This window comes from Pseudoalteromonas luteoviolacea (assembly GCF_021654285.1).
Classification (GTDB): domain Bacteria; phylum Pseudomonadota; class Gammaproteobacteria; order Enterobacterales; family Alteromonadaceae; genus Pseudoalteromonas; species Pseudoalteromonas luteoviolacea_J.
On the sequence record NZ_JAKFZS010000017.1, the window covers coordinates 1 to 115,343 of the forward strand.

General features: G+C 41.5%; 106 protein-coding genes and 2 pseudogenes (1 of these 108 running past the window's edge). 47 read left to right on the forward strand and 61 right to left on the reverse strand.

Going from position 1 to position 115,343, the window contains the following annotated elements; translation table 11 throughout:
- Positions 1 to 17: 17 nt before the first annotated feature.
- The 7 genes from murA to L1077_RS16305 are packed head-to-tail and all read right to left on the reverse strand — an operon-like array spanning position 18 to position 4,690.
- A complete protein-coding gene (gene murA, locus L1077_RS16275; protein WP_237138001.1) occupies positions 18 to 1,283 on the reverse strand; it encodes a UDP-N-acetylglucosamine 1-carboxyvinyltransferase in 1,266 nt (421 codons plus the stop codon).
- A gap of 12 nt (positions 1,284 to 1,295) precedes the next feature.
- Positions 1,296 to 1,553, reverse strand: coding sequence for a BolA family protein (locus tag L1077_RS16280; protein WP_237138003.1), 258 nt, complete (start codon positions 1,551 to 1,553; stop codon positions 1,296 to 1,298).
- Between the two features lie 5 nt (positions 1,554 to 1,558).
- Positions 1,559 to 1,852 carry an STAS domain-containing protein gene (locus L1077_RS16285; RefSeq protein WP_063361387.1) on the reverse strand — a complete coding sequence of 98 codons (294 nt, stop codon included), beginning with the start codon at positions 1,850 to 1,852 and terminating at the stop codon, positions 1,559 to 1,561.
- On the reverse strand, positions 1,845 to 2,531 hold the full coding sequence (locus L1077_RS16290) for an MlaC/ttg2D family ABC transporter substrate-binding protein (RefSeq protein ID WP_063361386.1): 687 nt from the start codon (positions 2,529 to 2,531) through the stop codon (positions 1,845 to 1,847). The genes L1077_RS16285 and L1077_RS16290 overlap by 8 nt, the downstream gene beginning before the upstream one ends.
- A 6-nt stretch (positions 2,532 to 2,537) precedes the next feature.
- Positions 2,538 to 3,083, reverse strand: a complete 546-nt coding sequence (mlaD, locus tag L1077_RS16295; RefSeq protein ID WP_063361385.1) for an outer membrane lipid asymmetry maintenance protein MlaD — start codon at positions 3,081 to 3,083, stop codon at positions 2,538 to 2,540.
- A gap of 12 nt (positions 3,084 to 3,095) precedes the next feature.
- Positions 3,096 to 3,872 carry a lipid asymmetry maintenance ABC transporter permease subunit MlaE gene (gene mlaE / locus L1077_RS16300; RefSeq protein ID WP_237138005.1) on the reverse strand — a complete coding sequence of 259 codons (777 nt, stop codon included), beginning with the start codon at positions 3,870 to 3,872 and terminating at the stop codon, positions 3,096 to 3,098.
- A 2-nt stretch (positions 3,873 to 3,874) separates the two neighbouring features.
- Positions 3,875 to 4,690: an ATP-binding cassette domain-containing protein gene (locus tag L1077_RS16305; RefSeq protein ID WP_063361383.1), complete on the reverse strand. Its 816-nt coding sequence runs from the start codon at positions 4,688 to 4,690 to the stop codon at positions 3,875 to 3,877.
- A 234-nt stretch (positions 4,691 to 4,924) separates the two neighbouring features.
- Between L1077_RS16305 and L1077_RS16310 the strand changes: the two genes are divergently transcribed.
- The 12 genes from L1077_RS16310 to mgtE all read left to right on the forward strand — a co-directional run bounded on the left by L1077_RS16310 (position 4,925) and on the right by mgtE (position 14,331).
- Complete coding sequence (locus L1077_RS16310) at positions 4,925 to 5,887, forward strand: calcium/sodium antiporter (RefSeq protein ID WP_237138007.1); 963 nt, start codon at positions 4,925 to 4,927, stop codon at positions 5,885 to 5,887.
- A 122-nt stretch (positions 5,888 to 6,009) separates the two neighbouring features.
- Positions 6,010 to 6,867, forward strand: coding sequence for a KpsF/GutQ family sugar-phosphate isomerase (locus L1077_RS16315; protein ID WP_440589547.1), 858 nt, complete (start codon positions 6,010 to 6,012; stop codon positions 6,865 to 6,867).
- Positions 6,868 to 6,869: 2 nt separating this feature from the next.
- Positions 6,870 to 7,421: a 3-deoxy-manno-octulosonate-8-phosphatase KdsC gene (gene kdsC / locus L1077_RS16320; RefSeq protein ID WP_237138012.1), complete on the forward strand. Its 552-nt coding sequence runs from the start codon at positions 6,870 to 6,872 to the stop codon at positions 7,419 to 7,421.
- On the forward strand, positions 7,418 to 7,972 hold the full coding sequence (gene lptC / locus L1077_RS16325) for an LPS export ABC transporter periplasmic protein LptC (RefSeq protein WP_237138014.1): 555 nt from the start codon (positions 7,418 to 7,420) through the stop codon (positions 7,970 to 7,972). Before kdsC ends, lptC begins: the two co-directional genes overlap by 4 nt.
- The gene (lptA, locus tag L1077_RS16330; RefSeq protein WP_237138133.1) at positions 7,962 to 8,492 is read left to right on the forward strand and encodes a lipopolysaccharide transport periplasmic protein LptA; all 531 of its coding nucleotides are present in this window, start codon (positions 7,962 to 7,964) and stop codon (positions 8,490 to 8,492) included. Before lptC ends, lptA begins: the two co-directional genes overlap by 11 nt.
- On the forward strand, positions 8,489 to 9,214 hold the full coding sequence (gene lptB / locus L1077_RS16335; RefSeq protein WP_237138016.1) for an LPS export ABC transporter ATP-binding protein: 726 nt from the start codon (positions 8,489 to 8,491) through the stop codon (positions 9,212 to 9,214). The genes lptA and lptB overlap by 4 nt, the downstream gene beginning before the upstream one ends.
- 41 nt (positions 9,215 to 9,255) lie before the next feature.
- A complete protein-coding gene (locus L1077_RS16340) occupies positions 9,256 to 10,767 on the forward strand; it encodes an RNA polymerase factor sigma-54 (RefSeq protein WP_237138018.1) in 1,512 nt (503 codons plus the stop codon).
- 26 nt (positions 10,768 to 10,793) lie between these two features.
- A complete protein-coding gene (gene hpf, locus L1077_RS16345) occupies positions 10,794 to 11,081 on the forward strand; it encodes a ribosome hibernation promoting factor (RefSeq protein WP_023397244.1) in 288 nt (95 codons plus the stop codon).
- A 2-nt stretch (positions 11,082 to 11,083) separates the two neighbouring features.
- Entirely contained in the window at positions 11,084 to 11,539 is a 456-nt protein-coding gene (gene ptsN / locus L1077_RS16350; RefSeq protein WP_237138019.1) for a PTS IIA-like nitrogen regulatory protein PtsN, read from the forward strand.
- A gap of 12 nt (positions 11,540 to 11,551) precedes the next feature.
- Positions 11,552 to 12,394 (forward strand): RNase adapter RapZ, encoded by an 843-nt coding sequence (gene rapZ, locus L1077_RS16355; protein WP_237138020.1) that lies wholly within the window; start codon positions 11,552 to 11,554, stop codon positions 12,392 to 12,394.
- Positions 12,394 to 12,672: an HPr family phosphocarrier protein gene (locus L1077_RS16360; RefSeq protein ID WP_237138021.1), complete on the forward strand. Its 279-nt coding sequence runs from the start codon at positions 12,394 to 12,396 to the stop codon at positions 12,670 to 12,672. The genes rapZ and L1077_RS16360 overlap by 1 nt, the downstream gene beginning before the upstream one ends.
- A 300-nt stretch (positions 12,673 to 12,972) precedes the next feature.
- Complete coding sequence (gene mgtE / locus L1077_RS16365; RefSeq protein ID WP_237138022.1) at positions 12,973 to 14,331, forward strand: magnesium transporter; 1,359 nt, start codon at positions 12,973 to 12,975, stop codon at positions 14,329 to 14,331.
- Between the two features lie 31 nt (positions 14,332 to 14,362).
- Here the strand turns inward: mgtE and pmbA are convergent, their stop codons facing one another.
- Complete coding sequence (gene pmbA / locus L1077_RS16370) at positions 14,363 to 15,712, reverse strand: metalloprotease PmbA (RefSeq protein ID WP_237138134.1); 1,350 nt, start codon at positions 15,710 to 15,712, stop codon at positions 14,363 to 14,365.
- 149 nt (positions 15,713 to 15,861) lie between these two features.
- Between pmbA and yjgA the strand changes: the two genes are divergently transcribed.
- Complete coding sequence (gene yjgA, locus L1077_RS16375) at positions 15,862 to 16,386, forward strand: ribosome biogenesis factor YjgA (RefSeq protein WP_237138023.1); 525 nt, start codon at positions 15,862 to 15,864, stop codon at positions 16,384 to 16,386.
- A 42-nt stretch (positions 16,387 to 16,428) separates the two neighbouring features.
- On the opposite strand, the gene tldD is transcribed toward yjgA, so the two are convergent.
- From tldD to L1077_RS16420, 9 genes are all read right to left on the reverse strand, one after another.
- Entirely contained in the window at positions 16,429 to 17,868 is a 1,440-nt protein-coding gene (gene tldD, locus L1077_RS16380) for a metalloprotease TldD (RefSeq protein WP_237138024.1), read from the reverse strand.
- On the reverse strand, positions 17,865 to 18,692 hold the full coding sequence (locus L1077_RS16385) for a carbon-nitrogen hydrolase family protein (RefSeq protein ID WP_440589548.1): 828 nt from the start codon (positions 18,690 to 18,692) through the stop codon (positions 17,865 to 17,867). Before L1077_RS16385 ends, tldD begins: the two co-directional genes overlap by 4 nt.
- A gap of 46 nt (positions 18,693 to 18,738) precedes the next feature.
- Positions 18,739 to 22,773: a YhdP family protein gene (locus L1077_RS16390; RefSeq protein ID WP_237138029.1), complete on the reverse strand. Its 4,035-nt coding sequence runs from the start codon at positions 22,771 to 22,773 to the stop codon at positions 18,739 to 18,741.
- Between the two features lie 6 nt (positions 22,774 to 22,779).
- The gene (gene rng / locus L1077_RS16395) at positions 22,780 to 24,252 is read right to left on the reverse strand and encodes a ribonuclease G (RefSeq protein WP_237138030.1); all 1,473 of its coding nucleotides are present in this window, start codon (positions 24,250 to 24,252) and stop codon (positions 22,780 to 22,782) included.
- A complete protein-coding gene (locus L1077_RS16400) occupies positions 24,245 to 24,823 on the reverse strand; it encodes a Maf family protein (protein WP_237138033.1) in 579 nt (192 codons plus the stop codon). The genes rng and L1077_RS16400 overlap by 8 nt, the downstream gene beginning before the upstream one ends.
- Positions 24,823 to 25,299 (reverse strand): rod shape-determining protein MreD, encoded by a 477-nt coding sequence (mreD, locus tag L1077_RS16405; RefSeq protein ID WP_063361365.1) that lies wholly within the window; start codon positions 25,297 to 25,299, stop codon positions 24,823 to 24,825. Before mreD ends, L1077_RS16400 begins: the two co-directional genes overlap by 1 nt.
- On the reverse strand, positions 25,289 to 26,131 hold the full coding sequence (mreC, locus tag L1077_RS16410; RefSeq protein ID WP_237138035.1) for a rod shape-determining protein MreC: 843 nt from the start codon (positions 26,129 to 26,131) through the stop codon (positions 25,289 to 25,291). The genes mreD and mreC overlap by 11 nt, the downstream gene beginning before the upstream one ends.
- Positions 26,131 to 27,174, reverse strand: coding sequence for a rod shape-determining protein (locus L1077_RS16415; protein ID WP_010376642.1), 1,044 nt, complete (start codon positions 27,172 to 27,174; stop codon positions 26,131 to 26,133). Before L1077_RS16415 ends, mreC begins: the two co-directional genes overlap by 1 nt.
- Before the next feature lie 124 nt (positions 27,175 to 27,298).
- A complete protein-coding gene (locus L1077_RS16420) occupies positions 27,299 to 29,311 on the reverse strand; it encodes an SUMF1/EgtB/PvdO family nonheme iron enzyme (RefSeq protein WP_237138037.1) in 2,013 nt (670 codons plus the stop codon).
- A 211-nt stretch (positions 29,312 to 29,522) separates the two neighbouring features.
- On the opposite strand from L1077_RS16420, the gene L1077_RS16425 reads away from it, so the two are divergent.
- Positions 29,523 to 30,425 carry a 1-aminocyclopropane-1-carboxylate deaminase/D-cysteine desulfhydrase gene (locus tag L1077_RS16425; RefSeq protein ID WP_237138040.1) on the forward strand — a complete coding sequence of 301 codons (903 nt, stop codon included), beginning with the start codon at positions 29,523 to 29,525 and terminating at the stop codon, positions 30,423 to 30,425.
- Here the strand turns inward: L1077_RS16425 and L1077_RS16430 are convergent.
- Entirely contained in the window at positions 30,417 to 32,063 is a 1,647-nt protein-coding gene (locus tag L1077_RS16430; RefSeq protein WP_237138042.1) for an EAL domain-containing protein, read from the reverse strand. The two genes, L1077_RS16425 and L1077_RS16430, sit on opposite strands and share 9 nt — an antisense overlap.
- 358 nt (positions 32,064 to 32,421) lie before the next feature.
- On the opposite strand from L1077_RS16430, the gene L1077_RS16435 reads away from it, so the two are divergent.
- Complete coding sequence (locus L1077_RS16435) at positions 32,422 to 32,568, forward strand: hypothetical protein (RefSeq protein WP_237138044.1); 147 nt, start codon at positions 32,422 to 32,424, stop codon at positions 32,566 to 32,568.
- A 308-nt stretch (positions 32,569 to 32,876) separates the two neighbouring features.
- Here L1077_RS16435 and ssb read toward each other — a convergent pair whose 3' ends face one another.
- The 3 genes from ssb to L1077_RS16450 form a co-directional block, all read right to left on the reverse strand.
- Positions 32,877 to 33,545 carry a single-stranded DNA-binding protein gene (ssb, locus tag L1077_RS16440; RefSeq protein ID WP_237138046.1) on the reverse strand — a complete coding sequence of 223 codons (669 nt, stop codon included), beginning with the start codon at positions 33,543 to 33,545 and terminating at the stop codon, positions 32,877 to 32,879.
- Between the two features lie 107 nt (positions 33,546 to 33,652).
- Complete coding sequence (locus L1077_RS16445) at positions 33,653 to 35,020, reverse strand: MFS transporter (RefSeq protein WP_237138048.1); 1,368 nt, start codon at positions 35,018 to 35,020, stop codon at positions 33,653 to 33,655.
- A gap of 52 nt (positions 35,021 to 35,072) precedes the next feature.
- Complete coding sequence (locus L1077_RS16450) at positions 35,073 to 35,762, reverse strand: substrate-binding periplasmic protein (RefSeq protein ID WP_063361358.1); 690 nt, start codon at positions 35,760 to 35,762, stop codon at positions 35,073 to 35,075.
- Between the two features lie 419 nt (positions 35,763 to 36,181).
- Here L1077_RS16450 and uvrA point away from each other — a divergent pair, with 419 nt between their 5' ends.
- Together uvrA and L1077_RS16460 are read left to right on the forward strand one after the other, a co-directional pair.
- Positions 36,182 to 39,001, forward strand: coding sequence for an excinuclease ABC subunit UvrA (gene uvrA, locus L1077_RS16455; protein ID WP_237138050.1), 2,820 nt, complete (start codon positions 36,182 to 36,184; stop codon positions 38,999 to 39,001).
- Positions 39,002 to 39,071: 70 nt separating this feature from the next.
- The gene (locus L1077_RS16460; RefSeq protein WP_237138052.1) at positions 39,072 to 40,121 is read left to right on the forward strand and encodes a hypothetical protein; all 1,050 of its coding nucleotides are present in this window, start codon (positions 39,072 to 39,074) and stop codon (positions 40,119 to 40,121) included.
- Positions 40,122 to 40,161: 40 nt separating this feature from the next.
- Here the strand turns inward: L1077_RS16460 and L1077_RS16465 are convergent, their stop codons facing one another.
- Positions 40,162 to 40,551 (reverse strand): acyl-CoA thioesterase, encoded by a 390-nt coding sequence (locus tag L1077_RS16465; RefSeq protein WP_237138054.1) that lies wholly within the window; start codon positions 40,549 to 40,551, stop codon positions 40,162 to 40,164.
- A 29-nt stretch (positions 40,552 to 40,580) separates the two neighbouring features.
- Here L1077_RS16465 and L1077_RS16470 point away from each other — a divergent pair, with 29 nt between their 5' ends.
- Positions 40,581 to 41,297, forward strand: a complete 717-nt coding sequence (locus L1077_RS16470; protein WP_237138057.1) for a 2OG-Fe(II) oxygenase — start codon at positions 40,581 to 40,583, stop codon at positions 41,295 to 41,297.
- Between the two features lie 7 nt (positions 41,298 to 41,304).
- Here L1077_RS16470 and L1077_RS16475 read toward each other — a convergent pair whose 3' ends face one another.
- On the reverse strand, positions 41,305 to 41,676 hold the full coding sequence (locus tag L1077_RS16475) for a YacL family protein (protein WP_237138058.1): 372 nt from the start codon (positions 41,674 to 41,676) through the stop codon (positions 41,305 to 41,307).
- A 153-nt stretch (positions 41,677 to 41,829) separates the two neighbouring features.
- Here L1077_RS16475 and L1077_RS16480 point away from each other — a divergent pair, with 153 nt between their 5' ends.
- Positions 41,830 to 42,738, forward strand: a complete 909-nt coding sequence (locus tag L1077_RS16480) for an AEC family transporter (RefSeq protein ID WP_237138059.1) — start codon at positions 41,830 to 41,832, stop codon at positions 42,736 to 42,738.
- 100 nt (positions 42,739 to 42,838) lie between these two features.
- On the opposite strand, the gene L1077_RS16485 is transcribed toward L1077_RS16480, so the two are convergent.
- Entirely contained in the window at positions 42,839 to 44,104 is a 1,266-nt protein-coding gene (locus L1077_RS16485) for a hypothetical protein (RefSeq protein ID WP_237138060.1), read from the reverse strand.
- Positions 44,105 to 44,343: 239 nt separating this feature from the next.
- The gene (locus L1077_RS16490; RefSeq protein WP_237138061.1) at positions 44,344 to 44,568 is read right to left on the reverse strand and encodes a hypothetical protein; all 225 of its coding nucleotides are present in this window, start codon (positions 44,566 to 44,568) and stop codon (positions 44,344 to 44,346) included.
- 299 nt (positions 44,569 to 44,867) lie between these two features.
- On the opposite strand from L1077_RS16490, the gene L1077_RS16495 reads away from it, so the two are divergent.
- Complete coding sequence (locus L1077_RS16495) at positions 44,868 to 46,181, forward strand: short-chain fatty acid transporter (protein WP_237138062.1); 1,314 nt, start codon at positions 44,868 to 44,870, stop codon at positions 46,179 to 46,181.
- Here the strand turns inward: L1077_RS16495 and L1077_RS16500 are convergent.
- Positions 46,178 to 47,191, reverse strand: coding sequence for a site-2 protease family protein (locus L1077_RS16500; RefSeq protein WP_237138063.1), 1,014 nt, complete (start codon positions 47,189 to 47,191; stop codon positions 46,178 to 46,180). The genes L1077_RS16495 and L1077_RS16500 overlap by 4 nt on opposite strands.
- A 224-nt stretch (positions 47,192 to 47,415) precedes the next feature.
- On the opposite strand from L1077_RS16500, the gene L1077_RS16505 reads away from it, so the two are divergent.
- Complete coding sequence (locus L1077_RS16505; protein ID WP_063361348.1) at positions 47,416 to 48,624, forward strand: EAL domain-containing response regulator; 1,209 nt, start codon at positions 47,416 to 47,418, stop codon at positions 48,622 to 48,624.
- Between the two features lie 25 nt (positions 48,625 to 48,649).
- Here L1077_RS16505 and L1077_RS16510 read toward each other — a convergent pair whose 3' ends face one another.
- The gene (locus L1077_RS16510) at positions 48,650 to 49,729 is read right to left on the reverse strand and encodes a hemolysin family protein (protein WP_063361347.1); all 1,080 of its coding nucleotides are present in this window, start codon (positions 49,727 to 49,729) and stop codon (positions 48,650 to 48,652) included.
- Between the two features lie 128 nt (positions 49,730 to 49,857).
- Here L1077_RS16510 and L1077_RS16515 point away from each other — a divergent pair, with 128 nt between their 5' ends.
- Both L1077_RS16515 and L1077_RS16520 read left to right on the forward strand, forming a co-directional pair.
- The gene (locus tag L1077_RS16515; protein WP_237138064.1) at positions 49,858 to 52,311 is read left to right on the forward strand and encodes an alpha/beta hydrolase family protein; all 2,454 of its coding nucleotides are present in this window, start codon (positions 49,858 to 49,860) and stop codon (positions 52,309 to 52,311) included.
- Positions 52,312 to 52,524: 213 nt separating this feature from the next.
- Entirely contained in the window at positions 52,525 to 53,229 is a 705-nt protein-coding gene (locus L1077_RS16520; RefSeq protein WP_063361345.1) for a response regulator transcription factor, read from the forward strand.
- On the opposite strand, the pseudogene L1077_RS16525 reads toward L1077_RS16520, so the two are convergent.
- Positions 53,226 to 53,825 (reverse strand): annotated as a pseudogene (locus L1077_RS16525) (ATP-binding protein); the annotation flags it as partial. The gene L1077_RS16520 and the pseudogene L1077_RS16525 sit on opposite strands and share 4 nt — an antisense overlap.
- A gap of 125 nt (positions 53,826 to 53,950) precedes the next feature.
- Here L1077_RS16525 and L1077_RS16530 point away from each other — a divergent pair.
- The 3 genes from L1077_RS16530 to L1077_RS16540 are packed head-to-tail and all read left to right on the forward strand — an operon-like array spanning position 53,951 to position 57,349.
- The gene (locus tag L1077_RS16530) at positions 53,951 to 54,622 is read left to right on the forward strand and encodes a TnsA endonuclease N-terminal domain-containing protein (RefSeq protein WP_237138065.1); all 672 of its coding nucleotides are present in this window, start codon (positions 53,951 to 53,953) and stop codon (positions 54,620 to 54,622) included.
- Positions 54,612 to 56,477 carry a Mu transposase C-terminal domain-containing protein gene (locus L1077_RS16535; RefSeq protein ID WP_237138066.1) on the forward strand — a complete coding sequence of 622 codons (1,866 nt, stop codon included), beginning with the start codon at positions 54,612 to 54,614 and terminating at the stop codon, positions 56,475 to 56,477. The genes L1077_RS16530 and L1077_RS16535 overlap by 11 nt, the downstream gene beginning before the upstream one ends.
- 2 nt (positions 56,478 to 56,479) lie before the next feature.
- Positions 56,480 to 57,349, forward strand: coding sequence for a TniB family NTP-binding protein (locus L1077_RS16540; protein ID WP_237138067.1), 870 nt, complete (start codon positions 56,480 to 56,482; stop codon positions 57,347 to 57,349).
- A 72-nt stretch (positions 57,350 to 57,421) separates the two neighbouring features.
- Here the strand turns inward: L1077_RS16540 and L1077_RS16545 are convergent, their stop codons facing one another.
- Positions 57,422 to 57,703, reverse strand: coding sequence for a hypothetical protein (locus L1077_RS16545; RefSeq protein WP_237138068.1), 282 nt, complete (start codon positions 57,701 to 57,703; stop codon positions 57,422 to 57,424).
- 260 nt (positions 57,704 to 57,963) lie between these two features.
- Between L1077_RS16545 and L1077_RS16550 the strand changes: the two genes are divergently transcribed.
- The 3 genes from L1077_RS16550 (at position 57,964) to L1077_RS16560 (ending at position 63,961) form a co-directional block, all read left to right on the forward strand.
- Positions 57,964 to 59,103 carry a TniQ family protein gene (locus L1077_RS16550; RefSeq protein ID WP_237138069.1) on the forward strand — a complete coding sequence of 380 codons (1,140 nt, stop codon included), beginning with the start codon at positions 57,964 to 57,966 and terminating at the stop codon, positions 59,101 to 59,103.
- Between the two features lie 91 nt (positions 59,104 to 59,194).
- Positions 59,195 to 61,195: a hypothetical protein gene (locus L1077_RS16555; protein WP_237138070.1), complete on the forward strand. Its 2,001-nt coding sequence runs from the start codon at positions 59,195 to 59,197 to the stop codon at positions 61,193 to 61,195.
- Positions 61,196 to 61,555: 360 nt separating this feature from the next.
- A complete protein-coding gene (locus tag L1077_RS16560; protein ID WP_237138071.1) occupies positions 61,556 to 63,961 on the forward strand; it encodes a PAS domain S-box protein in 2,406 nt (801 codons plus the stop codon).
- Between the two features lie 65 nt (positions 63,962 to 64,026).
- On the opposite strand, the gene L1077_RS16565 is transcribed toward L1077_RS16560, so the two are convergent.
- A complete protein-coding gene (locus L1077_RS16565; protein WP_237138072.1) occupies positions 64,027 to 64,614 on the reverse strand; it encodes a potassium channel family protein in 588 nt (195 codons plus the stop codon).
- 380 nt (positions 64,615 to 64,994) lie between these two features.
- Here L1077_RS16565 and L1077_RS16570 point away from each other — a divergent pair, with 380 nt between their 5' ends.
- The 3 genes from L1077_RS16570 to L1077_RS16580 are packed head-to-tail and all read left to right on the forward strand — an operon-like array spanning position 64,995 to position 68,386.
- On the forward strand, positions 64,995 to 65,813 hold the full coding sequence (locus tag L1077_RS16570) for an endonuclease/exonuclease/phosphatase family protein (protein ID WP_237138073.1): 819 nt from the start codon (positions 64,995 to 64,997) through the stop codon (positions 65,811 to 65,813).
- Positions 65,814 to 65,846: 33 nt separating this feature from the next.
- Positions 65,847 to 66,935: a nucleoid-associated protein gene (locus L1077_RS16575; protein ID WP_237138074.1), complete on the forward strand. Its 1,089-nt coding sequence runs from the start codon at positions 65,847 to 65,849 to the stop codon at positions 66,933 to 66,935.
- Positions 66,935 to 68,386: a hypothetical protein gene (locus L1077_RS16580; protein ID WP_237138075.1), complete on the forward strand. Its 1,452-nt coding sequence runs from the start codon at positions 66,935 to 66,937 to the stop codon at positions 68,384 to 68,386. The genes L1077_RS16575 and L1077_RS16580 overlap by 1 nt, the downstream gene beginning before the upstream one ends.
- Positions 68,387 to 68,504: 118 nt before the next feature.
- On the opposite strand, the gene L1077_RS16585 is transcribed toward L1077_RS16580, so the two are convergent.
- On the reverse strand, positions 68,505 to 68,882 hold the full coding sequence (locus tag L1077_RS16585) for a hypothetical protein (RefSeq protein WP_237138076.1): 378 nt from the start codon (positions 68,880 to 68,882) through the stop codon (positions 68,505 to 68,507).
- 874 nt (positions 68,883 to 69,756) lie between these two features.
- Here L1077_RS16585 and L1077_RS16590 point away from each other — a divergent pair.
- Positions 69,757 to 71,106, forward strand: a complete 1,350-nt coding sequence (locus L1077_RS16590) for a trypsin-like serine protease (RefSeq protein WP_237138077.1) — start codon at positions 69,757 to 69,759, stop codon at positions 71,104 to 71,106.
- 462 nt (positions 71,107 to 71,568) lie between these two features.
- On the forward strand, positions 71,569 to 72,318 hold the full coding sequence (locus L1077_RS16595; protein ID WP_237138078.1) for a hypothetical protein: 750 nt from the start codon (positions 71,569 to 71,571) through the stop codon (positions 72,316 to 72,318).
- Positions 72,319 to 72,368: 50 nt separating this feature from the next.
- On the opposite strand, the gene L1077_RS16600 is transcribed toward L1077_RS16595, so the two are convergent.
- From L1077_RS16600 to L1077_RS16610, 3 genes are all read right to left on the reverse strand, one after another.
- Positions 72,369 to 72,614: a hypothetical protein gene (locus L1077_RS16600; RefSeq protein ID WP_237138079.1), complete on the reverse strand. Its 246-nt coding sequence runs from the start codon at positions 72,612 to 72,614 to the stop codon at positions 72,369 to 72,371.
- A gap of 711 nt (positions 72,615 to 73,325) precedes the next feature.
- On the reverse strand, positions 73,326 to 74,255 hold the full coding sequence (locus L1077_RS16605) for a hypothetical protein (RefSeq protein WP_237138080.1): 930 nt from the start codon (positions 74,253 to 74,255) through the stop codon (positions 73,326 to 73,328).
- A 163-nt stretch (positions 74,256 to 74,418) separates the two neighbouring features.
- Positions 74,419 to 74,679 carry a hypothetical protein gene (locus L1077_RS16610; protein ID WP_237138081.1) on the reverse strand — a complete coding sequence of 87 codons (261 nt, stop codon included), beginning with the start codon at positions 74,677 to 74,679 and terminating at the stop codon, positions 74,419 to 74,421.
- 297 nt (positions 74,680 to 74,976) lie between these two features.
- On the opposite strand from L1077_RS16610, the gene L1077_RS16615 reads away from it, so the two are divergent.
- From L1077_RS16615 to L1077_RS16625, 3 genes are read left to right on the forward strand one after another with little or no spacing between them, the layout of a single operon-like run.
- The gene (locus L1077_RS16615; protein WP_237138082.1) at positions 74,977 to 75,234 is read left to right on the forward strand and encodes a hypothetical protein; all 258 of its coding nucleotides are present in this window, start codon (positions 74,977 to 74,979) and stop codon (positions 75,232 to 75,234) included.
- A 54-nt stretch (positions 75,235 to 75,288) separates the two neighbouring features.
- Positions 75,289 to 75,453, forward strand: a complete 165-nt coding sequence (locus tag L1077_RS16620) for a hypothetical protein (protein ID WP_237138083.1) — start codon at positions 75,289 to 75,291, stop codon at positions 75,451 to 75,453.
- A 4-nt stretch (positions 75,454 to 75,457) separates the two neighbouring features.
- A complete protein-coding gene (locus L1077_RS16625; RefSeq protein WP_237138084.1) occupies positions 75,458 to 75,781 on the forward strand; it encodes a hypothetical protein in 324 nt (107 codons plus the stop codon).
- Between the two features lie 457 nt (positions 75,782 to 76,238).
- Here the strand turns inward: L1077_RS16625 and L1077_RS16630 are convergent, their stop codons facing one another.
- The 8 genes and pseudogenes from L1077_RS16630 to L1077_RS16665 form a co-directional block, all read right to left on the reverse strand.
- Entirely contained in the window at positions 76,239 to 76,850 is a 612-nt protein-coding gene (locus L1077_RS16630; protein WP_237138085.1) for a hypothetical protein, read from the reverse strand.
- 142 nt (positions 76,851 to 76,992) lie between these two features.
- The gene (locus L1077_RS16635; protein ID WP_237138086.1) at positions 76,993 to 77,250 is read right to left on the reverse strand and encodes a hypothetical protein; all 258 of its coding nucleotides are present in this window, start codon (positions 77,248 to 77,250) and stop codon (positions 76,993 to 76,995) included.
- Entirely contained in the window at positions 77,231 to 77,434 is a 204-nt protein-coding gene (locus L1077_RS16640) for a hypothetical protein (RefSeq protein ID WP_237138087.1), read from the reverse strand. Before L1077_RS16640 ends, L1077_RS16635 begins: the two co-directional genes overlap by 20 nt.
- 467 nt (positions 77,435 to 77,901) lie before the next feature.
- Positions 77,902 to 78,834 (reverse strand): annotated as a pseudogene (locus tag L1077_RS16645) (YifB family Mg chelatase-like AAA ATPase); the annotation flags it as partial.
- Positions 78,835 to 78,917: 83 nt separating this feature from the next.
- On the reverse strand, positions 78,918 to 79,532 hold the full coding sequence (locus L1077_RS16650; protein ID WP_063361343.1) for a trimeric intracellular cation channel family protein: 615 nt from the start codon (positions 79,530 to 79,532) through the stop codon (positions 78,918 to 78,920).
- 530 nt (positions 79,533 to 80,062) lie between these two features.
- Positions 80,063 to 82,648, reverse strand: a complete 2,586-nt coding sequence (locus L1077_RS16655) for a M14 family zinc carboxypeptidase (protein WP_237138088.1) — start codon at positions 82,646 to 82,648, stop codon at positions 80,063 to 80,065.
- A 74-nt stretch (positions 82,649 to 82,722) separates the two neighbouring features.
- A complete protein-coding gene (locus L1077_RS16660) occupies positions 82,723 to 84,102 on the reverse strand; it encodes an ATP-grasp domain-containing protein (RefSeq protein ID WP_237138089.1) in 1,380 nt (459 codons plus the stop codon).
- Positions 84,103 to 84,106: 4 nt separating this feature from the next.
- Positions 84,107 to 85,054, reverse strand: a complete 948-nt coding sequence (locus L1077_RS16665) for an ATP-grasp domain-containing protein (protein WP_237138090.1) — start codon at positions 85,052 to 85,054, stop codon at positions 84,107 to 84,109.
- Between the two features lie 179 nt (positions 85,055 to 85,233).
- Between L1077_RS16665 and L1077_RS16670 the strand changes: the two genes are divergently transcribed.
- Entirely contained in the window at positions 85,234 to 86,361 is a 1,128-nt protein-coding gene (locus L1077_RS16670; RefSeq protein ID WP_237138091.1) for a M20 family metallopeptidase, read from the forward strand.
- Between the two features lie 7 nt (positions 86,362 to 86,368).
- On the opposite strand, the gene mutM is transcribed toward L1077_RS16670, so the two are convergent.
- Both mutM and L1077_RS16680 read right to left on the reverse strand, forming a co-directional pair.
- A complete protein-coding gene (gene mutM, locus L1077_RS16675) occupies positions 86,369 to 87,178 on the reverse strand; it encodes a bifunctional DNA-formamidopyrimidine glycosylase/DNA-(apurinic or apyrimidinic site) lyase (RefSeq protein ID WP_237138092.1) in 810 nt (269 codons plus the stop codon).
- Positions 87,179 to 87,180: 2 nt separating this feature from the next.
- Positions 87,181 to 87,672 carry a hypothetical protein gene (locus L1077_RS16680; RefSeq protein WP_237138093.1) on the reverse strand — a complete coding sequence of 164 codons (492 nt, stop codon included), beginning with the start codon at positions 87,670 to 87,672 and terminating at the stop codon, positions 87,181 to 87,183.
- Positions 87,673 to 87,879: 207 nt separating this feature from the next.
- On the opposite strand from L1077_RS16680, the gene L1077_RS16685 reads away from it, so the two are divergent.
- From L1077_RS16685 to L1077_RS16695, 3 genes are all read left to right on the forward strand, one after another.
- On the forward strand, positions 87,880 to 88,800 hold the full coding sequence (locus L1077_RS16685) for a manganese-dependent inorganic pyrophosphatase (RefSeq protein WP_237138094.1): 921 nt from the start codon (positions 87,880 to 87,882) through the stop codon (positions 88,798 to 88,800).
- Positions 88,801 to 89,186: 386 nt separating this feature from the next.
- The gene (locus tag L1077_RS16690) at positions 89,187 to 89,963 is read left to right on the forward strand and encodes a hypothetical protein (protein ID WP_237138095.1); all 777 of its coding nucleotides are present in this window, start codon (positions 89,187 to 89,189) and stop codon (positions 89,961 to 89,963) included.
- Positions 89,964 to 90,401: 438 nt separating this feature from the next.
- Positions 90,402 to 91,145 carry a hypothetical protein gene (locus tag L1077_RS16695; RefSeq protein WP_237138096.1) on the forward strand — a complete coding sequence of 248 codons (744 nt, stop codon included), beginning with the start codon at positions 90,402 to 90,404 and terminating at the stop codon, positions 91,143 to 91,145.
- A 121-nt stretch (positions 91,146 to 91,266) separates the two neighbouring features.
- Here the strand turns inward: L1077_RS16695 and L1077_RS16700 are convergent, their stop codons facing one another.
- Complete coding sequence (locus L1077_RS16700) at positions 91,267 to 93,078, reverse strand: alpha/beta hydrolase (protein WP_237138097.1); 1,812 nt, start codon at positions 93,076 to 93,078, stop codon at positions 91,267 to 91,269.
- 126 nt (positions 93,079 to 93,204) lie between these two features.
- Between L1077_RS16700 and L1077_RS16705 the strand changes: the two genes are divergently transcribed.
- Positions 93,205 to 95,181 carry a winged helix-turn-helix domain-containing protein gene (locus L1077_RS16705; protein WP_237138098.1) on the forward strand — a complete coding sequence of 659 codons (1,977 nt, stop codon included), beginning with the start codon at positions 93,205 to 93,207 and terminating at the stop codon, positions 95,179 to 95,181.
- 78 nt (positions 95,182 to 95,259) lie between these two features.
- Here L1077_RS16705 and rpmG read toward each other — a convergent pair whose 3' ends face one another.
- The 3 genes from rpmG to radC form a co-directional block, all read right to left on the reverse strand.
- Entirely contained in the window at positions 95,260 to 95,415 is a 156-nt protein-coding gene (gene rpmG / locus L1077_RS16710) for a 50S ribosomal protein L33 (protein ID WP_005493124.1), read from the reverse strand.
- Between the two features lie 11 nt (positions 95,416 to 95,426).
- The gene (rpmB, locus tag L1077_RS16715; protein ID WP_023397288.1) at positions 95,427 to 95,663 is read right to left on the reverse strand and encodes a 50S ribosomal protein L28; all 237 of its coding nucleotides are present in this window, start codon (positions 95,661 to 95,663) and stop codon (positions 95,427 to 95,429) included.
- Between the two features lie 277 nt (positions 95,664 to 95,940).
- On the reverse strand, positions 95,941 to 96,615 hold the full coding sequence (gene radC / locus L1077_RS16720; protein WP_237138099.1) for a RadC family protein: 675 nt from the start codon (positions 96,613 to 96,615) through the stop codon (positions 95,941 to 95,943).
- A 172-nt stretch (positions 96,616 to 96,787) separates the two neighbouring features.
- Between radC and coaBC the strand changes: the two genes are divergently transcribed.
- The 3 genes from coaBC (at position 96,788) to L1077_RS16735 (ending at position 101,568) form a co-directional block, all read left to right on the forward strand.
- Positions 96,788 to 97,987, forward strand: coding sequence for a bifunctional phosphopantothenoylcysteine decarboxylase/phosphopantothenate--cysteine ligase CoaBC (coaBC, locus tag L1077_RS16725; protein WP_237138100.1), 1,200 nt, complete (start codon positions 96,788 to 96,790; stop codon positions 97,985 to 97,987).
- 121 nt (positions 97,988 to 98,108) lie between these two features.
- Positions 98,109 to 98,696, forward strand: a complete 588-nt coding sequence (slmA, locus tag L1077_RS16730) for a nucleoid occlusion factor SlmA (RefSeq protein WP_237138101.1) — start codon at positions 98,109 to 98,111, stop codon at positions 98,694 to 98,696.
- Between the two features lie 118 nt (positions 98,697 to 98,814).
- Positions 98,815 to 101,568 carry a S9 family peptidase gene (locus L1077_RS16735; RefSeq protein WP_237138102.1) on the forward strand — a complete coding sequence of 918 codons (2,754 nt, stop codon included), beginning with the start codon at positions 98,815 to 98,817 and terminating at the stop codon, positions 101,566 to 101,568.
- Positions 101,569 to 101,648: 80 nt separating this feature from the next.
- On the opposite strand, the gene L1077_RS16740 is transcribed toward L1077_RS16735, so the two are convergent.
- Positions 101,649 to 103,862, reverse strand: a complete 2,214-nt coding sequence (locus tag L1077_RS16740; protein ID WP_237138103.1) for a YgiQ family radical SAM protein — start codon at positions 103,860 to 103,862, stop codon at positions 101,649 to 101,651.
- 236 nt (positions 103,863 to 104,098) lie between these two features.
- On the reverse strand, positions 104,099 to 106,297 hold the full coding sequence (locus L1077_RS16745) for a bifunctional diguanylate cyclase/phosphodiesterase (protein WP_237138135.1): 2,199 nt from the start codon (positions 106,295 to 106,297) through the stop codon (positions 104,099 to 104,101).
- Positions 106,298 to 106,479: 182 nt separating this feature from the next.
- On the opposite strand from L1077_RS16745, the gene L1077_RS16750 reads away from it, so the two are divergent.
- Positions 106,480 to 107,019: a hypothetical protein gene (locus L1077_RS16750; protein WP_237138105.1), complete on the forward strand. Its 540-nt coding sequence runs from the start codon at positions 106,480 to 106,482 to the stop codon at positions 107,017 to 107,019.
- Positions 107,009 to 107,878, forward strand: a complete 870-nt coding sequence (locus L1077_RS16755; protein ID WP_237138106.1) for a TIGR03899 family protein — start codon at positions 107,009 to 107,011, stop codon at positions 107,876 to 107,878. The genes L1077_RS16750 and L1077_RS16755 overlap by 11 nt, the downstream gene beginning before the upstream one ends.
- A gap of 80 nt (positions 107,879 to 107,958) precedes the next feature.
- On the opposite strand, the gene L1077_RS16760 is transcribed toward L1077_RS16755, so the two are convergent.
- The 11 genes from L1077_RS16760 to L1077_RS16810 all read right to left on the reverse strand — a co-directional run.
- Positions 107,959 to 108,720, reverse strand: a complete 762-nt coding sequence (locus L1077_RS16760; protein WP_237138108.1) for a TIGR04219 family outer membrane beta-barrel protein — start codon at positions 108,718 to 108,720, stop codon at positions 107,959 to 107,961.
- Between the two features lie 4 nt (positions 108,721 to 108,724).
- A complete protein-coding gene (locus L1077_RS16765) occupies positions 108,725 to 109,711 on the reverse strand; it encodes a DUF2333 family protein (protein ID WP_237138110.1) in 987 nt (328 codons plus the stop codon).
- A gap of 8 nt (positions 109,712 to 109,719) precedes the next feature.
- On the reverse strand, positions 109,720 to 110,235 hold the full coding sequence (locus L1077_RS16770; protein WP_237138112.1) for a copper chaperone PCu(A)C: 516 nt from the start codon (positions 110,233 to 110,235) through the stop codon (positions 109,720 to 109,722).
- Positions 110,236 to 110,340: 105 nt separating this feature from the next.
- On the reverse strand, positions 110,341 to 110,667 hold the full coding sequence (locus L1077_RS16775) for a hypothetical protein (protein ID WP_237138113.1): 327 nt from the start codon (positions 110,665 to 110,667) through the stop codon (positions 110,341 to 110,343).
- 5 nt (positions 110,668 to 110,672) lie between these two features.
- On the reverse strand, positions 110,673 to 110,873 hold the full coding sequence (locus L1077_RS16780; protein WP_237138115.1) for a PspC domain-containing protein: 201 nt from the start codon (positions 110,871 to 110,873) through the stop codon (positions 110,673 to 110,675).
- A gap of 9 nt (positions 110,874 to 110,882) precedes the next feature.
- A complete protein-coding gene (locus L1077_RS16785) occupies positions 110,883 to 111,560 on the reverse strand; it encodes a PspA/IM30 family protein (protein ID WP_237138117.1) in 678 nt (225 codons plus the stop codon).
- A gap of 171 nt (positions 111,561 to 111,731) precedes the next feature.
- Positions 111,732 to 112,745, reverse strand: a complete 1,014-nt coding sequence (dusA, locus tag L1077_RS16790) for a tRNA dihydrouridine(20/20a) synthase DusA (RefSeq protein ID WP_237138119.1) — start codon at positions 112,743 to 112,745, stop codon at positions 111,732 to 111,734.
- Between the two features lie 248 nt (positions 112,746 to 112,993).
- On the reverse strand, positions 112,994 to 113,554 hold the full coding sequence (locus L1077_RS16795) for a hypothetical protein (protein WP_237138121.1): 561 nt from the start codon (positions 113,552 to 113,554) through the stop codon (positions 112,994 to 112,996).
- 33 nt (positions 113,555 to 113,587) lie between these two features.
- Positions 113,588 to 113,725 (reverse strand): hypothetical protein, encoded by a 138-nt coding sequence (locus L1077_RS16800; RefSeq protein ID WP_237138122.1) that lies wholly within the window; start codon positions 113,723 to 113,725, stop codon positions 113,588 to 113,590.
- A gap of 371 nt (positions 113,726 to 114,096) precedes the next feature.
- Positions 114,097 to 115,113 (reverse strand): UDP-glucose 4-epimerase GalE, encoded by a 1,017-nt coding sequence (gene galE / locus L1077_RS16805; RefSeq protein ID WP_237138124.1) that lies wholly within the window; start codon positions 115,111 to 115,113, stop codon positions 114,097 to 114,099.
- 64 nt (positions 115,114 to 115,177) lie between these two features.
- On the reverse strand, positions 115,178 to 115,343 hold the 3' end of the coding sequence (locus L1077_RS16810; RefSeq protein WP_237138125.1) for a hypothetical protein. Its footprint extends 698 nt past the window's final position; only the last 166 of its 864 coding nucleotides appear in the window; the start codon falls outside the window, past its right edge — the gene reads right to left on this strand; its stop codon occupies positions 115,178 to 115,180.

Consider the following 115,343-nt stretch of genomic DNA (forward strand, 5'->3'; position numbering starts at 1 on the left):
AGCTCAGCTCGCTTTTTTTAATTGTGTTTTCTGCGAATGTTCGCACCTAGTCGACTGAGCTTATCTTCTATTTTTTGATAACCCCTATCCACATGATAAATACGATCCACCACAGTTTCACCTTCGGCAATAATACCCGTTAAGATCAAACTTGCCGAGGCGCGAAGATCTGTCGCCATTACCTGAGCACCAGATAGTCGTACAGTCTCATCACAGATCGCTGTATTGCCTTCCAAACGGATGTTTGCGCCCATTCGCTGTAACTCAGGTACATGCATAAAGCGATTTTCAAATATGGTCTCTGTGATAGTCGCGCTGCCATTGGCAACAACGTTAAGCGCTGTAAACTGCGCTTGCATATCAGTTGGAAAACCAGGATGAGGCATAGTCTTGATATTAACCGCCTTTAAATCTCGGTTTTTCATGCTGACGAATATGCTGTCGTCATTCACTTCAACAGCGACATTGGCTTGACGAAGCTTTTCAAGCACAGGCTCCAAACTCGTATGATCTGTGTTACGACACAATACTTCACCTTTGCTCATTGCTGCAGCCACCAAAAAAGTACCTGTTTCAATACGATCCGGAAGAATTTTATGCTCACAACCGTTTAGCTTCTCAACACCTTGCACTTCAATACGACTAGAGCCCGCCCCTTGAATATTCGCACCCATCGCCGTTAAACACTCAGCAAGGTTGATAATTTCAGGTTCGCGCGCGGCATTTTCTAATACCGTAGTCCCCTCTGCGAGCGTTGCAGCCATAAGTAGGTTTTCTGTTGCACCAACTGACACAGTTTCCATGAAAATTTCTGCGCCCTGCAAACGCTTACCTTGAGGTGTCTGCGCATTAATATAACCATTTTCAACCGTAATTTGAGCGCCCATTTTTTCAAGGCCAGAGATGTGTAAATCCACCGGTCTTGCGCCAATTGCACATCCACCTGGCAATGACACTTGTGCTTGACCAAAACGAGCAAGCAGAGGCCCAAGTGCGAGTACCGACGCACGCATTTGCTTTACAAGCTCATAGGGTGCCAGTACTTTATCAACACAGCGACCATCTACTTCAAGTAAGTCGCCACGCCATGTCACTTCAGCACCGAGTGTGCGCAGTAAAGCTTCAGTGGTAACAATGTCGCGTAATTGAGGCACATTGCTGAAAATGCTTTTGCCATCAGCAAGCAATGCTGCAAATAAGATAGGTAGAGCCGCATTTTTGGCTCCAGAGATAGTGACTTCACCGTTTAAAGTGGTGCCACCTTGGATAACAAACTGATCCATTGTGGCTCCTAATTATTGTGGCAAGATAAACTTTTGCTCGCGTTGCCACTCGGTAGGTGTATAAGCTTTAATGCTTACGGCATGAATTGTTCCATCTTTGATCACTTCCATTAATGGAGCATAAACCATTTGCTCTCTTTTTACGCGTCTTAGTCCATCAAAACACTCGCCAACAGCAATCACTTCATAGTGACTGCCATTTGCTTTTACTTTTACTTCTTCTAAGGTCAAAGATTGCTGTAAAACAGTTTCGACTTGATTTGTTTCCATCGGACTCACTCAAATAAGGTTGTGACCTGCCCCAATTCCATCAAATTTTGCAATTGCTCAGGTCTATTCTGCAACTCAAGGCGCACGCCTTGTCGTTTTAATTTGCCTAAAGAGTGAATTAACCAAGCTAAGCCCGCGGTGTCAACCCTTGAGACCTCACAAAGGTCAAAATACAGCACTGACTGCGCATTTTCTAACAATTGGTTAAGAAGTGATTCATTTATTAAGGTGTCACGGGTCAATTCCCCTTTCACCGCCACCGTGTCATCAGCAACTTTGTTGAAGTGCAGATTAGGCATTTCCATCATCCCCTCTGAACTGCACTGGCAGCTGGCTTTTCTTCTCTAACAGAGAAATAACATGCTCAATGCCTTGCTGACGCAAAATACCGTGTAATTCACTTTGCTTAGCATCTAACAAACTGATCCCCTCAGCCATCATATCAAAAGCGCGCCACTCACCTTGCTTGTTTTGACGTACTTTAAAGTCAATCTTAATGTCTGGTTTACCTGCTTCAACAATCTTGGTTCTCACAGTCGCGACATTAACATCTGCAAAAGGACGCGATGCTTCAAACTCCACTTTCTGGTCGGTATATTGGGTAAATACACCAGCATATGTCGCCACCAAATATGATTTAAATACCTCGATAAATGCGCGAATGTTTTTGACTGCTTGCGCCTTTTCTTGCTTATCTTTGATATTACGCACTTTTTGTATATAGCTGCCTAACACGCGATAAGCAGCATATTTATAATCAATATATGGCAGTAGCTCCTGCTCTACGATAACTCGTAAATGCTCTTTATCTTTTGCAATGATGCTCTGGTCTTTTGCCACGCGCTTAAACGTATTGTCCGCAACTTGTTGAACCATCTTATAAGGGTCTTTCAAATCAACCTGTGCGGCATTAGCAACTGCACTAAATAATGCCAGTGTTAACACACTGATAGCGATAACGAAATAATTCTTTAGCATGGTGACTTACTCGCTGCTTTGATTAAATAGGAACTGGCCAATCAACTCTTCTAGTACCAGTGCAGATTTAGTATCTGTAATCGTGTCACCGTCTTTGAGCGCGAGACTCTCAACGCCAAATAAGTCATCTAAATCTACCTCATCTTGCGTAGATACTTCATTACCTAAACATGTTTGCTTGGCAGACTCAGACGCGATGACAGGTGAAATACCCAAATATTGCTCACCTAAAATACCTGAAGTTAAGATCGCCACAGACGTTGTATCCGAAAACTGACATTCATACGTCTTATCAATGCTCATGCTCACCACTGGTACAAACTCTTGCGGATGAATACGAATGCCATCGACGCGACCAATCACAACACCACCTACTTTAATCGGCGCGCGTGTTTTCAATGAGCCGATATTGTCAAATTTAGCGTCTAGTTGATATGTTTCACCATTGCCACTGATCCCCGCATTGGCTACTTTCATGGCTAACATCACAAATGCAGCAACACCTAAAGCGACAAATAAGCCAACCAAAATTTCTATTTTCCGTGTATTCATTTTTCCTAACCCTTAACTCGAAAACATCACTGCTGTTAGTACAAAGTCAAAACCTAAAACAGCCAATGAAGAGTGCACAACGGTTTCCGTTGTTGCTTTGCTGATCCCCTCTGAGGTCGGGACACAGTCATAACCTTTATACAGTGCTATCCACGTCACTATTAACGCAAATACAAAACTTTTGATCAGGCCATTCATGATGTCTTGCTGTAAAGAAACCTGAGACTGCATGATTGACCAGAAACTGCCAGAATCGACACCAAGCCAGTCAACACCGACTAAATGCGCACCTAATATTGCCACTGCTGAGAATATAAGTGCGAGCAATGGCATACTTATGAAACCCGCCCAAAAACGAGGCGCAATAACACGTTTTAATGGATCAACCGCCATCATTTCTAAACTGGATAATTGCTCTGTTGCTTTCATCAGGCCTATTTCAGCGGTCAGTGCACTACCCGCTCGACCTGCAAACAAGAGTGCAGTCACCACGGGCCCTAACTCTCGCAATAAACTCAAGGCAACAAGTGGGCCTAAGCTGTCTTCAGCACCATAACCAACTAATACAGTGTAGCCTTGCAGTGCCAATACCATACCAATGAACAACCCTGATACCATGATAATCAAAAGAGATTGATGACCAACCATATAAAGTTGTTTGATCAGCAATGGTGTTCCTTGACGGATATTGGGCATATTTAACAATGCGCCTAATAACATGCGCGTAGCTCGCCCGATTGATGCAAAGCGGTTGAGCGTTTTATGTCCTAGCTTTTGTAAAAAGTCCACGCTTACACGCCTCCATCCAATAATTCCTCATCGTAAGGTGCTGCATTGAAATGAAATGGCACTGGACCATCTGATAATCCCTGCAAAAACTGCTGCACGAGTGGCGAGCTATGAGCCAACATTTGTTCTGGAGTACCACTGCCAATTACACCTTGCTCAGCAATAATGACCACATGATCAGCAATACTGAGTACTTCGGTGACATCGTGCGTAACGATTAAAGATGACAAACCTAACACTTCATTAAGTGACTTTATCATCCTTACCAGAACCCCCATGGAAATAGGGTCTTGACCAGCAAACGGCTCATCATACATGATAAGTTCTGGGTCTAGAGCAATAGCTCGCGCTAAAGCAGCGCGTCTCGCCATACCACCAGATAACTCAGCAGGCATCAGATCTTTTGCGCCTCGAAGGCCTACAGCTTGTAACTTCATTAAAACAATCAAACGAATGAGATCTTCGCTTAATTGCGTATGTTCGCGCAGCGGGAAAGCAACATTGTCAAACACTGACATGTCAGTAAATAATGCACCGCTTTGAAACAACATACTCATTTGCTTTCGTGCTTGATATAACTCCGTTCGAGTCATGGCGGGCACACTTGAGCCCATAAATGTAATATCACCACTGTCTGGACGAAGTTGACCACCTATTAAGCGCAACATAGTGGTTTTACCAATCCCACTCGGCCCCATGATGGCTGTAATTTTACCCCTCGGCACTGAAAAACTCATATTTTTATATATGACTCTTTCACCGCGAGAAAAGGTTACATCCTTGACTTCAACGATTGACTGCGACAAGTCGCTCTCCATATATCGATTTCACCAATGGGTGAATAATACGTTTTTTTCAACCAAGATGGAAAATGCAAATTGGTAAAATTTTGTAATAGCCATAGTTAAAAAAAGTTATTTGTCATCATTCTCAGTAACAGAATGTAATTTAATCGGGGACAGACCTAGTAACTAGATCAGATTATTTATACATTTGACAACGCATTTGATAATATTTACTGCACTGTAATTTAGTTGCTCGGCATAGGTTTCATGGTTTTATCTTTTGTCATTCTCATCTTAGGTTTTATTGCACTGGTTTGGAGCGCGGATAGGTTTGTGTTTGGCGCAGCCGCCTTGGCGAAAAACTTCGGCGTCCCCACTTTAATTGTTGGCCTAACGATTGTTGCTATGGGCTCTTCAGCTCCCGAAATGATGGTCGCAGCACAAGCTGCTTTATCAGATAAAACAGACACCGCGGTCGGTAATGCCGTCGGCTCCAATATTGCCAACATTTTACTAGTTCTAGGTATCACAGCCCTGCTTCGCCCTCTTGCTGTCGGTTCTGGTATTTTACGCCGAGAAATGCCACTGCTTATCATCGTGTCACTGGGCGCTTGGTATATCATCAGCGATAACTACTTTAGCGCTACTGAAGGCTTTGTTTTATTAGCCGGCTTTGCAAGTTTCATCCTTGGTCTGATTTATATCACCAAAAATAGCAGTAAAGACCAAGAAGATGATCCCCTCGTTTCAGAGGCATGTGATGAAGTACCAGATAATGTGCCGACCAAAAATGCCCTGTTATGGCTCATCGTTGGTATGATAGTCCTGCCTGTCAGCGCAGACTTATTGGTTGACTCTGCTGTCGATATCGCCAAATTCTTTGGTATGAGCGACTTGTTAATTGGTTTGACAATCATTGCTATCGGCACCAGCTTACCTGAGCTTGCGGCCTGTGTAGCAGGTGTATTAAAAAACGAAGACGACCTTGCCCTGGGTAACATCATAGGTTCCAATATTTTCAATATCCTCGCCGTATTATCAATCGCGGGCATATTAAATCCGGCTCAGCTGGATATGAATATTTCCCAACGCGATATTTACGTCATGTTAGGTGCAACCGCTGCGCTTATTATCATGAGTGTTAACCTTAGAGGTAAACGACAAATTAACCGTATTGAAGGCGGTGTACTACTTGCCGCGTTTGTTGGCTACATGTATGCAATTATCTAGGAGTAAATATGGATAAGCACGTATTTATTGAGACCGCAAAACGCGTATTGGATATTGAACAACAAGCGATTAGCGAGCTCAATCAATATATAGACAACAGTTTTATCGCTGCATGTGAGCTAATGCTTAATTGCACTGGCCGTGTAATTGTCATCGGTATGGGAAAGTCAGGCCACATTGGCAATAAAGTTGCGGCAACTCTAGCCAGTACTGGCACTCCTTCATTCTTTGTTCACCCAGGCGAAGCGAGCCACGGTGACTTAGGTATGATCACCGCTGAAGACGTCGTCTTACTTATTTCAAATTCAGGTGAAACAGGAGAAGTCGTCGGTATTATTCCTGTGATTAAAAGAATTGGCGCACGCGTGATTAGTATGACAGGCAACGCAAATTCCACCATGGCACAGCAGGCTGATATTCACCTATGTATTAAGGTTTCAAAAGAAGCCTGCCCACTCGGTTTAGCGCCAACTGCGAGCACCACAGCGACGCTGGTAATGGGAGATGCATTGGCGGTTGCTTTGCTTGAAGCAAGAGGCTTTACTGCGGATGATTTTGCACTCTCACATCCAGGCGGCAGCTTAGGTAAAAGACTATTATTAACGCTACGAGACATCATGCATAGCGGCAGTGATGTGCCAATGACTTCCTTGGGAAGCTCTATCAAAGAAGCATTGTTCGACATGTCAGCTAAAGGGTTGGGCATGACTGCCATCGTAAATGATCAAAAGCAGCTATGCGGTATATTTACCGATGGCGATTTACGTCGTGTTATCGAACAAAAAGCCGATTTGCATAATGATACTATTGATTCAGTGATGACTATTTGTTGTACTACGGCATCGCCTGATATGCTGGCTGCTGAAGCCCTTAATATCATGGAAAAAAAGCGCATTAATGGTCTAATCGTCATTGATGAAAATAAACACCCTATCGGGGCACTCAATACTCAAGATTTACTGCGAGCAGGAGTACTATAAACATGCAATTTAGTGAGCTTTATCAAGCAATCTCTGTAAAAACCAGTGACAAAGCGAAATCTATCAAGCTGCTAATTTGTGATATTGATGGCGTATTCTCAGATGGCCGTATTTACCTGGGTAACCAAGGTGAAGAGTTAAAAGCATTCAATACCAAAGATGGTTTCGGGATCAAAGCGTTAATTGAAACCGGTGTTGAAGTCGCCGTCATTACTGGACGACATTCAGAAATCGTTAAGCAACGTATGACTAGCTTAAACGTAAAGCACATATACCAAGGTCAAGAAGACAAGGTTGAAGCATACGAAGAATTGAAAAGCAGCTTAAATTTATCCGATGATCAAATTGCGTATATTGGCGATGATGGCCCAGATATACCGGTAATGCAAAAAGTTGGTTTCGCTGTTGCAGTTGCTGATGCACACCCATTGGTAAAAAGTTTGGCTCATTATACGACTATGTTGCCTGGAGGGTTTGGTGCTGTTAGAGAGCTAACCGACTTATTAATGTTGAGCCAAGGTAACGAATTACTCTCTAAGGGGAGCAGTACATGACCAATTTGCGGGTTATTTTACTCGTAGTTTTCGGTGCTGCCATGCTTTGGCTTTGGTATCCCTTTTTAACGCAAACAGAACAAGCATCGCAGCAAGAGCAGGAAACGATCGCTCAGCCAGACTACGTTGCGATTGATTTAAAACAGACCTCATTTGCTGAAAATGGACAACTGAGTTATCAAATTACAGCACAGAGAATGGAATTATATCAAGAGCTTGGGTTTAGCCACTTTGAAGTGCCCATTTTTGTCTTACATAACGGACAACACAACTGGCAACTCACCGCGAATGAAGCCACTTTATATGAAAATGATACACTAATTTTAGAGGGCAACGTTAAAGCAACAAACTTGAACGATAACGCCATGATCACCGAAATAAACGCAGATAATCTTCGACTTGAAATTAGTAATCGAATAATGCGTTCAGAGCAACCTGTGATCATTACAGGCCCTAGCTTAACCATTACTGGTAAAGGGCTAACCGCCGATCTCAATATTGAGGTCATTGAACTTATTAACCACACTGAAACGATTTATGATAAGCAATAAATTAAGTGCAACCTTATTATTCACCTGTGCTTTAGCACTTTTACCGCAGAGTGTGCTTGCCAATAGCACGCCTGAACAAGTGATTATTAGTTCTGGTAAGCAACAAGCACAATTGCAAACAAACATTGGGGTTTTTGAAGAAAACGTCGAGATTATTCATGGCCAGCGCAAAATTTTCGCAGATCGCCTAGAAGTTCATCGCCGTGAAGAGTTAGGTGAAAACAAACAGTTACTAGTCGCCACTGGTTCACCTGCGATTTTCCAAGAACAACAGGCTGATGGCAGCCTGTTAAAAGCCACAGCGCAAGAAGTGCGATATGATGTTGCAAATCGTTTACTCACCATCAAAGGCAATGCCGAAATAAGCCAAGCCGGTCAGAAGATTTCTGCCCAAGAAATTCTCTATGATATGGAAAAACAGCTTATCAGCGCGCAAAAAGCGAATGAGAAAGGTAAACGAGTGAGAACTGTTTTACTCCCTGTAGATAAAGAGCAAGATGATAACAAGGAGCCACAGTGAGCACACTAAAAGCGACAGCACTAGCAAAGAGCTATAAAGGCAGGCAAGTTGTTAAAAATGTTGAACTAAGTGTTGAAGCAGGCAGCATCGTTGGTTTACTTGGCCCAAATGGCGCAGGTAAAACCACCACCTTTTATATGATTGTTGGCCTTGTACCAAGCGACAAGGGCAGCATTCATATTGACTCACAAGACATTACATTATTGCCGATGCACAGCCGAGCCCGTTTGGGGATAGGGTATTTACCACAAGAGTCTTCAATTTTTAGAAAGCTGACCGTTTATGACAATTTAATGGCGATCCTTGAAACCAGAAAAGACCTCAACAAACCCCAACGTGAAACGGTATTAAACGACTTACTTGATGAGTTTAATATTCAGCATATTCGCTCAAGTTTGGGAATGGCACTTTCTGGCGGTGAACGTCGCCGAGTCGAAATTGCTCGCGCTTTAGCCGCAAATCCTAAATTTATTCTTTTAGATGAGCCTTTTGCTGGCGTTGATCCGATTTCAGTGTTAGATATAAAGAAAATTATCGAGCATTTAAAAAACCGTGGGATCGGCGTATTGATCACAGATCATAATGTTCGCGAAACTTTGGATGTATGTGAAAAGGCATATATTGTTTCCCATGGTGAATTAATTGCATCAGGCACACCTGAACATGTTTTAGCGGATCAAACCGTCCGAGATGTCTACTTAGGCGAGCAATTCAGGCTATAGTTAAGAATAAGCGTAACAACGAAAAGGATTGTTAGAGATACATGAGGCAATCGCTACAGCTGCGCATGGGGCAGCAATTAACAATGACACCGCAACTGCAGCAAGCAATTCGCCTGCTGCAGCTGAGCACATTAGACCTCCAGCAAGAAATTCAAGAAGCGCTGGATAGCAATCCTTTATTGGAAGTAGAAGAAAACGAACAAGAGTCTTTTGATAACAGTCTAGATAAAACCCATGAACAAGCTCAGACCACAGAAAAAGCAGAGTCTAGCGTTGAAGATACAGCTGAAACGCAGCTGAGTGACTACGAGCAAGACACAGATACGGCGCTCAATAAAGAAACGCTCAGCGATGAGATGGCGATGGATGTCACGTGGGATGAATATATCAGTGCTGCACCAGTCAGCTCGTCCGGCCCAATGCCTGAAGATGAAAGCGTTTATCAAGGTCAAACCACTGAAAGTCTTCAAGAATATCTAATGTGGCAACTAGAGCTCACTCCATTTAGCCCAACAGATAGACTTATTGCACTGTCAATTGTTGAGGGCGTCGATGACTCAGGGATCCTCACCGTATCTTGCGAGGATATTGTCGATAGCTTAAATAAAGATAATGACCAAGAGCCGGTTGAATTAGATGAGGTTGAAGCCGTCTTAAAACGTATTCAATTATTTGACCCTGTTGGTATTGCGGCGCGCAGTCTGCAAGAATGCTTAATTGTTCAACTAAATCAATTTGCCATAGATACGCCTTGGCTCGAACAAACAAAACATGTAATTGAAGAGCACATAGACCTATTAGCAAACCGTGATTATCGTACTATCATGAAGAAAACGAAGCTCAAAGAAGGCGAGCTCAAAGAAGTGATGACGCTAATCCATAGTTTGAACCCCAAGCCAGCGGCGAGTATCGTTCAAGAAGAAGCTGATTATGTGATCCCCGATGTCTCTGTCAAAAAGATAAAAGGACGTTGGGTCGTTGAACTCAATCCTGACTCAATGCCCAAAATTAGAGTCAATGACCATTATGCTGCAATGTCACGCTCAGTTAAATCAAGCAGTGACAGCCAGTTTATTCGCTCGCATTTACAAGAGGCGAAATGGTTTATTAAAAGTTTAGAAAGCAGAAATGAAACTTTATTGAAAGTTACCAATTGCATTGTTCAACAACAACAGGCATTCTTTGAACATGGCCCTGAGGCAATGAGACCTATGGTTCTCAATGATGTTGCTGAAATGGTTGATATGCACGAGTCGACAATATCTCGGGTAACAACACAAAAATTTATGCACACGCCTCGTGGCATTTATGAATTGAAATACTTCTTCTCGAGCCATGTTAGTACCGAGAACGGTGGGGAATGCTCTTCAACAGCAATCAGAGCACTCATCAAAAAGCTAATTGCTGCAGAAAACTCAGCTAAGCCTTTAAGTGATAGCAAAATTGCAGATGTGTTAGCTGACCAAGGTATTAAGGTGGCAAGACGTACTATTGCCAAATACCGAGAGTCTTTGGCTATTCCACCGTCTAATCAGCGTAAAAGCTTGATTTAGGCGTAACAAAAGAAGGAAAAATGCTTATGCAACTAAATTTAACTGGTCGCCATGTAGAAATTACCGATTCATTAAGAGACTACGTAACAAGTAAGTTTGCGAAGCTAGAAAGGCATTTTGATCACATCAACAACGTTCATGTAATCTTAGATGTCGAAAAACTCATTCAAAAAGCAGAAGCCACCTTGCACGTAAATGGCGGCGAGCTATTCGCTTCAACAGAACACAAAGACATGTATGCAGCTATCGACGGCTTAATAGATAAGCTAGATAGGCAAGTCATTAAACATAAAGAGAAGCTAACTCGACACTAACCATGAAACTTAGCACACTGATCCCTGAGGACTGCAGCAAAGCTGCGGTCCTTTTTAATAGTAAAAAAAGAATACTCCAATACATCAGTGAATTGGCACAACCCAAAATTCCTAATGCCAATCAGCACGAGATTCTAGAGGCTCTCTTAAATCGCGAAAAACTAGGCAGTACAGGTATAGGAAAAGGCATCGCTATTCCACACGGACGACTGGCAGGATTAGATCACATCATTGCCATCTTACTTGTAAATCAACAGCCTATTCCATTTGACGCTGTAGACGACCGCAACGTGGATATTTTTGTTGCACTCATCGTACCAGAAGGTGAAAATAAGCAACATTTAGAGACCTTAGCAAGTATCGCTGGTAAACTAAATGATAAGCATTTTTGCAAGAGACTTAGACAAGCGAGTAACGACTGTGAGCTGCACCAAGTCCTTGTTGAGTTTGATAAATAATAGGAATTAATCGTGGAACTCATAATTATCAGTGGCCGTTCTGGCTCAGGTAAATCTGTCGCATTAAGAGTATTGGAAGACTTAGGCTATTACTGCGCTGATAATATTCCAGTAAATTTACTACCAGCTTTAGTCCGAAGTGTTTCAGATAGCTACAATAAAATAGCAGTCAGTATTGATGTAAGAAACCTACCGAAAGAACAACAAGAATTCCATGATATTTTAGAGTACTTGCCAGGCTTTGCTAAACCAAAAGTATTTTATCTTGATTGTGATGATCAAACACTTATTAAACGCTTTTCTGAAACTCGGCGATTGCACCCTCTTTCGCTCAATGACTTACCGCTAGACCTGGCGATAAAACAAGAAAGGAACTTGCTGGACGTATTGATACGCCGTGCTGATATTACCATAGATACGACCGACTTAAGTGTCCATCAGTTAGCAGAAAGTGTCAGGGAGAAAATCTTAGGACAGAAAGATAAACAGCTCATCATCACCTTTGAGTCATTTGGTTTTAAACATGGAATTCCCAAAGAAGCGGATTACGTATTTGATGCTCGGTTTTTGCCAAACCCTCATTGGGAGCCAGAGCTTAAACCCTTAACAGGCTTAGATCAGCCCGTGATTGATTATTTATCGAGTCACAGCATAGTACAAAAGTTTGTTTGGCAAATACAAACCTTTATGCAAACTTGGTTACCACACTTGGAGCGTAATAATCGTAGTTATTTAACCATTGCCATTGGCTGTACTGGTGGTCAACATCGCTCTGTTTACTTAGCTCAGACACTTGGCGAGCGCTTTCAAAGAACACACTCTAATGTGAAAATTCGCCATCGAGAGCAAGAGTAATGTCACAACAATATCAAGGGGTCTTTCTGATTAAGAATAAGTTAGGCCTGCATGCTAGGGCAGCGACGATTTTAGCGCAGCTCTCAGCCCAATTTGATGCCGATATAACGCTATATCAAGGTGATAAGAGTGCACCAGGGGACAGTGTATTAGCACTACTTTTATTGGAAAGCAGTCAAGGCAAAGAAGTCAAAGTAACATGTACAGGGCCTGATGCACACAATGCCTTCATTGCAATTGGCAATCTCATTGAAGATAAGTTTCACGAAACGGAATAACTTGATACCTTACCCAATTGCTTTTGTTGGGTAACTTGTCACTTCAGCATTCGTAGCTAAGCTACCATAGCGTATTTTTATTTTAAGCAGCTATAATCAAATATTATTTTATCTATTACAATATGATAAGTTGCAGAAATAGCCTATTTTGTGTACTTAGCTCAAGCTCAGTATTATGAGTTTAATGCTATGGATAACAGGTTGAATAGATATTACGTACTATAGAAAAGTACCATTAAATCATTAAAGTGACGATTCGCAACAAACTATCACCTTTCTTAATTTTAAATTTGGAAGCCTATGCCTGACGTTTTTGAGCAAGACTATACACTGGAACAATTACAACAAGTAACCAAAGCAATTAACAGTGGGCAGTTTGTTCAAGTCAGACAGACATTAGCTGAGATCCCTCCGTGCGATACAGCACTGTTACTTGAGTCCTCTCCTCATAAGATAAGAACCACACTTTGGCAGTTGGTCGATCCAGATATCCAAGGTGATGTACTTGAAGAGCTCTCTGAGGATGTTCGTTTAAGCATCATTGCCAAAATGGAGCCTGAGTTAATTGCAGCAGCGACTGAGGATATGGATGATGACGACTTAGGAGAGGTACTCAGAAGCTTACCTGTGCCTGTCTATCAAGATGTTATCAGTGCCATGGACAGTCAAGACAGAGCACGGGCAACCCTTGCTCTATCCTATAATGAGGACTCTGCAGGGGCACTAATGAATGGCGACACCATCACCATTCGTCCAGATGTAAGCCTTGATGTGGTTTTAAGATACTTGCGCCTAAAAGAGGAACTACCTCAAGGCACAGATGATCTCTATGTCGTAGACAAAGAAAATCGCTTTTTGGGATCTTTGCCTATTGGGATCTTATTAACTAATCCCCCTGATAAACTTGTTCAAGAGCTGATGAATGAAGACCGGGAAACTATTCCTGTTGCTATGCCTGAAAGCGAAGTAGCCCAGCTTTTTGAACGACATAACTGGATATCAGCCCCTGTAGTCGACGATCAAACGCAACTACTGGGGCGGATAACCATTGATGACATCGTTGATGTGATCAGAGAAGATGCCGAGCATAGCCTCATGAGTATGGCAGGTCTTGAAGATGAAGAAGATACCTTTGCACCTGTCATGAAAAGTAGCCGAAGACGTTCCATTTGGCTTGGGATCAACTTACTTACCGCACTACTCGCCGCCTTTGTAGCCAGCTTTTTCGAAAGCACACTTGATATCCTGCCTATTTTAGCCGTTCTCAATGGCATTGTGCCTAGTATGGGAGGCGTCGCAGGCAGCCAGACTTTAACCTTGGTTATTAGGGGTATTGCCCTTGGGCATGTCAATCAAACCAACCAAAAATTCTTACTCGGTAAAGAACTTGCGATTGGCGCACTCAATGGCGTTCTCTGGTCTTTATTAATAGCAGGCGTTGTAGCAGTATGGCAATGGGACTTTAAGCTTGGCGCAGTTATCGCATTTGCCATGTTCATGAACTTGGTTGCAGCTGGCATCGCAGGGGCAAGCATACCTTTGATCCTAAAGCGTATGAAGATAGATCCTGCCCTTGCTGGAAGCGTGGTACTCACGACCGTGACAGATATTGTTGGTATTTTTGCATTTTTAGGTACTGCTACTTGGTTTTTACTCTGAGCCTAGCTCAGAGTAAACAAATTAATCAGCTCTATTGACCAGCCACTTGCATGCTATCAATTAATACAGAGCCAGTTTGAACTGCGCCACGTAATTCAACATCTCCGCCGATTGCCTGAATATTGTAGAACATCTCTTTTAAGTTGCCGGCAATGGTGATCTCGCTCACTGGGTATTGTATTTCTCCATTTTCGACCCAAAAACCAGCAGCACCTCGGGAGTAATCACCCGTGACGGTGTTCACACCTTGCCCCATCAATTCAGTCACCAATAACCCCGTCCCCATTTCTTTTAAAATAGCAGCCAGATCTTCATGGGTCTTTTGAATTAACCAATTGTGGATCCCACCAGCATGGCCTGTAGCCTGCATGCCCATTTTTCTCGCAGCATAACTTGCCATTAAATAGGTTTGCAGCTCACCACCAACGATAATATCTCTATCTTGTGTATATACCCCTTCACTATCGAACGGGCTTGATGCCAAACCTTGCAATAAATGTGGCCTTTCCTGGATATTGACACAAGAATTAAAAACCTGCTTACCAAGCGTATCTAACAAAAAACTAGATTTACGATATAAGGCACCACCACCGATTGCCGAAACAAGATGCCCAAATAAGCTATTTGCAATGTCAGCTCTAAATACCACCGGCACCTTCATCGTCGCAAGCTTCTGACTATTTAGCTTAGCCAGTGTCGACTCAGCAGCCTCGATTCCAACTGTTTGCGGCCCTTTTAATAAATCATGCTTTCTCGAGATACTAAATGCGGAATCCCTTTGCATCATATCGCCTTCTTGGCCGATGACCATGGTGCTCAAAGTATGACGTGTTCGAGGGAAGCCTGCTAAAAAGCCATGGCTGTTACCATACACTCTAAGGCCTTGGTGTGAAGCAATACTCGCACCATCCGAGTTTACAATTCGGCTATCGAATTCAAGGGCTGATTTTTCTGCTTCAATACAAGATTCAATCGCCTCTTGTGGAGATAACTCCCAAGGGTGATATAGATCAAGCTCAGGAATATCTTGTGCCATTAATGATTTATCAGCTAGCCCATTGCATTCATCGTCCGCCGTGTACTTAGCAATCTCAATGGCTTTTTGAACAACTGAACGTAGCGCTTGCTCACTCAAGTCGGCTGTTGAAGCTGAGCCTTTATGATTACCAACATAAACACTGATCCCCAAGCTACCATCTTGATTGAATTCAATGGTATCAACTTCGCCCATTCTGGTGCTTACTGACAGTCCAGAGGTGCGGCTCATAGCTGCTTCAGCAGAAGTTGCTCCCAGCTTTGATGCCATAGCCAAAACTTCAGATACAGCACCTTTCACTTCATCAATTTGATGGTATATAGAACCCGCTTGGTTATCACTCATGTTGCTTTTCCAAATACTTGTAAACATTACAATCCTAACACAGGTCATATTGTTTCGCCGCGATAGATCGTAAATGAGTTCACTATTACGATATTTTTCTGCGCTTCTTGGTATAATCAATATAATTGTAATATTAAGTGGCCTTTATTATGGCAAAAAAACCAGATCACAATGTCGATGATGAAGAAATCATCTACGTTTCCAAAAGTGAATTAAAAAGAGATGCACAGCAATATCAACAGCTCGGTATTGATATTGCTGAGCTTGGTAAAAAGCAACGCGATAAACTGCCTCTAACGAATGAACTTATAGAGGCAATGGCACTTGCAGATAAAATTCGTGGCAAACATGACGCGTATCGGCGCCACATGAATTACATTGCTAAAGTACTTCGTACAACAGAAAATGTTGAACAATTACAAACCGCTTTAGACATGTTACTCAATAAAAATAATCAAGCAGAAGTGTTACTTGGCCAAGTAGAAAGAGTACGGGATGAAGTGCTTAAACTTGGAGATAGCAAAATTAACGAGTTACTTGAAGCACACCCAACAATGGAACGCCAAAAACTACGTCAATTAGTTCGCCAAGCAAACAAAGAGCTCAAAGCAGAAAAACCGGCCAAAGGATATAAAGAGTTGTTTCAATACTTAAAAGAAGCGATCCTTCCTTAATTTGTTAAGGGGAGCCCGCTCCCCTCATTCGTCATTGCTAGATTAAGCGGTACCGCCCACCGTTAGCTGGTCAATTTTAAGGCTAGGTTGACCAACACCAACCGGCACACTTTGCCCATCTTTACCGCACACGCCAACCCCTCTATCTAACGATAAATCATTACCAACCATAGAGATCTGCTGCATGGCTTCGGGGCCATTGCCAATCAGCGTTGCGCCTTTAATTGGCTGCGTTACTTTACCGTCCTCAATTAAATACGCTTCTGACGCAGAAAACACGAACTTACCTGAGGTAATATCCACTTGGCCACCGCCAAAATTGCTCGCAAAAATACCTTTTTTCACTGAGCTAATTATCTCTTGCTGCGTGCTGTGTCCAGCCAACATATAGGTATTTGTCATTCTAGGCATAGGCAGATGGGCAAATGACTCTCTGCGTGCATTGCCTGTCGGATGAGTCTCCATTAATCGAGCATTGGTTTTATCTTGCATATAGCCTTTTAAGATGCCATTTTCAATCAGAACGTTATATCCGGCAGGTGTCCCCTCATCATCAATATTTAAAGAACCACGACGATTGGCCATCGTACCATCATCAACCACAGTACACAGTGATGAAGCCACTTGTTCGCCTACACGGCCACTAAAAGCAGACGCCCCTTTACGGTTAAAGTCGCCCTCTAAGCCATGCCCAACCGCCTCGTGCAGAAGAACGCCTGGCCAGCCAGAACCCAACACAACCGGCATCGTTCCTGCAGGAGCATCAATGGCAGTTAAGTTTACACGTGCTTGTCTCACCGCTTCTTTTGCATAGGTCATCCAGCGTGGTTGACCATTTTCTAATTCTTTAAAATACCCATAGTCTAATCGCGCGCCACCACCCGCACTACCACGCTCTCTTCGGCCATTACTCTCTAATAATACAGAACAATTTAAACGAACTAGTGGACGGATATCAGTCGCAAACGTGCCATCGCTTGCAGCAATTAATACTTCTTCATACACTGCAGCAATCGAGCATACAACTTGCTGAGCATCTGGTGCTAAATCTCTTATTGCTGCATCGACTTCTTTAAGTAAAGTGACCTTTTCTTCATCTGTCATGCTTAGCAATGGCTGTACTGGCTGGAACTGAATAGGCGCTTTTACATCAGAAAAAACTTGCACACGCTTTGACTCGCCTTGATGAGCAATTGAACGTGCCGCTTGTGCAGCCTGGTTAATCGCTTCTAAGTTGATTGCATCGGAATAACTAAAGCCGGTCTGCTCGCCACTGACGGCCCTCACACCTACACCGCGTTCAATGTTGTAGCTTCCTTCCTTAATTTTTCCATCTTCGAGTACCCATGTTTCATTGTAACTAGACTGAAAATAAAGATCGGAATAATCCACATTATACTGATGAATATAAGTAAGTGTTTGCTCCAGATGCTCTCTAGTTAACTGACTATCAGCTAACAAGTTTTTTTCAACTTGATTCATATCATATTGCTCTTAAATCGGTTGTGCCGTAATACTGGCATTGCTTGCCTTGTACTGCGTAGCTCGGTTAAATCTAACCGTCTTTGTATCGGCTCTAAAGATAACGCACTGTTATCTAGCACCTCTCCCCACGGGGAGATAATGACACTATGTCCATAAGTTTCTCGCCCATTTTGATGTTGTCCAACTTGTGCTGCTGCAACAACAAAACACTGCGTTTCTATTGCTCTTGCTTGTAGTAATGGCAGCCAATGAGCTTGACCAGTAACCGTAGTAAAGGCACTTGGAACGAGAAGTATATCGGCCCCTTGAATACGTTGTGCCTGATATAATCCGGCAAAGCGCATGTCATAACACACACTTAAGCCTAGCTTACCAAAGGGACTATCGGCAACTACAACCTGATCACCTGCCTTGGTAAACTCGGACTCTCGATATCGCTTTGACTTATCACTAACATCTGCATCAAATAAATGGATTTTATTGTACTGAACAACAAGCTTGCCGCTATCATCAAACAAGCAGCTTGCGGCAAAATATTTACTATCTGTTGCCGCTATTGGGATAGTACCGGCGCTCAGCCATATGCCTTTCGCTTTGCAAAGTTGTGCAATTTTTTCTATCCACTCGTCGCTGCGCTTTGCAATTGAAAGCGATTCTAAGCCATTAACACAAAATGCCAACCAAGCCTCTGGTAAACACACCAAACTCGGTGATACCAATTTTAGATCATCTAATTGTTGAATTAGGTATCTAAAATTCTCTTCAGGTGCTACACCCGAGCACATTGGGATCACGACAATATTGGCGTAGTCAGATTTCATCATGCCTCATTCCACTGCGCTAAACACACTGCACTTTTCAAAGAACTTAACTCCCATTACTATGGAGTTCTTCATTTATCTGCTCTTTCTTGTTTGACGATTGAGCTTGGTCCTTTTCTAACTCAGTTTGCTTGGGCGGTGTCGGTGTCAACTTGTTTTGCGTTGGTGCCATTGTTTGTTCAGAACTCGATTGCTCAACTTTTGTGCTTAATACTGTCGGCTGACTTGGCTCTGACTCATTTCCTTTAAGACCTGTGGGCTTCTTAGGTGCTTCACTTGGAACTTCCGGTGATGGTGATTCTGGCCGCTTCACGCCCGGTAAAGTCACCTCGCGACTCTTGCGCTCTACTTCTGTCACAATAGGCTCTTGCATTGTACCTGTCACTTTAAAATTAATTTCTGATATCACTCGTGCCGAATGGATCACTTTGTCAATTGCAAGCGCTGCCAATCCTGTCACGGGATTAACCATCCAACCGACTATCACAGGCAAACTCGACGTGACTTGTGGCGCAATCGCCAAATCATAGTTAATCTCGTGCGTCGTTAAATTCGCATACCCTGTAATACTCAAATCAGCTGGCACACCATCCATCTTAGTGTCTTGAGTGAAAGCGACTCCATTATCTATCTGCAAGCTGCCTTCCATTTGGTTGTAGAAAAACCCTTTGGCAAAAACATCTCTAAAATCAAGCTTCAGCTTACGCACCAAAGAGTCCAAGCTCAATAATGAAAAAACACGTGCACCTTGATCGCTAATATCTGTCAAATGCCCCTCGCCCAGTTGCCACTGTATATCTCCAGCCAAGGTTTCCCATTGGAAGTCATAAGGTGCAGCTTGCCAACTCAACTTAAAATCGATATTAGCTTGAGAGTCTTTCACGGTTGACGTGATATCAAACTCTTCCATTAAATCACCAAAATCGGCGCTGCTTAGGTTGCCATTTATTTGTGACACACCATCTCGCCAGCTCCCAGTCGCTGAAAGCGCGTGCGCACCTTTATCTACATTGAGTTTGCCAATCGTAAGCTGTTCACCGTTGCCTGCCATTGAAAGATTTACTCTATCAAGTTGGTACTGATTAATACGGCAATCATCACAACCAAACTCTATAGCTGGAATACGAGTCAGCCAACTTAAATCAGGCTTCTCTTCTACTAGAGGCTCTGCCACAGGCTGAGAGTTCACACGAAGATAATCAGCTTGTATATCAATTGGTATGCTGTGCTGATTCGGTAACCGAACCTGAGCCCTGAGCTCTTTTCCATTCAAGCGCACTTCCCAGTTATCCGCATCTGGTTTCATCTGCATTTCAATATCATTGAATAAGACATTACCAACGAGAAGCTCTCCAAAGTTAGCGCTTATCTCATTCAACTCTGGTAAAATACTGCTGTTATTTTGCGACGATGATGTGCTCTTCTCTATAATCCTATCAATAAACTCGAACCACCTATCCAACTGAATATCTGGCTGGTCGATAGTCACCGTAAAACCTGACGGCTCCAAACCGCGATTTTGTGCGCCAACGACCAAATGCGCTTTATCAAAACGCCCATTGCTATTGTCTAAAATACCATTGAAATACAGGAGGTCATTCACATTCGCAGTGATCAAATTAGAGATCTCATCTCCTCTCACCTCACCAATCAACTTCCCAGTTGAGCCAACAACTTTATTATAGGGTGAAGGTAACATCACTGACACGCCAGTTAAATCTGAGCTAAAACTCGCTAGGTAATTAAATCCTTGTTCAGTAAAGTTTAATGCTATATTGGTGTCTAACCACGCTTCACCTGCGATAAAACCATCCATTAGCCCACCACCGTGTGGCAATAAGGCTTCACTGCTAGCTTGCAAAGCGGCTTCAATATTTACTTCATAACCTTGTTTATCCCCATGTCCCATGACAGAGAAACCTATCGGCATAGTTAACCAAGTTGCTTTTGCACTCTGAAGCTTAATTTCATCATCGTGGAAGGTTAATTGGCCATGCACATCATTAAGTTGCATACCCGGTTTACTGAGATAAATTCGGTTGCCATTTAACTGTACCGTCCCTTTTGCAATAACATTCAGATCGTTTAAATCTATATCGAGTTCTATCTCACCATGTGCAGTGCCCTCACCTTGGACAATATCAAGCACATTAACTAACGGATCGGCTATCGGTGTATCTGCAAAAAAAGCACTTAAGCTAGATGCTTCTGTTTGCTGGCTGATTGTAACAATGAGGTTGTCGGCTTGCTCAAGGTCAGCCAAGCTTACCACAACCTTCCCGAGAATATCCTGATTAGACAGCTGGCCAGAGCCTGCTGTGATATCCATGCGTTCATTGTGAAAATGCAGTTCAACGCCGGCATTTTTTACACTTTTCCAATCAGGTGCAAATAAAAACTCAGCGCCATCAATATGCGCCAAGACTTCAAATTGGCCCTGTTTATCACGATATGGAAATGCGTTTAATGGTCCAGACAGTAATACTTGAGCACGCACGTCTTCACCAGCAATAATCCCTCTATCTAAATACTCAACCAAATTGCTGTGCATTAAATCTAATGGAAAGTAATGTCCCGCAATCGATGCATCTTGACCATATACTTCAGCATACAAATCTAGCTCGGGCTGTGAGAATAAACGAGTATGGAACTCTAGCGCCACAGCAAGGTGATCATTACTCACCCACAAGTTATCTGAATTAACTTGCCAATGCCCATTCGCATCTTGCCAAAAATGTATGTCGCCGTTGAGCTCATCAATATCAATGGGTTTGATAAAGCGCGCTCCAGTCATGAGCTGTTGTTGATGTGCGCTCACGCTGACCACACCACGCTGCCCCTGCCAGTTAATTTCAAGATCTATCCCTGTTAAACCAGGTGCTGCGTCACTTTCACGCCATGCGACATTTTCTGCAAGACCCCATACATTAATACCCGTATCTGCCTGCCAAGTTACCCTGGCTTTATTAAGTTCGCCTTGAAACTGGCTTTTTTCTATGCCTTTTGCCCACTCATATCGAGTCAAGGCGAGCGCATCTGCTATTGGCGCTAAATCAAACTGCTGTAACCAAAGTGTGCGCTGTGTACTCGACCACTGGCCTTGAAATTGCGTTGGTTTATAATCATGTTCATTGCTGATAAATATAAACTCAGAGCTGTCCAGTGACCAACCGCTCTCAGACGGTTCAATTAATACCTGACCACTTTCTAGACCTAATTTATTTAACTGATTTTTATCACTCCAGGTAACGTAGCTAGGTTCAACTTGCACTAAAATATCAGTTAATTTTCCATGCTGAAATTGAGTCCAGAGTTGACCATTGATGCTAGCACTCAAATTTCGATAACTGTCATCTAAATGCTCATCAATTAAGTCTAATACATTCAGATCATTGGCTTGTAGATAAATATCGCCTTCAATTTCTTGTAAAGTTTGTCCAGAAAGCTTAACTCGGGTATTTAAACTACCTTGAGATAAGCTAGGGAAAATAAGTCGCCCCTCACCATGATGTGCATTGGCGCTATTTTGCCAAACCATATCTTGGATCAGTATTGTATGGTGCAAATCATGTGCACCCAATAAATGAACTTCACTATTTTGAACTGAGAAGTGCCCAGTTTCCCCTAAAAATAACCCTTCGATAAGTGCCTGCTGCTCAAACTCGCCTGCATTAGCATTATCATCTAAGTTGAGTCTATTGAGGTGAATATTTGCTTTAAAGCCATCAAGCACAAAATAATTGGAAACTAACTGCCACTGCCGCAAAGACTGAACAACATTGACTTGCAAGCTGGTATTATCAATATGAAGAGAGATAGGTGCGTTTTGGTTATCTTCAAAATTCACATTTTCAAGCACAAGGGCGGGCCCAGTACCCTGCCAACTGGCGCTGATTGAGCCAATACTCAACTCAACGTTAAGTTGACGGTAAATCAGAGATTCAATGCTATTTTTGTAATCATTAGCGTACGGTAAGCTCAGCTTCAACAGAGAAACCAATACCGCAAGCATAACCAAGGTTACAGCAAAAACTTGCCAAACCTTTCGAATACAAAAAAAGCAAATTGTTTTGGGGTGCATATCGGCCTACATCATTACCACATCAAACTGCTCTTGGCTGTACAAGTTTTCAGTTTGGATACTCACTTGCTTCCCGATAAACAGTTCCAGCTCGGCCAAATTATGATATTCATCATTCACTAACGCCTCACTCACAGCCGCAGAGGCATATACCATGAACTTATCCGCATCATACGCACGATTCACTCGGACAATTTCACGCAATATCTCATAACAAACCGTTTCTACGGTTTTCAAAGATCCTCGACCAGAACAAGAAGGACATACATCACATAAAATGTGCTCTAGACTTTCTCTTGTACGCTTTCTCGTCATTTCAACTAAACCAAGCGCTGACAGCCCGTTAATATTTGCTTTGGCGCGGTCTTTTGCCAATGCCGCTTCGAGTGAATGTAATACTCGGCGTTTATGCTCATCTGAAACCATATCAATAAAGTCAATAATGATAATACCGCCTAGATTCCTTAACCTAAGCTGACGCGCAATAGCAGAAGTTGCCTCGACATTGGTATTGAAAATGGTTTCTTCTAAGTTTCTATGACCAACAAACGCCCCTGTATTCACATCTACGGTCGTCATGGCTTCTGTTTGATCTATGATTAAATAACCACCTGATTTCAGTTCAACCTTACGGTGTAGTGCTTTTTGTATCTCTGTTTCAACATCAAAAAGATCAAAGATCGGACGCTCGCCAGGATAATACTCCAACGTCTCAGATAGCTGTGGAACAAACTCTTCTGTAAACGTCTTCAATTGCTGATACGTTAATTTGGAATCAACACGAATACGCTCCATGTCTTCACCAACGTAATCGCGTAGAGTACGGAACGCCAGCGTCAAGTCTTCATGTAAGATACTTGCTTTGCTGGTCTTTCTTCGCTTGCTAACAATTTTTTGCCAAAGTTTTTTTAGAAATTCTGCATCATGCTTTAATTCAGCTTCCGCAGCGCCTTCAGCCGCAGTGCGAACAATAAAGCCACCATTTTCATCATTATACTGGGCAACAATATGTTTAAGACGGTCGCGCTCTTCTTCTGTTTCAATTCTTTGACTAACACCAACGTGCGTTGCATCTGGCATAAAGACTAAGTAGCGAGAAGGGATGGTAATGTCCGTGGTTAAACGCGCCCCTTTGGTACCGATCGGATCTTTCACCACCTGTACCATAATGAACTGGCCTTGCTTGACTAGCTCTCTAATATCCTGCACTTTTTTAATTGGCTGATGATCAACCGCTTCTTCAATAGAAGCACTACTGACAATGTCTGAAGCATGTAGAAAAGCGGCTTTTTCGAGACCAATATCGACAAATGCGGCTTGCATACCCGGTAGCACTCGGCTCACCTTGCCTAAATAGATGTTACCAACAATGCCTAAGTTGCCGACACGCTCAACTTGGACTTCTTGCAGCACACCATTCTCAATGAGTGCGACTCGACTTTCACTTGGTGTTACATTGATCAATAATTCGCTACTCATCTCGACCCGCCATAAATGCTTGAATTAATTCGTCTGTTTCATATAAAGGTAGTCCGACTACAGCAAAATAACTACCTTTAAGCTGTGTTACAAATCGCCCACCTAGACCTTGTATACCATATCCACCAGCTTTATCTTGTGGCTCTTGGCTTGACCAATATTGTTCTATTTCCGCAGCTGAGAGTACTTTGAAAGTCACTTCTGTGATGACTGTTTTACTCATCACTGTCTGATTATCTGCCAGCGCAATCGCAGTCATCACTTGATGCGTGTTGCCTGATAGCTTAGTCATCATAGAGATAAAATCGTCTTTGTTTACAGGCTTACCGAGCGCTTCTCCATCAGCGACAACAATCGTATCACTGCCTAAAACAGGACGGTTCTCACTACCTATGCCAACGCCACTTTGCGCTTTTAATCTGGCCAAGCGCTCAACTAAAGCTGCAGGTGCTTCATTTGGCAAAGCTCGCTCATCCGCATCGACAGAAAATTGTTCAAAATCGTAACCAAGCTGGCTCAATAACTCTTTGCGGCGTGGGGATGCCGAAGCCAAATATAATTTTACGGTCATTAACGGATCCTAAAATGTCTACGGTACTTCCTTAGCAATAGGAAGATCCAAGGCCAACACAACATACCAACCAAAGCCGGCCATAAATATGCAGGATTAAAATAAATATCTAATAAGAAATGATTTAGCCAAAACTGCAATAAGTGATACAGCGCTAAAAACAAACCTATCAACATGGCTTGCTGCCACAAGGAGAAGTTTCTTAACTTCTGGAAGTTACTGACTGTAATATAGATGCACACTGAGTAAGTCAACGAGTTAACACCCAAAGGAGAGCCGACAGCCAAATCCATGATCAGACCCGTGCACCATGCCCAGCCAATATTAACCCTGTGCGGTAACGCAATTGACCAATACATCAATACTAATAGGACCCAATCTGGCCTAAAAGGTTCTAAAGAAAATGGTAATGGCATCAACGCCATAATAAGCGCAAGAAACACGCTAAAAGTGATAAAAGAAAAGCTACGGCTCATTACTTACCTCCGTATCGTTTTCCCCTAAAATAACCAGCAGTCGAACCCTATCTAACTGCGCGATAGGTTCAGCATAAACTTTTGCAAAAGGCAGCCCTTCATCTCTATCAATTTCAGTGACAACTGCCACTGGGTAACCTTCTGGAAAGCGGCTGCCAAGGCCTGAGGTCACTAAGATATCGCCGATACGAATATCCAAACTATGTGACACATGAGCTAATTGCACCAAATTGATCTTGCCTATCCCTTCGACCACCATACTGACATCATTACGTAAAATCCGAACAGGGGTCGCATGGGTCGTGTCCGTCATCAACAATACACGGGAGGTTGTGGTACCGACATGAGTCAATTGACCGACTAATCCAAGTTCATCAATAACAGCTTGTCCCTCAGATACGCCATCTATCGTGCCCTTATTAATAACAACCTGATGATTATATCGATTCGAACGCACCGACAGTACTTGCGCGATTTGGCGGCTATGAGATTGCCGTGACGAAGCGCCTAACAGCGCTCGCAGCTCATTATTTTCTTTTAATAAAAATTGGAATTGCTGAAGCTGCTCACTTTGCAAAAGTTGCTTGGCACGCAGGGTTTCATTTTCATCTAACAGCCTGTCTCGTGTATGCAAGCTTTGCGCACCAACATTAAATAATTCGTATGGCACGTTTGCAGCATATAAAACTGGACTAACTAGTGTATTGAGTGTCGTTCTGACAAAAGTACCGCCAGAGGTATATCGATCACCTATGATGAGGATAATACTAAGCACAACTGCGACAGTAAGTCGCAGTTGTAAAGAGATGCTTCGGCCAAACAGTAAATTCATCAGTCGTAACTAAATACATCGCCGCCATGCATATCAATCATCTCAAGCGCTTTACCACCACCACGCGCAACACACGTCAGTGGATCATCAGCAACAACAACAGGGATCCCCGTTTCTTCCATCAGCAATCGGTCTAAATCTTTCAGCAGTGCACCGCCGCCTGTTAATACCATGCCATGTGCTGAAATATCCGATGCCAACTCAGGTGGTGACTGCTCTAACGCAACCATGACGGCGCTGACAATCCCCATCAGAGGCTCTTGTAATGCTTCTAAAATCTCATGTGAATTGAGCGTAAATGAGCGTGGAACACCTTCTGCTAAATTACGTCCGCGCACTTCAATTTCAATTGGCGTTTCACTCTTAAAAGCAGAACCGATTTCATGCTTGATGTGCTCCGCGGTTGCTTCGCCTATTAAACTACCAAAGTTACGTCTTACATAATTAATAATGGCTTCATCAAATTTGTCACCACCGATACGCACAGAAGATGAATAAACCACACCATTAAGCGAGATTATCGCTACCTCAGTTGTACCACCGCCAATATCAACAACCATTGAGCCTGTTGCTTCAGACACTGGCAAACCGGCGCCAATTGCTGCGGCCATCGGCTCTTCAATCAAGTACACTTCACGCGCGCCAGCACCCATGGCTGACTCACGGATCGCACGCTTCTCAACTTGTGTTGCACCACACGGTACACAAATTAATACGCGCGGACTTGGGCGCATAAAATTATTATTGTGAACTTGCTTGATAAAATGCTGAAGCATTTTTTCTGTGACATAGAAGTCCGCAATAACACCATCTTTCATTGGTCTTATCGCTTTGATATTGCCGGGTGTTCTACCAAGCATCTGCTTTGCGGCTGTGCCGACAGAAGCAACACTTTTTGGTCCACCTGCTCGCTCTTGACGAATTGCCACAACAGAAGGCTCGTTCAATACAATGCCTTCTTCTTTCACATAAATCAGAGTATTCGCCGTGCCTAAGTCAATAGACAGGTCATTTGAAAATAATCCACGTAGCTTTTTAAACATGAGGCTGGGTAACCTTAAAGAATTCTTTTAACTAAGCCGCAGTAATTGTCACTGCGGCTAAAATATTTAAGTCTACAAAGTGCTAACTGCACTTTAGCTGAACGCGCCCTATTCGGCGCATTATTTATCTTTCACGAACTAATCTAAAACCGATATAATTAGCTCTAAAATCAGGTGCTAACGCTAGGCGTGTTGATACCCTAGCCAAGCTAGGCGCAAAGTTCCATGCACCGCCTCGAACCGTCACATCTTCTTGAGAAGCACGCTTTTGCGTCCATTCCCAAACATTGCCAACGGTATCATATAAACCATAGTTATTTGGTGAAAACTCACCAACTGGGGATGGACTTTTATTTGACCACTCACTGCCACACCATCCACAATTTGCCAACCCTCTACCAATCTCATTGCCCCAAGGGTATTCTGAGCTGGTGCCGGCTCTGGCCGCATATTCCCACTCTACTTCATTTGGCAAACGATATTGTATGCCTTGCTCCGCAGATAACCAATTTGCATATGCTTTAGCATCTTCATAGGTTACACAGACAACGGGGAAATTTTCAGCTTGCTCAAAGCCTGGATTACTCCAGTTATATTCGCTTTCCCAAATAGGCTCGCCATTTTTGTAATGTGCACAACCAGTGCCTTTTTCAGCCTCTGTTTGATAGCCCGTGCTAACAATAAATTGTCTGTATTCCGCTACCGTCACTTCATTGCTTTGCATCGCATAAGAGTGACTGAGTACTTTCTCTACCACTGGGCGCTCATTAGCAAGTCCATTACCGGTTAAATCACCCATTTGGAATGATCCTGCAGGAATAATCACCACTTTATTTTCAACCAAGTTAGGCGTTACTGATTTTTGTACAGTGCTAGGACGCTCAACTTGCTCTCTTTTCGGTGTCGGTGCAGCAATCGACTCAGGCTTTTTTATTAGCTTGGCGTTTATCGTTCGAGCACGCCTCACGTCAATTCTGGCTTTATATGACTCATAGCCTAATTTACGGATCTCAATGTCATAGGACCCTGTAGGTACACTGACAACCAGTTTAGTAGAGCCATAACTTACACCATCAATAAACACTTCATCATCATAGACATTAGATCTTAAAGTTAGGTCAACTTGTCTATCTTGAGGTGTTTGTTGAATGATTTGTGATTTAACTTCTGTCTGTGGTTGCAGTGCGGTGACACTTGGCACACTTGGTTCAGGCTTGTCGAGCTCATCTTTAAAAGTAAGCTGACTGTCACTGAACGTCGTTGGGTAACTTGCTTGATACCCTACAGATAGCGGCGTACCGTACTCGCTACAAAAGCGATTATCCAGCGCTAACAAGCCACAAAGGCGACTATTATTGACGTCACCGCGCATCGTCACACTTAAATTGACGCTGTAATTACCTTGACCGCTGAACGCACTGCCAATCACATGACTGCTCACGACTTGCACTTGTGCACCAGCTAAGTGTCTCTTAGGCTCTACAATGCGTTGCTCTGTTAGGTTTGCAAATATCTGATCGATAAAACGCTTAGTTGCTTTTTGTAGACCTAATTGCTGACCCCTTTGCTCACACGCGGCAAGCGTTTCTGTACGCTTACAATTGATGGTGTGTTCAACCTCTAATGTGCCTTCACGAGTAAACTCGTTACGAAGCCGCTCCACTCGCGCTGTACTTAATTGATCTTTTAAGCTTGCAAGCGTATTGACTAGGGTATGTTTACTAACGCGAATTTGCTCTATGTCTTTGCGGTGCGATGCTATGGCCGCTAACTGCATCGCTATATCTTCTTTATTTGATTTATGATCAGCAACAGACTGCTGGTATCTCATCTGCGCAGATGAAATATCAATAGAAGGATCGTCAATCAATCGACGATATAAATCATTCATGGCATCGAGTGCCTGATTTTTTTCTTTATCCAACTCTGTTGAGTTTGTCCTCAACAATTCAAGTTGTGATTGTAAACGGGCTTCTTCAGCCACGTGCTTGTCTAAAATCTGAGTATATCTATCTAACTCAGCCTGTTTTTCGGAGCGCTCTGACTCGATAGCTGTCACAGTCGCAGTATCTTGTGCCCAAACACTTACAGACAATAAGGCGGCAGAGACAAAAAGAGATAAAGGAGCAATTCGCATATATTCCATTCCCAACAGCGGCAGTTGTTTTGGTCTTTGTTATTTTTGATGTTTTAATGCTCAATGCTATGTACTTACGAAGTAAAACACAAGCCTTGCACAATTAATATCTGAGTTTACAACTATTAGTCACGTACTTACCAGTGTTCTGAGCACATTTTCATGAAATAATAACCTCAAAGCGTTTATTTACAAATAAATCAAAAATCAAATGAAGACTTCAAGCCACTTAGAATCGCCTCTGCAGACAATTCGACATCCTTTATTAGCAGCCAAAAAAATTGAATTGCTGGTAAAAAGAGATGATCTGCTCCATCCCACTGTACAGGGAAACAAGTGGCGAAAGCTTAAATATAATCTTGTAGAACTTAAACGCCAGCAATGCCGCTCTCTTGTGACCTTTGGTGGCGCTTTCTCAAATCACGTATATGCAACAGCCATGGCCAGTAAGCTGTTTAATATCCCTGCGGATATTATTGTCAGAGGCCCACACCTTGATGCAGCAAATCCTACTATCCGCTTTGCCAAAGCATGTCACGTCAACTTACATCCTGTCACTCGAATTGAATATCGACAACGTCATGATCCTGATTACCTTGAACGACTCAAAAAACGATTTCCCAATGCATTCATCATACCTGAAGGTGGTAGCAACCAATTTGCTTTGCAAGGCTGCGAAGAATTAGCACGCTCTTTACCTAAAAGTGACTATGTTTGCTGCGCTGTGGGTAGCGGTGGAACGCTAGCCGGTATACTTGATGGACTTGACCCCTCCGTAAAGCTTATGGGGTTTGCAGTACTGAAAGGGGCGGAGTATTTAAATGAGGAAGTCGAGAACCTAAACCCAAAGGCAATGGTTCAAACAAATTGGCAAATACTGACGAAATTTCATGAAGGTGGTTATGGTAAGTTTTCACACGCGCTTTGGCAATTCTGCCAGACAATGCGACGTGACCATCACTTGCCCCTAGAGCCCATCTATACAGGTAAAATGATGTATGGACTTTGGCAGTTGATTGAGCAAGATCATTTTCCAAAACATAGTCGGATTGTTGCCATACACTCGGGGGGCTTGCAGGGCCTAGACGGCCTACGTTATCGGCAGTTAATTTAAGCTATTTTCGAGTTCCAGTAGAGGTGCACTGAAGAAATAGCCTTGCGCACCATCAACACCAAGGCGTTTAATACAGTTAAACTCATCTTGTGTTTCTACACCCACCGCATAAACCGGCACTTGCAACTTCTTGGCTTGACCCACTATCTGCTTCACCACTGCGCGCCGCTTCGCGCATCCATTAATACCGTGAATGAGTTCAAAAGCCAACTTGATCCCCGTTACATTATGCAACCTTTGTAATTGGATCACATCTAAAGGTTTATTCACGTGGTCTAGCACCACATTGGTACCCAGCAGCAGCAGTGATGAGAAAAACTGCTCAAAATAACCTTTATGCTGATAATAGTCGCTTATCATCAGCTCCAGAGTCACATCACTTGCACGGCCAGAATCCTTCAAAGCGCCTATCAACCAATTTAAAAATACACTATTAGACCAGTTCACAACATGTAAATTAACGCTCACCGAAAACCCTCTTGGCTCTTTAGATAGTACTTTAAGTGCTTGTCTCACAATCGCCTTATCAAGTTCAATTAAGTGTTCATTATGGTGTATTTTATGAATAAATTGCCCTGCGGTGATCAAACCTAACGTTTTATGCCGAACACGCAATAACGCTTCACTTTGGATCACATCTTGTGATTTGAAATCAAATAAAGGCTGACAAAAAAGTACAAATCGCCCAGCGCGAATATCTTCCATAATATGTACTTCAGCATCCAGTAAGCTCTCAGCTAACGTATGATTCAGTGGCAGCATATGTATATGTTGCCACACATGGTTTTGCGCAATACTGAGAGAAGATCTGGCAATTTGATACACTTGCGTTTGGTCCGCACTTTCACCATAAAAACATGCCCCGCACTTAACCGCACTGCGTGACAAATCTCCGCGAAAGGCAAGTAATGCTTGATATACAACTTCATGTAAACGCTTAATCGCTTGCTCAACTTCATTTTTACCTAACGTACCGAGTGTAACGGTCAAGGTGCCTGACGATAAATACTTGGCTGAACAATACTGGTACTTATTAAAACACTTCGCTAAAGTGACACTAAAGTGGCTCTGTGGTTCAATGTGCTTCGGCAGTTCACAACGCCATTTAAACATTGCAAACATCGTCACCTGCTGCTCCGTTGTCACAGGTATATTTACCAAACTTTCCCCATTATCTTTGCGTGTTCTGTGTGTGAGCTGCTTGCTTACCTTACGACGTTCTACATGACGTTTACGCTTGTTCAAATAGATAGTGCCAAATAACGCCCCGGCTCCAAAAATGAACGTATTGACCCAAATAAACCACATCAGTCCTTTATTTATCAACGGTGAGGGATACATGCTCATCGAGTGCTCGCCGACCTTAAAATGATGCGGGGATGAAAACCAGGAAATAAAAGCATCATTGCTAGGAAATACGCTAAAGCCATGTTGATTAGCCAACTTGCCGAGTTCTTGAGGAGGAATAGGAACTATGTAATAAGATAACTGCGCATCTAAACGCTGCGACTCTTCATCAATCCAAGTACTGATTGATTGTATTAAAACTAAATTGCTCACTAAGAGCAGAATACTCCAAGCAACCAAAAACACGTACTCACGTTTAGCGATGTGTTTAGTTAGCGCGAAGTGAAACATAATACAGGCTGCCATCAAGGGATCTGCTTAAAGTTTTGTTCAATCTATTCCAAAACTCAAGGCAACCTAATTAAGATTCCCAAAAGCTGCTGATCTTGAATGTATTATTTTTTAGGATAATAAAAGAAACAGGTAGCACAAAGACAATGAAAAAGCTTTCTACTTCTGAGCGCCATAACTTTTGACAGACCAAATCCAAGCTGGACCACAATTTTAGCCTGAGTTTCAAAGCTTTTTCCTGTGTACAAATGCTCGCGTCCCGTATTTTCGTTTCCTATATATGCTTATACAGAGCTAGTTATGGCTTAGGCATCGCAATGTAGTAAAAATACAAAACTATATTTAAAAGCGACATACAATGTCTGACAAAAATAAATTCTTAGATGAATTCGAACAAATGATCATGCCTGCATTAATTCACCTTGAAGATGAAGCGTATAGTGAAGTATTAGCAGGGAGAGGCCACAACTCAGCGAGGTGGGTGAGAAAACGCTATTTTAAGTGACAATACAAGGACACAATACACAAAGCGCTAAATAGCGCTGTGGACGCTCTATAGCAAGGCGTGATTGATTTTTAAAATTAATACCAACCTCCTTTTAAAGTTACGCTACCATCGAAAGAAACCTATTGAGCAACCAGTTACTTTGATTTCTCCACCTTTAATTTGTAAAGCTCAGCCCTTCAATCTCATGTTGAAAGCTTTAAACTCGCCTTATTAACTAGCCGCTTCACCATGACCCTTCTAATAACATTAAAAAAGCCGCTATTTAGCGGCTTTTCAGTGTCAAATAACTTTATATTTGTCTTTGGTTAGAACGGAATATCGTCGTCAAAGTCAATTGGTGGCTCCATTGGATTAGAGGCACTACCTTGCTGCTGTGGTGCAAAGCCGCCTTGAGGCTGCCCACCCTGCGCAGGTGCACTTTGAGATTGTCCACCGCCAAAGTTATTATTTTGCGGCTGAGGCGCACTTTGCTGAGGCGTTTGCTGCTGTGGTGCAAAACCGCCCTGCTGTGCTGCAGGCTGTTGACCATATTGCTGCTGATTATTTTGCTGAGGCGCAAAACCACCACCTTGCTGCTGCCCGTAACCACCTTGGTTACCGCCAGATTGATATTGACCACCTTGTTCATTGCGGCCACCAAGCATTTGCATTTGACCGCCCATGTCTACGACAATCTCAGTTGTATACTTGTCTTGACCACTTTGATCGGTCCACTTACGCGTTTGCAAACGACCTTCAATATATACTTGTGAGCCCTTACGTAAGTATTCACCAGCCACTTCAGCTAATTTACCGAATAACACAACTCGGTGCCACTCAGTACGCTCTTGCAGCTGACCTGTGTTTTTGTCTTTCCAACTATCTGTGGTTGCAATACTAATGTTCGCTACACCGTTGCCGTTAGGCATATATCGAACTTCAGGATCTTGGCCTAGGTTACCTACCAAGATTACTTTATTCACACCGCGTGCCATGGCACCCTCTCCTCACACAATTACAAGCATTGCTTAATTTTACTCTCTATAACGATTGTATACCGATTGCGCTTCGAATTCGACTTCTCATCACACCTCGTTACTCGTTATGAAGAATATAAAATTTGCTTCGCTTGGTTTAAATCAAATTTACTTTCATCCACTTTTAAATAAGCGCGATTTTCTTCACTGACTACAGTCGCCTCTAACACGCCCGGTAATGTGACCAGTTTTTCAGCAAGTGTTTGTGCATGCTGAGGTTTATCGAGTTCTGTTACAAAGCTCAGGGCTTTACTACGTGGAGGGACTTGCATGCGCCATGCAATAGCCAGCCATATTAACCCAATTCCTGCTGCCGCAGCAAATACAGTTTGCGTCTCATAGTGCTGCGCTAGGTAGCCTCCCAATACGCCACCTAAAAAGGCACCTAAAAATTGCCCAGAGGAAAACACCCCCATTGCAGAACCCTTTTGGTTTGCAGGTGAGATCCGAGAGACCAGTGCTGGCATGGTCGCTTCTAAGAAATTAAAGGCAATAAAATACAAGGTCATTGACAGTGCAATGCCCCACAACGAATCAGACAACCATACCAGTAATAAAGTGCTGACACTCAACATGGCAACAGCGCCTAAAAACACCTGTTTTTCTTTTTGTTTTTTGATTGCGATTATCATCATTGGCGCCATCAAAACAAACGCTAGTATCAATACCGGAATATATATTTGCCAATGAGATTGTGCATCTAGCCCGTCATCAATCAATTTCGCAGGCAAGACAACAAATAATGTAGTCAGGGTCAGGTGCAACATTAATACACCAAGATCTAAACGTAGTAATTGCGGGTGCTTAACCAGATTTTTAATATCGACCAATGACGCGACCGTGTCGCCTTTAGGTGCTTTGTGTACCGCATTAGGCACCACAAACAAGACAATTAAAATGCCGACCACAGCCAATATCGCGGTCAGCCAGAAGACCCCAGCAATACCAAAAGCAGCGGCAACCATTGGGCCGACTAACATGGCCACAGCGAAACTCAAACCTATACACATGCCGATCACCGCCATCACTTTGGGCCGTTGTTCATCTCGACTCAAATCAGATGCAAGGGCAAGCAAAGCGCTGGCAATAGCACCCATCCCCTGAAGCGCGCGACCCGCTGTCACCCAGTAAATAGATTCCGCAGTTGCAGCAATGACAGAGCCAATTGCAAATACCACGAGACCGCCAATAATGATTGGCTTGCGGCCAAATTTATCTGACAGCCACCCCATTGGGATCTGTAAAAGCGCCTGTGTCAAACCATACGCACCAATAGCCAGTCCAATCCAAAGAGGCGAAACATCTTCGAATGAATCACTATAAATAGCCAATACTGGCATCAGCATAAACAAGCCGAGCATGCGAAAAGCAAAGACTCCCGCCAGTGAAAAAGCGGCGCGTTTTTCAATTTGGTTCAAAGATTGATTGGACATAAAGTAATGTAAAGTCAAACAGTAAAAAATCGCGAGCCAGTTTAGCAAAAACTCAGTCCAACTGATATTTTTTTAATATTTCACTAAACCGCCCAGTTTTATTCAATCTGTTATACGCGCTTACCAAGTGTTCTAGTTGCTTGTCAGACACACTTTTTTTACTAAATGCAAAATAGACCGGTGATTGATTCACCACCAGCGGTGCGATTTTTATGGTCATAAAATCAGGGTGATTGGTTGACTGAAAAATAATATTAAACTTTTCTTCTAAAAAGCCAGCAATACGCCCATGTTTGAGTAAACTGAGTTTAGTTTGATTATCAGGAACAAAGATAAATTGGGTTTCATCGCCTAACCGTTTGCTATACCGTTCGGTAAAAGTGCGCCCGTAAAAAGCGCCTTGCTGTATCGCGACAGGAACGGGTAGAGAAAACAAATCATCCATGCTATCAACGTCAAACAAGCGCTCTGCATTCATTGCGAACACGATGGTTTCCATACGCTGAGGACCCACAAAATAAGCAAATTCTGTACGCTCTTGGGTACGGGTAACGCTGAGTACTAAGTCAATATTACCTGCTTCGAGCATTTTCAATGAACGTCCCCAGGGAATACTGACAAACTTATAACTGCACCCAGCTTCATCCAACAAGGCTTTGGCAAAATCAACATCCATTCCGTGCCAGCCCTTTTCTTCATCCAAACGAGATTGCGCGGCGTAATTTTCAAATCGCACCGTCATTTCGCATGCCCACAAAGGCGGTAGAAAAAAAAGACTCAAAAGCAAAAAACGCACTTGCACCACTCAGTAAGTGATATTCAAAAATAAGTTTAGTTGTTTATTTTTGCAAAAGCTTAATTTTGTATGTCGGATGCGCTAACATGCGCGCTTATTCCGTCTATTCTTGCAATCAACCTAAACGAGTGAGCCAGTACATGGCTTAGCACGTATCAAGGGTGGAATAACCGCAGCTTTTAGTATACTGTATGTGTATACAGCTACCCATAATTTAGTTTGCAAACCCTAAGCGTGATCACCTAGGTTAATTAAGTACGTATCAAAGAACACTCATTTCACAACGGTGAAATAGCAAACACCATAAATCGGGATATACGTATCAAATAATGGTTGCAAGCACATGAGATTCACATAAGGCCACTATGGATAAAATAGAAGTAAGAGGTGCGCGTACGCACAACCTCAAAGACATCTCTTTAACTATCCCAAGAGACAAGTTAATTGTTATTACTGGACTGTCTGGTTCAGGAAAATCTTCTCTTGCTTTCGATACGTTATACGCCGAAGGCCAAAGACGCTATGTCGAGTCTCTTTCCGCTTATGCAAGACAGTTTTTATCCTTGATGGAAAAGCCCGATGTCGATCACATCGAAGGACTTTCTCCGGCTATCTCCATCGAGCAAAAGTCTACGTCGCACAACCCGCGCTCAACAGTCGGTACTATTACTGAGATCTACGACTATCTAAGACTGTTATTCGCCCGAGTCGGTGAGCCGCGCTGTCCAACACATGATCTGCCACTTAAAGCGCAAACAGTCAGCCAGATGGTAGATACCGCACTTGCTCAGCCAGAGGGCAGTAAACTTATGTTGCTCGCACCTGTGGTGAAAAACCGCAAAGGTGAGCACGTTAAACTGCTAGAGCAACTTGCCAGCCAAGGCTTTATTCGAGCGCGTATTGATGGAGAGGTATGCGATCTCTCTGATCCACCCACATTGGAACTCCACAAAAAACATACTATTGAAGTCGTCGTTGACCGCTTTAAAGTAAAAGACGGTCTACAGCAGCGATTAGCCGAGTCCTTTGAAACAGCTCTTGAATTGGCAGATGGTATTGCGCAAATCGCCAGTATGGATGACCCGGATGCAGAAGATTTAATTTTTTCTGCCAACTTTGCCTGCCCAACCTGTGGCTATGCCATGACCGAGTTAGAACCTCGGCTGTTTTCATTTAACAACCCAGCAGGCGCGTGCCAAAGCTGTGATGGCCTAGGTGTACGACAATATTTTGATCCCAATCGCGTCGTGCAAAACCCTGAGCTTAGTCTTGCAGGTGGCGCGATCAAGGGCTGGGATAAACGCAGCTTCTACTACTTTCAAATGCTGACGTCGGTTGCGCAACATTACGGATTCGATTTAGACATTCCGTTTGGTGAGCTCCCTGCATCCGCACAAAAAGTTGTGTTAGAAGGCTCAGGCAAAACGAAGATCGCATTTAGTTACCGAAATGATCGCGGGGACCTAATTACTCGTAACCATGAGTTTGAAGGCGTTTTAAATAATATGAATCGCCGTTATCACGAAACTGAATCTACCTCAGTACGTGAAGAACTTGCTAAATACCAAACCAGCCAAGCCTGCCCTAGCTGTAGTGGCTCGCGACTGAGAGAAGAAGCGAGACATGTATTTATTGGTGATACCAATCTACCGGTCGTGACCACCATGAGCATTGGCGAAGCATGTCAGTTCTTTGAAGATCTCACTTTGTCAGGTCAAAAAGCACAAATCGCAGAAAAGGTACTCAAAGAGATCCGTGACAGACTGTCATTTTTGATTAATGTGGGTCTGAACTACCTCTCACTCGAACGTAGTGCCGATACGCTATCAGGGGGTGAAGCTCAAAGGATCAGACTGGCAAGTCAAATTGGTGCGGGTTTAGTTGGCGTCATGTATGTCCTCGATGAGCCTTCAATTGGCTTACATCAAAGAGATAACGACAGACTCCTTAGTACACTTACACACCTTCGTGATTTGGGTAATACAGTTATCGTAGTTGAACATGACGAAGATGCCATTCGCGCAGCTGATCACATCATCGATATTGGTCCAGGTGCTGGTGTACATGGCGGCCATGTGGTTGCCGAAGGCTCTCGTGATGACATCATTGCAAACAAAGACTCGTTAACAGGTCAATACTTGGCGGGTACCAAGCAAATTGTTGTGCCACAGGAGCGCCACCAACCAAACGAAAAATGGTTAGAGCTCTTTGGAGCCACAGGGAATAATTTAAAAAATGTCGATCTGAAGATCCCATTCGGTTTGATGACGTGTGTCACAGGAGTATCTGGTTCAGGTAAATCAACACTGATCAACGACACCCTTTACAAACTTGCACATCGCGCATTAAACGGTGCCACCGTGTCCGAGCCTGCACCGCATAAAGACATTCAAGGCTTGGATCATTTCGATAAAGTCATCGACATTGATCAAAGCCCTATTGGCCGCACACCACGTTCTAACCCAGCAACATATACTGGGATCTTCACCGCGATCCGAGAATTGTTTGCAGGTACGCAAGAGGCACGCTCTCGCGGCTACAAAGTTGGACGCTTTAGCTTCAATGTAAAAGGCGGACGCTGTGAAGCCTGTCAGGGCGACGGCGTATTAAAAGTTGAAATGCACTTTTTACCGGATGTATATGTCCCTTGTGATGTATGTACAGGCAAACGCTACAATCGTGAAACACTTGAGGTACTTTATAAAGGTAAAAACATTCATGAAGTACTCGAGATGACGGTGGAAGATGCACGAGAGTTCTTTGATAAGATCCCAGCGATTAAACGCAAGCTGCAAACATTGATGGATGTTGGCTTGTCTTATATCCGACTTGGTCAAGCTGCAACAACGCTCTCAGGTGGTGAAGCTCAGCGAGTTAAGTTGGCTAGAGAGCTTTCGAAGCGTGATACAGGTAAAACCCTATATATTCTTGATGAGCCAACTACAGGTTTGCACTTCCATGATATTCAACAATTATTGGTCGTCCTGCACCGTTTACGCGATCATGGCAATACCGTGGTCGTCATCGAGCATAATTTAGATGTGATTAAAACTGCAGACTGGATTGTCGATCTTGGCCCTGAGGGTGGTTCAGGTGGCGGGCAAATTTTAGTATCAGGCACGCCTGAAGACGTCGCCCAACACCCGCAATCACACACTGGTCGTTATCTTAGCCCTATGTTATAACTATCCAGTTGCAGTGGTAATACATTTACCACTGCAACTGAGTTTTAAACAGTAGGGAATTAAAATAACAATGAATCACCCCGCATGGACCACAGTTAAGCAAACAGCTAAAAAGATCAGTGCCCCGTTTGAACGTTTTTGGCACTCACTGAATACACCGCAAAGACTTTACTTCTCGTCCCTATTTATCAGTATCTACGCCATTATTTTTGCTAATCAAGACAATACTGGCTGGTTTAACTTGGTAGCAGTACTGGTACTATGTGCCATGATCTACGAGTTTTGGCCAAAATTTTTAGTATTTTGGGAGAGCTTGCCAGGTAAAGCGATTATTTTACTCTTTTATGCCTTTATCGCTAACTATGCATTAGTGCAAGCCGCAGGCATGATCAATGACATTACGGGTGTCAGTTCAGATCCCCTGCCCTACAGTCACAACCTCAGTGTACTGCTCTCATTGCCAACCTGGTTTTTTCTCACCACCATCGTATTGCTGTTGCTGTTGCAAATTATTCAGCCGTTATATTTGTTAGCACTGATATTATTGAGGCCATTTGGCCTGCATCGTATTTGGCAACCTATCGATTACAAATTCCCTGTCACCACTGGGCTATTACGCTTTATTTTTAGCTTATTTATTCTTGTTCAAGTCGCTAATCTATTGTCACACACAGGTTTGTCTGGCGGTGTAAACCAATTTCTCAGAGGGTGGTTTGAAATCATTAGTAATCAACCAGTTACTGTTGCAATGTCAAATAATGAAACTCCGCAAACCAATGCAGTTAATCTCTTAAAAGTTGAGCCTGGAGAAAACGTTGAGGAAGATCCTGACTTTGAAGCGTTTAAAGTGAGGATCTCAACCGTCAGTGAAAACACGGTGAAATACGAAACCCATTTAAAACGTATATTGGCGCATTTTATTTATGAATATGAAGCAGACTCTCATTCGCGCTGTGAGCATGCACCAGGGGCACGCATCATAGAGCTAAATGATTATGAGATATTGCAAATCACCAAATTAGATGATGCCAATACCTTATCGAGCTACCAATACGATGTGCTTCCTTGTATTTCTGCAGCGCTGGGGCATCAATTTAAAACACACATTACCACCAAGTAACCCTTAGATGGCGCTGTTTATACAGCGCCACACGACCACTTTACAAAATATATGCTGACAATGCCTCGCGCTCAGCATCACTTAAAAGCTCAGAAGACTTGCTTGCAAAATCATATCGCACCATAACTGTTCGCCCTTCTGCGCAGCATTCACCGTGCTGCCAAGCTTGCTGCAAAATCACAAAAGAGCTATTTCCCAGCTTTTCAATCATGGTTTTGACTTCCACTTCTTGACCATAAAAAAGCTCTCCTTTGAAGATAACTTCTACCTTGGCGACAATCAGTTTCCAGTTATGTGGATTTAAATCAGGTGTAAATATTTTGAAAATAGGTGCTCTAGCAGCTTCAAACCACACAGGGAGTACGGTATTGTTTATATGGCCAAGCACATCGGTTTCACTAAAGCGTGGCATGATTTTTTCTGTAAGCATAATAATTCTAATAACCTTTGAGGATTGAGATGACTGATTTTATTCGCGTTTATGACAATGCACTCAGTGCAGAGTTTTGCAACAAATTTATGCAAACCTTTGATGAAAGTCCACATTTAGCTCAAGGACAAACGTCTGGCGGCGTCGATCTCAGCAAAAAAGTCAGCCAAGATTTGTATCTCAATAATCACCCTGAATATCAGAGTCAACTGCGCGAAATTGAACAAGCCACCTCAAAATATTTATTTGAGTATATAGAAGAGCACTTTTTTATGATGCTTGGTGCATTTGGCTTGAATGTCTATCACCCGCAAACAGGCCAACCAGTCAACCTAACTATGGATAACTTCGAAGAAATCGGTAAACCGCAGCTGCCTATTTTGACGCAACAGCTATTTAGATTAGGGCCCATTCAGGCACAAAAATATCCGGTTAACAAAGGCGGCTACCCATATTGGCACAGCGAGGTTTACCCACAGCTCCATCATAATGAAGCACTACACCGCGTACTGTTATTTATGTTTTACCTTAATGATGTGGAAGATGGCGGAGAAACCGAGTTTTTCTATCAAAATAAAAAGCTTGCCCCTAAGCAAGGCAGTATGGTGATTGCACCGAGTTACTTCACGCATACCCACAGAGGCAATATGCCTTTGTCCAATGACAAATATATCTTAACCTCTTGGGTGTTATTTCAAAGAGCTGAGCGCCTATACGGTGCACCACCGCAAAACGCCACCGCTTAATAAAGACTTATCTTCGGCCCTGTGTAAATGCTTGCCAATCTAGCATCAGGGCTTGAAAGTCTTCAAAACCGCATCCTGCAACAAGCCCATCTTCGTCTAGCTCTAAGAAGTCATCCTCATATCGAGATAAATCAACATCATTTTGATATAAAGAGTGCGCTTCAAACAGGGCTTCGTCTTTAGATAAGATCAAACGAACTTCACGTCCTTCTATACGGATCTCATCCTGACTACTGACGATACTTTTCATTTGATCAACAAAGGACTTTACATCGGAAATCGCCAGCTCTTCATTGAGCCAGCGCCCAACTAACGCATGTTCCTGTGACATTCGCACACGATAACCCGTGATTGGATCTCTAATAAACTGATATTCCATACTACTCGTACTCACACTGGACAGTGTTTTATTATATCGCGGAATAACCTCAAATGGGCAAGGGAATGACACACTAAAAAGTCCGTAATAAAGTCATGAAAAAATCCTGCATGCTCGTATAATGCACCTCTAATTCACTCGCACCGTTTTGCTATGACCCCTGTTGAAATTCTATTCCCCCTAATATTTTTAGTCCTTGCGGGGTTTGTATGCGGTAAAACCGGTTTTATAGCCACCAACCAGCTTGAAGGGCTCAGACGCTTTATATTTTACTTGGCGATCCCCGTTTTTTTATTTCTTAATATGTACCAAGCAGATCTATCAAAAGTGGCATCTGCAAAACTATTGCTGGCTTTTTACTTCCCTGTCGCAACCTGTTACTTCTTAGTGCTATTTGCAAAATGGGTGACACATAAAAGTGCACTGAATGAAGCGGCCATGTGGGGATTAAGCGGCACCTACTCAAATACTGTACTGGTTGGGTTACCCGTTATTATTGCAGCGCTTGGCACTGATGCAGGTGCTATGGTGTTTATGATCATCACCTTTCACAGCGCTTTGTTGTTTGCACTCAGCTTTTTATTTTCGAGTACGGTGAAGCAGTCCCTCATCGGTACCTTCAAGCCTTTATTCATCAACCCCATTGTACTGAGTATTAGTCTTGGGTTATTGCTAAATGCACTTGAGCTTTCTATTCCTAAATTAATGCTCTCTGGATTGGATTGGCTAGCCAAACCTGCCATTGCAGGCGCGCTGTTTGTTCTGGGGGTAAGTTTGGTGCAATATTCACTGCAACAAGCATGGCAGAGTGCACTCATTTTAAGCCTTGTAAAACTGCTGCTTTTACCTGCTATGGTCTGGGGATTTGCTTCTGGGCTCGCGTTACCGACGATGCAGATCTCAGTGCTCACTTTAATGGCCGCATCTCCGCTTGGCGTCAATGCTTACCTTGTGGCTAGGCAACAAGCCTGTGCGCAAGCAACACTAGCCAGTAGCGTTGTCATGTCCACGTTATTAAGCCCTTTAACTATGAGCTTTTGGCTTTATTGGCTTGTTCTGTAGTACTTTTAAAACAAAGGTTGCAAATGTGCTCTTTGCAACCCTTAGACTCTAAAGCTGAATATAGGTGTCAATACTCCCCTTTCGAGTAGCTATAACACACTTATTCCAGTATAAGCTCGAATTCACCTTCAAGCTTTTCACTCACAATCGTAGAGCTTGGTAAAGTTAAATCGAATGTGCCTTTAACATTTAATGGCGTATTATCGAAGTCAAACGTTAACATACCGCGCGAAGCTTCTTTATTAAGCTCTTCATAACTACCCGATTGAACAGAAGCAGTATTTCCACCAGCAACAACACCGCCTAATGGAACAAGGAAGTCATCAGTCGTCCCTTCAAAGTTAAAAAAGACTTCAAAGTTATTACCTTCATATTCAGTAATTAAACGAAATGCAGTCCCCTCAGCTGTGGCTGTTACTTCATTATCTTGACTTATTGATTCAACGACAGTGGAAACGATGGCACCACATGCACTATTCTCAAGTTTAGGGTAATTATCAAAATTGATCGTTAGATTACCAAAGTTGGTAACAGACTCAGTACTCTTTTGCTTAAATGTGCTTTGACCAATTACAGTGTCATCACACTTTTCAACAACAGAGAAGCTACCCTCTTTTTGGAAGTATTGACGTGTACGATTACCTGAATCACAACTTAAATTTGTCAATATAGAAGTGAGATCAACGGCAGTGATTTCCTCAAACCCGCAGTAATTGGGTTGAATCGTCTGATTATTTTGATCAACTGACTCTATTATAAAAGAACGAGTAAGCTTTGTATTAATGGCTGTATGCGTATTATCTTGCTGCGCTTCTTTGATATATAAGGTTTGTGTCTCTATCCAAGTACTACCTGCCAGCATCGCTGACATATCAACTTCTGTTACAGCATTACCCAGCTCACTTGACGGAGCCACAGTCGGTTCAGAAGGGGTTTGATCAGCAACGTTAACCGATAAGGACTGATCTCGAAAGCCAAATGTATTGGCAGCACTCTCATCCGACAATGACACTCTTACCTGAATGGTTTGAAAGTTATCTACTTCAGGAGCTGTGAAAGAAATGGTATCAGAGCCCTGCCCTGTGATAGTCAAAGGTTGATTGTTAAAAGTGACTTGCCAATCAAACTTTAAATCAGATGCACCACTTCCTTTTGTATTAAGTGACAAGCGCACTTGCTCGCCTTCACTTACATTGATAAAACTAGGCAGTGCGTGATAAGTGATTGTTGTTTGTTCAGTTGCAGCTGGCGAGGTGTTATCCTCTCCACCTGATCCACCGCCACATGCACTAAGAGAAAGAGCAATTGCTGCACTTAATGCGAATTTTTTAGTCATCATGACCTGTTTTTCAATTTTTAAAGACATTGAAAGTTCCCAATTAATGAAAATTCCGGGGCATGGTATGACATAGTTCCCAAATCAACAACAGTAAATGTTGATTTAATAACACGTTTTTGTAAAGAAAGTTAAAGCTAAACGTTCAATAAAATAGTCAAATTAATCAGTAAAAATCGAGATGATAAAAAGGATATAAAATGTAATCCCGAGCTCAGTGAAATGAAAAGTACTGAGCCCAATTACTATATATTTACAATTGCTAGACCTTAATCTCTAGAAGAGTACTTAGCAGCATCGATGATTGCCCATAGATGAACAACCGCTGCGATAATTGCTGGCACCACTAAAAACCATAGCGCATAGCCACCAAAAGTAATAATCGCAAAAATAAGCGCAGCCAAAATGCGGCCTTGAACTAACTGACCTAAACCAGGAAAAAATATATTACATATTGCTGCAATAACATTACCGCCAGAACCTTGTCCTGCCATAAATACCTCTCTTTGTTGTATGTTTATTCCAATAACATTACATTGTGACAGAGTTTACAGAAGCTCCATGCTTCATTCACTATAAACAATATTAACCACAATACGTGCCAAATTTATTAATTCAATTATATCAATAGCTTAAATATTTAAAAATAAGATTAGCTGACTTTATTTAGTCTAAAACACTAACTATTAGTGATTTCGTTAGTTATATTATCAAATATGACCATATTAGCTTAGCACGCCAACTATGCAGCAAAGCACTTTATAGGTCGAATAATAAAAACAGGATTTTTCACATGCTAAATAAGATCACCCGACCACTGAGCAATGTCGTTGAACGCTATCTGCCAGATCCCTTTGTATTTGTCATCATCCTTACCCTATTGGTGATGCTAATGGCAACACTTTTCACCCCAGCTGCGCCCAGTGAGGTTATTGAAATCTGGGGAACTGGACTTTGGAATTTGCTCACCTTCGCCATGCAAATGCTCTTGGTATTAATCGCAGGCTTTATGCTTGCTAATACACCGCTATGCGGCAAACTCCTCTCCAAATTAGCGCAATGTGCAAAGTCACCAGGCCAAGCCATCTTGCTTGTCACTGTTGTATCAATGTTCGCAAGCTGGCTCAATTGGGGGTTTGGACTCGTCGTCGGCGCGCTATTTGCCAAAGCACTGGCTCGCCAGATTGAGGTCGATTATCGTGTCCTCGTCGCCAGCGCCTATTCAGGGTTTATCGTTTGGCATGGCGGACTTGCAGGCTCCGTGCCCTTAACAGTTGCTTCCGAGGGACATTTTGCCCAATCTCAAATTGGCATTTTAACCACCGAACAAACGATTTTTTCGTACTTTAACCTCATCTTGCTCGCAGTCATGTTGATTATATTACCCTTGTTAAACCGCGCCATGTTACCGCCTAAAAAAGAGCAAATATTTATCGATAAGGTAAAGCTACACTCAGCACTTCAATCATCGACTAAAACTAATTTAACCCCAGCTGAGCGCTTAGAGCATAGTCCGTTACTTGGCGGGATCATAGGGCTCATTGGTTGTGGCTATTTAGGCCACTTCTTTATAGTGGAAAATGGCGGACTAAACCTTAATATCATCATCGCACTGTTTTTATTTCTGGCGATCCTCTTACATGGCTCAGCTGCAAACACCCTCAATGCGTTACAAGAAGCCATCAAAGGCGGTGCAGGTATTGTGATCCAATTCCCATTTTATGCTGGCATTATGGCCATTATGGTTAAAACTGGTCTTGCAGAGCAGATTTCAGCGGGGTTTGTATCTATCAGCAGTGCACAAAGCTTGCCATTTTGGAGCTTTTTAAGTGCAGGATTAGTCAATATCTTTGTTCCTTCTGGCGGCGGACAGTGGGCTGTTCAAGCGCCCATCGTCATTCCTGCTGCGCAAGCTTTAGAAGCTGATATTGCGCGTGTTGCCATGGCAGTGGCGTGGGGAGATGCGTGGACTAACCTGATCCAGCCATTTTGGGCATTACCTGTGCTTGCCATAGCAGGATTAAAGGCGCGAGATATTATGGGGTTTTGCCTGTTACAACTGGTTGTAACAGGCGTTATTATCGCCGCGGTTTTGACTTTCGTTTAGCTGGATAACACTTTAACTGGCAGGCTCAGGATCACATTATCTGAGTCTGCAAAGTGCCACATCACAGCAATATGACCAACAGCGACCAAGACATAAAGTGCTGCGGATATAATTTGACCATATCTATCGAGGGGCAATAAATGCGTGTGATGCCTACTGCGCCATTCTAATAAAATCTCAACACTACCGATAAAAATAAAAAACGCCAGCAGCATTAAACCAAACTCATAACTTATCCATAACCCCAATGCCAACCCGCTTAAACAGGCTAATAACCCCATCCAAGAGCGCATCGAAAAACTGATGCTTTTTAATACATGCCCCCCATCGAGTGGCAAAATCGGAAGTAAATTAAATAGGTTAAGTAACGCACTTAACACCGCGACCCCAGCAAAGATCTCTGCACCAGTTACATAGTATAAAACCACACCCAGCACAGAGGTAAAGAGGCCAAAAGCAGGCCCCATCAAAGAAATGATCACGTCTTGCCAGCGCGTAGTCATCTTGTCTTCACTCATGGCTAAGCCACCGACAAACGGGATCAAATAGAAGCCTTTGGTTTTAAGTCCAAAGTATTTCATTGCTCTGACATGGCCATATTCATGCACCACTAAACAGGCCACCAGCATTAACGCAAACTGCCAAGAGAACAACCATGCATAACCCGCGACTGACGCGCCGAGCAGTGCCGCTTTTATCACTTTGGCACTTTTAAATAATTTAAATCCCAGCGCAGCTAAACCGAGCCAATTGCCACGCTGCTGCGCTGTCGCAAGTGGCACCTCTACCCATTGCCAAGGCGCGTTATCAACCGATATAGCCAGCGAATTGGTATTTAACTCAGACGTATCCAGTTGTAGTTCATGCCCATCTAATTCAACCCTAAGCTGGTGCGCTCCATGCTCTTCTATGGGCACTGACTGCTGCTCTTTATACACTTGTATTACTTTGTGCTGATGTATCATCACCGATACCATCATGCTTCCGATAGGAAGTTCAATTCTTGTCATCACGCTCACTACACTGTGAAATTTTTCCTATTATCACTAATTCGCAGTGTCTATTGAAGAGAGATTGAGTGAATTATTGCTAAGTTGTACTACGCTTATGGTGTTAAACAGACACACTCTCTGATCTGTTTGCAATAATTTGGTCATACTTGTAACTCAAGTAAGATAATAGCTTTCTAATCTTAGCGAGCAACTGTGAAATTCAGCCCTAGGGACAGGAAATTATGAACAACCGTAGCCGACGCATACTTGTTGTAGATGACTCTCAAGCAATTTTAATCGTGATGCAAGCTATCCTCTCTGAGCTTGATGTCGAACACATTACGGCGGTCGACAGTGCAACAAAAGCGCTCGAAAAAATAAAGCAGTCCCCCTACCCTTTTGATGCCATTTTTACCGACCTCAATATGCCCGAAATGGATGGTATGGAGTTTATTCGTCATCTCGGTGAGATACATTATCCAGGTGGCATTATCATCATCTCAGAAATGGAAAATCGCATCATAGATCTTGCCGCTAATTTAGCTAGACAACATTGCACCCACTTAATCGGCAATATCGCTAAACCAGTCCAACTCCTCGATGTCGAAAGAAATTTAAAAAAATTAGATAGCTTTGTCGGCACCGAAGAAGAATACGAGCAGCCTATCACGGAAGATAAATTACTCGAAGCCATTAGCCAACATGAGATCACCCCGTTTTATCAACCCAAGGTTCACCGTGGTACCAAGCAGATTAAAAGCATTGAAGTACTGGCCCGTATCGTCTCCAAAGATCAAGGGCAAGTCATGCTACCCAAGCGCTTTATTGGTGTGGCAGAAGATCTCGATCTGGTTAACTTACTGACTTTTCAACTCTTCGAAAAAGCAGCTACTGAATTTCAGTTGATCAGAAATGAATTAAATTATCCTTTTAAGCTGGCATTTAACCTCTCGCCCATCCAGCTCAATGACACAAGCTGTCCAGATAAATTAGCTTTAATCTTAGAGTTGAACCGCTTAAAACCACAAGAGGTCATTGTTGAAATCACCGAAAACCAGCCGATTGTCACCAGCTTGCAATTAGAGACCATCAATCGCCTACGTTTACGGGGTTTTGACCTCGCCCTAGATGACTTTGGTACTGGATTTACCAATATTCACCAGTTAAAGACATTACCATTCACTGAAATAAAAATTGACCGCTCTTTAATTACCTACATTGAATCAGATCGCTTTTCTCAGGTGTTGGTTGATAGCTTGATAGACATTGCTCAAAACGAGCAACTCGATATTGTCGCAGAGGGCATTGAACGAATAGAAGAGTTACAGTACTTAGAGCGATATAAGTTTAGTTTGTTGATGCAGGGCTATTTGATCAGTAGACCAAAAGCCCTGTCAGAGTTTGTGCGTTGGATACACTCTTGGCAGAGAATGATTAACTCTAACCCTTAATCATTAATGCGCAACGAGCCAGATATTACTTCTTATCTTGCTCATCTGATTCGTTTTCAGTGACAATGAGATGGCTGTGATTATCAACACGTTGCTGCCATTTTTGCTTAGCAGCGGCTTGCATGTCGCTGGTTTGCTCACGCTCATCAACAATGTCCATTCCCATCAAAGATTCAAGTAAATCTTCAAGCGTTACAATACCTTGAATATCACCATATTCATCGACAACTAACGCAATATGAATACGCTTTTCCAACAAGGTTTGGAACAAGCTGGGTGCAGCTAAGGTTTCAGGTACCGTATACAGCGGCTTCATTAATTTGCTGATCTTATACTCTTCACCCAACCTGTGGTAAGCCAGCATAATGTCATTTTTATGTACAAAGCCCACAATGTCATCGCTGTTCTGATCAAATACCAACACGCGAGAAAATGATACCGAGCCATGATCAGCAAGATAATCATGTACTGTCATATCTTTATGCACTTTGAAAAGTACCGTTCTGGGCGTCATCAGGTTTTCTAATTTGGCATGTCTAAATTGCAGCAAGCTACGAATTGTTGCAGATTCTTCTGCCTGCAGTGCACCAGCTTGAGAGCCCATTTCCGCCATAGCTTCTATTTCTTGGCGAATATAAATGGACTCATCGCCCTTTTTACCGATGAGCTTGGTCAGTTGATCAGACATCCATACGAACGGCTTCAACAAACGCACCATCCATACCAGTGCAAAGCTGACACTCGGTGTCAGTGCACGCCAGTATGTTGCACCAAGTGTTTTTGGGATAATTTCAGATAATACCAATACCAATAAGGTCATCACTGCCGATGCAATACCTACAGCCGCATCACCAAAGACAACGGCAGCTTGCGCACCAACCCCTGCAGCACCTGCTGTGTGTGCAACAGTGTTAAGCGTCAAAATAGCCGCTAAAGGTTTATCAATATTTTCTTTTAACTTCTGTACTCGTGATGCCAGAGTCGGGTTCTGTTGCTTCATCATCCCAACATGGCTTGGCGTAATACTCAGTAGTACCGCCTCCATTACCGAACACAAAAAAGAAATCGCGATAGCTAATAACATGTAGCTAATTAACAAAAACAAGGTCTACTCCTCACGTGAAAACCATTCACTTATATCATAGCTGTACAGCATTTAATCGCACAGCGCATAGCATTCTTTATGAATATGTTATATTACCGCATATTATTTACCTACAATAGGCGCATACTATGAAATTTAAGTCCGCGGTCACTTTACTATTTTCCGCAATAGCTACGCAACTCAGCGCAGCGCCAATCGATCCTCAGCAGATACAATTTATTGGCCCGATTGGTCAAAATATTCAAACTAAGCCGCATCATACCGGCCACCAATCAGCCATAGTCAATACGCTAATCAATAAACTCAGTGCAGATAACGCATCTTTAGAGGTCTTTGGTGAGCGCATCAAATGGCAACCGCTTGCTGATGTCAATGCGTTAACAATGGGTGGACTACAGGCACTCAAACTTGAGTTTTCTACAACCCGATTTGTACAAGGTAAACTGACTCTAGCAGGTATCGAAAAAGCCCATGTATTTTTAAATGGTCAACAGATTGATGGTAAAAGCGACTATCAGCTCAATGCTGTGACTGGCGACCACCAACTACTTATCGTCGCAGAGCAAGTCAGTGACTGGAAAAAAGTAGCGGTTGATTTTGCTGGCACTGCCGAGCACGACCAACTTAACTTTACCAACAAAAGTACTAAGGCACTCTCTGCCAAGCAACTTTTCGATGCACCGACAATCAGTGCTATCTCTGTCTCACCTGATGCAAATTACTATGTTGCCACTCAACAGCACTATCAGGATAACAAAGGCAATAGCGCACTACGAGATACCGTACTTTACAATGAAGATGGTGACATTATTTATCGTCTAAACGGAGTGAGAGCTAACGCCGTAAACTGGAGAGCAGACTCTAAAGTTGCCGTCTTTGTGCAAAACAAGCAATTAAAAACGCTCGACGTTAAGACCCTGAAAGAGACCGCCATCGCGGAGGATTTAGACGGAGCCAGCGGATTTAAATACTTTAATGACAATACCTTGATCTTTTCATGGACCAAAACAGCGCCTAAAGGCGATAAGATTGTAAAACATTACAAAGGGTTAGAAGACCGCTGGTCATATGCGCGTAACATTACCCAAGTGTATTTAATGGATATCAGCACGGGGCTTATTCAGGCTGTGACTGAACATGAACTCAGCCATTCTCTGAAAGATTTTGACGCCAAAAATAACCGTATTCTGACCACACGCTCACCAAAGTATTATGCTGCACCAGCACATTACATGACAGAGCTAGTTGAATTTGATCTCAATACAAATAGCAGCAAAGTACTTGGTCAGTACGGTACTTTTAAAGATGCACGTTATGGTAACGATGGCATTTATGTCACTGCAGGTGCCGAGTTTGGCAATGGTGCGGGCCGCACGCTTGATGAAGGCATATTGTCAAATAACTATGATACTCAGCTCTTTTGGATGAACACCCAGGGCACTGATATCAAACCACTAAGCAAACAGTTTGACCCTTCTATTGAGTCATTCAAAGTCCTTAACAATGGTGACCTTGTACTAAAAGCGGTAGATGAAGATCGCAAAAAACTGTATTTATTTGATGAAAGTAAAAATAAATTCAAATCGCTAAAAACCAAAATGGACGTTGTTGACAAGTACAGTGTCGCTGATAAGCGCAGCCCCGTCGTCATTGCGGCGGGTACTACGGCATCGTCTCCGCAAAAACTAGTACAATTAAATGTAAAAAACAATCGTGCAAGCACACTTTGGGACTCTCAGCCAATCGCTTATAAACAGGCTGAAATTGCAACGCTGGAAGAATTTAACTTCACTAATTCAGCTGGCACTGAAATTAAAGGTCGTGTCTATATTCCACATGGCTTAGATAAAAATAAGCAACACCCAGCGCTTATTTACTACTATGGTGGCACATCACCCGTTTCTCGCGGGTTTACAGGCCGCTATCCATTTAACTTCTGGGCAACCAACGGTTATGTTGTTTACGTATTACAACCATCAGGTGCAACAGGTTTTGGTCAAGACTTCTCAGCAAAACATGTTAATGACTGGGGCAACAGAGCAGCTGATGACATCATTGAGGGCACCAACGCATTCTTAGACGCTTATCAGTTTGTTGATAAAAAGCGTTTGGGTAACCTAGGTGCCTCTTATGGTGGCTTTATGACAATGACTTTAGCGACCAAAACTGACATGTTCAGTGCATCAATTTCACATGCCGGTATTTCTAACCTGACTTCATATTGGGGTCACGGTTGGTGGGGTTACCTGTACTCTGCTGAGGCATCAAAGCACAGCTACCCTTGGAATAACAGCAAGCTTTACAGCCAACAAAGCCCTGTATTCAATGCTGACAAAGTAAAAACGCCATTACTATTGATCCATGGTGACGCTGACGTCAACGTCCCAGTTGGCGAAAGTCATATTATGTACACAGCGCTAAAAATGTTAAATCAAGACGTCGAGCTGATTGAATATAAAGGTGCTGATCATCAGATCTTCGCCAGAGACCGTCGTTTCCAATGGTGGGACACTATGCTCGCTTATTTTGATAAGCACCTAAAAGATGAACCACAGTGGTGGCAACACATGTATGGTAAATAAAATCTTGTAGCAGCACTTTAGTGCTGCTATTTTTTTATGTGCAAGTAATAAAAAGCTAGAACTATTTCATTATTTTTAAAAAGTGACTAAATAGCATACAAATTACTGTCGTATTTCATTAGAGTTTTTATATAAAAATAGATAACTTAGGGTTCTCAGCCGAGAATTCTCGGTGCTAAGATAAAGATTAATTATTGAATAAGTTTCGAGACCATGAGCATAAACGTATTGTTAGTCGAGGACGATGAGTTACTGACTAAAAGAGTCGAAAGTCACTTTGCACAAACGGAGTTTCATATCACTGTTGATAATACCGGTGCTCGAACCCTAGAGCACGTGCAGGAGCATGCCCAAAAAGGCACGCCATTTATGATGGCTATCATTGATATAGTATTGCCAGCCACCGACGGCCTGCAACTCGCTAAGGAACTTAATACATTAACCGATCTCGGTGTCATTATGTTGTCTAGCCGTGATTCGCAAGCAGACCGCATAGCAGGTTTAGCGCAAGGTGCTGACGACTATGTCTGTAAACCGGTCGATTTATTAGAACTTGAATTGCGTATGCGCGCCCTTTACAAGCGTTTGGCAGGCGCACGCAATGAAGATGAATCCGAAGAGTTCATCGAATATGCAGACTTCAAATTGCACCCTGACAACCGTACTTTGATCAACCCAAACGGCGATGAAGCGCGACTCACTGAAGCAGAACATAAGGTACTTATCTGTCTCATTGCCAATGCGGGTAAAGCCACCTCTCGCGCAAAGATCTCTGAGGATATTGGCCAGCCAGATTGGAGCCCAAGCGATCGTACTGTAGATGTATTAATTGGCAGACTTCGTAAAAAGCTGGGTGACGAAAAAGATCAAAAACGCATCGTCACTGTGCGTGGTAAAGGGTATATGCTATCCACTTAGCGTGTCAGTTGTGAAAGCAGGCGCTCAAATGCACGATAGCTGAGCGCCTCTTTTAAGTCAGTGAGCTTAATATCTTGATGTCTGTTCAGATCGGCGATGGTTCGCGCAACTTTAACCACTCTGTGATAAGAACGCGGTGATAGATGCAGTTTTTCAGTCGCTTTTGCTAAATATTCTGCAACCCCATCCAATAACTCACAATGCCTGTCTAACTCTTTGCTTGAAAGCTGCGCATTGTCTTTACCTTGACGGTTAAGCGCAACCAACCGCGCTTGCTCAACCCGCCCACGAATACAGGCACTACTCTCAGCTTCTGCTTTTGATTGCAGTTCAGCCGTACTTAATCTTGGTAATTCAATTTGTAAGTCAATGCGATCGATGAAGGGACCTGATACCTTACTCAAATAGCGCAGCACTTGTTCCGGTGTGGAGCGCTTATCGTTGTGACACCCTGTAGGACTTGGGTTGAGCGCCGCGATAAGTTGAAATCGTGCAGGAAAGTCCACTTGCTGGGCTGCTCTGGAGATATTTACCATGCCCGTTTCCATAGGTTCTCTTAAAGAGTCTAAAACTTTGCGTTCATACTCTGACAATTGCCAAATTATTTGATAGTGTAAAATGTATGCGCTAATTGAAAATAAATTCCTGACATCGTTTTTGATAATAGGTGACTCGTTATTTGCGAGTACATCTATAATTGACATCTTTTTTGAGAGTATCTATGGAACCAGTTAGAAAAATAAAGCCGGGATATGCGAATCTCACTGCGAGAGTGCCAAGCTCTAAGATGATTAAAATGATTAATGCCGAATCATCTCTAGAACGTGATTTAATCGCTTTGTTGGAGTTCGATCCCAAAGTCGTTGAATACTGCGAACAACCTCTTTCTATACCCCTTCCTAACGGTCGTACATATAAACCTGATTTTTATGTTAAATATATAAATCCTGATGGAACAGAAGAAGTATTTATCTATGAGGTTAAATATAGAGATGAGCTAAAAAAGAGCTTTGATACTCTCAAACCAAAGTTCAAAGCAGCCATCACCTTTTGTAAACTCAACAATTACCGCTTTAAGATATTAACCGACCTAGAGATTAGAACTCATCGACTTAAAAACATCGAGTTTCTGCAGCACTTCTCTCGCTCTGTAGCCCCCAATGAAGACGAAATACGTACAACTCTCGCTCAATCGCTTTTTGAATTAAAGCAAACCACTCCGGAAGAGCTACTAGCATACTCCTTTCAGGATTTCCTTCTAAAAGCGCAAGCTACGCCAGTTATGTGGAGAATGATTGCAGAAGGGTCAATACAAGCTGATTTAGACTATACCCTAAATATGAAGAGCCCCCTAACTTTAGACCCCGAAATTGAGGAAAAATATGTCTACTAGACGGTTAACTAAAGGCTGTAAGGTTCAACATGGTACCGAAATATTTGAAATAACTCGCGTTGTAAATTTGGAGTATTTAATAGCAAAAAACATCGTCAATAATGAACTAAGTAAATTACCCATAAAAGAAGTTTCTTTACTCGACAATAAAGATTCAATTAAGGTTGATTCGCCTGACTTAACTGAGATCAGCAATGAAAATTGGACGTTGGCACGTAAACGACTCGAAATTATTCAGCCACTTCTTGAGCTAGGAGCAAACAGACAGGCTAAACATGTTAGTGAACAAGCTCATGTTACAAATACATCTCCCGCCACTTTATACCGCTGGCTAAACAAATACCAACAATCAGGTAAATTATCGTCTTTGATTAGGCGCACTCGAGAGGATAAAAATAGTTCGAGGCTATCAGATGAACAAGAAGTGATATTAATATCTAGCATTGAGGCTCATTTTTTAAAACAAGAACGGCCAAAGGTTACTATTGCATATCAAAACTATAAACTTGACTGCGCAAAAGCGAACCTTTCTCCTATTTCATACCGTACATATTTACGTAAGGTGCATAAAATTACACCTCAGTTAAAAGCTGAAAAACGCCACGGTAAAGCCGTTGCTAGACAAAAACATGAACCCAAAGTCGGCTCATTTCCGCAAGGAAGGTTTCCGCTTGATGTCGTGCAAATCGACCACACTAAACCAAACGTTATTTTAGTTGATGATGATGAGCGAAAACCCATTGGTAGACCATGGGTTACTTTTGCCATCGATATTTATAGCAGAATGATATTAGGCTTTTACTTATCCTTAGAAGCGCCGAGTGCGACATCCGTAGCACTTTGTATGACACATGCAATGAACCGAAAAGAGACTTGGCTTCGCTCTAATAACATTGATGCCGATTGGCCCTGTTGGGGGATGATACGCGTTTTACACGCAGACAATGGTCCAGATTTTCGTTGCAAAGCGTTAGATACTGCTTGCTATGAATATCAAATACAGATCAACTGGCGACCATTAGGCCGCCCTGATTTTGGAGGCCATGTTGAAAGACTTATGCGGACTGTTAAAGTCGCCATGAACGACATCAAAGGTACCACGTTTGAAAACCCTCAATTAAGAGGAGATTACGACTCTGAAGGCAATGCCGTTTTCTCATTTTCTGAGTTTCAGAAGTGGTTAGTGACTTATATCACTGAGGTCTACCACAAAAGAAAGCACTCTGCGATTCATACTTCCCCTATTGCTAAATTTGAAGAAGGCCTATTCCAAGGTACTGATTCCCCGAGCTTAGGACTGCCTGAAATCATAGAAAATGAACATAGGCTCTATCTCGATTTCTTACCATTTCATAGACGAACCGTTCAGTCATATGGCGTCACCATTGATAACATCTATTACTTTCACCCTGTAATTTCAAAGTGGGTTGGTGTACCGAACCCAAATACTCAGGACGGTAAGTTCATCATTAAATACGAACTACATCAAATTAGTCATGTCTTTTTTCTTGATCCTGATACAGGCGATTATATCGAAATACCCAGAGTACAACGAACTGCACCTGACATGACCAGATTCGAATTAAGAAAAGTTCAATCTCATTTAAAGCAACAAGGTAACGATAAAATAGATGAAGCTGCAATCATTGATGGATATAGAAAATTAAATGAAATTGCTGAAGGCGCGGCGCAGAAAACAAAAGCTCAAAGAAGAATGAATCAACGAAAAAAACAGGCAAAACAAGCCGTAGTTCATTTGAACCAAACGCCTCAGAAACAGCCTCAGAAACAGCCTCAGGAAGAAGGTATCTGGGAGGATGTAAAACCTTTTGATAATTTGGATTTGGATGTTTAAAAATGGAACATTTGCATAAAGAAATTCGCCAACTTTTAGATCTAGACCAGCAGGCTCGTATAAAAGAAACGCTTAAAAGAAGGTGGATAGGCTATTCACAAGCGAATCAAATATTAAATCGGATGGAGGAGCTAGTAAATCATCCTAAAGTACATCGCATGCCAAATTTACTCATCAAAGCTGACACTAATAACGGTAAATCGTACCTTATCCAAAAGTTTTTAAAAAACCACCGTCCTTACGTCAGTGATACCAGTACCGTCGTGGTTCCCGTCGTCTCAATAGAAATACAGCCCGACGCAAATGCAAATACTTTATATGGCTTAATTCTAGATGAGTTAGAGGTCACTTATAGCTTCACCGCAAAAAAAGAGGTCAAAACCAAACTCGTATTCGATGCACTTGAGAGAATGCAAGTGAAGTTGCTGATCATTGATGAGCTTCATGTACTCATGAATACAACAAAATTGAAAAAAGCACAGATGCTGGATACGCTCAAATATTTAGGTAATAGAGCACAAATACCTATCGTCGGTGCCGGTACTAAAGAAGCTCACACCGCAGTTGTGTCTGACCCACAGCTTGCAAATCGCTTTGAACCTATGGAATTGCCCCATTGGAAGTTAAATACTGATTATAGGAAGTTGCTTGCAACGTTTGAACAACTACTCCCCCTTGCCAACCCTTCCAACCTGCAACAGCAAGAAATTGCTATACAAATATTTGCTATGACGGGTGGAATAATTGGCGAGATTGACTCTTTGCTAAAAAGAGCAACTATTTCTGCAATCAAAAACAAATCGGAGTGTATTACACTCAATACCTTGAAAGAACTGAACTGGCAATCACCAGAAGAACGACGACGAATTTAAGTTCGAATCGCTTTTAGGAGAAGTGTGCCTATTTAGGAGCTAATATAACCACACTAATTCGAATTTTCTCTCTTATTTAAACCATTTCTCTTTTAAGAATGCATCAACATCATGATGTACATTGAACCATGACGCATCATTAGTCGTCGTATTTACAACCATGAGAGAGTCATTCTGATCCATTTCCTTCCATATGATACTAGCAGCTTCTTTTGCCGAGTAGTTGGAGTTTAAATACCAATAAGATTTATGCACTTTTGCCCACTCCCCCAACGTCTTAATTTTTTCAATTACTCTAGTATAATCTTGGCCAGGGCTATTTAAATCATAAGAAATCAATAAGTTATTTGCCATTTACTTTTCCTTTAAATTTTGCATGATACTTATACATGTGGACCATATTCTTACATATCAAGCCACCCAGATAATTTTTTATTCGTAACATCTTAATATGGGAGTGACCTATGCTATGTAATTATCTTTTCAATTGAAAAGTGTGCTCGAATCATAAAAAATAAGCAGTTTTAGATAATGTACGGTGTATTTTTTGGCTGAGGAGAATTCCTTTACTACCTTGCTAGTAAAATGATAATGATGCAATAGAGGTAGTTTTCATGATAACTACACACCATAAATTGATAGGTAAAACGGCAATTTTCTCTGATGAAGCACTATCATCTTGGATCAATCGGTTAGCTAGAGACAATCTATGCTCCCCCTATTTATTTTGCTCAAGATATTTAGGGCAAACGCTTATAAACAGAGATATTGATAGAGCCATATCAAATACAGCATTGTTAAAAATTGCAGAACTAACCAGTGAACCCATTCATACAATTCAGCAACTACAAATACCGCAGTACTATAACTCAGGGATAAAGAAAAAAAAGACATTGTTACATGAGCAACTTAGCCTTCATTGTCATATCAAAGGATTCAAAAGGCTTAATCGATGGATCCAGTTTTGCCCTATATGTTTAAAAGAGAATAACTACTATAGACGTTACTGGCGCTTCGCTTTATGTACGACATGTTTCTTACACAATACCGTATTACAAGATGCTTGCCCAAACTGTTTGAAACCTATCAACTTTTTTAATATTCACTTATTACATTCATCCAAAGCTATTTGTGAACACTGCTTGTTTGATTTAACGCAATCTGAATGCGACATTGTTATCCTGAATGATGTTATCTCATTTGATAAAGCATTAGTCGAAGCTATCAATAGTGGTTGGGTTATGTGGCGAAATTTCAATCTACACGCTTTCCCTTTTATTTCAGGTGTAATTTATTTAATAAATGGTATCAGAAAATCGTTGTTTCACTGTATAGACAACAATTCACACCCTTTACTCAATAAACCGTTTGGTCAATTAAATACTATTACACGACACCAGATCACCCAAATATTAGCATCATTGTTAAAAAATTGGCCCTACGAGCTCACCCAACTAAAAGAAGGAAATATTATCTCTCAGACCGCATTTTACAAAGACTCACAACACGACTGGCCATTCTGGATCTGGAAGGTCATGAGATCAGAGTTGAATAAGGGTACATATTGGCTTCGTTCAGATGAAATTGAATCAGCAATAGCTTTCTTACAAAAAAATAAGTATCAAATATCCCCGTCAAATGTTGGCGAAGTATTGGGGCGAGATCGATCTTTTTACGTAAACGCAAAAAATAAGAGGCTTATTGAAAATGCAATGCAAGTTCAACAGTGGAAAAAGAAGATTTTCCATTGGTAAATACAAATAAAGCCTCCGTATTATCATATACCTTGTCAATTAAATGCCTTTGCTGTACGTTAACCAAACAATAAGTTAGCTAGGAGCACTTATGAGAAGGAACTATTATAAGTTAAACTCTTTACGCCATAGATTTTCCGAAGAGCTATTTTCTCAAACAATAGTCCACTGCTTTGGTACATTATCCGATAAAAATACTGGGAAGAAGATTGAGACCAACATTAATTGTGTGTTCGCTAATCTAGAACAGCAAAGCAATAAACCTTTTTTCATCGATAGTATTCCTATTGAAGCGCTTTCAATCTTGCGACGAGGTGATGTCTATAATCAAGAAGGCATTTACCTTAAAAAAGAACCTAGTAGAACAGAAGAAAAAAGAATTCGCTTTCAATATAGCCACCAAAATAAACCCGAGCCCATTACTAACTTTCTTTCAACACCGACCTTAGACAAAAAATATAAACAACTATCACTTGAATTTCGCAATCAATGGGCCATCAAAGTATTAGAGCAAGACCAAGCTCACGCTACTACACCAATCATAATTCCATGTAGTGCTATCGCTAGCTTTTACTTGCCTCATAGCTGCTTGATAAGAGCTGCTCTTTCTGGTGAGGGTAAAACTGCTGACACAACTTTAGTCAATCAAAAGCTCACAGAGGAAGGAAGAAAAGTAACAATTAGAGAGGGGATTGAATACGTCCATCTGACTAAAAGTATGTATGATGTCGTTGCTCCTCACATTGCTAGAATTTACCTATCAACTTCTGCAAAACGCGCTTTTAATGCAATTCATGGTATGTCTAAATTAATACCATTACACACCACAAATAATTTTGCACTATCTTGTATGCCCTTCGTTGAGGGCACATTGAACTGGAAAGTACTGGGGAAAGCTTTTACCGACCCTGAATTTGGGCCATTATTTTTAGTTTCTCAAATTATATCATGCAATGGATCTTTTCCTTTCAAAGAGCTCATTTTTGGTAGAGAAAATGATACTCGAGGCATAGAAGATAAAAATACAAAGGAAGTAGAGCGAGGTGATAAAAAGCCCCCTGTAAAATTAAGCAACCCACCACCTAAAAATAATGATGATACGCAACCAAAGGAACCGACTTCTGAACCCGAAACTGATTTGGACCACAATAAAATTGCAGATAGTGAAATAGAGTCCACGCATATTATTTTTGACAATGACGATACACTCTATAGCCAGTTATCTAATACCATCATTCGAAAGATTGACAAGATAACCATAAAAACGAAAGGCAAACAGCCTATTATTAAGACCGTCAGTGCAGCTGGGGTTTCTTTTTTGGCGGGTCCAAAGGGAGATACTTCTGGCCAAACGGAAAGCATTCGCTCCAAATTGGAGGCGGGTAGGATCTCTACGGTTAATAGTAAGCTTATCCACGATACTCCAAACAGTGAAGCAGGAATAAGCGCGCCTGATTTGGCAAGAATTTACGACCTTTTAAGTGATCTACACCTAACTGGCTTCAAAGTTACGTTCAGAAATATTAAAAGTCCATGTGAAAATGCTCTACAACTGACTAGAGTTGAAAACGTTATTCCTCCTGAATATCGAGATCTAAGCGGCCCAGGTTCATGGATAATGCGACACAAACCACCTAAAGACTCTGGCCATGAAAAGCTAGAAGAGACTATCCATAGATGTCGTAAATTTTTAATTGCTGAGTTCGCATACGACGATTCTTTTTATGCATATTTAGTTGAGTTTCAAGATGCTGAGGCCGATAGTATTGCATCTTTATTCTTTTCGAACTTTGATCGTCGCATGTCACCTAAGGCGTTATTAAATGAAATATTACTCAATGTTATGGGTAAGCGAAGGCATTGGCGTAAAAACACAAAGTTGAAATATGCCAAAAAGCTAACTCACAAAGTGGCCCCTAACCACCTTACCCAAGCTGAAAAGCAGACTGTAGAGCAAGCCTATTTAGATAAAGTTTCGGCAAACGTAGTGAGCGCATTTTCACTGCATAATAAAACTCAGGAGATTGCATCCAACAATGAAGCTGTTGAGGTGTCAAACTCTAAAGAAAAGCAATTAGAAACAACGCTTTGATACTTACAATAATGACTATTATCAGACCGTTGACAACAGTATTTATTGAGTAAATCCCCACGTTTAATAAATATAGTGTGACCGGGGCTTTTGTTGTCATGCCAATCATATTGGTTTACAGCAAAATCCCGTTATTTGAGCTCTCCTCACTATCGAGACAATTATAGAGATAAATCAGAATTATCGATGTTTTAACGGTTCTTTCAAGAATGTAGCTAATTCTGTTTGTAGTTTTCAAGTAATGAGCCGGCAGATAAACATCATTAAAAGGTCCTTAATTTTGTTAAATTCCAGATGGAAGCAGGATAATCTTTGCTATATTTGTTGTAAGAATAAAAGGAATTAGCCCAACTATATCCCATGTCTAAAAACACTCATCTCAACAACTTGAAAGTGCCATCATACCAAGAGAGCTATGCTGACTTCCCTAGTAAGTTAAATGGGAATGATTTGCTGAGTGCTTTGAAAGCATCTATGGAATTCGCCGCTGATGAAGTCTTTTGGATAGACGCCAATGCTGAGATTCTATACGCCAACAATGCCGCACATTTAAAGTTGGGATATAAACAATATGAGTTAAACGGCACAAAGATATGGGAGTGGGACACAACTTTTTCAAAAGAGCTTTGGCCTCTTTTCTGGCAAGAACTACAAACTCGTAAACATATTGAATTTGAAAGCTTGCAGCAAACGAAAACCGGTGACTCTTTTCCTATTCAATTAAAAGGCCACTACTTCAAATCCAATAATGAAGAGATGTTTATTGTTTTCATCTCTGATTTAACCGATAAAAAGCAAGAAGCTGAAAAGCTTAAAGCACAAGCTGTACACATCTCAAATCTACTAGAACAAGAGAAAAAACGCTTTTCCGAATTTGTTGATTTGGCGCCCGTTGGTGTTGCTATTAATCGATTGGATGATGGCGCTTTTGACTACATTAATCATGAGTTTAGTCAATTTTCAGGATATAGCCTTGATGAACTCAATGGTATGAATTATTGGCAACTGACACCCAAAAAATATGAAGTACAAGAGAAAATACAGTTAGCTGATATAGCTCGAACAGGTCGCTATGGCCCATACGAGAAAGAATACATCCACAAAAATGGGTATACGTTCCCTGTACTGTTATCTGGAATTAAGATTACGGAAATAGATGGAACTGATTACATTTGGTCAGTTGTACAGGATATATCACAGCAAAAGCAAATCGAGCAACAACTAGCCCAAGCAAAACACGAAGCTGATACCTATGCTCATCGAATGCAATTGGCAAACGACTCAGCAGGTATTGGTGTGTGGGAATGGGATCTTAATGATGATTCGCTAATCTGGGATGCATGGATGTACAAACTATACGGGATTGATGAAAAGCAATTCTCAGGTGCATATGAAGCCTGGGAAAACAGTGTTCACCCAGATGATATCGCATCCGCTAAAAGCAAACTACAGGCCGCTATTGAACACACAGGTATTTATGACCCAGAGTTTCGGGTCATTCACCCTAGTGGAGAAATCAGAACACTCAAAGCTAGTGCTGAGGTCATCTGTGACAATGAAGGCAATCCGATTAGAGTTATTGGTGTTAATTACGATATCACCGATAAAATCACCGCGCTGGAAACCTTAGAAAAAGCCAGAAAAAAAGCAGAAGAAGCAACTAAATCAAAAAGCGATTTCTTAGCAAATATGAGTCATGAAATTAGAACGCCCATGAATGCTATTCTAGGAGGGTTACAACTTTTACAGAATGAAGCTCTTGACGATAACCTCAAGGTGCTCATAGATAATGCCGCTTACTCCGCGAAAAGCCTTTTAACTATTATCAATGATATTTTAGATTACTCTAAAATTGAGTCTAACAAATTGGAATTAGAACAAGCCCCCCTATCATTCATCGAAGTGATTGAATCCGTAAAGTATGACTTAGACCCTCTTGTGAGTAATAAAGGGATTGAATTTATTTCTATCATTGATGATGACTTTTCAGATGGCTGGCTTGGAGATATTGTTAGGATCAAACAAATCCTACTGAATTTAACCTCAAATGCAGTTAAATTTACTGACATCGGTAAAGTAACACTGCAAGTAAGTATTAAAACGTATAAAAACATGCCAGCTATCTGTGTCACGGTTATAGACTCAGGTATTGGAATGAGTACAGAGGCACAAAAAAGGATCTTTGAACGGTTTGCTCAAGCTGATTCTTCCACAACAAGAAAGTACGGTGGCACTGGTTTGGGTATGTCTATCACACTAAATTTAATAAAAATGATGGGAGGCAACATTGATGTAGTCAGTACGCCAAATGTAGGCACCAAAGTGCAGGTTGTTTTGCCACTTAAACAATCATCATTAGGGGACGTTGAGAGAAAAACAAAATCAATATCTGCACCAGACCTAACTGGAAAAAAATTATTAATAGCAGAAGATAACAAAATAAATCAGGTTGTAATTGCATCTTTTTTAAAGGACACAAATGCAAATCTAACTATCGTAGAAAATGGTAAACTCGCCATACAAGCAGTTGAAGAAGGAGAATTTGATTTAATACTCATGGATATCCATATGCCAGAAATGGATGGTGTTGAAGCACAAAAACATATTCATAGTATTAAAAACAATATTCCGATTATCGCTTTAACAGCAAATGTGATGGTTGAAGATGTAAAATCATATTTAGCGTTAGGGTTTGATGCCCATATAGGTAAGCCAATAGATATGAGCAACCTATTTGGAGTACTAGAAGCCTACTCGAATACCTGAAGTAAACCTAGAAATCCTATTCAACGTTTAAATTTTAAGAAATATATGTCTTTTTAAATCAAGTACTACTTACTTTCTCTATAGGAACCAAGATAGGTAGATATAGCCACTAGTAGTATCATAAGTCCGACTAAAACTTGATAAATTACAAGTCCTTCTGTAAGCATATTTACAGGGTGTATCTCACCATATCCAAGTGTTGTCAGTGTTACTGTACTAAAATATACAGCTTGAAAAAAGTCGCGGAAAGGCTCATTAAATAGCCCCGCGATTGGCACATAAAAATATATCAATGCAAAATTAATAATGAGCCCTACATAACTCCTCATCGCCATATTCAGCCTATCTATTGATGTTAGCGTTGAATTTTGTGTTTTTAAGCTAAGTATGCGTAGTGTGTCCTTGTAAAAGGCAATTACGATTTCATTACATCTAGAAACGCCATATACGACCAATAAAATCGTGAAACAACCAGGTACAACCTTATAGTAAGTCAATGCAATTGTTATAAAAATTTCAAAAGCAAATAATCCAAGGCTCCATTTCTTCAGCGTCTTTGCCCGCGCATTAGGCTCTTCCTCTTTAAGCAATCTAATGGTAAAGCGAGATGGCGAAAGCAATAAAAGAGCGAAATTTTTTAAGAAATGTCTCATTGTTGAACTTCTCCCTTGTTTGATGTAAGCACCCCATATTAGGAATATCTACATTCCATATGTTGACAGCAAATTCATGATAACCGAGGAAGACCCCAGTGAACCTCACTTTGAAAAGTGCCTAAGAAAACGCTCAATAACTGCGGTGTAATACCGAAGAGTAGAACATGTTTGGGCCTTTCATAGTGTTGATTATTAAGTAGCTCCTCCCTGCCGAATAAATTTAGCTGCGACTTTATCTCCCCAACCAAGCTAAAAACACAAAATTTAAAAATTAGTTTAAATTAAATTAAAAATAACATAAATTAATTTACACATAAATATTCTCATTACTTTTGAGATATTTACTCTTTATATCAATACCTACAAGGACGGATATCATGATAAGAGTTTTGACTTTATTGTTTATTTTGACGAGTTCTTTTTTTAGTCATGCTATGACTGTTATGTCTTTGAACACTGAGTGGTTTTGGGATGGTCAGTTACCCCATGAAGGGCAAATTGCAATGGGGCCAGCAGGTAGCCCCCCAAGTCCAAAACAAGTAGAGTTAGAAGCGTTCGCAATCGCCCAAATAATCAAAAATAAAGACGCCAAAATTGTCGCTCTAAGTGAAATAGAGAATATTACTGTCGCCGAAAAAATTACTCACTATTTAGGACCCGAATGGAAGGTTATCTTTTCTAAGGGAAGAGATCACTATACTGGGCAAGATGTCGCTATTCTAACAACCTTTAGTGTCATTAAAGGCTCGATATCTAATCTAAAGGGGACCAAAGGAATCTATCAATCAACAGAAGCAACGCCTTCCAAAGCGTTGTCTGTTGGACTCGAATCAAATGGCATTTCATACCTTGTTACTGCTGCGCATTTAATCTCAAAAAAAAGCGGTAATAACCTTAAAAGAGCAGCGCAAGCGAATTCTATATCTAGACATATTAATGCTCATAAACACAATTACGATCACTATATTGTCTTAGGAGATTTAAATGACACGCCAAATTCAGAAACACTGTTACAGCTGCAATCGACAGGCCTCAAACAGATCAGTTCGCCATCTGACTTCTCATATATTTACAGAGGAAAGAAGCAGCTCATCGACCATATCTTAGTCTCTCAAGGACTATCAACCAATGCAAAGTTCGGCAATATTTTCATGGGGCCAATAAGTGACCACTATGGTGTGTATGCAGAGCTGTAATTAAAAATAAACACCGAAGATAAGGATTAATACATGTCTCGAGCTAAAGAAAGCGCACTAACAGACGCCCAAATTGCTTCAATTAAAATTGATAAATTGATATTTCATGTCATTCAAGCTGATCAGGAAGAAGGCGATAAAGTTACAAAACTCAGTGAAGTGGTTCTAGACCAAGAGCAAACACAGTTTTTTATAGAACGTATCCAAAGCGTCTCAAAAGGCATACAGTACAACTTTAACCCTGATACATTATCTACAAAAGAAGCATGTGCGACTTTGCTTAACCCTGACAAAGACTTCAACAGTGAGTCTGTGAAACTAACCAGTAGCTTTGCACAACAACATAGAGGTCATATGGCAAATGGCGTCTTCGTTGTGTCTACCGTAACAATAAAGGTCGCAGAAAAAGAAGAACTTCAGCTATTATTTTTAGCCAAGTTTGACTATAGAAAAGTCTATGAGATCACAGTTAAGGCTCGAGAGGATGGATCTGGTGATGAAGTGATCATGAAAAAAATTGCCGCAAACCTAGTGGAAGATAAAAGCGCGATTCAAAAAAGTGCGCTTGTAGATATCTCAGAGACCTTTAGCTGGGATATTTTGGCTGACGAGAGAAGACTGAAGGCTAATGGTGAAGTCACAGACTATTTTAAAGCTTTTCTCGGCGCTATACTTCGTGAGGTTGCAAGTGTTTTAACTAAACGAGCTGTCACTTTAGTAAACAAAATAGCCCGAGAATTAGATGAGAATAACCTGCCTGAAGGTGCTGTAAGAGGGGACTATAGAGCTCGCGCAGTCGCCTATATGGAAACCAGTGATGAATATGATTCTGATGATTTTTTAAATTCTGTAGTCAAAGATGATGATCCAAAGAGACGAGAGGAAACTAGAGAGATATTTAAAAAAGAGCTAGAATTAGCAGGTCTCACAAATCAAAAATTTGTTCCAAAGCCTAAATCACTCCCGAAATCTCAGAGAAAACAAGTTTGGCGCACTGCTGAAGGATTGGAAATAGAAATACCAGGTGAGACTGCTGATTTTGGACTAAATGTAGAGCATTTACCGGGCAATCAAGGTGTTTTAATACAAATTCAGACTCAACGATATGAAGTTAAGAAATAATGACTCTAGTACTCAAATCACTGTGTGAAAGCTTGCTGCAAATTTGCAAGCTCGCAGACAACTGGCATGAAACAGATGAACTCATTACTGCCAATGGGAGGTTCAATGAGGAAATTCGACTTTCATTGTTGAACTGCCTGCAAACTTTTACGCAAAATCAAGTAAAATTACCAAACTTGCAATGTGATGAGGATACAGCTGATATTGAGTACTTGGATGAAATTGATCAATATGCGCCACCTGCCAATTGGAACTTTAGTATAAGTAAGTCACGGCTATTATCAGCTATTCCCAATGTACGCGAAAGTGACATGCTTTTTCTGGATATCGATAATTTTTCAGAATGGTCTTCAGACTTATCTCCTCTCAATATGAAAGGTTTGGAGTTCGATACACATGTTCATCTGTACGTATATGGACTGCAGGCACCTTTTGGTGGGCATAAATTAACAGTATCGAATATTGAAGAGGTCATTCACGACCAAACACCTAACTCGCTTCAAATGCCAAATGAAAAACAAATCAGAAGTGTCTTACATGTCATTAGCGACAAAAAAATATTTATCGACCCCTCTGCATTCTCATTAATATGGGGAGACTTTTCACAGCCTGCCGCGCAACCTTTTTTGCGTTTAAATTACCAATTATTACTCTTAACCCTCGCCCAAGACATCTGCGTAAAAGATGACAAAATTAATATCATTATACGAGGAACACGGAGGATTGAGGTCCCTTTAGTAAACTCTGGAGATAAAATATCTCAAGAAGACCTTACAAATCTTAGTGAAGCTGTGCGCTGGGTTTACGAAGAGCGCTCCGAAACGAGACATAAACTGCTAACCGATAGGCTGTCCATTGAAGCTGATGAAGAGCAGTCTTTTAAGCTAATTGTGAAATTACATATCTCAGATGCTCATAGACAAGCAAAAGATAGCTATGGCTTTGTCGTTTTGGAACGTAGTGATGCATACCACAAAGAATTAAGAGATGTCATAAAGGATGTGAGGGCTCAAGCTGATCTATTCGCTGCAAAAGTGAGAGACCTTATCAGCACTCTTTTAAGAGATGCACTCGCCGTACTTTTTTTAATTGGTATTAGCCTTGTGGGACGGTTTAAGGGAGAGTCAATTGGAAAGCTGGTATCTCAATATGAAATACAATTGTTTTTCAAAGTACTCGCTATATACTTTCTTGTTTCGATAATTCTTCAGACCTTAGGGGGATCGAGAGACGTCAAGCTATCCGAATCAGAAAGCCGTTCATGGCAAGCTCTATCAAAAGAATACGTACCTGAAAAAACCATTAAAGAGTACTTCGTATCCCCGTTAGAGCAACGTAAAAAAACGTATTATATGGTCACCATAATTTGTTGGGGACTATACTTAACATTGGCCTTATTAAGCTGGAATCTACAATTTGTTCTTAACTGCTTTTTATCGCCTACTACTTAAATTACTTCACTCACACCACAGAAATATTCGCATAAAAACTTGTCTTTACGAATATGGGGCTATTCTGAATAAGTAACTTAAAAAAGCGCCCTACCGAGCGCTTTTGATGACACAACTATTAACGAGGGTCGTTACTAGCGTGTTGCACTTTTACTTGAACTATCGGTGCATGAATTAAATACCACTGATGCACATCTTGAGTTTTCCCTTTACCTTTCTGAGGCTTACACACAACCATCAAGCCTACATTAAGCAAGCGCTTGTTAGCATTACGAAAAGCTTCGGAGATATTACTACATCCGGATTGACTTCGAACGACATGTGTAATGTCCCCAGGGTGTGAGGCCACATACTCGATGGCATTCCTCATTTTAGTTTTTCCAAAGCCTACGAGAGCTTTGTTTAATTCACTCTTTGTTAAACGAGCAATACGGGAAGGGCTAAAATTCAATGTTTGGTTGGCGGTTTCTTTAAAAAATATTTCTTTATTAATCATTTAATAAAATTTTCCTTCTAAGGATCTTCTAATATAAATAGTTTGGACTGATAATATCCAAGAATAAATCTAACCTGATATTTACAGGAAGATAATTTATGCTAATTCACATAAGAAATCATGTCAACACAAAAAACCCACCTCTATATTAGACAAAGGTAGGGTATTTAATCTTGTAAATTTTTTTATCATTTTTTCTAGCGCAGAGGGTTATCAAGCCTCTGCGCCGACCGTTGCCTTATATGCAACGAAGAAATATTTTTCGAATCTAACCGCCAAGTGAGATTCGACCTGATATTATGCAAAATTGAATTATGCGTCAAGAGCCGAACTTAGTTCTATTACTTCAATGCCTACGTCACAGTACTAATCACAAATAAACCAGCTAAACAGCATTAAAACGCATTTAAAGCCATTTAAATGGACTCACAAGAGCTTTTTATGACCTTTCTAAGGGGTCGATGAGGGTTTTGTCAAAACATCACAAATTGTGATGTTTTGCGCCGTTTTAACTTATTTTATTTTTTTTTCATTTTTTACAATCAATTTATAGGCTGAGTCTAAATATCGAAGACGAACTGAAGTGTAAATGAAAACTCACTGACGAGACCTGGGTATTTAGTGGCCCTTAGATAAGTCAACAGCATAAGGGCCATACTCAGACAAGTTTTTTAAGATAAATATGACGAGGCCTTCTATTGATGCATAAATAACATCACTGATGTTATTTACTCATGAACATAAATAACAAAAATTGGGCTTTTAGCTAAAAGTAAGAAAGTTACTTAAAACTTTGCAAACTTCAAATCATGCCCAATAATTAACATCAACTAAAGGAATGTTAACACCAATATACCAAAGGAGTATTAATATAATGAAGATGAATCCCATTAATAAACTAGCCCTATGCTTAATCTCAACAGCTGTTTGTACAAACATTGGTTACGCATCTGAACAAACATATGTCGACTCCATTAAAAAGGCAGAGCTTCAAACATCTTTCAATCAAGAGCGATATCACAACAATGAGGTAGTTGATATTCAAGCAATCGGCACCGAACTAGATGAGAGAGACTTAGAGTATGGATATGCCATAGGGTGGACATATAAAATAGGTGAAAGATATAAAAGTCGTTGCTCAGGTACCCTTATTACCAAGGAGTGGGTAATGACTGCTGCACACTGCCTTCATCCAGAATATCTTAAAGAAGCATTTAATTTGAATGAAGGTGAAGAGGCCGTACCAAGAATTATGCTGATTGGGAACACGGCTAACAGAGACACCGATGGTAACCAAACGTACTTTCTAAATATAAAAGGTCATTCACAATCATCACCTGCCATATATTTTCATAGTGAGTATAGCAATCGCACTCCACAGAATGATCGAGCAAACATAGAATACGCTAAAGATGATTTTGCAATTTTCCAACTAGAGTCGGCAGTGTCAGGTAATTATACCCCAGCTTTTATGCCTTCACGCCTCAGCTTTGCAAAATATAACAAAACAAATAAAGTACTGAATGTAGTCGGTTCTAGCCCTGCATATGGTGATATAAACGAATCAGATGGAACTAGAGATATAACTTTCAGAAAAGCAAGACCAACGATTGGGGCAGGAAATGAAGGCTCAACTTACAGAAGAAACGAATATAAACACCAAATTTTATATTCTGATCGTGTGTTATGTGGAGGGGATAGCGGATCATCAATCACAACTACATACCGCCCTACGACGATTTTAGGTGTTGCTTCCAGAGCAAGTAATGCTCAAGCAGGGAAATGTGCCTCAGGAGTGAGTGAAACACAGAACTTTGCTTTATACGGTGCACTTGATTTAAGTAGCAACGCTCCTTTAGTAAGGTTACTTGAGAATGCCGGTATTGTTATTGTGAAAAAGACCAATTACATTTCAGATTCCCAGACGACTGGAATATTTGTCGATAACCCAATCGTAAATGGGAGCAGAGATACTAGAGCTGTTGTGGATGTCAAAGCAATTGGTAATATTACAGGCTCTCTTAACTTTACTGTCATAGGTGTAAAGCCAGGAGGCGGTAATGTAACCCTTGGTAGAACTTATCTTAAGTCTACTCGATACGAAGGTACAGCGGAATTGAGGCTCGCCGGGATACAGAGTTACTCTAAATTATTAGTTGCGTTTGACAAATCAGCGGAGAACCATGGCGCAGAGATTTCAATTAACATCATCCGCCAACCTTAGTGTTAGCTAACTAAAATCAAACCTAACCGTTTTTTTATCACTTTACTTAAAACTGTTAGGTTCTCTGTAACGTCCTACTTAAGGTCTATTTCTGACTTTAAATAATGTATAAGCATAACCAGTATATTCAATCCCATAAAACAGTATGGCTGTTATGCTTTCGTTCAAAGTCATTCACTCTTCAAGCTATCAATTCAAAGAAGAATTACAAATCAATAAGATAAGACTCTCTCATCTAAAGTATAAACTGACACTTATTAATCAAACAGTGAAGAAACCACTACTGAAATATAGAAATGCGCGTTATCTCTGTGAATGATTAAAAAGCAACCAAACAACGTGTAATCAAAACCAAAAATACTGAAACATGAAAGACATAATATGTGTACTTTAACTTAATACAAAGTTAACATCTAAAGAGTACTGTTCATTGGATAAGCTAAAGAGTAAAAGAGAGGTGAAATGATACAAAACCCGCCACCAGGACCAAATCAAAACATGCCTGAGCATGGTGCTGCTTATATTTCTTTTGGCAATTTTGCTGCATCAGTAAAAGACCATAAAACACTGGCTGTAATTCTAATTGTGGGACTCATACTACTAGGCTTATTTATCTTAAGCCCTACAAAAATCAATGATTTCCTTGATCGTCATTTCATAAACCCTAAAGCTTGGAAGCAATACGACTTATATGCTGAAAAGCAGAAAGCAGTTCAGTCGGTCATAGAGAATTGGAACAGAATTGAATCTATTGATGATATTAGTAAAACGGAAGTTAAGTCGATAAGAGCAAGTATAAAAGGTGCTCTTCAGAGGTTCAAAAACCTTGATATTTCAGAACTTCCCAGAATAAATGAAGTAATTTGGCATCACGACTTAGCGAGACTCTACAATATACAATATGATATCACACAGGATGAAAAATATTTCAATAAAGCAATAGAGCACTTAGACATCGCAGATGATATTGCATCGGGTGACACTCCTCCAAAGCTTACGAAAGCAGAAATTATCTTCTTTGAAAAGTACAAAATTAGTCATGAAATTCAGTGGACCTATTTAGCCTCTTACTCTATCAATGTAGCTTTGGGTAAACAGCAATATTTAGCAAAGTTAGATGAATTAAAAACCTACTTCGGGGGGTGTAAAGCGTTATTAGATGAATCTCTGGATCATAAAAGAATGCTAAAAGGTATTGGGTGCGAAGAATAAAACTGACCAATCAAAGCTGCTGGGCTAGAGCACAGCAGCTTCAAGAGCGATCAACCAAATACACCTCGGATAGTGTCAATGAGAGTCTTGTCATCATTTGGTTTAACTGGTGGTAATGAAGGGCCACCATTTCTAGCATGGAATGAAGCACCAGATTTCTCAACGGAAACGGCCTTTTCACTCTCTTCATTTGCTATCGATACACCTGCAGTTAAGATGAGCACACACAATGATGATGCTACCACTTTAAACTTTTTCGAGGAAGGCTTATGCCGGCTGATTGGACTCATATTCATATCAAACTCCTTTTAGACTTTTTCGTTTAATGCTTAATGGAGCTCCACTAAGCATATCAAGCAATTGTTAACCAGATTTAACATTTTGTCAACTTGGGTTTCGTCTTAGGCATTACATTTCGAGCAGTAAGCCTGTAGCACACTATGACAATTCAATCAGTGCAAAGGGTTTTCACTCTTATAATAAAAATAGACTATTCATTGATAACCCCCAAAAAAAAGAACTTTCAATTGAGGACGCGGGCTAACCGTCACTGTGAATATTATTTGATTAAGTTACAAACTATATACGCTACCATGCCAATTATCTTATTACTAGAACAGTGCAGAATCCAATATCACTTATCGCGCCCAATTCTCATTCAATATGTTAGTCAACAAGAGCGCTCCGAAACGAGATATAAATTGCTAACCTATAGGCTGTCCAGAAGCTGATGAAGAGCTGTCTTTTAAGTTAATTGTGAAATATCTACAATCAGTTCTTAACTACTTTTTACCGCCTACAAATTAAGTTACTAGATAGAAATCAGAACATTAGCCTCACAGAACTTGATTTTAGGCTGAAAGCAACCCAAGCCAACTTATTCATGTATTTAAAAGCCTACCTCATACTGTGGATGCATTGACTATAAAATCGTAAACAGCGTTCTATTGCCCTTTCTACGTTATGGCTGTTAAGTAACTAAACAGCCATAACGCTCCCCCTAGATTTTACCCTAACATTTGCTCAATTGACTCTGGTTTTGGTTCTTGAAAAAATGGAGTAGGTTCAGAGTTTCTGTACTTAATATTATTGGCATGAACAATACTATAAAGCCCGGATCGGCCAACAGAGTTCCAGGCTTTAATTAATGTATTCTCTCGTTCAGCTGCGGACCACTTCAGGGTTTTAACTTTTAGCCTTATCAGAAACTTATTCATATGCATTAAAGTTTCTGAGTCACTCAGACCAATACCTAAAACCATTTTATCCAGAAATTTAGAGGTATAAAGTTGATCAAATCTAGAACCAATATGATACATATACAGAACGGTTGGTATTGGTAAAATGCTTCTTGAGCCAAATCTATTTTTTACATACCGAGCCTGCTCTATCATGTCAGGATTCTCCAGAAGATAATACGAAATATCATCCGTGGTCACTATCATTGATTTTGAGGCATTACGCGCAATATTTGTCGTTTGTGAAAAACCTCTGTCATGCTTTAGGATTTTTGTAATTGCGGTATTTAGCATACTCGCTTCGGAAGGTCTGATTGAGTCTTGGAAATTTCTTGCGAGTAAATGTGCTTTTTGCCTTACTCTCCCTTGATCAATCGTATTGAATACATCATCTTCTAAACCAGCAACTATGTTTGACTCAATAGTTGCTCCTGATTCAACACATGCTAATAAACGATTTTGTCCATCTAACAGTCTTCCATCTGAACTGATCCGAATACTGTCACCATTATACTTCCATCGACCATTTCTCATAGCATCAGCATAAAGCACTATTTTTGATGTTACTGGAGGGATGTTATCTATATTAATTTCAAGAAGTTGCGAAGCTAACGCGGGCGAAATTTTTACTCTATCGATGGTGATGGGCTCAGGGGCTTTAAATTTGTTATCAACTAGATCTACAATAGCATCTGTCATTTTTATTTCCGTTTATAATTAAAATGATGGCTGTGTGGGGCGGCGACCCCACACAGCACTTTAGATTGTAGATTGTTTTCATTTTCAAAACAAACGCATAAAACCCACTTGCTCAAACTATAATCCGATGATTATCAATCTATTAATAATAAGAAATATTGGACTAGCTAAATGTGTACGTTTTCCAAGGTATTCTAGAAGGGTGGATACTCGCTAAAAAGTCGACGATATCTCTCCTCCCCCGATATTGAGGTACTCCTTTAGTATCTTGTGCCATCAGAGTGACTGGCATTCCTGGAAAGTAATTCATGAAAGATAGTATTGCTTCTTCACTCCTAGATGTGGAGTTAATTATACTTTGTTTAACTACAATAATAGCAAATGTTACACCTTGCTCTTTTACTACGGCACCGTCAAATTTCATTGAAATTCCTCAAAATGAGTAAAGGGAAGAACTACTGCTTTCAGCTAAAGGTATACCTCCAGCCTAATTATAAAATGTAGGCATAACCAGTATATTCAACCCCACTAAAACAATGCACTTATTGTGCTTTCGTTCATAGTAATTCATTATTCAGACTATCTGCTTAATGCGGAGCAATAAATCAATAAGATAAAATCTACCCACTTCAAACACCCACAAAGAAAAAACAAATAAACATTTAAAAATTAACAAAAAACCCCATATCTATACTTTTATAATCGCAAGGAAGAAATTGAAGTGAATAGTCAAACCGTTCAACCAGGTGATGTCGTTGTTAGTCAGTTTGGTTTATATCAGCATTGGGCCGTCGTTTCAGATATGGTGTGTAGCCAAGGTAAAAACATGTTGATATCAGCCTCTAAGCGCACAGGGACGGTAAAAGAAGAGCCCTGGGACACTGTCACACAAGGCAGCCATACTTATGTCGCCGCTATAGAAACTGAAAAATCAGTCATTCAAATCTTAAACGATGCGAGATCTCAAATAGATAATTGAAAGTATTCTCTAACCGAAAATAATTGTGAGCATTTCGCTAAGTGGAGTTCTGGGATGAAGTTGTCGTCCAGTCAGGTTACAGCAGGAATTGGAGGTGCGCTCTTGGGCGGACTCAGTGTTGCGGCCCTTTCAGAGAACCCTACCTTTATAAAAGTTTTAGGGGGCGCAGTTTTACTCGGGAGTGTCGCAGTTGCAACTGCGAAGCCATTGAAAAAATAATCCAATGCAAACTAACGCTAAACTCAAGAGTCAAACCGTCTGGGTTATCATTCAAAAATCCAATACGTTAAGGTTCTATGATCTTAACGCTGGTGAGTTCGTATCTCTTTCTGGTATTTCATTTGCTCACATGGATGAAATACCAGATTTTAATGGGGTATCTAAAGACGTTAATGGTATTACTGACCATATATGTAATCATGATAAATGCGCCATTTCTCTACGCGAAAATAATATCCCAGTATTTGAAACGAAGCAGTTAGCAAAGAGCTTCGCCATGTCAAAAAAACTCACTGGGTTTAAATACTTAAAGCTCAATCTTCTCTAAGTTTTCAGCGTTAGAGGAATTAAAATTAATTTGTGCAACCGCTTATTGCACAAATTAATCTAGCCCCACTTATCAAACTAAACCGACTAACACCGAAGTTTTCACAACTCTAAAGCTGTTAAAAGCCTACAGACTCTGTTGAAACGTACTTTATAAGTGCATACTAAATATATGCTCGAACCGTTTAAGATTAAACGCGACCAGAAATATTCATACTAATTGCAACTACTATGACCTAATTAAGCAATCACCGAGTATTTAAGTATCATATTCGTTGATACTAATTTCTGGATAGGAACGATTCAAGCTGCCTGTATTAGGTGAATTTCGCATAAAAGATTCTATAGACTAACGCCTGTTAAAGGGAAAATAATAGTTGGCTAGACATTACTGAATGTACGAACAAAAAAGCCTACCGTATTTTGTATCGCCTGAACAGCTTGTTATAAGCCTTGGTTTAATATGTATTTAACCAAGATTTAATCACCTGTCCCAGTATGAAGTCATATGAATTGCGAAAGTCTGAATTGCTTAAATTTCCATTATTTTCGAATGCTGCAACTCTAACTTTTGCTACGACAGTATCAGCTGCAGTTGTATCAGAGTCTCCATAATTAAGTGCTATTGAATACTTTATAGTTTTACCGCCGTTACACTCATGAATAAATACTCGCTCGTCTCTTGAAGCAAAAGCATGAATGGTAGAAACCATCGTTGGCAATTTAAAGTACACAACTTCAAAATCACCTTGGACTTCGTAAACGGAATACTGGCCACCATTAACTTCGCAAAACTCAGCCAGGGACTCTTTAAAATTTGCATAACCATTTCTATCACTAAGTAACCCATCACCGGTTACAAACCATAACTCTGTTAGATCTATTCCTGAATTGCCAAAATGTTGATAGTGAGGTCGATTATCCATCCTTATTTTGCCGATAAAGTTGGTGTTCTCCTTGGCAATTTGAACCAAATGTTGAGATAAGGTTCTTTCCTCAATTTTTAAACTAGGTGCAGTACTTTTACAGCCTACCAGAAAAAAATATAAAATTAATATGAGATATTTCAAGGTGCCTCCTTGGCTTATAACGCCCATCTAACAGGGAAGGTTTACCTGCACGCTGTTTGCGTTGTTTTTGCAACGCGCGTGACCGGAAACTGAATCCGCGTTGAGTTGCTTGTTATATTCCAGATAGAAAGGAATTGAAAGACTAACGTTTTTTTACAGCTTGAAGAGCCTTACCGGCATTAGAAGCTAACTCGTCTATGACTTGATCTTTTTTCTCAAGTACTTCTTGCAATAGCTCAAGTTCATTCTCTGCATGATTAAGAGCTGTTTCAGTATCTTCAACCCCATCATCGTAACCATCAACATACCCATCCATCCAACCTAGCTTGTACGTCTGGTCAAGAAGGTTAGCTTGTTGACTCTGTAAATTACTATCTTTGTTATTGTTGTTTGAACCCATGTTTCTTCCTCATTTGTTCACGCATTTGCTGCTTTAATTCATCATCAATAGTTGATCTCAAATGTTGGCTAATACTAAAGCTACTCCCTTTAGGAGAAGAAGAGCTATGTGTATTATCAACTTCACTTTTCAATTTACTCAACTTATGAGCTGGAAAAGCAACCACATTATTGTTTTGAGCCATACCCCCCCCATAAAACGAGACTCTAATAATTTAATAGTATAATATATGTACAACAAAGAACATAACAGGCTTATTCTATTCAACGGTGGTAGTTTATAACACTCCAAAGCGGTTCATATTACATACCTTCATAATTCCATTATTAATTTCGACTGTAAATTAGCATATAACACAGCATTAAATTCCAGTTTGTAGCTTTGCTCTCGGCCAACGGCCGTTCCTAGCCCAAAGCAGTAATTAGAGCATTCACGTTAGCCCACAATGGGGCACTTTCGATTTAGAACTGGCAGTGTATCGCGTGTGAAAGATGTCATTTTAGTATGCGCTTATAAAGTACCCAGTAAGAAGCTTAACCTTGGTGAAAAGTATTACTCTCACACCGCTTCTCTTTATCAATTAACACTTCTCACGAGAATAGAGGAGAAATCATTATCACTTATTGTGTCCAATTATCATTTAATGTGTCACCTGACATACTCGGGCAGTTCATCCAAAAATAAAATGCCATTGTGTGCCAGAGAAATCTCTCCAGGTTTAGGCGTAGATGATCCGCCAACTAAAGCGACAGCAGAGCAGGTGTGGTGTGGAGAGCGAAAGGGCCGTTGGCGCCAGTGAGATGGGTCAATATTTTTACCAATGAGAGAATAAATCGACGCGGTTTCCAACGCCTGATCAATTTGCATAGGCGGCATAATTGTAGGCATACGCTGAGCTAACATAGATTTTCCAGTACCAGGCGGACCCAAGAATAAAACATTGTGTCCACCTGCTGCTGCAATTTCTAACACGCGCTTTGCAACCGCTTGGCCTTTGACTTCATTCATATCAATATGGGCACTAAATTGCTCTTCATCAGTACACGCAATATGCTCATCAAAAGGCAGCGCTTGCTGACCACCTAAATCCAGCCATACATCTTTCAAGCTCGTGACAGACTTGCGTGCCCCTCTTGATACCAAGCTGGCCATCATTTTATTCGCTTTAGGAATATAACAACAACGCGAAACCCTCGCCGCCGCAATTAAAGCGGGAATAATCGCCGTCACCTCACGGATCTCGCCTGTCAGTGCAAGCTCACCGTAAAATTCATAACCCTCTGTTTGAGTGTGATTTAGCTGTCCAGACGCCACGATAATACCAATCGCAATGGCCAAGTCATATCTTCCCCCTTGCTTTGGTAAATCTGCTGGGGCCAAATTAACGGTAATACGTTGCTCAGGAAATAAAAAGTGACAATGGGCTAATGCGCAGCGCACTCGCTCCTTAGATTCTTTAACGGATGCTTCCGGTAAGCCAACAATATTAAAGGCAGGTAAACCATTGCTTAGATGAACTTCAACCGTGACAAGCGGCGCATCCACTCCCACTTGTGCACGTGTATAGATTTTTGCTAATGACATCCATTGTCTCACATTTGATTGATGGGCAACCTAATTGAAAGTCGATTTACCCCACTGCCATTACAGTGACACTAAAAGTAAGCCTAAGATTTATATTTAAAAACATGTAGCACCAAATTCCATCGAATTGCCGCAAGACGTAACAACAAGATAGTCAGCATAGAGACCACCATAGTCACTTCTAGGGAAACACCAAAGTGCGTTAGCTGAGTATAGATAATCCCACCGATAATGCAGGTAATGGCATATAGCTCGCCTTTTAACAGCATAGGCATCTCATCAGCGAGCACATCTCGGATCACGCCACCAAAGCACCCTGTTAACACACCCATAATAATTACCGTAGTATCCGGCATTGCCAAGCTCATTGCTTTTTGCATGCCCATCACAGCAAAAAATGCCAGTCCGAATGCATCCGCAACCAACAGACGCTGTTTTGGTACTACTTTTTGTCGATTCAGCCACCAAATACATAAAATTACCGCACTAAAAATAGCAATAAAATAGCTACTATCATGGAGCCAAAACACCGGAGTATCTAAAATCACATCCCGCATTGTGCCGCCACCAATGCCGGTTACAGTTGCCAGCACAACCACACCAAAACCATCCATATGCTTACGATGTGCCAACAAAGTACCTGAAATGGCAAAGACCATAACACCCAGTAAATCAAACCAGTGGTATAGTTCAGTCATACGCGCTTATCATCAATAACAGTAAAACCTAAATGGTAACTGACATCATCAATGCGCGCCAAGTATAAAAACCGCTTCACTCAGTAAAGCCTCCATGCGTATCACTCTTATCTTAGCAATCCATTGCCTTGATCGAACATAAAATGGGTCACCCAATTACGGACAGTTTGGCCACCCTCCCGTTCCCATACCATTCGCCCTAAAACCTGTACAATCAATTAAAAATAGGGAAGAGTGATACTCTCAGCAAGCGAGTGCTGCGTTTCAGCTCACGCAGTTACATTAAAAATCACACACTTGGTGATGACCTCACCTCGCTTACTGGCGACAAAATTAGCAGGGGCTTTGGGAATTTTTCTTGCCAAAAAAACAGTTAACGGATTCAAAAAAATAATAAAATTAATACCTTACGAGAAACATGGATGTATAGATTAGATAAATAAAATAATTAATTTTGCATTTAATTCAGCTTGTTAAGCTATCGCATTGCAACAGCCGGAGAGCATATTTCTCCGGCATCAATTTGGTTGTTATTCCTCTGCGCAAAAATACAAAGTAACGGGCTCTGAATAGTTTGGAACATCATCATAGCTGAACACCGCATAATATTTACTGAGCTTTGCATTACCAAAATTATCTAATGTATATGCATCTTTGCCGCCGTATAATTTGACGCCGTCAAATGGTGATCGCGGCGGATGAAAGCGATTGCGCACCACAAAGCAACCGACAAAATCGTCATCTTCAGGATTCTCCCACATGAGCTTCACCACTCCCCCTTCTGTTTGAGCAGAGAGGTTTCGTGGTGCAGACACCGCTTGTTTGCGCCGCGAGATATAGTTAATTTTAAGCTGTGCAGGATGTTGATCCTGACATGCGGTCCAATTAACCAAAGCATTGGTCGCTTGTGATTCGGAGGTTGCACGAATAATAAAGTAAAAAGGCGTATGAGCCTGATGCAAACGCTCTAGCGCCTGTAAACTATAGCTATCAAATATAAAGTGATGCTCTGCACGTTCACGCAACTGTTCATTACTCACTTCATAGCCAATGTACTCTATTTTTTGCCGCTGCTTAACCGCCTGAAAATCGACATCTTGTAGCTCCACCAGTTCAATGGTAAAGCGAACATCCTTGGCACTGGCAATACTGTTACAGCTACGCAGTGTCAAACACGCTTGTGTAAACACGGTTTTTTCGACAGGCAAATCGGCATTTAAAGCAAACGCCATTTGCCCATAAACAATTTCTCCTTGCTCATCAAAACCAGAGGCAAGCCTATCGGCAACAACTGCGTCTCTATAAATGGTATTACAGCGAGTGGGTGCCAAAGTGAGCGGCTGCTCAGGGACCTGATATACCAACTCCAAGTTGGGACGATAATGTAAGCCGCTGCCAAAAGGACCGTAGCCAATGTCAAATTGCATCACTTGAGAGTCATTGCCGATGGGCAATGTTTTAGGGCCTTGCAAGCGTAGCAGCAAACTCTTCTGTGCAATTAACGAGTTTAATAAAGTGCGCTCTACTCCATTGAGCTGCCACTTCATCCAGATCCCTTGCGTCATCTTATCTGACTCAAAGGTTTGGCCTAACGTGTGCAGCGGCTTGGCTTCACTGACAGCTTGATAATCATAGATGTCTGCAATCTCATTTGGGTCAATAATGGCCACTGACCACTCGCCATATTGCTCAATTTTCGCGGCAACTCGGTTCATTGGATAAAGCGAAAACTCAGCGCGTTCAATATCAGCGCCAACGGGGAGACTGCTTAAATCAAACTGTACTACGCCAAGACTCACTCCTCGTTTCTTATCAACCCCAATAAACATTGAGTTATAGCCAAAGTGCTCTTTATTTTTAGACAAATAATGTTCGCTCAAATACCCGACATACTCTTTTGCGGGAAATAGCGTTCGTGCACTTTGATGTCGCGCTAAATGCGTTTTTAGCCTAAGCTCTGGGCTAAATGGTGATTTAATTTTGGTGACTTTATCCACTGCGCGAATATTATAAAAATAGCTTTGCCCACTGCGCAGCTGTGAGTCTCTAAACGATAAAGACTTGGTAATGGCGATTAGGCTTTCTTCACCACAGGGACTTTTATTACTTTCGCTGCGATATAACTCAAAATAAATATCGTCTCTATTTTCATATTGCCACTCAAGCTCAACCCCCTCGTGATCAACCGCCTTAATCGTAAAATCAGCAACACGGTCAGGGGCAAGGGGGGAGTAATTTATCGCTTCACTCAACGCGTGCACAATCGCCGGAATATTTTCCGCAACGCTTTCTGACATATTCTTCATATAATCGGGAATATTCCTCGTCCCCACCTCAACCACAGTGGCAATGATCCCCTTACGGTAATAATACTCGCGACCACTGCCATGAATTAACTGAGCTGGCGGCTTACCGCGATGGATCCCATATTGTCTGCCCGTGACTTTTTTGATCTCATGATTCATGTTGGCACACAAAATATTAAGATCGGCTCCTTCGATTTCTACTTCATGGTTAAATTTATGCGCAGGGAAAAACACATTCCCCTGTGAGTGATAATCTAGTGCGATGCGAATATTGTCATGCTGTTCAACAAAATCTCGGATCGCACAGGTTTCAGGCTCTGAAAAAGCATGCGGGCCGCCATAGGTATTTGAGCCGGTGTTTTGATTACGCATAAATTTGGCATCAAAATTACGATTCAAGTCGACACCATAAGTGCCATCGCCATTATTGCGACGATTCTTTCGCCAAAATGAAAAATGATTTCGCGAATATTCAAAGCCATCTGGATTTAAGCAAGGCACCATATACAAGGTATTGCGGGTTAGCGCTGTTTGCAATTTTGGGTTAAAGCGATAGTTTTCAGTAATATAGTGAATAAATTTAAGTGCCAATTCATTTCCTATCCACTCTCTGGCATGAATAGAGCCGGTATACAACAACGCAGGCTTATCATCCGCATAGGTCACATCTAAAGACACCGTTACCAACATGATCGGTCGTCCCTCCCATGTTTTGCCAATGCTTTGAAGGCGAATTAAATGTGGGTGTTCACTCATTGCATTTTGCAAGGCGTCGATGGTGTCTTGATAGGAGGCATATTGAATTTTCATAGCACAGATTTACTCTTAGGGCGGAAAAAGACGGCGGCAATGCCCCCGTCACTAGAAAGATCTCTTTGGTTCAATTAGATTTGGCCTGCATGGTTTTGCCAATGCTCGACTATCTTCTCTAATTTTTTATCTTTGAGGTTTTTCACCACGCACAGCTTTTGAGGGTCGGTATTGAGCGCTTCAACGACACCATGTGCACCAAAAGTCGTCATAATGTCATCAACCATCTTTTCACCTACACCACGCACCTGACTCAACAGTGCCCTCACTTGGACTTCATCAAACTGGGGCGCGTCATAGTTATTGAGGTCTTCGGCTAACTCATCACTGGCAGGTATTGGTTGCATGGCTTTGGCGGCAACAGTGTGAGCGCCAAGCACAAAGTTATCTTGCAGATTCCAAATTTCACTTGGCCACTCTTCTCCAAGCTTGAAATTTGTATCTAAAATAGGAAAATTTTGCTCATCAAGTTGCTGGAACACCTCACCACAGTCTTGGCTTGGCGTGTACTGAGAAAAACCGATATGACGCATGGTACGCAGTAGACGAGAATCTATTTTGCCGAGTTCTTCCCAATTGTATAGCGGGATGTTCGGCTTTCTGAAATAACCACTAGAGAGCAGCCACATCAAGTATTGACCGATCCAATCTCGGATATAAGGAAATGCTGCAAAGGCCGTTGCACATTCTAAAATGCGCAATTTGCCATCTTTACCCAATGCAATATCACATGCCCAATATTCCGCATTGGCCGCTTTAGAGGCGGCCGTTGCCAGCTTCAATACTGATTTGGGCACAGCTTGATAGTCCATACTCCCGCCTTGGCTCGTGTTCGTTAACCATTCACCTTCGGGAGGCCTGCGCCAAAACGCACATACCGGTTTATGGCCAATCAGCATCACGCGAATATCCGCCTCCATTGGCACAAAGTCTTGAATGTAGAGTGGGTAATACTTTTTCTCACTCAGCAGAGCCTGTGCCTCCTCTGCACTATCTACTTTATGGACAAAATACCCGCCATAATTCGAAGGGCCATATGAGCGCTTAATAATTTTAGGATACTGTGCATTTGCCAAATATTGCTGTGCCCTTTCAGGAATGTAGAATATTTCTGTATGCGGCGCAGGCAGCTTATATTTACGGCAAAAGTGGGTGACGTTTTCTTTAGATTTATTCGAAAACTGGCTGTCCAGTGAAGGTAAAAACCTAACCTCAGGTAAAGCGCGCGCGATCTCTCTGAATGTTTCATAGGCCGTTGCCGGAATATTACCGATCAATACCTCTATTTTTTTACGCTTCACTTCAGCAATAAAACGTGCTTTATCGTTACCCCAATGATAAACCACGGTTTCAATTTTATCGGGCCAGCCTTTAAAATTAGACTTATCAAAAAAGCGCAGTACATAGTCCAAATAGAGCAAGCCAATTTTGGGTAATTGTGTTTTGTTTTGCATGAGATTAGGCCACCTTGGCAGATTGAAATGAAGTTTTATTGACCACAGTTTTTTCAATCAAACCCACCATAGCTTGGATTTTAGCTTGATTAAATGTCAGTCCTAGTTGCTCTTGCTCTGGGGTGGCAAAAGCAGGAATTGTATTGACCTCTAACACCACGTACTGTTCTTTTTCTCGGTCATAAATGAGATCAACCCCCGCTATCTCAAGCCCCAACGCTTTAGTTGCCTTTATTGCGAGCTCCACCACCTCATCATTGGCTTCACGCACAAATACACTGCCGCCACTGGTGACATTGGTTTTCCAATCATCTTTTGGGGCTTTTCTGCCATAACAACCGACAAACTGACCATCAACAATATCGACGCGATAATCTGTATTGTCGTAATTAATGAAGCGCTCTACATAGAAGTAGCGTAAATCTGTACGACTCAAAAATGGCATGATCATATCCAGTGCTTGCTCACCTTCAATTTTTACAATGCCGACACCACCCCAGCCATCAGTGGGTTTATATACGAGCTTACCGCCAAAATCTTGTAACGCAGCACGTAAACCGTCCATGTCATTTTTGTGGCATAAGCGGTAATCAGGCGTACATATCCCATGACTATTGAGCAAGTGCGAGGTGCGAAACTTATCTTCAGCCAGTGCAAAAGCGCGATAGTTATTCAACGTTGGAATGGTTTCGTTGAGCGTTTCGTATAAATAAAGTTGATATTGTGTTTGCTGGCCCGCGTTGTAACTTAAAAAAGCATCTAACTGCTCCATTGCCACACCGTTACACTCAATCCCACCGTCTCGCGCTCTGGCATCACGCAGATTTAGACCTGTACTCGCTAAGATCCCACGCTCGGCTAATGCGTGAACCAACTGTTGTTCAATTTCTTTTCCCCCGCCATTTTCGTACATCCAAATCCCGACATGCGGCGCCCGCGATACGGCTGTCATAAAGTATCTCCTTGGTTTAAAAATAGGTGCATAAACAGAGCCTTGCCTTACTAGTTAAGACCATCTGTATGACAAATTTTTGATCCTTTTACTGAACTGAAAACTGTTCATAAAAGCTTCACCGAACTGCAACCGAAAAACGCCACGATGAGCCAAACCTTCACAGGGAGAAGATTAGGATGAATCTGGACTATGCAGAATTAGCAGACTTAATACGCTGCAACTCGCACAGTAAAAATAAAGTTGGTGTGGATAACCACGGTGAGCAAATGATTGCGCTGATAGAACCTCTGGGCTTTTCACTCACTCGCTACCAACGAGAACACATTGGCGATCACTTACTGTTTCGCTCACCTCGAGGCGCAGGTAAACGCATATTATTACTCGGCCATCTCGATACGGTTTTCCCCAAAAACACCTTCACCGAGTTTTCAGAAGACGAATATTACGTCTATGGCCCAGGTGTCTGTGACATGAAAGGAGGAAATTGGGTTGCACTGAACGCACTAAGGCGCCTTAAACAGCAATATGGGCAACTCGCAAATATAGATTGGCTACTGGTGAGCGATGAAGAGATTGGCAGCGATGATAGCCAATCATTAACCACAAAAATTGCCAAGCAATATGATGCGTGCTTCGTCTTTGAAGCTGCTGGGAAAGAACATGAACTCGTTGTCGCACGAAAAGGCATCGCGACCTACCATATCACCGTGACAGGTAAACCGGCCCATGCCGGTAATCACTATAGAGATGGTATTGACGCCAACTTTGCCATGGCCAACATGTTATTAGAGATGAGCTCACTCACGGACCTTAAAGCAGGTAGCACTGTGAACGTAGGCAAGGTACAAGGCGGCATAGGTGCCAATACCATATCGGGCAAAGCGACAATGCAAGTTGAAGCACGTTTTACCAATCATGCCGAACAACAAAGACTGCTAGAAGGCATTGAAAACATTTGTATGGCCATAGAGATCACTGGCGTAGAAGTGGAGATACAAGGCGGCTTGCAACGCGGCGTGATGGCACCGACACAGGCGCAACAAGCGCTACTTGAGGAAATTAACGACATTTTAGGAGAAGCTCAACCTATCGAGCATCGTGGCGGCGTCTCTGATGCTAATACGGCCTCAGCCACAGGCACGCCAACATTAGATGGCTTTGGCCCCTACGGAGATGGCGACCATACGCGTAACGAACGCGCGCTCAAATCCAGTTTTGAGCTACGCATCGAGCAGGTAACCGCCATATTATCTGAGCTATGCTACAGAGCAAGCATCGCGGCACCCGCCGCACATCAAGCGTAACCTAATGTCAGCGCTGGCACTTAGTACAGTAGACTGTGCTGCGCTGACCTAGCCTGATCTCTTGTAAAATGCTCTCGCATTGCACGCACGGCTCGCCTTTACGACCATAGACCAGCAATTCTTGTGCAAAATAGCCCGGTTTACCGTCGCTCTGGGCAAAATCTTTTAACGTTGTGCCGCCTTGCTCAATTGCAGCGGCCAGCGTTTCTTTAATAATTGGTGTCAGCTTTTGATACCGTGCCAAAGAAATTTTACCAGCTTCACGTTTTGGGTGGATCCCCGCTTTGAACAAAGACTCATTGGCGTAAATATTGCCGACACCAACCACCACATGGTTATCCATAATGAACTGCTTCACTGCGACTTTTTTACCACGACTGGCTTGGTATAAATGATTCGCATCAAAAAGGTCGGTTAAAGGCTCTGGGCCTAATTTAGCAAAGCAACTGTGCTGCTGATCCGGCTCCTGCCATAAAAATGCACCAAACCGACGCGGATCATTGAGTCGCAACACGAGCCCATTATCAAAAAGTATCTCAACATGATCATGTTTTTTTAAAGGCTCGCTTTGTTCAACAACCCGCAAGTTGCCTGACATGCCCAAATGCAAAATGCCAGTCCCAGCCTCACTTTCTAATAGTAAATACTTGGCTCTGCGTTTAACAGCCAAAATGGCAGTATGCGCTAACTGGGCAACTTCTTCAGGCACGGGCCAACGCAAGCGACCATTGTGGATACGAACATCTTCAACCGTTCGCCCCTTGATATGAGGCTCAATACCTAAACGGCTAACTTCAACTTCTGGTAATTCTGGCATAACTAAATTTCTATTGGTTTAAATAATTGTTTGGCGGTATCCGCGCTGAGCTCTAGCCACTGCTGCTGGCGTTTAGCAAACAGGAAATAGACTTCTTGCGTTCGATATAATTGATAACTCAGCGGCAACTCCTCCCCCGCTAACCAAAAAGTCGCCACCGAAATAGCTGAGTCTGGATTAAACTGCTGTGGTGCGACCGTTTGTAATTCAAGGCTTTGCCACTGCTGAACTATATGCACAAGTTCCTGCTCTGTGTATTCGTCTTGCGCGGGGTCAATCAGTTTATTATCAATACGCCACGTTGTGCCAATACGCTCAATTTTGACGCCGGGGTAAGCCATTGCCAATACAAAGCTTTGTTCAGGTAAGACCATAACCCTTTCAAATTCAGCTTGTTGTGGGTTGAGTTTATGATGAAGCCCATTAAGAAAAAAGATCATAATCAACATGGAAAAAATCACCACATTATTCCAAGCTTTGCGACTTAACCCCATACTGGTCCCATTGATACTTACAAGAAGATTAATTAGATCATAATACTATACATTGCCAAGAAGCCGAGCTGTACTTTAATTCACTGGCCTATTTTAATTTCACAATCGCAGCTTAGACTATTTTCTAGGTCCAAAACCAGTCTGACACTGTATTAATGTGATTAATTTTTGCTAAAATAAGCGACAAAATTTTTTAGGAGTCCGTCAATGGCAATGTATGTAGTGGGTCATAAAATCCCTGATTCTGATTCAATTTGTGGTGCAATTGCACTGTCTTACCTTAAAAACCAAATTGGTGAAGAAGCAATTCCTACTCGTTTAGGTGATGTATCACCAGAAACACAGTTTATTTTAGATCGCTTTGGCTTCGAAGCCCCAGAGCTTAAATTAAGCTATGCAGGTGAAGAAGTGTATATCGTTGATCACACTGAAAAAACGCAAGCACCTGATGACATTGACGAAGCAACCGTTGTCGGCGTTGTTGATCACCATAAACTAGGTGATTTAACCACTTCTACACCACTTGAGTGTTGGATCCGTCCAGTTGGCTGTAGTAACACCATCATCAAAATGATGTATGACTTTTACGGTGTTGAAATTCCTAAAGACATCGCAGGCCTGATGTTAGGCGCGATTTTATCTGATACGGTTATTTTCAAATCACCGACATGTACCACAGCAGATATCAAATGTGTTGAAGTACTGGCAGAGATTGCTGGTATCGAAGATTTCAAAGCATTTGGCATGGAAATGTTCAAAGTGAAATCAGCGGTTGAAGGCACGCCTGCTCGCGACCTTGTAATGCGTGACTTTAAAGACTTTAACATGAACGGCAACCTAGTTGGTATCGGTCAGCTAGAAGTCATCGACCTGTCTGTATTTGACGAAATCAAAGCAGACCTAGAAGCAGATATCGCAAAGCTAAAAGAAGAAGGTGGTCGCCACTCAGTACTACTACTTCTTACTGATATCATGAAAGAAGGCTCGCAAATGCTGATTGCATCAAACGATGAAGGCATTATCGAAAAAGCCTATGGTCAAGCGCCTGAGCAAAGCCGCGTTTGGCTTGATGGTGTACTAAGCCGTAAAAAGCAAGTAGTACCACCTCTTCAGGATGCATTTGCTTAATCGCAAATTAGTAATAAAAAACCGAAGCTTATGCTTCGGTTTTTTATTATCGTACTCTCGCAAAACCCAGGCACTGCTTATTTGATCACTCACTTTTCTTTGTCAGCCCAGCCATCGTCTCAATTGCCAAAGTTAACCACGCCATACACCTAACTTAACGATGTGCAAATCCCCTAGACTGGATACAATAAAATACCCCAAATACAAACGCCTAGTGAAATACCTGTTGAAAGCAATGCTAAGAAATGAAAAGTGCTATCTTACCCGTTCTCAGAAAACATCCATTGACAAAAAAAAGCCAATTAAATTAACATCAATTAACACTTCAAAGAAATGAAGTGCACTCACAATGAGTATTTTGTTTAGTAAATAAAAAGGAATTATTTATGCAAAAAACGTTTTTTTATTGCGTGTCATTGATAATCACGCTTCTTTTTTCCCTTTCAGCCAACGCTTGGCAGGTTGGTGGCACATATTTCAGATCAGGTGGCAGTGAAGTCAAAGTTGATCACACATCATTTGGCAATCGCATTGATTCATTAAAGTTTGATATTACCTGCTACTCCAGCCAATGTGATCACAACCCTGACATCAATACAATCATGTATGACTTTGTCAGTGCCGTTAAAAATGATCGTCTATACACATATAGAGCATACACGCCACCACCTGGGGGATGTACCGAGCAAGACTGTAGGCAGCCAGAAATGGTTGATTTAGATGACGAGTATAGTGTGCAAAGTGCCGGTATGGTAGCTCTTCGATCTATAATTTTAGTAGGGTTTATTACAGGCATAGCGGAAGAAGCTGGCTCCAGTGCGGTTTCTGCCATCACAGATACTCTGATGGATAAATCAAAAAACTCAAATTCTCTGTCTACTTATATGATTACAGCTAAAGTAATTGGCGGACAAAGAAAACCTATATCCATGTGTAAAGTAAGTACAGGCGGTACTTGTGATATAGAAGAAGACGTCGTATTTACACATAAAAGCGGCGACCGCGTCGACTCAAGTTTTAGACTAAGAGATCATTCAGATTCAGATCTACAAAGACAATTACACATCATGAGGTCGTTTACCAGCTTCAAAATGAGATGCCGTACCTCTATCACCGGCTCTGGACAATGGCGAGTTGCCAATTTGGTTTGCTACCCAGAGTAAGGGGCAGTTTAGATATATAAAATAAAGTTATTGCTTGTGAAAACCAGTTATCTTTATTTTAAATAAAAAACCGAAGCTTATGCTTCGGTTTTTTATTATCCTACTCTCGCAAAACCCACACACTGCTTATTTAATCACTGACTTTTCTTTGTCAGCCCAGCCATCATTTCAATTGCCAAAGGTAAACACGCCAAACGCCAAACACCTAACTTAGCAACATGCAACCCCGAAACTGGATACAATAAAATAACCCAAATACAAACGCCTAGTGAAATACCCTTAAAAGTACCGTTCAAACAAAGACAGCACCGCATTATTCGTTTCCAAAAACATGACATTGACAAAAAAACGGCAATTTTTTAACATGCCGTGACACTTCAATGAAACGAAGTGTTTTCACAATGAGTATTTTGTTTAATAAATAAAAAGGAATTATTTATGCAAAAAATATTTGTCTATTATGTGTCAGTTATCATGACGCTTCTTTTATCACTCTCCGCCAGTGCATGGCAAGAGGGTGGCACATATTTCAGGTCAGGTGGAAGTGAAATCAAAGTTGATCACACATCATTTGGCAATCGCGTTACATCATTAAAGTTCGATATTACCTGTTATTCCAACCAGTGTAATCGGAACCCTGAAATATACCCTATCATGTATGACTTTGTCAGTGCAGTGATACATGATCGCCTATACACATATAGTGCATACACGACATCACCTGAGGGGTGTACCGAGCAAGCCTGTAGTCAGCCGGAAGTGGGGGATTTAGACGACCGGTATAGCCCGCAAAATGCCGGCATAGCCGAAGAGGCTGATTCCAGTGCGGTTTCTGCCATCACAGATACTCTGATGGATAAATCAAAAAACTCAAATTCTCTGGATACTTATATGATTACGGCTAAAGTAATTGGCGGACAAAGAAAACCTATATCCATGTGCAAAGTCGATGAATATGGTATTTGCAACATAGAAGAAGACGTTATATTCGTACATAAAGCCGGCGACCACGTCGATGCCAGTTTTAAATTGAGAAACTCTTCAGCGCCAGATCTTGTAAGACATTTACATATCTTACAGTCTTTTGAAAGCTTCAATTATAGTTGCGCCACAACGTATCCCGATTCAGAAAAAAGACAAGTTGCCAATATGGTGTGCCATCCAGAAAAAAGTAATATTTGAGCGTACTATAGCAAGACAATTACCTGAATGTGTCAGTGCACTTATATTCTATAGAATATAAACCGAAGCGTGTGCTTCGGTTTATATATTCATCATACCCACGCATTTATACCTACTGGGCTTAATGTAAAATTAAAACCGCATCAATCACCGTGTCGGGATGTTCAAAGAAAAGTTGATGGCTGGTATTCTGTAAAGGGTAATAATGACCGCCAGTGTCATTAGCCAGAGACTGGCTCCAAAAACTCCCCTCTTCTTGCCATTTTATCAAAGCAGGTCTGTCGCCCTCTGAAGCAAGCGCTATGTCATGACGCTCAAAGTCACCATCAATGATGCTCACAGGCACACTCAATGCTAGGTTCAAATGACTGACCGTCTCTAAATCATCATGATAGCTCATCATTTCCTTTATACGCGTCACTTGTTTGTCAATATCGGTACGCTGATTTGCCACCAAATCATAATAGATCCAATCCATATCTTCTTGATAAATATCAGGGATAAGTGACTCGATCTCAGCTCGCTCTATGGCCACCCTCTCCATGCTCTTGTCGCTCCAATTACCTGCAGCCACATGCTCTAAGAATATCTCAGGGTATGCTCTAAGCTCTGCAACAGGACCACTCTGATATAGTTGGATTGAATGCGCCATAATGACATCAGGGTCGACCCAAACAACCCCATTGATATCAATATCGGGATTTGGCTCAGCTAAATACATTAAGGTCGTTAAGTTTGCATTCGCAAATGACAGCAGTGTGACTTTTTCTACCTCAAGTACTGCCAATAAATCTGGTAAATCTGCGGCAAAACTAGCCTGTGAAGGTGTATCACTTGAGCTACTCCAAGCACTCCCAAGCTTATCAATTACATGTACTCGACTGTGCTTTGCCAACAAAGGCTGAATTAAAGCTGCCCATGCAGAATCGCTGTGAAAAAATCGATTTGCGCCAGGTAAGATCACGATATCTCCAGCCGCAGTGTCATCACCTAAGCTTCTAACATGATATCTTTTTGAATCAATGGTATATAAAGCCGATCCCGTCATTAGTGGATATTGGCTATGCTCTTTAAAAAAATCTAAGACTGCTTTTGCAGTATCATAGTGTGAAAATGACCATTGATGCTCCGCATCTCGAATAGAGATCAATTTATTCGTCACACCTTGCTCAGACTGATAAACACGTTCGGTGACCGACACATTGTATTGCGCCTCAGTGTAATCTAGATCGAGTCCATTTTGCTCAGCAATGACTTCGATTGCCTCTGGTGCAGATAACAAAGGAAAGTGCTCATCTATGGATCCAGTATAAGGTAATACACTATCGGCAGTGCCTTGCACCAACATGAAATGAGTAGGCTCTGAGATCTGACAAGTACGTCCTAATTGCTCTGACATAGGGGCACCCACACTGACAACAGCCCTGAATATTTCACTGTGCTTGCACAGCATGTTCTGACTAAATAATCCCCCTTGTGAATATCCTACAGCGTAATTCTCCCCTTCGAGTAAATTATATTCACGATGCATTTTTTCCACTAACTGAACAACAAAGTTAACATCCTTTGCCCCTAATCGAGATGCGATATTACAGCCACATCCTTCGTCCCATTCAACTTCCTGAGATTTTGGGTAAACAACAATGTATTCATCACTCAATGTTTCTAATTGAGTCATTGACTGCATACCCTGCTCACTTTGACCCGAACCATGAAAGGCAAGTAGTAACTTATATGCTCGAGCGGGATCAATGCCCCCTTGAGGAAAAGCGACAATATAATGTTGACCAGACAAAGAAAATCGCATGGATGATTGGTCAGTGGCTGGGGCCTCAGTATTCTTTATGGGGCTTGTTTTAGCCCCTTCACTCTGACCGCCACTACACGCTTGTAGCAAGAAAATAATTAAAAAAAGACCTAGTTGTACTCTCATAATCACAGCTCCAATTTTCGTTGCCTTGAATATAATGAAGCTGATACATTGAAGTCATAACCTGAGTAAGAATAAGTTAAGAGCTTTTTCTTACTAAAAAAATACCTATAAAAATCAATAACAAAAATGAAATACATCATTAATGGAATTACCTTTGATACGCAGCAAAGGACTTTGTCAGTAGCCAATGAGCAAGTATATTTAGAAGCTAAATCATTTCAATTGCTGTCTGTTTTCATCGCCAATAACCACGTAATCCTGACGCGAGATACACTCATTGAATTGGCTTGGGACGGCCGTATTGTGTCAGACAGTGCAATTAACAAAGCCATATCAAAACTTCGCCAGCACTTAGAAACCCTTCAGCCCAATTCCAGCATTATTCAAACCAAACCTAAAATCGGCTACGTGTTTAGTGCCAACGTATCAACATTCGTCCCTCAAAAAAAACAAAGACTCAATCAAGCGACATTGTTCTCAATTTGTCTATTCGTTTTCATCGCCATCGTATTTTACGCTATTAGATGGCTATTGAGCGGGCATGACCCAATCCCATCCCCTTTGCAATTAGAAAGGCTCACTGCACATGCAGGCATTGAGACAAGAGTGAGTGCCTCTTTTAATGGCAAGTTCACTTACCTTAACACCAACCATGCGGATGGTACCCAACATCTCTACCTCAAAGACTTAAATGCGCAACAGACTCATTTATTGCCTATTACAACCGCACAACTCCAATCGCACAGTATGAGCGCTGATGGTCAATACATCGCTTATGTTACTCAACAAGAAGAGCACTGCAGTATTAAATTACACACAATAGACGCTTTAACTAATACTGATGCTTTTGACTGCAGCAATATGGCTAACTTAAAACTGGCTTGGCAGCATGATAACAAAGCAATATTCATAAGATCCCGAGAAAATAATGCCAGCCCATTTACCATATTTAAATTTTTACTAAATAGTCAGAAACTTATTCAAGCCTCATTACCAGCGGAACATCATGATATGAAAGGTGACTATTTATTAGCAGCGCATCCCAAAAAGCGACTATTTGCGTTTGCTCGCTACCTAGCGCCCGATCTCACAGAAGTTCACCTTGTAAATAGCAAGTCTTTAAAAACAATACAAATTACAGAGTTTGCAGGAGCGATAACAGCGATGGGCTTTGGTGAAGACACACTCTACTTCAGCGAACAGCAATCTTTATTTCAACTTGATATTGATACCAAGCAAATAGGAAGGATCAAGGATACCAGCTACCCAATTGAGTCTTTAGCAATCACACAAGTGAATGACAAAAATCTACTGATACACAGTCAGTATCATGTCAGCTCAGAAGTGAAAGCGTTTCATATCAAACGCAAGCAAAGTCGGTCATTATTTGACAATGCCGCGCTCAATCGATTACCACAGCACACAAAAAAAGGGCACTTAATGTATGTCTCTAATACAGAACAACAACATGATCTATGGGTAATGAACAATGACCAATCAACCAAGCTTGCTTTACCTTTTGAGTTTGGGTTTAGGCGTTACCAATCACACCCAATAACAGAAACGATTCTATTTGAAAAACAAGGTGCCTTGCTTGAACTTGATTTAAACACACACGACTTACAGCAAGTCATTGACCCTAAACACAAGGCATATGTGGCGAACTATCATGATAACGGTGAGCAGATCATTTATAGCAGTAATAAGCAAGGAGAGTGGCAACTATGGTTATTCGACCGAAAAAAACAGAGTCATACACAACTCACAAATAACGGGGGATATAGCGGATATTATTATCAAAACCAACTTTACTACACCAAACGACACGTCAGTGGAATTTGGGCAATAGACCAAGGTAAAGAGCAGCTATTGATCCCTCATGTGAGTAACATCAACTGGCTCAATTGGCGGATATTAGCGGGTAATATTTATTTTTATAAAAAAAATGATGGTATTTGGCAATACAATATAGAAACAAAACAGCAACAACGTATATTAGCACAGCCTGATGGTTTTATTCATCAATACACTATCAATGATGATGCTATTACATATATTGAGATAAAGCCTATGCAAGGTGATATACACGCCCTCACACTTTGACTTATCTTCAGAAAGATTAAAATTCAGGCAACAAAAAACCCAGTACAAGACTGGGTTTTTCAAATCTTAAAGCAAAAATTACTTGATTTTTGCTTCTTTGAAGATCACGTGCTTACGTACTTTAGGATCGTACTTTTTGATCTCCATTTTTTCAGGCATGTTACGCTTGTTCTTGTCGGTAGTGTAGAAATAACCAGTACCAGCAGTTGAAACTAAACGGATCTTATCACGCATGATTTAGCTCCTTATACTTTTTCGCCGCGAGCACGGATATCTACTAATACCGCGTCGATGCCTTTTTTATCAATAATACGCATACCTTTAGTAGTAGTACGTAGAGTAACGAAACGCTTTTCACTTTCAACCCAGAAACGGTGTGTTTGTAGGTTAGGTAGGAAACGACGCTTAGTTGCGTTGCGCGCGTGTGAACGGTTGTTACCAACAACCGGGCGCTTACCTGTAACTTGACAGACTTTAGACATGTCTATGTATCTCCAATAACTTCGCTCGAGCTTAATTTCCCCTTAGGCCTTACACTGGTGTGCCCCGGGTAAAAACAAAGGGCGCTCTTTATACAGCATCTGCAGGCAGAGATCAAGGACCTGATGGTATCCTAGTCAGCTCATGGGTAAAATTTGATAGCGGCCAATTATAATGATCATAGGCCCCCGTGGAAAGTAAAAACTGCATTTAAATTAAACTATTTTATAAAATTTAAGCGAAATAACGGTTTGCAGCCTAAAAATGCTCAATAAAAGCTCATAGTAGGCCCATATCGGCAAATGAAACGCAGCGATTTCCCGCAACAATGATGTGATCTAAGACTTTGATATCCATTAATGCTAGGGCTTTTTGTAGTTTTTCTGTCAAGATTTTATCTGCACGGCTTGGCTCACTCACACCTGATGGGTGATTATGAGCAAAAATAATTGCTGCCGCATTGTGTTTTAACGCAGCTTTAACCACCTCCCTTGGATACACTGAAGCAGAATTAATCGTACCTCGAAACAGTATTTCATCATTAATGAGTTGATGCTGGCTATCCAGATATAACACCATAAAGACCTCATGCTCTAAGCCCTTTAATTGAATACTCAAATAATTGTGGACCATGGTCGGGCTCTCAAACTTATACTCGCGCTTGCATCCTTCTTTTAAATAGCGTTTACACAGCTCCAAAACAGCCTGAAATTGTATATATTTAGCCTCCCCGACTCCTTTTAGCGCGACAAATTCAGTCTGCGAAGCATTAAATAAGCGCTGCAATGACTCACACTGTTGCAATAAAGAATCTGCAAGTTCGACCGCATTCATGCCACTCACGCCGGTGCGAAGAAAAATAGCCAATAACTCAGCATCACTGAGCGCACTCGGCCCCTCATTCAGCAACTTCTCCCTGGGTCTGGTATGTTTGGGTAATTGGGTTAGCTGCATGTTCTCTCCTTATACCAATGCTCATTCCTTAATCTTTGGTCTCTATGTAACATGCCAGCTGATAAAAAAAACGCCCAATGTTAGCTTATTTACGATGTTATTCACTGTTTGATTCAAAACAACCTAATGGCTGTGATATCTTTAGCCCAGTTTAAGCTGTGGAAACGTGAAGATGAACTTAGCTGGCAAAAAAATAGTATTGGGAATTAGCGGTGGTATTGCTGCATATAAATGCGCAGAGCTTGTAAGGCGCTTAAAAGAGCAACATTGCGAAGTCAAAGTGGTGATGACAGACTCTGCAAAGCACTTTATTACTCCGTTAACCATGCAAGCCGTTTCCGGTGAGCCAGTATCAGATTCCTTACTCGACCCACAAGCTGAAGCCGCAATGGGGCATATTGAGTTTGCCAAATGGGCTGATTTGATATTAATCGCACCTGCGACATGTAATACAATCGCTAAAATGGCCAATGGCATTGCTGATGATCTGCTGACAACTTTAGTGCTTGCTACGCCAGCTAAAGTCGCGATTGCGCCAGCAATGAACCAGCAAATGTATGCACACCCAGCGACACAAAAAAACTTAACAACTTTATCAACTTATGGCGTGGCCATATGGGGCCCTGGCAGTGGAGAGCAAGCATGTGGTGATGTTGGTAAAGGGCGAATGCTGGAACCTATGGAGCTGCTAGCACACTGCATTACAGCACTGAACCCAGTACCAAAATCGCTTGAGGGCCGCACCGTGACTATTACCGCAGGGCCCACTCGTGAAGCACTCGATCCCGTGCGTTATATCACTAATCATAGTTCAGGTAAGATGGGCTATGCCTTAGCACAGGCTGCACATGCACTGGGAGCCACGGTCAATTTAATTTCAGGACCCGTTAATATCGCAGCACCACAAGATGTGAATCTCACTTCTGTTAGCAGTGCCACTGAAATGCATGACGCTGCGCTCAAACTAGCGCCGCAGTCAGATATTTTTATTGGGTGTGCAGCCGTTGCAGATTACCGCGCCGCAGACATTGCTGAGCAAAAAATCAAAAAGCAAGGCGATGAAATGACACTTACCCTAATCAAGAACCCTGATATTATTGCGTCGGTGGCGGCTTTGCAGGATAAACGCCCTTATACCGTTGGTTTTGCGGCTGAAACGCAAGACATCCAACAATACGCGCAGGGAAAATTGAAAAATAAAAACCTAGATATGATTTGTGCCAATGATGTTTCACAAGAAGGTCTTGGTTTTAACTCAGATAACAATGCCTTAACCTTATTTTGGGCAAATGAACAACGTACCTTACCAACATCTAGCAAAACAGAGTTAGCACTTACTGTCATTAAAGCAATTGCAGGTAAACTTAGTTGACCTAGTGTTAAAAGGCTGGAAAGAAGCTGAATAAAACATTAACATAGGTCTTTATCGAGTATGGACCTAATAAAAATACACCATACAGACCAGAATAACGATAATTATTAAAGGAAAGTTCATGCCAGCGACTAAACGCAGTAATCGCAAAGAGCAAATTCTTCAATCTCTTGCGCAAATGCTTGAAACTAGCCCAGGTCAAAGGATCACAACTGCCAAGCTCGCAGCGGAAGTAGGCGTTTCTGAAGCCGCTTTATACCGTCATTTTCCAAGTAAAGCGAGAATGTTTGAAGGGTTAATTGAATTTATAGAAGACACGCTACTTTCACGGATCAACATCATCTTAGAAAATGAAAAAGATACACAAAGTCGTATTTATAACATTCTTCACTTACTACTGACCTTCTCTGAGAAAAACCCCGGTATTACACGTATTTTAACAGGTGATGCACTTCAAGGTGAGCAGGAACGTTTAAGAGAGCGTGTACAAAGCCTATTCGAAAAACTTGAAACACAATTCAAGCAAGTATTAAGAGAAAGAAAACTCAGAGAGGGCAAAGCATTTAACAGTGATGAAGCAGCACTCGCCAATTTATTTTTAGCGCATGTTGAAGGTAAAATGAATCAATTCGTTCGCAGTGATTTTAAAGCCAAACCCACTGCAACTTTCACCCATCATTGGCAAGAGCTACAACGCATTTGGTTGTAACTAGAAGCGGTACCTAACCGCTTCTAACGCTTTTTCACTTCCACATAACGCACCATGATTTTGTTTAAGCATTAAAAGTGTTACAAAGACACACTCAATAAATAAAATAGACAGAATCATGAAGTATACTTATTCGCTTATTGCAGCGGCTTTGTTCTCTGGTCAAGTAATGGCCAACAAAGCCCAACTCGAATTCTCCGATGTTTTTGACTTCAAATATGCACAAGGCACACAATTAGCTGAAGATGGCAAAGTGCTCGCATTCAGTGCAAAACCTTATCGAGGAAATGCACAGGGACAAGTATATGACCTAGCTACGAATAAGCTGCTCGCGACTGTTGAACGTGGTACAAAAGCACATTTGAATAAATCGGCTACTTGGGCTGCGTTTATTCAAGCTCCGACTTTGCTTGCGTTGGAAACAGCCAGTAAAAAAGAAAAAAAAGCACTAAAAAGCAATCTGGTACTTGTAAATACGCAAACAGGAAAACAACAGCGCTTCGAACAAGTCAAAGACTATCAACTCAGTGATGATGGCCGCTGGTTAGCCTATCGCGAAGATAAAAAAACAGAGTCAAAAGGCGCTACGAAAAACACTGACGCCCCTAAAATCACCGCAGATAAAAAAGATAAACCACTGACATTGGTAGTTGTCGATTTAACAACAAGCCAAACACAACGCTTTGATAATGTCGTTAACTATGGCCTGAGCCCCGCCGAATATGGTGTGCTATTTAGTCAACATGATGAAACCGGTGCCAATAATCAAGTTCAGTATCTAGACTTAACAAACAACACAACCAACCCTTTATTTAGTGAGCCAGGCGTTACCGTCAGCGCCATAGCATGGCATCCGTATTCAAGTATTGTGGCATTCAACCTTGGTAACTATGTTAACGAAGATAAACGACGTCGCAGTTACGAAGTGACGCTTTGGGACGCCAACACAGACAAACTAAATACCATAGAAAATCCAGCTAGCTGGTATAGTTCAAAAACGGCAAACCTCGAATGGTCAGAGCAAGGTGAACGACTCTATTTTGAAAATCGCCCACTGCTGAACGATAAATTAGAAGAACTCAAATATGATGATAGTGCCTCTTTAAGAGATTTTAATACCATTCGCCAACAATCTGGGCTACAAATTTGGCACAACAATGACCCAGAAATTAAGACCCGCGAGCAAAATACGTGGAAAAAAACCAACCGAGAACGCCAGTACCAAGCGGTTTATCATATAGAGTCGCAAAAGGTTGTTCAGCTGGCTGATGAAACGGTACGCGATGTCACCTTGAATACAGAAGCCGATTTCTTGCTAGGTAAAAATGACCAGCCTTACCTAGAAAAAATCATGTATAAAGGCTTTTATGCCGATTACTATGCGGTCAAAGTCAGTACGGGTGCAAAAGGCTATATCGTTAAAGACTCGCCAAATCAGCCTTCGCTATCTCCGACAGGAAGACATGCTGCTTATTTTCTTAACGATCAAATTTGGCTAAAAGATTTACATCAACAAAAGGAAAACGCGGTCAGCCAAGCTGTTCGCCAAGCGATTTTCGCGGATGACCAGCATGATTATCCAGAGCCAAATCCAGGTTATGGCTTTGCTGGATGGCAACAAGATGGCAGCACCTTATATGCATACAGTAAATACGATATCTGGGCCTTTGATAGCGCGACAGGCAAAGCTAAACGCTTAACGTCTGGAAAAGAAACCAACACTCGCTATCGTGTGATCAAACTAGATAAAAAGCAGGTCGGCTTTGCAAAAGACGATACGCTCTTTTTATCTGCCCATAACTTACAAAATAAGCAAACACATGTTGCTAAACTAAGTCTTGAAACCGGTAAACTAGAAACCGTACTAGAAGGGAAAACCCGATTTGATCTGGTGAAAAAAGCAAAACATGCTGATAAGTTGATTTTCACTCAGCAAAGCTATCACCAGTTCCCTGATTATTGGCAAACAGATAGTCAATTCACACAAGCTCAGCAAATTACAAATCTTAACCCGCAAGTGAGTAAATTTGCTTGGGGTCAAAAACCTGAACTGGTTCAATATAAGGGCTACAATGGCGAAAACCTGCAAGGTGTGCTTATCAAGCCTGCTGATTATAAACCTGGTCAAAAGCTCCCTGTGGTTATTTATTTCTATCGATACATGAGTCAACGCATGTATGACTTCCCTAAAATGGAACTCAACCACAGACCTAATTTCCCAATGTTCACGTCCAACGGTTACGCGGTATTTTTACCAGATATTCGCTTTGAAATTGGCAAACCGGGACCATCATCAACACAAACCTTGATCAATGCAGCGCAAAAGCTGATTGATATGGGCGTTGCTGACCAAGATAAGATTGGTTTACAAGGTCACTCTTGGGCCGGCTATCAAAGTGCTTATGCTGTGACACAAACAGATATGTTCAAAGCCGTCGTGTCTGGTGCACCTGTATCAAACATGACTTCTGCATATAGCGGCATACGTTTAAAATCAGGCCTTGCTCGTCAATTCCAGTATGAAACAGGGCAAAGTCGAATTGGCAAAACGTTGACGGAAGCGCCTGAGCTATACATTGAGAACTCACCGGTATTTTTTGCAGATAAGGTGAATACGCCGATTCTACTGATGTTTGGAGACAAAGATGGCGCGGTACCATGGCAAGAAGGTATCCAATACTACTTAGCACTGCGACGCCATAATAAAGACGCTATCTTCTTACAATATGAAGGTGAACCACATCACTTGAAGCAGTTCCCGAATCAAGTGGATTTCTCCGTGCGCATGATGGAGTATTTTGACCACTACTTACGTGGTATGCCTGCACCTGAGTGGATCACATCAGGCAAAGCCTATCGCCCTGAAGATTGATACCGTCTAGTTGTGATATCAATGCTATTTAGGACGGGACACACGTCATAAAAAAAGCCGCACTGAGCGGCTTTTTTATTTTAATGATGTGTTGGCTTACTCTTGTTGGGCTTGCGTTTATTTTTACCGACTCTAGGTTTCGTATTCGCTTGATTGAACTGGCTAAACCCAGTGTGCTTTGTCAGTGCTTTATTGCCGCGCTTTTGCCCTGAGCCCGCTTCTCTACCTCGCGTGTTTTCATCAGGCACCAAGCACTCAGGCCCTCGACCGATTAAGTGTGCTTTACCCATGTTTTTCAGCGCTTCACGGATCTGTGGCCAGCCCGCAGGGTCATGATAACGTAAAATGGCTTTATGTAGGCGACGCTGACGCGCACCTTTTGGTACCGGCACTTCCTCATGATTGTTTTTGATGTTACGCAACGAGTTCATTTCAGTGTGGTAAATTGTGGTTGCATTGGCCATAGGCGATGGATAAAAGTTTTGTACCTGATCTAACTTAAAGTCATGTGCTTTCAACCACAGCGCCATATTCACCATATCTTCATCCGTTGTGCCTGGATGTGCTGAAATAAAGTAAGGTATCAAGTATTGCTTTTTGCCTGCCTCTTTTGAGTACTTATCAAATAACTCTTTGAACTTATCATAGGTGCCCATACCAGGCTTCATCATCTTCGACAACGGGCCACTTTCAGTATGCTCAGGTGCAATTTTTAAGTAGCCGCCAACATGATGGGATACCAACTCTTTGACATAACGCGGATCTTCAATCGCCAAGTCGTAGCGAACGCCTGAAGCTATCAAGATCTTTTTAACCCCTTCAACATCTCGTGCTTTGCGATACAGTTCTATTGTCGGGGTGTGATCTGTGTCCATGTGCTTACAAATATCTGGGTACACACACGATAGACGACGACAGGTGCTTTCCGCTTTTTTACTCTTACAACGCAGTTTATACATGTTTGCGGTCGGGCCGCCTAAATCAGAAATCACCCCAGTAAAGCCCGGTACTTTATCTCTGATCTGTTCTATTTCTTCGATAATAGACTCTTCTGAACGACTTTGAATAATTCGACCTTCATGCTCAGTAATCGAGCAGAAACTGCAGCCCCCAAAACAGCCCCGCATAATGTTGACTGAGGTTTTGATCATGTCATAGGCTGGGATCTTGTCATCGCCATAAGCTGGGTGTGGAATACGTTGATAAGGTAATCCAAAAACATGATCCATTTCTTCTGTTTCTAGCGGAAATGCTGGCGGGTTTACCCAGACTGAGCGATCTCCATGACGTTGGAATAGTGCTCTTGCACACCCTGGGTTTGTTTCTTGGTGCAAGATACGCGAAGCATGTGCATATAATGGCTTATTCACACTCACTTGCTCAAAAGCAGGCAGCTTCACATATACCTTTTCCCACGGCTTTAATCTTGGCGGCTGTACGGTGATAGGCTTTGCCGCCTCACTTTTTAAATCGATACCTGCTTTGGCAAATTCGGACTTGCTACACCCCATATCATCTGCACCATATGGATTTGGAATAGGGTCAATCTTCCCTACTTTATCGATGGCAGTTGAATCGCTGCCTCGCCAACCCTCAATTGGCGTCTTACGAATAACTGCTGTGCCTCGCACATCTTGAATTGTGTCAATGGTCTCGCCATTGGCAATACGATGCGCCACTTCAACCAATGGACGCTCAGCATTACCGTAAATCAAGATATCCGCTTTGGCATCAAAGATAACACTGCGGCGCACTTTTTCTTGCCAGTAATCATAATGTGCAATACGACGTAAGCTGGCCTCAATACCACCAATCACAACAGGTACATCTTTGTATGCTTCACGGCAGCGTTGACTGTACACAACCACAGCTCTATCTGGACGCTTACCACCGACATTACCTGGTGTATAAGCATCATCATGACGGATCCGCTTCTCTGCAGTATAACGATTGATCATAGAGTCCATATTGCCAGCCGTCACACCAAAAAATAGGTTTGGCTTACCCAGTGACTCAAAGGCTGTTTTATCGGACCAGTCCGGCTGCGCAATAATCCCTACTCTGAATCCCTGTGCTTCTAGTACTCGGCCAATTACCGCCATACCAAAGCTTGGATGATCGACATATGCGTCACCTGTAACAATGATGATGTCACAACTGTCCCACCCTAAAGCATCCATTTCAGCACGGCAAGTTGGTAAAAATGGGGCTGGGCCAAAGCATTCAGCCCAGTATTTAGGATATGAGAAAAGCGAACGTTCCGCTTTTAACCCGGAGACCTTTGATGTATTCATAGAGTGACGGCTCAAATAATTTGCAAGGTTATTATTATACCTCAGCGGCACGCTATACCGTACTATAGATGGTGAAAGTATGAGCTAAAAAACCTAAATCACTGTAATTATTAATCTAATATAAATTAAAAAACGGAATAAAATTACGGTTTTGGCAAAGTTATCATCTTTTTCGGTGGGAATGCGAGACAGCTATCTGTGTATTAAAGATATGAGCAAAGCTTACTTTATGCTATTCATTTGTCGCTATCAGTGGTATTTAAAAACACTAACAACTCATCTTTAGGCATGGGCTTTGCCAATAAAAACCCCTGTACTTCATCACAACCCAGCTTTTTGAGTACATCAACTTGCTGCTGCGTTTCCACCCCTTCAGCAATCGTTTTCAAGCCCAGATGACGGCCTAATGAAATTACCAAATCAGCAATTGCTCCACTATCTGAATCAGGAATATCTTTAACAAATGCACGATCAATTTTTAAACGTGCAAGCGGCAACTGTTGTAGATAGCTCAGCGATGAAAACCCCGTACCAAAATCATCAATGGCCACTTCAACACCAAAAGATTTTAACTCACCTAACGTCTCAATAACCGTTTTTACTTCATCCATGACCACGCTTTCTGTCACTTCTAATTCTATTTTTTCAGGAGAGACCTGATAATGGGTGATCGTATTTTTTACTTGCTCAGCGTAGTTATTCACTTTGAATTGCGGCACTGACACGTTCACCGCCACACTAATGTCAATGTCTTGGGCACTGAGCTGGTGTTGTAACTTACATGCTTGCTCCAATACCCACTGGCCAATATCAACAATGAGTCCAGAGTCCTCGGCTAATGGAACAAAGATACCTGGGGAAATATAATCACCGTTACCTGATGGCCAACGCAACAAAGCCTCACAACCAATCACTTTATTGCTCTCTAAACTAAACTGTGGCTGATACCAGACTTCTAGCTTATTCATTTCAAAGTCTTGTCTAAGTTGGCGGATCAAACCAAGTCGCCACGCCATTTTTTCTTCTAAGTCTGGCGTGTACCAATCTAAAATCTTATTCGCTTGTTTTGCTTGATTCAGCGCTATGTAGGCTAACTTAAGTGTTTCTAGACCTAGATGATGAAAGTCTGCTTGACGACAAACACCAATATGAAAATGCATAGTTAATACATGCTCACCGACTTGATAAGGCACAGTGATGGTATCTACGAAACCCTGCTCATCAAACAACTGACTTGGTAATAATAAGCCAAATACATCGGCACCAATACGTGATAATAACTGACTTTGTGGAAACTCAAGGCAAAGTCGCTCTTTCACTGCGAGCAATAGCAAGTTACCTACTTCCTGACCCAAACCATTATTGATATCAGAAAACTGTGCAATATCAAGTAGCACAAACACTAAATCATCACTGTCTGGTTGATAAAACTGTGCGATTAGATCAACAAAATTAGCTCTATTGGGCAACCGTGTAAGCGCATCTTTATACGCAACATCTCGCAGCTCATTGATCAATTTTATATTGTCAACGCCCACTCCCACATTAGCCAAAAATATCTCCGCGAATTGCAGTTGAGAGGCTGACGGAGGTTGCTCAATCTCAATGAAAATTGCTGCTTTTCTGCTTTTTCCTTTTAATAAAAACGTAATATCGTGGTCTGTATGTTGGTGCACTTCACGGTCAAAGCAATTTTGCACTTGCATAATCACTCTGCCGTTATCGAGCTGCTCAAGCCCTTGCCCAATAAACTCTTCGTAGTGCTCTGTCCCACCAAAAATAATCACGCGAGATCCATTGGTGATACCCGCCACCAGTCCACTATCATGGGCGCCGATGATCTTAGCTAACTGCCGAACTACGGCCTTGCCAAACGAAACCATATCTGTATGGCCGAGAATAGCCTGTGAAGCATCTAATATATTTGCCAAAGCCACGCTTTGCTGCTCTAGTTCGCAAATTTGTTGGTAAGAACGAATTGCAGTCATCAATGATGTCACCAACTTACCGCGGGTAAGCTCAGTCTTCATTTTATAATCATTGATGTCGTACTCTCTGATCACTTTTTCTTCTGGCGCATACCCAGGTTGGCCAGTACGTAATATGATCCGCACTGCGTGATTGCCTATTTCTTCGCGAACTTGCTTAACCACGTTCAAGCCTGCGTCATCACTCTCCATGACAACATCAAGTAGTAAGACACATACTTCAGGTAGATTCTTTAACGAGGCAACGGCTTCTTTTCCTGAGTAGGCATGATGAAAACGTAACGTTTTCCCCCAAAACTCCACCCCAGACAAAGCAAGCTTTGTCACAGAGTGTATTTCAGGATCATCGTCCACCACCAAAACGTCCCAAAAGCCCTTTTCATCTTCTTGGATATCATGGGAAACTTCTTGATCTGCAAACAGAAAATCTTCTTGCTCAGACGCCATCATCCACCTTATGCTTAACCACATCAATTCTGCAAGAGCAGCTTTTTCTATATTTCATCTTATAAAATATGATAGGTTTTTACTATCGTGTTCTACATTCATTAACACCCAAGTAATATTATAGACGATGTTCAAATACTTGCGCTCAATTAAGACGCAAATAAAACGTCGAGGGAGTACAAGTGCAGGTTATTCAAACAATCTTAAAAGCCATTACTTTTAGTGTGCTGATCAGCCTCATCATCGTCAACATACTGCCCACAACCTACCGAATTACAGTCACTGAGCCGATTGCTCAAGATCATCCGTATGCTATAAAATTTATGCTATCCACAAAAAATTGGGTACAGGCAATCAATGTATTAGAGTCGAGTAAAATACAATTGCTGTCGATGCAAAATGAAGAAAAAGTAGGTGGGTTTGTTGCTTTTAATCACTCTGGTGGCAGAGTTGACGCAACACTAGTAGAAAAGAAAGCTCTTGAGCTGCAATATCACTTAAGGTTTCATGAAGAACATCAAGCAAAGATGCGTATATATTTTCAACCGAACACACAGTTCATCTCAATAGTGATCCACGGAGAAGTACTTTCTCCCATTATTGGTGGTTTGAATGCGTTACTCACTAAGTATTATTTAGAAAAAATAGTACAAACTGCCATCAATGAAATGAACTCTCAACTTCAATTACAACCAATGGGTCCAGATAAAAATGACGATTAAAAGTGCCCAAGCCCGCTCAAGTTTAGCCTTGCTCATAGAAGAAAAGCTTGGCTATGCCATGATCAAACACGCAAAACCCGCTGTCACAAATGGACGTTTTGCTTCTGGCCCAACTCAGCAAAATAGCTTTTTTGTCAAAAGTGAGCACGGTACACTAAAAAGGGCCCTAAAAAGGCAACAACTTCAAAAAATACAGCGTCAACAAAACATTGAAGCCGTAATGGGTATGTCTTTATCTCTTTGCCCTGATGTGACGAGCCGTGGAAGACCGGATCCAGATTGGCTAGAGCATTTCATTTCCTTAGCAGAAGATATTGCTAATCAAACGATGCAAAAATTATGGGCAAAAATACTTGTTGGAGAGTCCATTGCACCGGGAACGTTTTCAATTAAAAGTCTGCAAACGCTCAAGTTAATGACACAACGAGAGGCAGAAGCCCTACAAAAGTGTGCCTCACTATGTGGGTATTTAGAAAAAGAAGATAGTTATTTAATCATTCTCGGCTACTATAAAAAACCTTCGTTACTAGATTTATTGAGAAAAGGCAGTACCGAAACAATTAATTTAGCACAAGCAGGTTTAAGCTTCCCACATATCCTTACATTAATGGATATCAACCTGATGTATCGCCAAGAAATCGAGTCATCCAGTTTGCAAAAAGGTCAGTCACTCACTCTCGTTTATCAAAACCAAAAAGTGAGCTTTGAAGCTAAAAGCAATGAATTAGTCATGAGCTACTATAAACTGACGCAGACGGGGGATGAACTGAAGAAGCTGATCAATACACCTGTCAATAAAACATACCGTCAATTGCTCAACAAAACTTTAGAGGACGAGTTTACGCTCACCTTTGAGTAACACACAAAAAAAATAGCCCTCACACGAACATCATCGCTTCAGGGCTATTCAAAGCAGTACATACTTGCAGAGTTAGTGGATTAGAAATGCACTTGTAAACCCGCAAATGGGCCTGACGCGTCGATATCAGAATCGAAATCATCGATATCATCGAGCTCAAGTACTAGAGAGCGATAGCCAGCTCTCACTGCAACATCGACGGCTAAGTTATCGATAAACTCCCAAGCGACACCAATTTGATAATCTTGGATTTTGCTGTCATCAATCGCAAGTAGGCTGCCCTCAGCGAATACACTCAGCCCTGTTAGCGGTAAGCCGACTTCAGCGCGGAGATAACCAAGAGGAACAAACCCTGAGAAGTCGACAGTTTCAGTCACTTGCGTACCATTAACATCACCAGTTACAACCACATCTGCATCAAACTGCTTGGCATTGATACCAAAATCAAAAGAAACGAGATCGTTATCAAATAACTCGTAGTAAAAAATATAGTCAATATGATTTAAGTCGGCGACCGTATTCGCTTGTGTACCAACGGTGAAGTTACTATCACCAAACTCAAACGTATCTGTTAAAGTTGTACTACCCACCAGCTCAAGCTCAGTGTATTTCAGTTTAACATTAGGTACGAGTGGAACCGGGTGTTCAAGAGCTGCATAAAAACTTGAAAAGGTCTCGTCTTCAAAATCAAATGTTTGAAGATTACCTTTTTCTGCAAAGCTACCTTCAGGGTCACTTTGCCACCCTTCGGCTCCTAAGTATAAACCTAATAAAGTATCAGCATGTGCTGCAGGTGTAAGGCAAGCCAGAGACAACGCTGCCGCTAAACAATACTTTTTCATTTTTTTATCCTTGCGCTAAAAGTTCACTGAGTTCTATTAGAGCTGCATTTGCTCTAGATATATAATTCGCCATCACTAATGAGTGATTAGCTACAAAACCAAAGCCACTACCATTCAAAATTACCGGGCTCCAAACAGTTTCCTGCGTGGCTTCTAATTCCCGAATAATTTGCTGCAAGCTCACTTTGGCATTTTTCTTTTCCAACACATCGGAAAAATCATGCTCTACAGCCTTCAAAAAGTGCAGTAATGCCCATGTTGCACCGCGAGACTCGTAAAAAACATCATCAATTTTCCACCACGATGTCTTTACAACTGACTGCTGCTTACCTGCTGTCGCCTGAGCAGCACTCGCGTCTCCTGCTAAGTCAGTATTTATTCGTTCCTGTCCAACACTGGCACTGAGTCTTTGACTCAGGCTACCCATGCGCTTTTCAGCCTCTTTTAACCAACCTCTCAGGTTGTCTGCACGTGCATAAAACTGGCTATCAACTTGCGTTTGATTCGAAATTTGCGCTTGGTACTCTTGTAAAAAACGAATACCTGCTTGGTATTCACTTTCAGCACTGGGTAAGATCCATGCTGTAGAGCTTATATTAAATTTAGGTTGCGCTTTTTTTAAGCTTGGATGCTCAGTAGATTGTGACTGTGAGCGGCTAAAGTCTTTGCGCATAGACAAAGCTAAGTCTCTCGACATTTCCAGTACACCAAACTCCCAAGCAGGCATGTTATCCATTAAAACGCTAGGAGGCAGTACATCGTTAGACAAATAACCACCCGGCTTGTCTAATATAGTTTGCATAACCTCAATTAACGTATTCGTTGTAACGTAACCTGTCACCAACGTTGTTTGTTGCTCATCAGCATGCTGTTTTGCACGCTCGACTACATCAAACTGTTCAGGCTCAAAGCTCCAATACACGGCCAGTATATAACCCAAAACGACAATACCAGCCAGTGCGGCAAATACTTTGCCCTTGTATTCTTTCATCCTAGCTCCTAATGATGATGATGGTGTGACTCGTTGGAAAATTCGTCTTTTAAAGAAACAACTTTAATAGTGCTTTCAACTTTTTCACCACCAGAAAAATATAGTGTGAGTTTACGGGTTTCGCCTACTTTTAACTTAACTTTTGGATCAAAACCCATTAGGTGATAACCACCTGGTTTAAATTCAACATGCCCCTTCGCTGGCACAGTCAGCGCTTTTACAGGCTGCATTTTCATCATGCCGTTACTGTGAATATGCTCATGAATTTCAACACGACCCAGCCCTTCTATTTTAGCGCTTACAATCGTAATAGGCTTCGCAGTACTGTTATGAAGAGTCATATAACCAGCTGTAGATTTCGCAGCAGGTAAAAATGCACGAATCTTCGCTTTATTTACCTGAAGACTGGCTGAATCTTGCGCAGTGTGATGTTGATGATGGTCATGCCCATCATGTTGATGATTATGAGCAACACCAAAAAAAGATAACGACAACAGAGATACAAATGCAAACGCTTTACGCATGGCTGGATTCCTTTAATTCTGAATAAAACAGTATTAGATACGATGATTATACCGCTCTTGAGCACTGAATTCACAGTAAATTATAGCCACCAGCTTTAAGCCGCATCACTGCTGAGGTGCTTTTTCAAATACCAACCAAGTCAGTGCGAGTATCATAAGTAAAGGAATTGCGATCATGACGGAGTTAAATAAAAATGCCAATACTAGCCCAATGAGCATGACTAACCCGACCCCCAGTAATCCGACACTGAGTAATGCCACAATCGCAATTCCACAGACCATCACCAACAAAAAGCCAAACAACTCCAAGCCGACCCACCCAAACTCTTGAAATAAACCTGATAAGCCCAGTGCAGTGTAGGGAATAGATAACCATGAAAAAACCAGTGCAATGAGTAACGCGCACAACAATAAAGTCACTGTTTTCATCATGCCCCCTACTTTTTATCCGCCAAACACAACCACCCGATGAAGTAGCCAATAATGCAAGGCCAAGTAAATTTGAATGCCATCAAGACTAACAATAAACGAACCAACCAAACCGGCAAATCGATACGTTGTGCAACTTCACAACAAACACCCGCAATTTTTTCTCGTCCTCGAGGACTCAAAGTACTCTCATATTTTCGTGAATGCATAACTTTCTCCTACTGAGATAACGACTTACTTGACGATGCAGATACAAGTTTTTGCTTTAAAGATTGCAGCATAGACGTGACATTTTCATGTTGGATCAATCGATTCAACTCATCTATTTTTTTACGTGTTGGGCTCGAAAAGGAAGGTGCAGTAGGAAGTTCTGTTGCTGTGAGCTTTCTTTCCCACTCAGATATATGTGACGCTAAGCCTTGCATGTCTGGTCCATGTAGTACTTGCTTTAATTTGAGCCTTGCACGTAAACACTCTTCTTTAATGATGTGTCTTCGGCTTTCACCTTGAACATCTCTTTTCTGTCCTGATTGCAAAGTGCGGTGATCTTGCTCTAATTTGTGCAGCGCTTGAGACAAGTTTTCAAGGTGTGTTTTTAGTGAGGATAATTTATTCTGGCAGCTATATCTTTCATTTAAAGCCGCCTTCGCCAAATCCTCTCTCCCCTTTTCTAGAGCATACTGTGCTTTTTCATACCATTCTGCAATAGCCCCCTCATAGTTAACAACTTGTTTGCGGGCTAACGAAGCTTCCGTTTTTAATTGGATAATGAGCGCCTGGATTCGCTCAGATGTGTTATTGATATTCGGCGAACAACGCTCACTCGAGCAGGCATCACCGAGTAACGTGTTAAATTCCGATTTAATTAGATCTTCGATGCGGTTGATTAAAGCCATAACATGTTCCTTGATAACATATGATGACTCTACTGTTCCAAACTCTATGCCAAATATTAAAGCTTAGTAAAAACAGAAACTTAATGAAAGGTGTAGCACATACAACTAAAGTAGATGATTAAAATGTGGTAAATATGACCAAAAAATTGTTTTTTTGGTCATGAACAGTTATTAAACCTCAGGCACAAATGTAAGTGCTTTTTCCATGACGCTAATATCTGCATCTTTCTTGTGACCATTCTCGGATAAATGACGTCTATAGCCTCGTGCACCTGGTTGGTTTTGGAATATCCCCAACATATGACGTGCAATGTGCCAGAAGTTTGCGCCACGCGTCATCTCTTGCTCAAAATAGTCATACATACTGCGCACAACTTCATGACGAGTCTGCGTAAATGGTGCATCTCCATACAGCTTTTCATCAACTTGTGAAAGTAAGAAAGGATTGCTATATGCTTCTCGACCGACCATTACACCATCCAAATGTTCCAAATGATGCTGGCACTCTTCTAGCGTCTTAACTCCACCATTAATACTAATATGTAGATTCGCATAGTCTTGCTTTAACTTATAAACTCTAGGGTAATCAAGCGGTGGAATTTCTCTATTCTCTTTTGGACTTAACCCCTGCAACCAAGCTTTTCTTGCATGAATAATAAAATCATCACATCCAACTTGATGAGATGCCTCAATCAAGGCTGTTAAGAACTCATAAGAATCTTGCTCATCGATACCAATGCGCGTTTTCACTGTTACCGGGATAGATACTTCTGCTTTCATTGCGGCAACACATTCAGCAACAAGATTTGGCTCAGCCATCAAACAAGCACCAAATCGACCATTTTGAACTCTATCTGAAGGGCAGCCTACATTTAGATTCACTTCATTGTAACCATATTCTTGAGCGCGTTTAGCACACTCAGCCAAAGCTTTTGGATCCGAGCCTCCCAATTGTAACGCAACAGGCATCTCGTGATCGCCAAATGCTAAGTAATCACCTTTACCATAGATGATTGCACCCGTGGTGATCATTTCGGTATAGAGGACAGCATGTTTGCTCAGCTTGCGATGAAATGTTCGGCAATGTCGATCAGTCCAATCCAACATCGGTGCCACACTAAAGCGGCGAAACGCTGAATCATTTGTATTTACTGGGCTAGCGCCTGATTTATCTGAGTTTTGCATACAACCTCAACTGACTACCCCCGGTTAATGGAGCCTCTCTGTTTCTTTTAAAAACTGTTGGCTAATTAACTATAAAAAGGGGCGTTCTGATTTGCTTTCAATCAAGTAATAATAACGCCGCATGGTATAACCTTCATTGCGCCGTCACACGAATAAATTAAGCACAAATTATACATCACCTGAAGACACAAAACGACAGCAATAACAGTTCGCAAACTATAGGAGTCTATTGAGCATGAGGGGTACACTTATTCTATTTTGCAACTTTCATCTTTTCGGTGCAAAGTGTGTCGTGTTGCAAAGCCAACTAGCACAATGAGAGTCGTAATATTGCAGGTTGCTATGACAATTTGGTACACCTTCGAAGAGAATCCACTAAACTCAAAATACCCTCTCGTAACCAATTGAATATAGAAGATTGTCACTTCAATAAACATCAAACAAAGAACCGCCTTAGCGACACTAGAAAAATTACACCCGCGAATAAAATGTAAAAGATAAACAGATAGAAAAAAGGCTGTAAAATTAACAATCCCTGTGAAGTAAAAAACCCTACGTAAAGCTATTTTTTCCATCGGCAGTGCTCGGATTTCACCTGATAACGTTACGCCAGTCAGATAAAAAACAACTATACATAAAGCAGTGAGAAAGCAAGAGTGTAATTCATGATCTTGAATTGTTTTTAAACTATCTTTACCACCAAAAAACAGACTAAATCTTCGTTCCCAAAACTTAATGACTAAAAAGAGTACAACAAGAGAAAAAAGTATTTTAATTGCAGTATTAAGTGCTATTAGAAATTCATCCATGCTTATTCACATCTTACCTTTCCAATTTCAATGCTACCTGACGGCACATTCAAACTTTGTTTTGATAAAGAACCTTGCTTGAGGTGGCTCAAAAGTATCAGCAGTGCCGCCTTTCACACGACTAAGCTCACGTTTAGATAGTAACTTTATATTCTTTTTTCTCAATTTCATAACCACAATTCCTTAATATAAAAATATTAATTACAAAAGACATTACGTAACGAAAAGCCTTATTAAATATCATAGTCAATCTAAATAATGATATTAGCGCTGGCGCCAGTTAAATTAAGTTCAGTAAATGGGTCAGCTTAAACAGTGAATTGCATTCACTGTTTAAATTATTGCCAACTTTATTGGTACCCCATCGTGCAGTAAAAGTAAATTAAAAATTTTTCCTCCTACTGCTCTGTGGGCATTTCACGTTTAATGCAAAATGACAATGTGTCTATATTAATACGCAAGCGCACAATAATAAACATTTTCATAACGTCAGAAATTGCAAAACTTTTCACAATCTACCCAAGGCTGCTTTTCCAGACTATTTACGCATCGTACCCATTTGGATTTTGCTTCTGCCAATTCCATGAGTCACTCATCATCTCGCCCAGACCTTTTTGTGCAGCCCAATCTAACTCATCTTTTGCTTTTTCGGGGGCAGCATAACAAGCCGAAATATCCCCTGTACGGCGTGGTTTTATATCGTATGGAATCGGCTTATTTGAAGCCACTTCAAACGCGTTAACCATATCAAGTACAGAATAGCCATTACCTGTGCCTAAATTATAGATATGTACACCATTATGACTTTCTAACTTTTTAAGAGACTTTAAATGACCGATAGCAAGATCGACAACGTGAATATAATCTCGTACACCTGTACCGTCATGCGTATCGTAATCGTTACCAAAGATCCCTAGTCTTTCTAACTTACCTACCGCCACCTGTGTGATGTATGGTAGCAAATTGTTTGGGATACCATTCGGGTCTTCACCAATTAAGCCTGACTTATGTGCACCAACAGGGTTAAAGTAGCGTAATATAGCAAACGCCCATCTCTCATCTGATTTAGCAACATCTTGCAAAACCATTTCTGCCATGAGCTTAGAAGTTCCATATGGATTGGTTGTACCACCAACAGGGAAATCCTCTCGAATAGGGAGGCTTTGAGGATCACCGTACACAGTAGCCGATGAGCTAAACACCAATTTAAACACCCCAGCATGCCTCATGGCATCCAACAAGGTTAAAGTGCCTTGTACGTTAGTTTGATAATACTCAATCGGTTTTCGAACTGACTCGCCCACAGATTTTAGGCCTGCGAAATGGATAACTTGTTCAATATTATGTTTTGAAAATACAGAGTCTAAGAAGTCACGATCTAGGATATCCCCTTCATAGAAAGTAACATCTTTGCCTGTTATCTCCTTAACACGACTCAATGCCACTACAGATGAGTTCACGAGATTATCCACAATAATCACTTCATCACCTTGGTTGAGTAATTCAACAACAGTGTGCGATCCAATATATCCTGCACCACCTGTAACTAAAACCACCATATTTTCCCTACCTAAATCAATATCATTTACGCTTGTTGCATTGCGAACCCTTATTATATAGCGTTTATCGTTCACAAACAAAAGCCAACGTCCCTTCATAATAGCTTAATCTGGTGATATCAGTATCACAATAATCTTGCAAATTACGCCATAACTTCACGGACTTAGGTGCATCTATATTTCTAATATAAATTTTATTATCAATCGCATACGCCAAAGTACTCTCATCA

Bases quoted from the DNA above. Each gene is read 5' to 3' on its own strand.
- murA (WP_237138001.1), bottom strand. From the start codon at position 1,283: ATGGATCAGTTTGTTATCCAAGGTGGCACCACTTTAAACGGTGAAGTC.
- L1077_RS16280 (WP_237138003.1), bottom strand. From the start codon at position 1,553: ATGGAAACAAATCAAGTCGAAACTGTTTTACAGCAATCTTTGACCTTA.
- L1077_RS16285 (WP_063361387.1), bottom strand. From the start codon at position 1,852: ATGCCTAATCTGCACTTCAACAAAGTTGCTGATGACACGGTGGCGGTG.
- L1077_RS16290 (WP_063361386.1), bottom strand. From the start codon at position 2,531: ATGCTAAAGAATTATTTCGTTATCGCTATCAGTGTGTTAACACTGGCA.
- mlaD (WP_063361385.1), bottom strand. From the start codon at position 3,083: ATGAATACACGGAAAATAGAAATTTTGGTTGGCTTATTTGTCGCTTTA.
- L1077_RS16305 (WP_063361383.1), bottom strand. From the start codon at position 4,690: ATGGAGAGCGACTTGTCGCAGTCAATCGTTGAAGTCAAGGATGTAACC.
- L1077_RS16310 (WP_237138007.1), top strand. From the start codon at position 4,925: ATGGTTTTATCTTTTGTCATTCTCATCTTAGGTTTTATTGCACTGGTT.
- L1077_RS16315 (WP_440589547.1), top strand. From the start codon at position 6,010: ATGCTTAATTGCACTGGCCGTGTAATTGTCATCGGTATGGGAAAGTCA.
- kdsC (WP_237138012.1), top strand. From the start codon at position 6,870: ATGCAATTTAGTGAGCTTTATCAAGCAATCTCTGTAAAAACCAGTGAC.
- lptC (WP_237138014.1), top strand. From the start codon at position 7,418: ATGACCAATTTGCGGGTTATTTTACTCGTAGTTTTCGGTGCTGCCATG.
- L1077_RS16340 (WP_237138018.1), top strand. From the start codon at position 9,256: ATGAGGCAATCGCTACAGCTGCGCATGGGGCAGCAATTAACAATGACA.
- hpf (WP_023397244.1), top strand. From the start codon at position 10,794: ATGCAACTAAATTTAACTGGTCGCCATGTAGAAATTACCGATTCATTA.
- ptsN (WP_237138019.1), top strand. From the start codon at position 11,084: ATGAAACTTAGCACACTGATCCCTGAGGACTGCAGCAAAGCTGCGGTC.
- L1077_RS16360 (WP_237138021.1), top strand. From the start codon at position 12,394: ATGTCACAACAATATCAAGGGGTCTTTCTGATTAAGAATAAGTTAGGC.
- mgtE (WP_237138022.1), top strand. From the start codon at position 12,973: ATGCCTGACGTTTTTGAGCAAGACTATACACTGGAACAATTACAACAA.
- pmbA (WP_237138134.1), bottom strand. From the start codon at position 15,712: ATGAGTGATAACCAAGCGGGTTCTATATACCATCAAATTGATGAAGTG.
- yjgA (WP_237138023.1), top strand. From the start codon at position 15,862: ATGGCAAAAAAACCAGATCACAATGTCGATGATGAAGAAATCATCTAC.
- tldD (WP_237138024.1), bottom strand. From the start codon at position 17,868: ATGAATCAAGTTGAAAAAAACTTGTTAGCTGATAGTCAGTTAACTAGA.
- L1077_RS16385 (WP_440589548.1), bottom strand. From the start codon at position 18,692: ATGAAATCTGACTACGCCAATATTGTCGTGATCCCAATGTGCTCGGGT.
- L1077_RS16390 (WP_237138029.1), bottom strand. From the start codon at position 22,773: ATGCACCCCAAAACAATTTGCTTTTTTTGTATTCGAAAGGTTTGGCAA.
- rng (WP_237138030.1), bottom strand. From the start codon at position 24,252: ATGAGTAGCGAATTATTGATCAATGTAACACCAAGTGAAAGTCGAGTC.
- L1077_RS16400 (WP_237138033.1), bottom strand. From the start codon at position 24,823: ATGACCGTAAAATTATATTTGGCTTCGGCATCCCCACGCCGCAAAGAG.
- mreD (WP_063361365.1), bottom strand. From the start codon at position 25,299: ATGAGCCGTAGCTTTTCTTTTATCACTTTTAGCGTGTTTCTTGCGCTT.
- mreC (WP_237138035.1), bottom strand. From the start codon at position 26,131: ATGAATTTACTGTTTGGCCGAAGCATCTCTTTACAACTGCGACTTACT.
- L1077_RS16415 (WP_010376642.1), bottom strand. From the start codon at position 27,174: ATGTTTAAAAAGCTACGTGGATTATTTTCAAATGACCTGTCTATTGAC.
- L1077_RS16420 (WP_237138037.1), bottom strand. From the start codon at position 29,311: ATGCGAATTGCTCCTTTATCTCTTTTTGTCTCTGCCGCCTTATTGTCT.
- L1077_RS16425 (WP_237138040.1), top strand. From the start codon at position 29,523: ATGAAGACTTCAAGCCACTTAGAATCGCCTCTGCAGACAATTCGACAT.
- L1077_RS16430 (WP_237138042.1), bottom strand. From the start codon at position 32,063: ATGTTTCACTTCGCGCTAACTAAACACATCGCTAAACGTGAGTACGTG.
- L1077_RS16435 (WP_237138044.1), top strand. From the start codon at position 32,422: ATGTCTGACAAAAATAAATTCTTAGATGAATTCGAACAAATGATCATG.
- ssb (WP_237138046.1), bottom strand. From the start codon at position 33,545: ATGGCACGCGGTGTGAATAAAGTAATCTTGGTAGGTAACCTAGGCCAA.
- L1077_RS16445 (WP_237138048.1), bottom strand. From the start codon at position 35,020: ATGTCCAATCAATCTTTGAACCAAATTGAAAAACGCGCCGCTTTTTCA.
- L1077_RS16450 (WP_063361358.1), bottom strand. From the start codon at position 35,762: ATGACGGTGCGATTTGAAAATTACGCCGCGCAATCTCGTTTGGATGAA.
- uvrA (WP_237138050.1), top strand. From the start codon at position 36,182: ATGGATAAAATAGAAGTAAGAGGTGCGCGTACGCACAACCTCAAAGAC.
- L1077_RS16460 (WP_237138052.1), top strand. From the start codon at position 39,072: ATGAATCACCCCGCATGGACCACAGTTAAGCAAACAGCTAAAAAGATC.
- L1077_RS16465 (WP_237138054.1), bottom strand. From the start codon at position 40,551: ATGCTTACAGAAAAAATCATGCCACGCTTTAGTGAAACCGATGTGCTT.
- L1077_RS16470 (WP_237138057.1), top strand. From the start codon at position 40,581: ATGACTGATTTTATTCGCGTTTATGACAATGCACTCAGTGCAGAGTTT.
- L1077_RS16475 (WP_237138058.1), bottom strand. From the start codon at position 41,676: ATGGAATATCAGTTTATTAGAGATCCAATCACGGGTTATCGTGTGCGA.
- L1077_RS16480 (WP_237138059.1), top strand. From the start codon at position 41,830: ATGACCCCTGTTGAAATTCTATTCCCCCTAATATTTTTAGTCCTTGCG.
- L1077_RS16485 (WP_237138060.1), bottom strand. From the start codon at position 44,104: ATGTCTTTAAAAATTGAAAAACAGGTCATGATGACTAAAAAATTCGCA.
- L1077_RS16490 (WP_237138061.1), bottom strand. From the start codon at position 44,568: ATGGCAGGACAAGGTTCTGGCGGTAATGTTATTGCAGCAATATGTAAT.
- L1077_RS16495 (WP_237138062.1), top strand. From the start codon at position 44,868: ATGCTAAATAAGATCACCCGACCACTGAGCAATGTCGTTGAACGCTAT.
- L1077_RS16500 (WP_237138063.1), bottom strand. From the start codon at position 47,191: ATGACAAGAATTGAACTTCCTATCGGAAGCATGATGGTATCGGTGATG.
- L1077_RS16505 (WP_063361348.1), top strand. From the start codon at position 47,416: ATGAACAACCGTAGCCGACGCATACTTGTTGTAGATGACTCTCAAGCA.
- L1077_RS16515 (WP_237138064.1), top strand. From the start codon at position 49,858: ATGAAATTTAAGTCCGCGGTCACTTTACTATTTTCCGCAATAGCTACG.
- L1077_RS16520 (WP_063361345.1), top strand. From the start codon at position 52,525: ATGAGCATAAACGTATTGTTAGTCGAGGACGATGAGTTACTGACTAAA.
- L1077_RS16530 (WP_237138065.1), top strand. From the start codon at position 53,951: ATGGAACCAGTTAGAAAAATAAAGCCGGGATATGCGAATCTCACTGCG.
- L1077_RS16535 (WP_237138066.1), top strand. From the start codon at position 54,612: ATGTCTACTAGACGGTTAACTAAAGGCTGTAAGGTTCAACATGGTACC.
- L1077_RS16540 (WP_237138067.1), top strand. From the start codon at position 56,480: ATGGAACATTTGCATAAAGAAATTCGCCAACTTTTAGATCTAGACCAG.
- L1077_RS16545 (WP_237138068.1), bottom strand. From the start codon at position 57,703: ATGGCAAATAACTTATTGATTTCTTATGATTTAAATAGCCCTGGCCAA.
- L1077_RS16550 (WP_237138069.1), top strand. From the start codon at position 57,964: ATGATAACTACACACCATAAATTGATAGGTAAAACGGCAATTTTCTCT.
- L1077_RS16555 (WP_237138070.1), top strand. From the start codon at position 59,195: ATGAGAAGGAACTATTATAAGTTAAACTCTTTACGCCATAGATTTTCC.
- L1077_RS16560 (WP_237138071.1), top strand. From the start codon at position 61,556: ATGTCTAAAAACACTCATCTCAACAACTTGAAAGTGCCATCATACCAA.
- L1077_RS16565 (WP_237138072.1), bottom strand. From the start codon at position 64,614: ATGAGACATTTCTTAAAAAATTTCGCTCTTTTATTGCTTTCGCCATCT.
- L1077_RS16570 (WP_237138073.1), top strand. From the start codon at position 64,995: ATGATAAGAGTTTTGACTTTATTGTTTATTTTGACGAGTTCTTTTTTT.
- L1077_RS16575 (WP_237138074.1), top strand. From the start codon at position 65,847: ATGTCTCGAGCTAAAGAAAGCGCACTAACAGACGCCCAAATTGCTTCA.
- L1077_RS16580 (WP_237138075.1), top strand. From the start codon at position 66,935: ATGACTCTAGTACTCAAATCACTGTGTGAAAGCTTGCTGCAAATTTGC.
- L1077_RS16585 (WP_237138076.1), bottom strand. From the start codon at position 68,882: ATGATTAATAAAGAAATATTTTTTAAAGAAACCGCCAACCAAACATTG.
- L1077_RS16590 (WP_237138077.1), top strand. From the start codon at position 69,757: ATGAAGATGAATCCCATTAATAAACTAGCCCTATGCTTAATCTCAACA.
- L1077_RS16595 (WP_237138078.1), top strand. From the start codon at position 71,569: ATGATACAAAACCCGCCACCAGGACCAAATCAAAACATGCCTGAGCAT.
- L1077_RS16600 (WP_237138079.1), bottom strand. From the start codon at position 72,614: ATGAATATGAGTCCAATCAGCCGGCATAAGCCTTCCTCGAAAAAGTTT.
- L1077_RS16605 (WP_237138080.1), bottom strand. From the start codon at position 74,255: ATGACAGATGCTATTGTAGATCTAGTTGATAACAAATTTAAAGCCCCT.
- L1077_RS16610 (WP_237138081.1), bottom strand. From the start codon at position 74,679: ATGAAATTTGACGGTGCCGTAGTAAAAGAGCAAGGTGTAACATTTGCT.
- L1077_RS16620 (WP_237138083.1), top strand. From the start codon at position 75,289: ATGAAGTTGTCGTCCAGTCAGGTTACAGCAGGAATTGGAGGTGCGCTC.
- L1077_RS16625 (WP_237138084.1), top strand. From the start codon at position 75,458: ATGCAAACTAACGCTAAACTCAAGAGTCAAACCGTCTGGGTTATCATT.
- L1077_RS16635 (WP_237138086.1), bottom strand. From the start codon at position 77,250: ATGGGTTCAAACAACAATAACAAAGATAGTAATTTACAGAGTCAACAA.
- L1077_RS16640 (WP_237138087.1), bottom strand. From the start codon at position 77,434: ATGGCTCAAAACAATAATGTGGTTGCTTTTCCAGCTCATAAGTTGAGT.
- L1077_RS16650 (WP_063361343.1), bottom strand. From the start codon at position 79,532: ATGACTGAACTATACCACTGGTTTGATTTACTGGGTGTTATGGTCTTT.
- L1077_RS16655 (WP_237138088.1), bottom strand. From the start codon at position 82,648: ATGAAAATTCAATATGCCTCCTATCAAGACACCATCGACGCCTTGCAA.
- L1077_RS16660 (WP_237138089.1), bottom strand. From the start codon at position 84,102: ATGCAAAACAAAACACAATTACCCAAAATTGGCTTGCTCTATTTGGAC.
- L1077_RS16665 (WP_237138090.1), bottom strand. From the start codon at position 85,054: ATGACAGCCGTATCGCGGGCGCCGCATGTCGGGATTTGGATGTACGAA.
- L1077_RS16670 (WP_237138091.1), top strand. From the start codon at position 85,234: ATGAATCTGGACTATGCAGAATTAGCAGACTTAATACGCTGCAACTCG.
- mutM (WP_237138092.1), bottom strand. From the start codon at position 87,178: ATGCCAGAATTACCAGAAGTTGAAGTTAGCCGTTTAGGTATTGAGCCT.
- L1077_RS16680 (WP_237138093.1), bottom strand. From the start codon at position 87,672: ATGGGGTTAAGTCGCAAAGCTTGGAATAATGTGGTGATTTTTTCCATG.
- L1077_RS16685 (WP_237138094.1), top strand. From the start codon at position 87,880: ATGGCAATGTATGTAGTGGGTCATAAAATCCCTGATTCTGATTCAATT.
- L1077_RS16690 (WP_237138095.1), top strand. From the start codon at position 89,187: ATGCAAAAAACGTTTTTTTATTGCGTGTCATTGATAATCACGCTTCTT.
- L1077_RS16695 (WP_237138096.1), top strand. From the start codon at position 90,402: ATGCAAAAAATATTTGTCTATTATGTGTCAGTTATCATGACGCTTCTT.
- L1077_RS16700 (WP_237138097.1), bottom strand. From the start codon at position 93,078: ATGAGAGTACAACTAGGTCTTTTTTTAATTATTTTCTTGCTACAAGCG.
- L1077_RS16705 (WP_237138098.1), top strand. From the start codon at position 93,205: ATGAAATACATCATTAATGGAATTACCTTTGATACGCAGCAAAGGACT.
- rpmG (WP_005493124.1), bottom strand. From the start codon at position 95,415: ATGCGTGATAAGATCCGTTTAGTTTCAACTGCTGGTACTGGTTATTTC.
- rpmB (WP_023397288.1), bottom strand. From the start codon at position 95,663: ATGTCTAAAGTCTGTCAAGTTACAGGTAAGCGCCCGGTTGTTGGTAAC.
- radC (WP_237138099.1), bottom strand. From the start codon at position 96,615: ATGCAGCTAACCCAATTACCCAAACATACCAGACCCAGGGAGAAGTTG.
- coaBC (WP_237138100.1), top strand. From the start codon at position 96,788: ATGAACTTAGCTGGCAAAAAAATAGTATTGGGAATTAGCGGTGGTATT.
- slmA (WP_237138101.1), top strand. From the start codon at position 98,109: ATGCCAGCGACTAAACGCAGTAATCGCAAAGAGCAAATTCTTCAATCT.
- L1077_RS16735 (WP_237138102.1), top strand. From the start codon at position 98,815: ATGAAGTATACTTATTCGCTTATTGCAGCGGCTTTGTTCTCTGGTCAA.
- L1077_RS16740 (WP_237138103.1), bottom strand. From the start codon at position 103,862: ATGAATACATCAAAGGTCTCCGGGTTAAAAGCGGAACGTTCGCTTTTC.
- L1077_RS16745 (WP_237138135.1), bottom strand. From the start codon at position 106,297: ATGGCGTCTGAGCAAGAAGATTTTCTGTTTGCAGATCAAGAAGTTTCC.
- L1077_RS16755 (WP_237138106.1), top strand. From the start codon at position 107,009: ATGACGATTAAAAGTGCCCAAGCCCGCTCAAGTTTAGCCTTGCTCATA.
- L1077_RS16760 (WP_237138108.1), bottom strand. From the start codon at position 108,720: ATGAAAAAGTATTGTTTAGCGGCAGCGTTGTCTCTGGCTTGCCTTACA.
- L1077_RS16765 (WP_237138110.1), bottom strand. From the start codon at position 109,711: ATGAAAGAATACAAGGGCAAAGTATTTGCCGCACTGGCTGGTATTGTC.
- L1077_RS16770 (WP_237138112.1), bottom strand. From the start codon at position 110,235: ATGCGTAAAGCGTTTGCATTTGTATCTCTGTTGTCGTTATCTTTTTTT.
- L1077_RS16775 (WP_237138113.1), bottom strand. From the start codon at position 110,667: ATGATGAAAACAGTGACTTTATTGTTGTGCGCGTTACTCATTGCACTG.
- L1077_RS16780 (WP_237138115.1), bottom strand. From the start codon at position 110,873: ATGCATTCACGAAAATATGAGAGTACTTTGAGTCCTCGAGGACGAGAA.
- L1077_RS16785 (WP_237138117.1), bottom strand. From the start codon at position 111,560: ATGGCTTTAATCAACCGCATCGAAGATCTAATTAAATCGGAATTTAAC.
- dusA (WP_237138119.1), bottom strand. From the start codon at position 112,745: ATGCAAAACTCAGATAAATCAGGCGCTAGCCCAGTAAATACAAATGAT.
- L1077_RS16795 (WP_237138121.1), bottom strand. From the start codon at position 113,554: ATGGATGAATTTCTAATAGCACTTAATACTGCAATTAAAATACTTTTT.
- L1077_RS16800 (WP_237138122.1), bottom strand. From the start codon at position 113,725: ATGAAATTGAGAAAAAAGAATATAAAGTTACTATCTAAACGTGAGCTT.
- galE (WP_237138124.1), bottom strand. From the start codon at position 115,113: ATGGTGGTTTTAGTTACAGGTGGTGCAGGATATATTGGATCGCACACT.